Here is a 113332-nt window from a genome sequence, read left to right as displayed (position 1 = left end):
CCCGGTTGGTCAATTGCAGCTGATCGCCCTTGGGCAGCAAAGCGATGGCGCCGTGCATCCATGGCCCGGTGATCCGCCCCAGTTGCACCGACAGCGCCGACGTGACCACGCTGCCGTCTTCCAGCACAAAGCGGGCAGCGCCGCTCAAGCCGGTGTTCTGGATCACGGTTTTCAGCAGCAAGGCGCTGCTCAGGTCGGTGGACAGCGCCGTGTGCAGGCATTCGGGCGTGGCCGAGGTGACGGCTTCGATGGGCGGCGTCGAGGTCAGATTCCAGCTGAATTCGGTGCGCTGGGCCAGCATGTTCGGAAGTTCGAGTACCGGGCTGGCGGCCTCCGCCAAGAGCCGGCGGCGCAGGTCTTCCACCTCGTAGGGCGAGAGCGACGGGCCGAGCATGGCCTCGAAGCGGATGCGGTTGTTGGCCGGCTGGTCGGCGTCCAGCGCCGCATAGACGATCAGCGCCGGGCGGTATTCGCGCTCCGGCGTGCCGGGCGCGTAGCGGGTGATCTCGTAGCGCAGCGGCACTAGAAGAAAACGGCCGGGCTGCCTGAGGTTGCGAAACACGCGGTAATTCGGCCGGTTCAGCGCGGCCACTTCCTGGTAGGCCAGCGACGAGGCCTGGCCCAGGCGAAAGGCTTCGGCGCAGCCAATCGACACCGTGGCCGCCGCCTGCTTTTCGCGGTAGAAAGCGCCCAGTTCGGCGCACGAGAAAAACGCGTCAAGCGACTGCTGACGGATGGTGGTGCGCTGGACGTATTGAAACTTCGACGGCAGGGCAATGGCGGCGGTCGAGCTGGTGATGCGCCCGGCCAGCGTGAGGCTGGCGAGATGGGGTTTGGTCGCCTGAAGCGCACCGGGCCGCATGACAAACTCGCGCCCGCCCGTGGCCACCACAATGCTGTCGGCATCGGCCCGCGATTTGGCCACCAGCACCGCGCTGGAAATCTTGCCGCCCAGCACCAGCTGCGTCCGGTCCAGCACCGGCGCATAGCCGGAAAACTGGAAAGCCGCCTCCAGCCGCGCAGGCTCGCTCTGAAAGCCGGCCGTGGACAGCGAACCATAGGCGGTGCGGGCGGCGTCGTTCATCAGTTCGACCGTGACCTGCAGCCGATTGCCCGAACGCACCACGGCGCCCCGGCAGCTGGCCCTTTTGAGCACGCCGGAGGCGTCGTCTATATAAGGAACGCTCAGCGTGACCGAGGGCTCGACGGGCTCGATCATGCGGGCCGTGAAAGAAGGGTTGGCCGCCAGCGCGGCGCTGGTGGCCGCCGAAGGGGACAGCTCCAGCGTGAAGCGCAGGCTGGCGCGAATGGCCGGCCGGCCCGATGCGCTGGTGCCGATGCGTTCGAATTCAAACAGAAACGGGCTGCCGTCCGGTGCCTCGCTGGCCGCAGGCCGCACCAGGGTGATGGCCGGCAGGTACCAGCGCAGGTTCGGGTTATTCCTGTCGCTCAGCAGCGGGGCATTGAGATCGCCCAGGACGGGAAGCGACACGGCGACCAGGTCGGGACGAACGAAAACCGCCTCGGGCAGCAGGAAGTGCGCCACCTGCGCCACGGCCGGGGTTGAAACCGTCCCGGTGCCGGCAACCGGCTCCTGGATGCGGATGGCCTGGGTGGAGATGAGATGCGACGTGGCCAAGGGCTGCTGCGAAGGCTTCAAGGTGGCGGCCACGGTCTGGATCCGGCTGCCCGCGAGCATCGCGCCCATGCCGACCGCGCCCCGGCTGGCGCGCGAACTGCTGCGCGTCAAGGTTTCGAGCGCAGGGCCGCCCTGCAGGTTGCCCGACGGGCCGACCACGCTGATGCAGGCCGCCCGGTCGGCGGGGCTCAAGGCATTGCCCAGCACGGCCTGAAGCGGGCAAGAGACATCGATGAAGCGCAGGCGCCCTTCTTCTTCTTCTTCTTCCAGGCAGCTGGAACCGGGTGCCGGACGGCGGCCCAACTGGGCGCCCTCCAGGCTGGGCACCAGCAGGCTGTCGCAGGCCCGGCGAAAGGCGGGAAACAGCTCGGGCGCGAGCCGCAACTGATCGAAAACCTGCTGAAAGGCGTTTTCCGCCAGCGTACCCTCCAGCGCCACCGCCTTGAGCCGGTCCCACAGCTCGGCGGGCGACACGCCTTGCGCAAAGGTGAAGGCCGGCGCGGCGGCGCGGTATTCGACATGGGCCTTCAGCTCCAGCAGGCCGTGTACGTCATTGAGCGCATCGAGCACCGCCAGGGTTTGCTCGCGGTTGAGCGGCGTGTGCAGCGCGCCGCGCAGCAGCGGCGCGCTCAGGCTGGCCGTGGCAAAGGCCGGCTGTCCGGCGCAATGCAGCGACATGCGCGCCTGGCGCGCAAAGACCGGCTGCGCCTGCGCGGACTCGGCGCTGGCCGCTGGCAGCCGGTAGCTCAGCTCCATGCCGAGGTAGCTTGAAATGAGCAGCGGGCGGATCGAGTCATCACCGGCACCAGGGGCGCGCGACAACAGCAGCACCAGCGAGAACATCGGCGAGGTCTTGCCCGCCACCAGTTGCGGAACTTCCAGAATGCCGTGGTGCCGGGGATTGCCGCGCGCGCCATCCGGGGGCCGGACCGGCTCGGCTGGCCGCTGCATCGCCGGCTCGGCCACAGGCCTTTGCAGCGGCGAAGGGCTGAGGGTTGAGGGCATTGTCATAGACCACCCCGCTTGGGTAATTCATCCGATACGGCCGGGCAGACGCCTGGTTTGAAGGCGCCTGCCCGGCGCCGCCTGGGAACCGCTCAGGTATTGACCCAGCCTTCAGGGTCCTGGCTTTCGCCGCTGGACACCGTCTGGCGCGAGTTGGCCTTGCCTTTGGCGCCCCTGGCCGATTCATAGCCGTCGTCTTGCCTGAAGCCTTCCACCGCGTCGGAATCGGCGCTGACCCGGTAGCCGCTGACTTCGCCAAAAGATGGCCGTTCGCGCGGTGCCTGCGGCTCGGTGGGTGGCGACGGCGGCTGAACAGCCACCGGCGTCGCCACGGGAGGCTGCTCCACCGGCGTGACGCCGGGAGGCGGTGGCGGCTGGCCCGTGCCGCCAACAGCATCCGGCGGTGCCGGCGGCGTTGCGGTGCCCGCGCCGGTTCCGCCTGCGCCGGCATCGAGCCCGTCGGCGGCGCGCACCACCACGTCCGAGAACATTTCACGCTGCGTGAGTGCCCGCTTGGTCACGCCGGGGTCATCGGCCATCGGCACGTTGATCATGATCGCGCCGTTGCCGATGGCGTTTTCCCACGGCCCGGTCCACGCCTGGCCCTTGGCGGTCAGCGTGCCGCGCACCGTGACATTGACGCGGTACTGGTAGTCGGTCTTGAAGTCGGCCTGGCCGGTGTAGATGCGCCAGAAACGCGGCTCCAGCTGGTCGGACGACAGGAACCTGAACCGCGTGACCTTGTCGGCCCGGTTCTTGCCGTCGGTGCGCTGGCCCTTGGCGCGCATTTCCACCTCGACGATCTCGGCGGTGGACTGCAGTTCGACGCTGAGCGCAATCGGCCCGACGTCCAGCGTTCCGGCCGAATCGGCGCGGGCTTCCATGATGTTGTCGTTGGACAGCGTGCCATTGGCGCCGGGGTCCAGGTCGATCACGTTTTGCTCGACATCGATGTGAAAGAACGGAAATTCGCTTTCGGTCGGTGGCTCCAGCAGGTGGATCTTGCGCTTCATGTAGGTGGCGTCAGGCTCCCACGCGGCGGGCGGATTCGACACCTCGCCCTTGCGCCACTGGATCCACACCGGGCGAAAGGTCAGGTCGGGCGAATCGCTCTTCTGGAAGGTGGCGGGCTTCCAGCCAATCGCGCCGCCCGAGTCCGGGTAGCCGACCTGCGCCGAGATGAAGGCCACCGGCTCGCCGGCCCAGTTGCGCGCCTTGTCGGGCCAGTTGACCACCGGCTTGACGATGCGGAACAGCTTGCGGTTCATCTGGCCCAGCACCAGGCGCTGGAAGTACTTGCCCTCGGCCTTGGGATCGTTCTTGATCTCGTTGTAGAAGCCTTCGAGCGAGCTGGAAATGGTATGCGGCTGGTTGTAGCGGAAGTAGCGCGTTTCCTCGTACTTCAGGTCGAGCTGGGTCTCGTCGCGCCGGAACTTCAGCGCCAGGCCGGCGTTGTAGCCGAACAGCGAGCCGAACAGGCCGCCGCCCGAGGTGGATGCCTGCGCAGGTTCGACCTGCGGTGGGGGCGGGTCGAAAATCACCTTCTTGGCCTGCTCGGTGAACTGCGTGACGATCAGGTCGATGCGCTGGTTGATCATCTTCTCCATTTCCTGCGCGCCCGGCATGGTGCCGTCGATATCGACCTCGACCTTGATGTCGCCGTTGACCCGCAGCTTGTTGAACTCGGCCTTGATGTCGGCGGAGAACCACAGGTAGCGGGCGTTCACATGGGCAGAAAAGTGCGTGAAGATGCGCTCCCAGCTGCCGACGATCTTCACCCGCATCAGCTGCGACCACATCGGCATGATCAGGTTTTGCGTCACGAACAGCGGGCTGTAGGTGCCGTGAAAGCCGGCCCAGACGATCTCGCTGGGAATCGGGCCGATCACGCCGCCATAGGCGTTCTCGCCGCCGGTGATGGAGCCCGGGCCGCTGCCCTGGATGCGCCAGGCCCAGGCGTCAAGCTGCGCGCCACGGAAATTGCGGCCGTGCGGCACGGGTGCCCAAGGCGAACGCGTACCGAGCTGCATGAAGTCGCGGCTGCGCGGCCCTTCGGGCGCGCCGGGTTCGCCGCCACCGCCGCCAGGCGTGGGGTTGGTCACGCCGCCGCCGCCTCCACCGCCGGCATTGGCGCCAATGCCGGGCGTGGCGCCCGACGAATCCGGCGCCAGGCTGGAAATCGCGGTCTGGTTGGAGGTGATGGGGGCAATGCGGATTTGCGGGGCGACGCGCGTGCGCAGCCCCCAGTATTTGTCGTTGCGGCCGCTGAAACGCTCCAGAATCTGCGTTTCAGCCTGTTTCAGCACACTGGGCGGAAAGCGCGAGGTGGTGGTCAGCGACAGCACGCCACCCGAGGTTTCGCCCTTGTCGATGCCGGCGATGCTTTCGTCGAACACGCCGACAAAATGGATGTGCCGGAACTTGAAGTCGTTGTTGGCGGCATTGCGCGCCAGCCGGACTTTTTCCGGAATGTAGTAGAAAACAGGGGGTTTGCGCTCACGCTGCAAGGCATCGTTGTTGCGATCCGGCAGGAAAAGCAGCGTATGCCCCTCTCCCGCTTCGTCCTGAATGACAAACTCTTCGAAGCCACCGGCAAAAACCGGCCCTACAGGATCGGACATATTAGGTCTCCTCTGGTTGGGTTCAGGGCTTCCAGGTATTGGACGTCCTGCCATCACGAAGGAAGTTTTCAATCGAGCCGTTCATTCGCGATGTGCGAATTTATACGCTTGCCCCCGCCAGACCTCAACTCGCTGCAAGCCAGCAAAGTTACAACTGACGCGCTTGCTGAATAATCTGGCTTGATCAAACAGGCGCTTTCAGCAGGCAGGGTAATAGTCCAGATTTGTAAATTTTTATATAAAACAACAAAGACGGCTCGACAGGAAAATCACCCGCCCGAGGGCGCCAGAGCCAAGCTCAAGCGGAAACGCCTGTTGCAATCTGCAGCAAAACAGTGTTGTTTGCGAAACGCGGAACCGCCATAACAGCCCCGGATGCCAAGCTGGAACCGGCCGGATGGCGTTAACCCTTGCAAACCGGGGGTACTTGACCTGACCGGGCGGCTGTGACATGGTGAACAAGAGCGTTTTGGATTTCTGAACTTTCAGAACTTTCTTCAAACACCAGCCATTTTTAAAACCAAGGAAAGAAACCAAACATGTTCAAGCACATCCTCCTGGCCACCGACGGCTCCGCAGCTTCCGAGCACGCCGCACAGATCGCCGTGGATATGGCCCGCACCCACGGCGCCCGGCTGACCTCGCTTTATGTGGTCGATCCCTATCCCTACCTGGGCATTGGTGAATCCAATCCGCTGGGTTTCCAGTCCTATATGTCCGCAGCCCATGAACACGCCACGCAGGCGCATGCCAAGGTCGCCGACCTGTGCGGCCAGGGCAGCGCGCCGGTGGCGCTGGCCACCCGCATCTCGGAGGACCTGACCGCGTCCGAGGGCATTGTGACGACCGCCAGGGACGAAGGCGCCGACCTGATCGTCATGGGTTCGCACGGCCGCACCGGCCTGGCGCGGCTGGTGGTCGGCAGCGTGACTGCCAAGGTGCTGGCGGCCGCATTGATCCCCGTGCTGATCACGCGCTAGGAGGCCGCCCATGACCGACGACATGCGCGCACTCCCGCCGCCGCCCCGCAAGCTGTGGGTGCGGGCGCTGCTGATGATCCTGCTGGCGGCGGCGTTCCAGCTGGCGGCCTCGGTGCTGCTGTTTCTTTGCGTGCTGCAACTGGTGCTGGCCGCCGCCACCAGCGCGCCCAACCCGAGGCTGCAGCAGCTGGGCCGCAGCCTGGGCCGCTACCTGTTGCAAATCGCCGAGTTTGAAAGCTTTGGCAGCGAAGAACTGCCCTTCCCGTTCAGCCCCTGGCCAGCGGGCAACGGTCAGATCAATCTATAGCCATAGCGCGAAATCTCCCCGGCCGTCCCTCACGGCGCACAAGGCGCCTGACCGTCTTTCGCTACTGAATTAATAGCTTCCCACGCACGACACGCCTGCGCCAGAGGCATATTTCATGCTGAAATTTCTGCTTTCTGGTTAAAAACGAATCAGCAATGCGCTCTGGCGGCCTGCATGCTGTCCGGGCCACTGTTCGTCTTGCCCTCCAATCGATGCACTGGAAGCGTGCAAAAAATACAGCATCGCACCATATTGGCGCAAATAATTCATTTTAAAAAATTATTGAATCAAATAATTTACTCTGCTAGAGTGACGGCTACCGGACAGCTTTTTTTTCTTCCCGCCATGCCGGCCACTTGCCTTTTCAACCGTTTCCATTCACTGGAGTCAGACAGCATGAAATTCAAACTCTGCGCCGCAATGCTCACCCTGGTTGCCTCTGCGGCCGTCCCGGCTTTTGCCGCCGACTGGACAGTGGGCGCCAACGTCGGCAACGTGCCCTGGGAATTCCAGGACGCCAGCGGCAAGATCGTCGGCTTTGAAATCGACCTGGTCAACGAAGCCGCCCGGCGCGCCGGCAAGACCGTGCAGATCGAAAACATTCCGTTCAACGGCCTGTTCTCGGCGGTGCAGTCGGGCCGCATCCAGATTGCGGTGTCGTCCATCACCATCACGCCCAAGCGCCTGGAATCGGTGGCCTTTGCCCAGCCCTACTACGACAGCGACCAGTCGCTGTCGGTGCTGAAAGCCACCAAGATCAACAGCCTGGAAGACACCGCCGGCAAGACCATCGGCGTGGACACCGGTTCCACCGGCGACATGTACGCCACGCAAAACACCGCCAAATACAAGATTGCCACCATCACCCGCTATGAAGGCCTGGCCCCGGCCATGCTGGACCTGGCGGCGCGGCGCATCGACGGCTATATCAGCGACATTCCGGCGGTCGAGTACTACATCAAGGACAAGCCGCAATACCGCATCGCCGCGCGCATTCCCACCGGCGAGCGTTACTCGTTCATGACGGCGAAGAACTGGCCTGAAGGCGCACGGCTCAACGACATCCTGACGGAAATGAAAAAGGACGGCTTCGTGTCGAAAACCCACCAGAAATGGTTTGGCACCGTGCCGCCGGCCGACTCGTCCACCGTCAAGGTCATGGACGTTCCGAAGCTGTAGGCGGCCATCGCCACCGGCGGCCCAGGGCTGCCGGTGCGCGGCTTTTTTCCTGAATCCGGCAACGACCCCACCCACCCAACAGGCCCATACGCATGGATTTGATCGACACCTTTTTCAACTGGAGCGTGCTGCGCGGCGCGCTGCCGATGCTGATGCAGGGCCTGGGCATCACCGTCATGCTGGGTGCGATCAGCATCGTGCTGGGCCTGGCCGGCGGGCTGCTGCTGGCGCTGGTGAGGCTGTACGGTCCGGCGCCGGTGCGCGCCACGGCCCGCATCTACATCGACGTGTTCCGCTCGATTCCGATCCTGGTGTTGCTGGTGCTGGTGTATTACGCCCTGCCTTTTGTGGGCGTTCGCCTGTCCTCATTCGCCTCGACGGTGCTGACGCTGTCGCTGGTATCAAGCGCCTATGCCGCCGAAATTTTCCGCTCGGGCATCGAGGCACTGCCCAAGGGCCAGTTCGAGGCATCCGAAGCCATGGGGCTGAACTTCCTGGACACCATGCGCGACGTGGTGCTGCCGCAGGCCTTTCGCATCGTGGTGCCGCCGCTGACCAGCAACTGCATCAATGTGCTGAAGGACACCGCGCTGGCGTCGGTCGTGGCCATGCCCGACCTGCTCAAGCAGGCCACGCAGGCGCAGGCGCTGGCCGCCAACCCGACGCCGCTGATCGGCGCCGCCCTGCTCTACCTGCTGCTGCTGCTGCCGCTGGTGCGGCTGGTCGGCTACTTTGAAGCGCGCCACCGCGCCGCCACCCGATGACCTCCACCACCGCATCGCCCCACGTCGCCATGACGCTATCCGAAAACGCCCCGCCACTGATCCGCATCAGCCAGCTGCAAAAGCGCTACGGCGACTTCATTGCGCTGCACGACATCAACCTGGAGATTGCCGAGGGCGAGGTGGTCGTGGTCGTCGGCCCGTCGGGCTCGGGCAAGTCCACGCTGATCCGCTGCATCAATTTGCTGGAGGACTACCAGCAAGGCGAGATCTGCGTCGATGGCCAGCCGGTGGTGCGCGGCAAGACGCTGGCGCTGGTGCGGGCCGAGGTCGGCATGGTGTTCCAGAGCTTCAACCTCTTTCCGCACCTGACGGCCTTGCGCAATGTGGCGCTGGGGCCGCTGCGCGTGCGCGGGCTGAGCCGGACTGCTGCCGACCTGCGGGCGGCCGAACTGCTGGCCAAGGTCGGCCTGGCCGACCACGCGCACAAGCTGCCGGGGCAGCTTTCGGGCGGCCAGCAGCAGCGCGTGGCGATTGCGCGCGCGCTGGCGCTGGAGCCCAAGGTCCTGCTGTTCGACGAGCCGACCTCGGCGCTCGACCCGGAAATGGTCGGCGAGGTGCTCGACGTGATGCAGAACCTCGCCAAGTCCGGCGTGACCATGGTCATCGTCACCCATGAAATGGGCTTTGCCCGGCGCGTCGCCGACCGCGTCATCTTCATGGAAGCCGGCCGCGTCATCGAGCAGGGCCGGCCAGCGGAATTCTTTACCAACCCCCGGGAAGTGCGCACCCAGGCCTTCCTGCATGCCATCGTCAACCATTGAAATCGAAGCACCTACCCATGAGCCCAATGCAAACCGAACTGAACCTTGACCTGGTGCGCGCGGAATTTCCGGCGCTCGCCAGCGGCTACACCTTCCTGGACAACGCCGGCGGCTCACAGGTGCTTGCCCGCGTCGCCGACCGGGTGCGCGACTACCTGCTGACGAGCAGCGTGCAGCTGGGCGCGAGCTATTCCGAATCGGTCGCGGCCGGCGAGCGCGTCATCGCGGCGCGGCGTTCGGTGGCGCAGCTGATCAATGCCGCGCACGAGGACGAAGTCGTGATGGGCAGCGCCTCGACCAGCCTGATGTTCTTGTTCACCCAGGCGCTGCTGCCGGGAATCCGGCCGGGCGACGAGATCATCGTCACCAATACCGACCACGAGGCCAACATCGGCGGCTGGACGCGGCTGGAAAAGGCCGGTGCGGTCATCAGGTTCTGGAACGTCAACCTCGACTCGCTGGCGCTGGACCTGGATGACCTGCAAAAACTCCTGAGTCCGCGCACCCGCTGGGTGGCGATGACGCATGCATCCAACATCCTGGGCACGGTCAATCCGGTGGCCCAGGTGGCCAAACTGGTGCATGCTGCCGGCGCAAAGCTGCTGGTCGATGCCGTGGCCTATGCGCCGCACCGCCTGGTCGATGTGCAGGCCAGCGGCGCGGACGCCTATGTCTTCAGCTTCTACAAGGTGTTCGGTCCGCACTTTGCCGTGCTCTGGGGCAAACGCGACATGCTCTTGCAACTGCCCAGCCTGAACCATTACTTCATCGGCCCCGAGGTGCTGCCCTACAAGCTGCAGCCCGGCAACGTCAACTATGAGCTGTCATATGGCTGCATCGGCATTTCAGATTACCTGTGCGCCATGGGCACGGCGCACGGCGCCACAGGCAGCCAGCGCCAATTGATGCAGGCGGCGTTCGACCTGTTTGAACAGCATGAAGACCGGCTGGCCGAGCGGCTGCTGTCCTACCTGCGCGGCAAGGCAGGCGTTCGCATCGTCGGCCTGCCAGTGCAGACGCCCGGCGAGCGCGTTCCGACCATCAGCTTCATGGTCAAGGGCCGCCCCTCCGAATCCATCGTGCGCCACCTGGACCGGTTCAACATCGGCATCCGCTTTGGCGACTTTTACGCCAAACGCCTGATCGAGGCGCTCGATCTGCAGGCCCAGGGCGGCGTGGTCCGGGTTGCAATGGCGCACTACAACACCCTGGAAGAGATCGACCGGCTGATCCGCCACCTTGACGAAGCCATAGGCCCGGCAGCATGAACACCACCCTGATCCGCAACGGCCGCGTCATCACGGCCACCGACGATTACGTCGCCGATGTCCTGATGCAGGACGGCGTGATCCATGCCATCGGAAAAAACCTGGCCGTGGGCGAAGGCGTCCGGATCATCGACGCCAGCGGCCTGTATGTGCTGCCGGGCGGCGTGGACACCCATGTCCACCTGCAAAACATCATCGGCCCGACGGTTACCTGCGACACCTTCGCCAGCGGCACGCGGGCGGCGGCTTTCGGCGGCACCACCACGGTGGTGGACTTCGCCCTGCAGACCGCCCAAGACTCGCCGCTCGAAGCGATTGCGCGGGCGCAGCGCCTGGCCGACCCGCAGGTGAACATCGACTACAGCCTGCACGTCATCGTGACGCGGGTCGATGCGCAGGTACTGGCCGACGTGCGCCACGCCATGCGGCATGAAGGCGTGACCAGCTTCAAGATGTTCATGGCCTACCCCGGCGTGATGATGGCCGACGATGCGGCGATTTTCCAGATGCTGCGCCAGGTCGGCGCCGACGGCGGCATGGTGGCATTGCATGCCGAAAACGGCACGGTGATCGACCTCCTGATCAGGGAAGCGCTGGAGGCCGGCCACACCTCGCCGCGCTACCACGCGCTGACGCGCCCCGCCATCCTGGAGGGCGAAGCCACGCACCGGGGCATCCGGCTGGCCGAGCTGGCCGAGGCGCAGATCTACTTTGTCCATGTCTCGTCGAACCAGGCGCTCAAGCACATCGTCACCGCGCGCGCCGAAGGCATTCCGGTGTTTGCCGAAACCTGCCCGCACTACCTGCTGTTTGACGATTCGGTCTACAACAGCGACGAATTCGAGATTGCCAAGTACGTCATGACGCCGCCGCTGCGCACATCGGATGACCAGAAACACCTGTGGCGCGCGCTGCGCTACGACGACCTGCAGGTGATCGCCACCGACCATTGCCCGTTCTGCATGAAGGAAGGCCACCTGGGCTACCAGCGCCAGAAGATGAGCGGCCAGCATGACTTCTCGAAAATCCCCAATGGCGCGCCCGGCATCGAGACCCGGCTGGTCAGCCTGTTCGACATCGGCGTGATGCAGGGCAAGCTGTCGCTGAACCGCTTCGTGCAGCTGACCTCGACCACGCCGGCCAAATTGTTCGGCCTGTTCCCGAAAAAGGGCACGATTGCCGTCGGCAGCGATGCCGACGTGGTGCTGTTCGACCCGGCCGCCACGCAGGTGATCCATGCCGAACACCTGCACAGCCAGTGCGACTACACGCTGCTGGAGGGGCGAACGCTGCGCGGCCAGGTGAAAAAGGTGTTCCTGCGCGGCGAGCTGATCGTCGACGGCGAGCAATGGCTGGGCCGCGAAGGCATGGGCCGCTTCGTGCCGCGTGGTACCGTGCAGGCTTTTTGAACCACCACGGGCCCTATCTTCGTGACACCCACCGTCCAGTCCGCAGCACCGGCCAGCCCCGCCAGAGCGGACCGCCCCGCCCGGCCCGCCAACCTGGCCGAGCTGCGCGAACTGATCGGCCGCGAGAGCGAAAGGCTGACGCCCCGCCTGCGCGCCGCCGCGCGCTATGCGCTGGACCATCCCAACGAAGTGGCGCTCAACCCCGTGGCCACGCTGGCACGCACGTCCAAGGTGGCTGCCGCGACCTTCATCCGCCTGGCCCAGTCCCTGGGTTGCGAAGGTTACAGCGACCTGCAGCGGCTGTTTCGCGAGCCGCTGCAGCATGCCGGAAAACCCAGCTTTCCGGAACGCATCCGGCACTTCGGTGGCGAGCAGACGCTGGACAACCCCGACGATCCGGCGCAGGTGCTGCAGGCGTTCAGCCAGGCCAACATGGTGTCGCTGGAGCATCTGCGCGCCGACGCCGCCAGCCTGCCGCTGCAGGCCGCCATCGAGCTGATCGAGCAGGCTCCACTGGTGCATGTGGTGGGGCTGCGCCGGTCGTATGCCGTGGCCGCCTACCTGGCCTACGCGCTGAACCGGGTCGGCTGCCCGACGGTGCAGATCAACGGCCTGGGCGGCAGCATCAACGAGCAGGCCTCGATTGCCGGCGCCGGCCACCTTTTGATTGCCGTCAGCTTTCCGCCGTATGCCGGCGACACGCTGCAGGTGTGCCAGCAGCTGAGCCGGCGTGGCGTGAAGCGCCTGGCCCTGACGAATTCGATCTTCAGCCCGATTGCGCAGGGCGCCGACCTGGTGCTGGAAGTCAACGATGCCGAGCTGCTGGGTTTTCGCTCGCTGTGCGCCGCCATGAGCCTGGCGCAGACGCTGGCCATGGGCGTGGCCTTCAGCAAGCGCGGCAAGCAGCGCCTGGGCGCCGGCGAAACCTTTGAAACCGGTCTTGAAGACATCGACTGCTAGCCATGAACCCCTGCATCCTGACGCCTGAACCCTTGACCGCCGCCGCGTTCGCGCCGTTTGGCGATGTCATCGAGGCCAGCGACAGCGCCCAGCGTTTCCAGGTCAACCAGGGCCATGCCGAGCGCTACCACGACCTGGCCAGTGTTGACCTGGCCGGCAACGGCGCCCGGGCGCTGATCAGCATCTTTCGCTCGCATCCGCGCCAGTTCCCTCTTTTTTTGAACGTGCTGGAACGCCACCCGCTGGGCAGCCAGGCCTTCATGCCGCTGGCAGCCCTGCCCTATCTGGTGGTCGTGGCGCCCGGCGGCGACGCGCCCGACGTGCAGGCTCTGCGCTGCTTCCTGGCGGCCCCCGGGCAGGGCGTGAACTACGCGCGCGGCACCTGGCACCATCCGCTGCTGTCGCTGCACGCGACCACGGATTTCCTGGCCATCGACCGGGGCGGCCCCGGCGTCAACCTGGAAGAACACGCGCTGCCCCCCGAACATATCCGGATTCTTGCGCCGGCTGATGGGCCGCCCAGCCGGTCGTGAAGGCCATGGAACGCATGGCGCCATGAATTGATCTGTTTTCAGCACAAAAAAGGCACTTCCCGCATATCCAGCTTGCGTAAGCAGCTATCTTTTTTATAGTCCCTTGATCACCTGAAAGCGCCCATCAGCGCAGCCGCAGCAGGGGCGGCTGGCCATCTTCGCTGACTTCCAGCAGCGCGCTGAAGGCCGACAGCATGGCCGGGAAATTCGCGTGGCCGTACTCCTTCGCATCAAAGGTCGAATCGAGCCGTCGGATCATCTGCCAGACGGCTTGCGGGCTGACCCAGGCATCGCCCTGGGCCTGGGCCAGCAGGCGAATCGCGCGCGTCAGCAGCCCGGCGGCGGCGTCATCGGCAAGCGACGCTGCCGGTTGCGCGGCCGCCAGCCCCGGCGCCTGCAGGTTTTCCAGCAGGTTTTCGTAGTAATGGAAAGCGTGGCAGCTCTTGGCCCAGTGGCGGTTGGTCGATTTGCGGGTGCCGATGCCGACCAGGCTGCGGCCTGCGGCCTTGACCTTTTGCGACACCGGCATGAAGTCGCTGTCGCCGCCGACGATGATGACCGTGCCGATATGGCCGAAGCGGCCCATGTCTTCCATCGCGTCCAGGCACAGGCTGATGTCGGCGCCGTTCTTGGCCGAGCCGCCGGGCGGGAACAGCTGGATCAACTCGACCGCGCACTGCAGCAGCGCATCGCGGTAGCGGCTGAAATACTGCCAGTTGCAGTAGGCGCGGTTGATGGCGATCGGCCCGAATGAGGCCGCCAGCTCGACCACGGCCTGGATGTCGATCAGCGGCTCCTGCACCCGAAAGCGGTTGTCCTGCTTGCTGTAGGCGCCCTCCTGACGGGCTTCGCACAGGCTGGCGTGCAGGTTTTCAAAGTCCCAGTAAAGGGCCACCGAGGCTTGGGGTTCGCTGGCGCGCTGGCGCATGGAGGCTCCTGGCAAAGCCATGATGCTAACGCGCCGGCACGCTGGCACAGGCAAGGCCGTTCCATCGGACTCGCCCGGCGATAACCCCAAGGCTTGCTGCCCATGAACAGACCGCGCGGCGGCTGGTCGGCGCGCGGCGTATTCTGCTATTTTTTTTAACCAAGGAACGCCCCATGCCGCCACGCTTGACCGCACAAGACTTTGACCAGGAATTGCTGATTCTGTTTGATGCCTACGTCCACGGCAGCCTCGACCGGCGCGGCTTTCTGGTGAAAGCGCAAAAGTTCGCCACGGCGGGCGTCACCGCCGTCGGCCTGCTGGCGGCGCTGAGCCCCAATTTTGCGGCGGGCCAGCAGGTCCCGCAGGACGATGCGCGGCTCAGGACCGAGCGGCCGAGCGTTCCCTCGCCCGCCGGCAATGGCAGCATCAAAGGCTACCTGGCCCGCCCCGCCGGCGCGGGCACGGCCAGATTGCCCGCAGTTCTGGTGATCCACGAAAACCGGGGCCTGAACCCGCACATTGAAGACATCACGCGGCGCCTGGCGCTGGACGGCTTCATGGCGTTTGCCCCCGACGCACTGACGCCAGTGGGCGGCTATCCGGGCGACGAAGAAAAAGCCCGGACCTTGTTCGCCACGCTGGACCAGGCCAAGGCGATGGAGGACTTTTTGGCCGCGAGCCTGTGGCTCAATGCCCGACCCGACGCCACGGGCAAGCTCGGCGCGGTGGGCTTTTGCTATGGCGGCGGCATCGTCCACCAGTTGGCCATACGCCTGCCGGAGCTGCATGCGGCCGTGCCTTTTTATGGCAACAGCCCCGCGCCCGCTGAAGCGGCCAGGGCCAAGGCGCCGCTGCTGGCGCATCTGGCCGCCGTGGACGAGCGCATCAATGCCGCCTGGCCAGCGTACGAAGCCGCGCTGAAGGCGGCGGGCGCCAAATACAAGATGCACCAATACGCCGGCACGCAACACGGTTTCAACAACGACACCACGCCGCGCTTTGACGCGCAAGCGGCCCAGCTCGCCTGGGAACGCACGGTCGGCTTTTTCAAGGTCCAGTTGCAGATGGCTGCGGGCTGAAGATGGTGTCAGACTGCTGAATCCCGGGGTGGGCATGAACCGGCGGCATTGCCTCGCGTGGGGGGCCATCGGCGTCGGCCTGCCCGGCTGGACCGGCGGTGTGCAGACCCGTGCATCGCCACTGCCCGGCAAACTGGTGATCGCCCACCGGGGCGCCAGCGCCTTGCGCCCCGAGCACACGCTCGAAGCGTATGCCCGGGCGATCGACGACGGCGCCGACGCGATCGAGCCCGATCTGGTCAGCACCCGGGACGGCGTGCTGGTCGCGCGGCATGAAAATGAAATCTCCGGTACCACCAACGTCGCCGACAAGCCGGAATTTGCCGACCGCCAGGCGACAAGGCTGATCGACAACGTCAGCACCACCGGCTGGTTCACCGAGGATTTCACGCTGGCCGAACTGCAGACGCTGCGCGCCCGCGAGCGCATTCCCCTGAACCGCCCGGCCAGCACGGCCTTCAACGACCGCTTCGTGGTGCCGACATTGCAGGCTGTGATCGACCTGGCGAAAGCCCAGACACGGGAAACCGGCCGGACGATTGCCCTTTACCCCGAGATCAAGCATCCGGGCTATTTCAGGTCGATCGGCCTGCCGCTGGAAAAGCGGCTGGTCGATGCGCTCCATGCCAATGGCTATCAAGACCGCCCGGCGCCGGTGTTCATCCAGTCCTTCGAGGTGGCCAGCCTGAAGCAAATACGTTTGTTGACCGACCTGCGCACCGTTCAACTGCTGGCGGGACGCGGCCGGCCCGAGGACTTCCGGCTGGCAGGCGACGCGCGCACCTATGCCGACATCGGCAGCGCCGCCGGCCTGCGCGAAGTCGCCGGCTATGCCAGCGGGATCGGGCCCGACAAAAACCTGGTGATTCCACGCACCGCCAGAAATCGCCTGTACACGCCGACATCGCTCGTGGCTGACGCGCACGCTGTGGGCCTGTTTGTGCATCCCTACACCTTCCGCCCTGAAAACCCTTTCCTGCCGGCCGAGCTGCGGCGCGGCGTTACCGCATCGCCGAGCGAACAGGGCGACCTGGCCGCCGAGATCAGCGCGTTTCTGCGCGCCGGCATCGATGGCTTCTTCACCGACGACCCGGCCACCGGCCGCGCAGCGCTCGATGCCTTCAACAGACGCTGAATACCCTTGGCGCGGACGGCTCAGGCTGCAGGCCTGGCCTGGTAGGCCTTGCGGTCGGCCAGCACCTTCTTCGCCGACGGCCGTTCGCTGACCAGGCGGATGTAGGGCTTGTAGTCGATGCCGGCCGCCAGCAGCAGGTCTTCGCCCAGGACGGCCTTGCTGGCCATTCCGACCAAGGGCAGGCTGGCAAAGGCGGCGCAGTCCGCCTGGGTGAACCCCTCGCCCGCCACGTAAGGCGAAAATTTCGCCAGTTGCTTGAAGGCAGGAATGTTCTTTTCGAGTTGCCTGCGCACCCGCGCCTGGGTCGATTCGCTCACCGTTCCGCCAAAAAACGCCTGGCCGTAGAGTTCGCGCGCGACCAGTTCCAGGTGCAGTTCGATGAAGGTGATGAGTTCGCGCACCTTGGCGGCGGCGAACGGGTCGGCCGGCAGCAGCGGCGGCGCGGGCCAGGCCGACTCGATGAATTCCATGATCGCCTGGCTCTCGCACAGGCAGCCGTCGGGCGTGCGCAGGAAGGGCACCTTCCCGAGTGGCGAAGCGGCAAGCGCCGCCTCATCGGCAATGGGCAGCGTCACCACCTCTTCGTTGAAAGGCACGTCTTTTTCAAGCAGCGCCAGCTTGACCTTGTTGTAGTAGTTGGAAACGGGAAAGCCGCAAAGTGTCAGCATGAAATGAAGTCTCCTGAAGTTGGGAATGCCAGTTTAGGTGGAGTCTGGCCACGGGCTTGGAGCGGCTGCGACAGCAGCGCCGCCGCAGGGTCAATCAGCACAGCCATGCTGTCATCGTCACGATAATCAACACCACAGGCCAATGCAGCCTGGGCCCATTTTTCAACGTCAGGAGTCACCCGTTTGCGAACACCGTTCTTTTTTGCCATCGTGATGTGCAGCGTTTTTTCAGCGCAAGCCGCCGAGCCGCCGTCGCCTGCGCCGCATCCCCTCACGGGAAGCTGGTCCTGGACATTGCCGGACAAGCCCTGCACCGAGCAACTTCACTACCGCGCCGACGGCACGCGCCTGGGCAGCAGCGGCGAGGAAACGACGCAAAGCCGCTACGAAGTCGCGGCCATTCCCAGCCTGCTGGGCTTTTACCGCTTGAGTGAAACCGTGACCGAAAGCAACGGGAAACGCGACTGTTCGGGCGACCTGCACGAAGCGCCCGGCGAGCCGCTGACACGCTTCATCCAGTTCAGCCCCCGGAAAGACCAGCTGATCATCTGCCGGGAAGAGTCGCTGAAGGCCTGTTTTGGCCCCTTGAAACGCCTGCCTGGCTAGGCAGGCCTGCAACAGGCCAGAAGGCGGATTGCAGACGGCGCCAGTTTGTAAGGAACTGCTGACAGGCGGCCTAAGGGAAGTTCCCTTACATCCCAAGGCTGGAAGCCGGCAAAGATATGATCAGGCGTTTTTACCCAAAACTGCTGGGGTACCAGGACTGGTTCGCGCAGCGCACGACCTCTAAATCCAGCATCCTGAACCAGTCTTTACCTTATGTACCAAAACCTCCCCGCAGCGTCCATGCCCATGCGTTACCTGGGTTTGGCCTATGCCCAGCGCATGACCGAAGCCCCGGCGTGGCAGCGCTACGCGCTGGCGCTGGTTTTCTTCGTCGTCGCGCTGGCTGCGCGGTTTGAACTGGTCGATGTGCTGCCTGACAAGGGCTTTCCCTTCCTGACCTTTTTTCCGGCCGTGTTCCTGGCCACTTACCTGACGGGACTGGGCCCGGGGCTGCTGGCGTCAAGCTTGAGCTTTCTGGCGGCCTGGCTCTTTTTCATCCAGCCGGACCGGTCTGTTTCTCTGACGGGCGCCGACATGGTCGCCCTGGCTTTTTTCTCCTCCATCCTGCTCATCGACTGCCTGGTGATTCATTTCATGAAGTCGGCGCTGGCACGCGTGAACAGTACCGAGCGGCAATTGCGCGAGTCCAGCCAGCGGCTCAGGCTGGTGCTGGACAACCTGTATGCGTACGTCGGCATCCTCAGCCTCGACGGAACCCTGCACGAGGTCAACGAGGAAGCCTTGCTGGTAACCGAGTTGCGCAGGGATGAGATTCTCGGCCGCCCCTTGTGGGAGGCCTTCTGGCGGGCCAGCGATGCCAGGCAGCAGCGCGTGCGCGCAGCCATCGAGCGCGCGGCAACCGGCGAAACCGTGCGCTTCGACATCGAAGTGGAGCATTCCGGAAAGACGCTCACGATTGATTTCCAGGTCGGGCCTCTGCGCGAGGGCAACGGACAGATCACCGCCCTGGTGGCCAGCGGGGCGGACGTCACGGACCGGGTGCTTGCCATGGCCGCGCTCAACGCCAGCCGCAAGGAGGCCATCAGCGCTGCCGAAGCGGCAGAGGCCGAGCGCCGTGTGCTCGATGCCACCTTCAACGCAGTGCCCGCCAGCATCATCGTGGCCGACGCGCAGGGCAGGATCGTTCGCATGAACGAGGCCACCGAAGATATCTGGGGCACGGCGCCGTTCTCGAAAAATGCCGGCAACTATGGCGAATGGAAAGGCTGGTGGGCCGATGGGTCGGCGCGGCACGGACAGCGGATACTGGCGCATGAATGGGGCCTGGCGCGCTCGCTGCGGGGTGAAACCTGCAACGACCTCATCGAGATCGAACCCTTCGGCCGGCCAAACGAGCGGCTGTTCACCATGCTGTCGTCGGCGCCGGTCCTCGGCGCGGCCGGTCAGGTGGTCGGCGGCGTCGTGGCGCAGGTGGATGTCACGGACCGCATCCATGCCGAGAAGGCGCTGCGCGAACGGCAGCAGCTGCTGCAGAGCACCATGGACAACTTTCCCACCGTGATTGCCTACAAGGACATCGACGGCCGCTTCCTGGACGTGAACCACAAGGTGGAGAAGGTCCTGGGAATGAGCCGGCAGGCAATATGCGGCCTGACGATGCATGACCTGGTTCCCGCGGCCGATGCCGATGTGGTGCGCCAGCACGACCTGCAGGTGATGCAGACCCGGCAGGCCATGCAGATTGAAAAGGTCACCCCGCTCGACAGCGGCACGCTGCACCACCTGGACACCAGTTTCCCCCTGATCGACATCGACGGGCATGTTTACGGCACCGGCCATATCTCGCATGACATCACCGGCATCCGGCTTGCCGAACAGGCGCTGAACGCCGCCAACGGACAACTGCGCGAAGCCGACCGCCAGAAAGACGAGTTCCTGGCGACGCTGGCGCATGAACTGCGCAATCCGCTGGCGCCCATCCGCACCGCCGCCGAGGTGATCCGGCTTCGCAACCCGACTGACCAGACGGTCCAGCGGGCGCGCACCGTCATCGAGCGCCAGGTGCTGCATCTCACGCGCCTGGTGGACGACCTGCTCGACATCTCGCGCATCACGCGGGGAACGGTTCATCTGCAGCACGAGAAGCTGGACCTGTGCGCCGTGGCGCAAAGCGCCATCGATTCGGTGCAGTCCACGCTGGACGCCGCCGGGCTGACGCTCACGCACCTGACCGACCCGCCGCCCATTCCGGTTCGCGGCGATGCGACCCGGCTGGTCCAGTGCGTCGTCAACCTGCTGACCAATGCCGTCAAGTTCACGCCGCCCGGCGGCGCCATCACCGTTCGGGTGGCCCGGGAAGGCAGCGCGGTCGCCATCGAGGTCAGCGACAACGGCAGCGGCATTCCGGCCGGCAGCCTGGAAAGAATCTTCGAGCTGTTCGTTCAGGAGCGCCCCAGCGGCCTGTATGGCAACACCGGGCTGGGCATCGGCCTGGCGCTGACACGCAAGCTGGTGCTGCTGCACGGCGGCAGCGTGCAGGCCACCAGCGCCGGTCCCGGCCAAGGCAGTACCTTTCGCATCGAACTGCCAGTCGATGACGCGCCTGAGAGCGTGGCAGCGCCGGCGGCCGAAGCACCCTTGGCCGATGGCGCCGGCGCGCGCCTGCTGGTGGTGGAAGACAACCGCGATGCGGCCGACCTGCTGGCGGAAATGATGGACATGATGGGCTTTCGGGTCAGCGTGGCCTACACCGGCGAATCGGCACTGGCCGCCATGGAAAAAGACATGCCCGACGCGGTGCTGATGGACATCGGCCTGCCCGACATCAACGGCTACGAGGTCTGCCGCCGCCTGCGCCAGCTTGCGGCTCCAAGGCAGCCGGTGGCCATTGCCCTGACCGGATGGGGCAACGACAACGACCGCGACCGGGCGACCGAGGCCGGTTTCAACGGACACCTGACCAAGCCCGCCGAACCCGACCGGATCGTTGCCCTGCTGCATGAACTGCTTGCCGCACCAGGCGGCCATGCAGTGCCCTGAAAAAATTAACAATTTCAATGCATGTCAGGAATGATGAACTGGCGAGCCGGCAAGGCCACCGGCCGCCAATGCAGGCAATTTATCTAAGGGAGGCGGAGATTTCCAATGTACCCATGTCATGCCGGGCTTGACCCGGCATCCATGAATTCGGGGCCATGGATTGCGGGTCAAGCCCGCAATGACAGGGCGGATTCAAATCGCAAGTGCAACACTACGAATCCGGAGGAGTTGCATGACAAGAACCTATCAACAATTGAATGCTGAAGAGCGCGGCGTGGTGATGGCCATGAAGCTGCAGTTCTGCAGCATGCGCTCGATTGCCAGTGCACTGGGCAGAGCGCCGAGCACGATCTCGCGCGAGCTGCGCCGCAATGAGTGGCAAAGCGAAGCCGGGCAATGCGTCATGGGTCGCCCCCGCATCGCTGGCGGCTATGACGCAAAGCGCGCCGGCAAGCGGGCCAGACGGGTGCGCCGCGAAGCCTGGCCGTCGCGCAAACTCCACCACACTGGTCTCCTGTGGGCCGAGGTCAGGGCGCTGCTGGAACTGAAGTGCTCGCCCGAGCAGATCGCTGCCAAACTCAGGCAGCGCCATCCCGGGCAACGTCAGTTGCAGGCCTGTCATGAAACCATCTACACCGCGATCCACGCCGCCATCTACGCCATGCCCGGGGGAGAGCTGCGCCGTGAGCTGGTCGGGCTGCTGCGCCAGGGCCGCTGTGCACGCAGGCGCCGCAGCCGGGGCACTGACAGGCGCGGCTCGCTGCAGGGCACGTTGAGCATTCATGCGCGCCCGGCCCAGGCCAACGAGCGTTTGCTGCCCGGCCACTGGGAGGGCGACCTGATCGTGGGCAAGGCCAACGCGTCGTCTGTCGGCACGCTGGTGTGCAGGAAGTCGCTGTTCACCATGATGGTCAAACTGGGCAGCAGCAAGGCTGCAGACGTGCTCGACGGCTTCACCAGGGCGTTCTGTGCGCTGCCGCAGGAGTTGCGCCAGACGCTGACGTACGACCAGGGCAAGGAGATGGCGCTGCACAAAAGCCTGGCCGACAACACCGGGATGACAATCTACTTTTGCGACCCCCACAGCCCCTGGCAACGGGGCCTCAACGAGAACACCAACGGGTTGCTGCGCCAGTACCTGCCCAAGGGCACGGACCTGGGCGTGTACTCCCAGCGAGAGCTCGATGAGATGGCCTGGGAGCTCAATACGCGCCCCCGAAAGAGCCTCGGCTGGCGCAGCGCTGCAGAGGTGTTCTACGACGATGCCAGCATGGCAAAAGCCGGCCTTATCCCTACTGTTGCACTTGGTCTTTGAATCCGCCCAGCCATTTAAAACCGGTACTTTTAAAATTCCCTTATCCCTAAAGCCCGCGTCGCCATTTTCAGGCAAACCATGCGCTGAAGAAAACCCGCAGCCACCACCACACAAATGGCCCGCAGCAGCGATTTAAAAATGTCGCAATGCCTTAACGCTGCTTCAGCTATCAAGATTTACCGGTTCACTGTTTTCAGGTGTAGTTACCGTAATGGAGTCAATTTCCCTGGGCTCAGTAGTGTCCGGGCTTGTGGCGATTAAGGCCTTGACTTCTGAAAAGAAGGCGTCCTGCCCTCCTCCTCCGCCGCCGCCGCCTGCGACATCGTCTCCGCCGCTACCGCAGGCAGCCAGCGCCATCGTCAGCAGCGTTAGGGCACAAACCTTGAAGAAGATTTGATGGGTCATTTTTCTCTCCCTTAGTTGTTGAAGTTGCCTGGAATGGGCGTGTTGAAATAGGGAAAGGTGCTTTTGAAATCGGCTGCGGTCTTGCGAACGCCGTCTGTCAGGGCGGCCCCGCCAGCCGGCGCATCAGCGGGTTTGCAACCTACTTTCAGGGTATCGGCAGCACCGGTCAAGGTGCACAGCGCACCCATGGCCACCCGCAGCGACAAGTCCACCACGTCATCGCCAGGGCGACGTCCATTCGGAAAGCCGGCGTTGTCGCCGGCAGCAACTCCCAGAGGATTTTGCGCGCCTGCGGCTATTGGCGCGGTCGTGGTGTTCAAGCGCAGCATTTCTGAGGGCACGACATTTTTGGGCTGGTTAATCCCTTCAAGCCCTTTCAGGAACACCGTCACCAAATCGCTGCGGGGAAAGTTGGTCGGCGCCGGTGCCGTAGGGAACCGGGACTGCACCAGGGCAGGCAGGGTCGGGTTGGTCACGTAATTGAGGAACTGTGCATCGCCTGACGGTTTGGATGCGTTGAAGCGATCCTTGTCATCCATTCCAATCACCACCTCGTTGACCAGCGGCATGCCCACCCGCGATACCTGGCTCCAGGCGCCGCCTTCCAGGCTGGCCCGGTTGAAACCCTTTGGCGACGGATTGATCAGGCGCGCCTGGCGCACACTGGCCGTCGTGTAAGCACCGATGACAGGCTCGCCTCCTGCGGTCAGGCAGGAAATGGGCACTTCCATGGCAATCGAGCTGACATTTTTATTTTCGAGATCATTTTTGTTGCCATTGACCTCAGGGCCGAGCGGGTTCAGGTTGAACAAATCGAAAATCTTGCCGACCGCGATATTGAACGGTTCCTTGCGCTGGCCGACAAACACCTTGCCTTCGCCGCAGCCTGGAATGGCCACACGGTAAATATGCTGGTTGGCATAGGTTTCATAACCGCTGGCGCTGCCAAAAGTGTTGTCGCCTATGTTGTCCACAGGCTTGTCAAATTCAGTGGCCCCGCCCACGGCATTGGTCAGGCGTGTTCTGGCTCCGCCACGGCGGTCACCCCTGACCACGTCAACGGTGTAGGTTTCACGCACATTCAGATTGTCATCGTTGACGGCACTGAGGGGGCCCGAGTTGATCAGCGGAATCAGCACGGCTTTGCCATCCACTGTCAGTGTCTGTTTTTTCGTGTCATTCTTGAAACGGAACTGGAACGTCAGGTGCTCTTTGGCATCGCCCACGTTGTCGATGTGAATTTCATAAAGAGCGTGTGAATCAAACTGATTGAAGTTGGGGCCGCCCTGCGGATCCTGAAAAGGAATGTAATTGGCAATCACCGTCACATAGTCCTGCCGGCCTGCCTCGTAGCTTCGAAACATATACAAGTCGGTGCCGTCAACCTTTTGCTGCCCGGCAATGAACGGCGCTTCCCGGTGGCTCGATGCACTCACTGGAACTGCATACATTAGCGCCATCGCGCCGGCAATGGCCGCAGTGCAAACCATATTTTTTTTGGCAAACTCAGGCATGAATGTCTCCTGTTAAATTGATTGAAAAACCAGCTTCAGGATGGTGGATTGACAATTGACGGATTTGTAGGTTAAGCACGACACATCGAATAGGCGCGAACGCCATTCTTCAACGGGAAGCATGGCTGTTTTTTTACATGCATTCCATGCCGGTGCGGCACGGCGTGAAATGCCCGGTTTTCGGGCCAACGAAGCACCGGATTCCTCATGGCGCCAGCGTCAACACCTCAGTGCGGCGCTGTCAACGCCGCAAGCATGCCTGGCTCGAAGTGCTGTTCGATGTAATCCGCCAGCCCGTCAAATACCGACTCCAGCGTCGGCGTGGCGGAGCCAAACAGCGCCTGCAGCACGCGCGGGTCTTCAAACAGCCCGTGCAGATACAGGCCCAGCACATTGCCAGCCGCGTTTTGCCAGGCCAGGCCGTCGGGCATCACGGCGCAAGCCACATCGCCCGCCGCCGCCATGGCCGAATGCCGCGCGGTCTGGCCGTGGTGAATCTCGTAGCCTTGCACCTCAACACCTGACAGACCGGCCCACGGACCGCCCACGCCGGCAAACGCGGCTTGCCGGTGGCGCACGGTCTTGGCTTCGTCAAACACCGTGACCACCGGCAGCAACCCCAGGCCGGGTCCGTTGCCGTCGATGCCGTGCGGGTCGATCAAGGCTTCGCCCAGCATCTGCAGGCCGCCGCAAATGCCCAGCACCGCGCCGTCCCGGCCCGCGTGCGCGGCAACAGCCTGGTCCAGCCCCTGGGCGCGCAGCCAGGCCAGGTCGGCGCTGGTGGCCTTGGAGCCGGGCAGGATGACCCAGTCAGCCGGCCCCAGGCCAGCCAGTTCGGCCGGGCTGCGCACCCATTTCAGGCGCAGGCCGGGAACGTTTTTCAGCGGCTGGAATTCGTCGAGGTTGCTGATGCGCGGATAGGCGATGACGGCGACGGTCTTGGTCACCGCGCCGGCGGCGGTACTGCGGTCGTCAAACACGCCGTCTTCTTCCGGCAGGCCGTGCTGCCACCACATCGGCAACACAGCCACTGTCGGCACGCCGGTCAGGTCCTGCAGCATCTGCGGGCCGGGTGCGAGCAGGCTGGCGTCGCCCCGGAACTTGTTCAGCACAAAGCCCCGGATCAACTGTTGCTCGGCCTTGTCCAGCATCGCCCAGGTGCCGTACAAATGGGCAAACGCGCCGCCCCGGTCGATGTCGGTGACCAAGAGGCAGGCCGCTTTGGCATGCAGGGCGACGCGCATGTTGACGATGTCGCACGACTTGAGGTTGATCTCGGCGGGCGAGCCCGCGCCCTCGATCACCACCACGTCGTTCTCGGCCAGCAGCTCGTCCAGCGCCTTGGCCACCACCGGCCAGACCGACAGGCTGCGCCCGCGCCACTCCATGCGAGAGAGTTCTGCATTCACCTGGCCCATCAGCACGACCTGGCTTTGCGTGTCTTTCTCGGGCTTGAGCAGCAGCGGGTTCATGCGCACATCGGGCACAGCGCGTGCTGCCAGCGCCTGGAAATACTGGGCGCTGCCAATCTCGCCGCCCGCCACCACGCGGGCGTTGTTGCTCATGTTCTGCGACTTGTAGGGCGCAACTTTCAGGCCCTGGCGGGCGTAGTAGCGGCACAGCGCGGTGGTCAGCCAGCTCTTGCCGGCGTTGCTGGTGGTGCCTAGCACCATGACGGCTTTGGCGGTCACAGGGTCAAGCTCATGGGGTTTCTTTCGATTTCACAGGGGGTGGCAAAGGAGTTTGCGCCGGAGGCTGAACCACGACCAGCTTGGTGCCGGTTTGCTCGGCGATGACAGGCGCACGCTCAGCAGCACGCACCAGTGCGGCGGTGACTTGCTTTCGGCTGGCAAAAATTTGCGTGGGGTTTGAAGCGTTCGAGGGCATCACGAATTTCCTTCGCTAATCAAGACAGGCGTTGGGCCGCTGTTTCAGGAATGTTATGTCCGCCCTGGCGAACGCGCTGCGCCACGCGCTCAATGGCCACTTCGGCGTCTGGCAAGGTCAAAAAATGCAGGGCAACGGCGTAGCCCGCTGCCCGCCACTGAGGAATCTGGCGCGCATAGCCCAGACCGGACAAGGTGGTTTGCAGCGCAAAACTGCGGCCATGCGCGACGTGCTTCGCCATTTGCATCAGCATCAGGCGCCCGGCTTGCAGCGCTGCTGTTTCGGGGGCAAAAGGCGAGAGGCCAGCAGCGATTAAATCGGCATTGACGAACTGCAAGCAAGCTTCGTCAGTCGGCAAGAACTCGCGGGCAAAGGTGGTTTTTCCTGCGCCCTTGGGGCCAGCAATGATGATGATTTTCTTGGCGTTTTCAAGGCTCATGCCAAAGCGCCTTCACGCGCCAGACAGGCCACTTGCGCTGGCTTGAATTGAGTGAGCATGCAGGAAGTGTGCTTGAGGAATTCGGCAAGATTCATGGTTACTTTATTTTGATACTGGCTTGTGTTTTTCTGACTGGGCTTGTTCTGCGTTTACTACGCGCTGAGCCTCTTGAATGCAAATATCGAGTATGAAACCCGACAGGCTGCGGCCTTTGCCAGCTGCCGCCTGCGCAATCTCTTCCTTGATTACCCGGCTGGTACGCAGGCTGATACAGGCTGTCTTTTTTGCGGATGTGGCTGAAGGCATGACAGGCGTCCCAATCAGTTACCTGTGCCTGGAAGGATTTCATCCCCGGCCTGCGCCGGTACATCTGGCACCAGGTTCAGGAAACGCTCAAAATCCTCGCGCTTGCCCAAGACGGCTTCTCGGCGCAGGTAGTCCAGGGTTTGAAATGAAGCCAACTTTTCAGCGGTGGCACTGGCAATGAACTGGTTGACGGAAATGCCGTCCTTGCGGGCCAGTAGCTTGATGCTTTCATGGAGCGAATTGGGCAGCCGAATGGTGAGTGCGGTCATGGTGACTTCTCCTTCAAAATTTGTAAAAACTCAACAGGGGTGACGGCTCGCACACCCAGTCGTTCGGTGCGGCGAAAGTCCTTGATGTTGTGCGTGACGATGTAAGTGCAGCCAGCCGCGACGGCGCATTCCAGCACCATGTCATCGTCCGGGTCGCGCAAAAACGGGCGCCATAGAAAATGAATGTCCTGCAAATGCGCCAGGCCGACCAAATACCGGAGAAAGCCAAGTGCCGCATCGGCATCTGCGCCGGGCGGCAAATGCTCCGGCCTGCTCAACACCGCCGGCCACTCGGTGTAAACCGCGACTGACAGGCATATCTGAAAGCGTGGATGCGGCAGCAATGCCACCAGCGCAAAACCCGCACCATTGCGGGAACGGGCTGCAGAAACCAGAACCGAGGTGTCTAAAACGATTTTAATGGTTGCATCCATATAACCACTATTGTATTGGAATCGCTCAAGTTTCCCATGCCACCCGCAGCGCATCCTGCGCCAGCGGCGGCTGCACGCTGACGCGCACATGGCCGGGCAAGCCGAACGAGGCGGTGTCGCGCAGCTTGATGCCGTGGCCGCGCAGCCGGGCCAGCGCCTGCTGCAGGCTCAAGCCTTCTGGCAAGGCGGGACGCGCGCAGAAAAAATTGGCGTCGCTTGGCAGGCAGGTCCAGCCGATCGATTCGCACAAGCTGATCTGCCGCGCTTTCCAGTCGCGCAGCGTGGCCAGGCTGGCGGCCAGCCAGGCCTGCACGCCGGGATCGGTCCAGGCCTGCAGCAGCGCCACGCCGTGCGCGCCGACCGGCCAGGACGCGCTGAGCTGGTCGAGTTGGGAAACGGCTTCGCCAGCGCCCACGGGCGCAATCGCGTAGGCGGCGCGCACGCCGGTCAGGCCCAGCGCCTTGTTGGGCGTCCAGAGCTGCCAGACGGTTTGCAGCTGCGCTTTTGTCAGCGCGGGCGCGCCGCCGAGCCGCAGCGGTTCGTAGGCGCGGTCGAGCACGAGCACGGCTTTGGCCGCGCATGCATCGGCCATGCTGCCCAGCCCCGCCTGAGCTGCGCCTAGCGGGCTGGACGGCTCGCAGGCCCATAGCAGTTGCGCTTGGTCAGGATCGGTTGCGACCGTCAGCCAGTGCGCGCTGGCGGCTTGCGCATAGTCGCCGTAGCTGTGCGGTGGCAGCCATACCGCGCCGCCCTCGCCGGCTGATGGCTGTGCATGCGCGGTTTGCGCCGCCAGCGCGGTGATGCGAAAAATGAACTCGCTGGCGCTGCCGGCCAGCACCACGCGCGCCGCGTCCACGCCATGAAAATCGGCCAGTTGCCCGCGCAGGGCGGTATAGCTGGCGTCAGGGTACTGGCTGGCATCGGCTTGCCGGACGGCTGCCAGCGCCGCAGGGCACGGCGCGCAGGCGTTGCTGTTGGTGGAAAAGTCATGCAGCGCCGCGCCGTGGCGGTCAGGTCCGCCATGAATGCGCGTGCCCTGCGGCGGGGAAGCATTCATCATCACATCATCCACGCTACTAAAACAATAGCTATAAGTGCACACGGGACAAGCGCAAACACCAGTTTTGATGCATATTTTTGCGCCAGCGTCACATCGCCGGCCTGCGGTGCGCGGCCAGCGGCGTTCAGGGTGTACACGCCCGGCTTGCCCAAGGTGACACCGAGCGCCATCGCCATCGCCGCCATCGGCCAGCCGCTGTTGGGCGAAGGCGTGCGGGCCGCTTCACGCCGCAAGGCGCCGAACTGGCCTTGCCGTGTCACAGCCATCAGCAGCCCGGCCGTCAGCCGCGCCGGCAGCCACGACAGCGCATCGTCGGCGCGCGCGGCCCATTTGCCGGCCCATTCCCAGTGCTGGCCCCGGTTGGTTCCCCGGTAGCCCCACATCGCATCGGCGGTGTTGGCAAAGCGGTAGATCGCCGCTCCCGGCAGCCCGAACAGCACGAACCAGAAGATCGGCGCGACCACCGAGTCGTTGAGGTTTTCAGCGAGGGTTTCGATGGCGCTTTCGCGCACTTGGCTTTCGGTCAGATTCACTGTGTCGCGGCTGACCAGCCACGACAGGCGCTCGCGCCCGGCGGGCAGCGACTGGCGCAGCGCCGCCTCGACCGCGCCGACTTCGTCCACCAGCATGCGCCACGACAGCATGGACTTGAGCAGCCAGGCCATCAGCGCGACCCACAAGGTGGCGGCCAGCGCGTTTTCAATGCCGGGCCGGGCCATGAAACGGGCAAGCTGCCACAAACTCAAGGCCTGCAGCGCCCAGGCCAGCGCGCCGGCCGCCGCCGCGCCCGCCATCCAGGCCAGCGCGCCCAGCACAAAGGCCGGTGCCGGCGGGCAACGCACGGTGACACGGCCGCAGGCCTTGAGGTAATGCCCGATCCAGACCACGGGATGAATCGCCACGGGCGGCTCACCCCAGCGGCGGTCAATCCATAGCGCCAGCAGCAAGACAAGGGACATCGCCAGCGGCATGCCGGGCCACAGCATCGCGCTCACGTCAAGGAGCCGAAGCCGGACCAGGCGCCCCGGCGGGCTGGCCCCAATGGTCTTCAAACACCAGATCGGCCAGCGCGGCGCGGCGCGCCCATTTTTCGGTCTGCAGCATGGGCTGGTCATAAAAAGCGTGGACCGGCCCCAGGCACAGGATGGCAATCGGCTTGCTGCCCTCGGGCATGTTCAGCAGCGCGCCCAATTTGAACGGGCAAAAAATCGACACCCAGCCCATGCCCAGCCCTTCGGCGCGCGCGGCCAGCCAGAGGTTCTGGATCGCGCAGGCGCTTGAGTCCACATCCATCTCGGGCAGCGTGCGGCGGCCAAACACATGTGCCTCGCGTCCCGGCGGCAAGGCGACGACCAGCAGCTCGGCGGCATCAAGCACGCCCTGCACTTTCAGTTTCATGAACTCGTCCTCGCGTTCGCCCAGGGCTTGCGCGGTCAGCAGCCGCTCCTGCTCGACCAGCGCATGCACGCTTTCGCGCAAGGGCCGGCTGCGGATACGGATGAAGCGCCACGGCTGCATGAAGCCGACGCTGGGCGCATGGTGCGCGGCCGACAGCAGGCGCTGCAGCAGCTCGTCGGCGACCATGCCGCCGCTGAAGTGGCGCATGTCGCGCCGCTCGTGAATGGCGCGATACACCGCCTGGCGCTCGGGCAGGCTGAAGGCGTGGTCTGACAGCCGGTTCATGAAATCAGTCTTCAATGCCGCGCTGGGCCGGAATGCCCGCGTTGAACGCATGCTTGACCTTGGCCATCTCGGTCACGGTGTCGGCCAGCTCAATGATCTCGGGCGGGCAGCGCCGGCCGGTGATAACCACATGCACGTCTTTCGGGCGGCTCTTGAGCGTCAGCAGCACGTCATCGAGCGGCAGCCAGCCGTAGATCAGCGGGTAGGTCAGCTCGTCGAGCACCACCATGAAGTTCTCGCCACTCAAAATCTCGGCCCTGGCCTTTTCCCAGCCATGGCGGGCCAGCTGGGCCGAATGTTCCAGGTCCTGGCTTTTCCAGCTGAAGCCGTCGCCCAGCCCCTCGATGGGAATGCCGAGCTGCTCGAACATGCGGTGCTCGCCGAAGCGGGCGCTGGGCACCTTCATGAACTGGAAAATCTTCACGGCCTTGCCATGCACATGGTGGCGGCCATGGGCGCGCAGGGCCAGGCCGAAGGCCGCCGTGCTTTTGCCCTTTCCGTCGCCGGTGTTGACGATGAGCAAGCCCCGGCGTTGGCCCTCGGGCTTGTCGTAGGGTTTGTCGGTGGGGGGCGTTTCAATTTGCATGCTTGTCCTTGATTGGTGGGGTCAAATCCTCGGCACGGCAAGCCACTGCCCGGCCAGCGGATGAATGGCGATGCGATGGTCAAACACCTGCTCCAGCGCGCGGTGCGTGGCCGCATCAATGCAGGCGCCCTGGTGCGTCACCCGGCCCTTGTCCATCACCACCAGTTCATCAGCCTGCAGCGCGAACGAGATTTCATGCAGCACGCTGACGACGGTCTTGCCGCTGGCGACCAGGCTGCGCACCATCAGGAGCCAGTCGGTCTGGTGCGGCGGGTCGAGGTTGGCCAGCGGCTCGTCCATCAGCAGCACCTCGGCCTCGACCGCCAGCGCGCGCGCCAGCAGCACACGCTGACGCTCGCCGCCCGAAAGCTGGCCCAGCGGCCGGCCGCGCCAATCCCAGGCCTGGGTGGCGCGCAAGGCGCGCTCGACGGCGGCATGGTCGGCGGCGCTCGGCGGCGCCAGCCAGGGCTGGTGCGGCAGGCGGCCGAGCATGGCCACGTCGTAGGCGGTCAGGTCGTCGGCCGAGCTTTCGTTCTGGCCCAGCCACGACAGCTGCCGCGCCCGGTCGCGCCCGCGCATCCTGGCCATCGGCTGGCCGAGCAAGGCAACATCGCCGCTGTGTGGCAGCAGCCCGGCCAGCGCCTTGAGCAGCGTTGATTTCCCCGCGCCGTTGGGGCCGACGACGCTGGTCCAGCGCGCGCGCGGCAGCGCCAGCGAAATATCGTGCAATATTTCATCATTTCCGAGCTTTGCGCATAGCTGGCGGGCATCCATAGCTAGAAAATCCATAGCAAGCTGAGGAGGATTCAAGGTCATAGTCCGTTGCCTTTCCCGGTTTGCCGGTGCATCAGCCAGAGCAGATACGTGCCGCCCAGCACGGCGGTGAGCACGCCCACGGGCAACTCCTGCGGCGCCACCAGCCCGCGCGCCAGGATGTCGGCGGCGGTCAACAGCACCGCGCCCATCAGGCTGGCCAGGCCAATCAGCCGGCCGTGCGTGGTCTTGACGACCGAGCGCACCAAATGCGGCGCGGCCAGGCCGACAAAGGCGATCAGCCCGGTCTGCGCCACCGCCGTTCCGGTGGCCAGGGCCAGCACCGCCACCAACGCCGCGCGCATCTGCACCAGCGGCAGACCCAGGCTGTGCGCCGTGGATTCGCCCAGCGCCAGGCCGTCGAGCGCATGGCTCATCATCCAGGCGGCCAGCATCATCACCGCAAAGACGGCGGCCATGATGGCGCAGGCGGTCCAGCCGACAAAGGCGGTGCTGCCCAGCATGAAGGACTGCATCGCCTGCATGATCTCGGGCGTGAGCAGCAGCACCAGCGACGTAATCGCACCCAGCACCACGCCGACAACCACGCCGGCCAGCAGCAGGCGCAGCGTGTGCTGCACGCCCTTGGCCAGCAGCAGCGTCAGCAGCACCGCCAGCACTGCGCCGACAAAGGCCGCGCCGGTCAGCCCGATGCGCGCCAGCCAGTGCGTCGCCAGCGGCGAGATGCCGAACAGCGCCATCGCCAGCGCCACGCCCAGCGACGCGCCCGACGCGCTGCCCAGCAGGTACGGGTCGGCCAGCGGATTGCGGAACAGCCCCTGCGCCACCGCGCCGGCCAGCCCCAGCAGGGCCCCCGCCAGCCAGGCGCCCAGCGTGCGCGGCAGGCGGATGTCAAGCACGATCAGCAGCGCCTGCGGGTCGCGCCGCATGTCCAGCACGCTGTCAAAACCGGTGCTGCCGACGCTGATGCCCAGCCCCAGCAAGGCCACGGACGCCGCCAGCAGGCCGGCTGCCAGCCAGAAGGCCTTGCGGCGCTGGTGCGTGAAAGCCTGGCTCATCCGGCCCCGGCCTTGCGCGCGATGCACTGGGCCATGATGCGCGCGGCCTCGGCCATGCGCGGGCCGGGGCGCACCACCACGTCGGACTCCTCGGCGCTGTACACGCAGATGCGCTGCTCCTTGACGGCCTTGATGTTCGACCAGCCGGGATAGGACGCCATCGCCTGCATGCTGCGGTTGCCGGCCATGATCAGGTCCGGGTTGGCGCGCACCACGAACTCGGGGTTGATGCGCGGAAACGGCCCCAGCGCAGCGGGAATGATGTTCTTGACGCCCAGCCGCGCCAGGGTTTCGCCAATGAACGACGCCTCGCCGGCGGCATAGGGCCCCCGGCTGACTTCAAAATAGACGCGCGTGTTTTTCGCCTGGGGCGAAAGCGACTGCGCAGCGGCCTCGACGCTGGCGTCAATCACGCGCCAGAGCCGGTCGGCGCCCACGGCATCGGGAATGTCGAGCAGCGCGCCGAGTTTTTTCAGCACGCGGCGCACATCGGCATGGTTCTTGGGTTCGAGCGCCAGCACCTTGATACCCAGCGACTCCAGCCGTTCGCTGACGCGCGCGGACACCGCCAGCAGCACCACGTCGGGCTTGAGCGCGACGATGGCCTCGATGTTCGGATCGAGCCCGCCGCCCACCACCGGCAGGCGCCTGATGCTGGCCGGGTGGTTGGAATAGCGGTCCACGCCGACAATGCGATGGCATTGCTCCAGCGCGCACACGCCCTCGGTCAGCGACGGCAGCACGCTGACAATGCGCTGCGGGCTTTGCGCGAAGGTCACGGTCACGCCCCGGTCGTCGGTGATTTGCAGCGCGTGGGCGGGCAGCAGCGCCATGAAGCATGCAATCAGTAAAGCAGCTAATGCCTTCATGGCTGGCCTTTCAGGTTCAGCGGCAGCCCGGCCGCCATCAGCGTGACGCGTTCGCACGCCTGCGCCACGTCCTGATTCAAAAGTCCGAGCGAATCGACAAAGGCACGGGTGTCGCGCCCGAGCGGAATCACGCCCAGGCCAATCTCATTGCCGACCAGCACGACCGGGCCGGCGGCGTTTTCAATTGCTCCTAAAACCATAGCTATCTGCGCCCGTGGATCATGCGCAAAAGCCTCATTTTCCTTGAATTTTTCTGCCGGCATCAGCAAATTGGTCAGCCACAAGGTCAGGCAGTCGATCACGACCAGCGTGTGCGGCTGGCTGCAACTAGCCAGCGCCTCGGCCAGCCGCACCGGCTCTTCCACCGTCTGCATGCCCGGCACGCGCCCGGCGCGGTCTGCCTGATGGCGCGCGATGCGCTCGCGCATTTCCTCGTCCCACGGCTGGGCGGTAGCGATCAGCACGGCGCCGTGCGCGGGCGACTGGGCCAGCCAGCGGCGGGCCAGCAGTTCGGCACGGCGCGACTTGCCGCTTTTCTGGCCGCCCAGGATCAGCTCGCTGCGGGCAAGCGACAAATCCGTCGTCACGATACTCGCCCCGCCGACAGGCCGCCATTAGGCGGGGCAGCCCCCTCGGGGGGCTGCGCAGTACGCGAAGCGGCAAGCGTGGGGGCCATGCTCCATTGCATGATGAACTTGTGCAGCTTTTCCACGCCATCGGTCAGCGCCGCCGGGCCGGGCTGCAAAATTTCGGACGACTTGATCTCGAACAGCTGATGGTTCTGAACCGCCGGCACGTTTTCCCAGCCCGGCCGCGCCGCGACCAGTTCAGGCCTGAATTTCTTGCCGCACCAGGAGCCGAAAATGATGTCGGGCGCACGCCGAACGATTTCCATCCCGTCGGCAATGATGCGGCCCTTGCCCATGGGTTCTTTCGCCAGTTCGGGAAAACAGTCGTCGCCGCCGGCAATGCCGACCAGCTCCGACACCCAGGCAATGGCGCTGATGTGCGGGTCATGCCATTCCTCGAAAAACACGCGCGGGCGGCGCTTGAGGCTGCGCGCCGCCTGCTCGATTTCAAGCAGCCGCTGCTGCATGCCGTGGATCAGCGCCAGGCCGCGCTCGACCTGCCCGACCATGGCGGCGAGCTGGTACATCATCGAGAAAATCTCGGCGACGCTGCGCTGGTTGAAGATCGTGACCTGGATGCCGTGCCTGATCAGTTGCGCCGCGATGTCGGCCTGCAGGTCGGAAAAGCCGATGACGCAGTCGGGCCGCAACTCGACTATCTTGTCGATCTTGGCGCTCAGGTAGGCGCTGACCTTGGGTTTCTCGTCCCGCGCGCGCGGCGGTCGCACGGTGTAGCCCGAAATGCCGACGATGCGCCGCTCCTCGCCCAGCAGGTAGAGCCATTCGGTGGGCTCTTCGGTCAGGCAGACGATTCGCTGCGGGCCGTAGGCGCTGCTGTCGGGGCTGGCGGCCAGTGCACGCCAGTTACTGGATTTTTCAGTCATCGGTGTCTTTCAAAAACAGCCGCGCCGCAGCCGCCGGGCTGGACGCGAACCAGGCATGGAAATAACTCGCCTTGACCGAGGCACTGGTGTAAAGCGCCTCGCCTTCGCCGCGCAAGGTGCGCCCCGGCGCGGCCTGGGTACGGCTTGCGGCGTGCAGCGGCGTCGCGCAGGTGGAATAGTGAAACGTGTGGCCGCGCAAGGTGCCGCCCGCCACCTCAAGCTGCTGCGGCCCGAGCGCGGCCAGGCGTTTTTGCATCGTCACGCGACCGGGCAGGATGCCCCACATCGAATGGCTGCTGCCATCAATGGCCGTGAGCTGGTCGAACAAGGCCATCATGCCGCCGCACTCGGCCCAGACCGGCTTGCCGGCCTGAACGTGCGTGGCGATGCTGCTTTTCATGGCGGTGTTGGCGGCCAGCGCTTCGGCATGCAGTTCGGGGTAGCCACCGGGCAGCCACAGCGCATCGCAGGGCGGCAGCGCGTTGTCCTGGAGCGGCGAAAAATAAATCAGCTCGGCGCCCATGGCCCGCAGGCAGTCGATATTGGCGGCATACAGGAAACAGAAAGCCGCGTCGCGGGCAACGGCAATCGTCCGGCCCTGCAAGGCTTTTAACGGAAAGTCCCGTGTCAACGCATCGCTGCCCTGGAAATCAACGGCCCATGCCTGGAGGTCATCGGCCGTCATCCGGCCCAACCGCGTTTCCGCCAGCGCATCGGCCGCCGCGTCCAGCCTGGCCATGGCATCGCCAAGTTCATGGTCCATGACCAGGCCCAGGTGCCGCTCGGGCAGCGTCAACGCCTCATTGCGCATCAACGCGCCCAGCCATTGGGCCGGGTCGCGCAGGCCGTCCTCCAGCATCAGCGCATGGCCGGGCGACGCCAACCGATTCGCCAGCACGCCTGCAAAACCCAAGCCTTCCCGGTAATGCTGCAAGCCCCAGGCCAGCGCGCCGAAAGTGCCGGCCATGGCGCTGGCGTCAATTACGACGACCACCTTCAACCCAAAGCGCTGCGCCAGGTCGGCCGCGCTGGGCTGGCCGTCAAACAGCCCCATCACGCCTTCGACAATGATGAGATCCACTTCGAGGGCCGCATCATGCAGGCGCTGCGCGCAGTCCGACTCGCCCGTCATCCACAGGTCGAGCTGGTCTACCTGCGCGCCGCTGGCCAGCGCCAGCCAGTACGGGTCCAGAAAGTCCGGCCCGCACTTGAAGACGCGCACCTTGCGGCCCTGGCGCGCATGCAGCCGCGCCAGCGCGCAGGCCACCGTGGTTTTGCCCTGGCCGGACGCCGGGGCAGCGATGAGGATGGCGGGACAGCGGGCCATGCCTACAGCGGCGCCCATTTCACGCCGACATACAGCGAACGCCCGGCCGTGGCATAGGTGCGGGCCAGCTCGTACTGCTTGTCGGCCAGGTTGTCCACCCGGGCCAGCAGGGTCCAGTCCCGGGCGATGGGCGTGCTGGCGCTCAGGTTGAGCAGGCTGTAGCCGCTCAGCACCCGGGTGTTCGCCGCGTCGTCAAAGCGCCGTCCGGAAAACTGCGCTTCGGCGCCCAGCTGCCAGCTGCCCACCCGCGTGTCGGCGCTCAGGGTTCCGTGCTGTTTCGCGCGGCGGGCCAGCGACTTGCCGGTGGCCAGATCGCGCGGCTTCTGCACATCCAGCGAGGCCGCCAGGTTGACGCCGCCCACGGCATGCGCGGCCGTCAGCGTGGCGCCGGAATACTGCGCGCGCGCGGTGTTGGAGTAGCAGCCGAAAGGCGAGGCGCAGGTGCCGGCACCGGCAAAGGTGATCAGGTTGTTCACCTTGTTCCGGTAGGCCACCAGCCCGACGCTGCTGGCGCCCTGAGACCAGCGCAGGCCGAGTTCGACGTTGCGGCTGCTTTCAGGAACCAGTGTCGGCACGCCGTATTCGCTGAAGCGCTGGTACAGCGTGGGCGCCCGGAACGCCGTGCCGGCCGAGGCGGTTGCGCGCCATTCGGGCGTGAAGGCGTAGCCATAGGCCGCGCTGCCGGTGGTCTTGCCGCCAAATTCGCTGTCCTTGTCATGGCGCAGGTTGAGCTGGACGGTGTGGTTTTTTTCAGTGAAGCCGTAACCCAGCGCCACTGCATTCTGCGAACGGCCCTGGTCGATGGGCGCATTTTCCAGGTGGTCTTCCTTGCGCTCCAGGGCTGCGGTGAACAGCTGTGCACCCAGGCGGAACTCGTTTTGCAGCGTATAGCCGCGCAGCCGGGTGGTCGTCAGATAGGGCGAAGGACGGGTTTCATAACGGTCGGTTGAATCGGTGACGGACAGCCGCGTGCTCCAGGCATCGGTCCACTGCGCCTGCCAGTTCAGCCCCAGCGCACGCAGTTCGTGCAGGTTGCGGTCGTCCTTGCCCAGTCCGTTGTCATAGGCCGAGTCCATGTCGCTCGTCAGGTAAGTGGCTTCCAGGCGGTTCGCCCGGTTGACCTGGAAACCGAGCCGCAGATTGGCCGACTGGCCGCGGTAGCCGTCGCGATCCGGGTTTTGGGTGGGCACCGTGCGGGCGTTGAAGCCATCGCTTTGCTCGTGCGCCACGCCCAGAGCATAGTCAAAGGCGCCGCTGGCGCCGCTGAAGCCGGCGTCCAGCTTGCGGGTGTTGTAGGTTCCCACGCCCACGCCGGCGAATGGCGCAAAGCCCTGTTCGCCGCGTTTGGTGAAAATCTGGATGACACCGCCCAGTGCGTCCGACCCATACACCGCGCCGGCCGGTCCGCGCAGCACTTCAATGCGGTCGATCAGCGCCAGCGGAATGCTTTCCCAGGCCGCACCGCCGGTGGCCTGCGAATCCACCCGAACGCCGTCGATGTAGACAGCGGTAAACCGGGATTCGGCACCGCGCAGGAACACGCTGGTGGTAGCGCCAGGGCCGCCGTTGCGCGACATTTCAATGCCCGGGACGCGCTTGAGTACATCCGCCAGGCCCGCCGCGCCGCTACGTTCGATTTTCTGGCGGTCAATGATGGTCACATCGGCCACCACGTCGCTCAGGGGCTGGGCGGTGCGGGTGGCGGTGACGACCGTTTCGCGAAGTTGCGGCGCCGGCTGGGTTTGCGCAAAGGCAGGAAATGCAGGCGTCAACGCCAGTGGCAGCACGGCCAGGCGAAGGTTGGAAATACAAATTTTCATGGGTCAAGCTATCAACAAAAAAAAGCTCTCACCGGCTTCCCCGCCAGTGCATGAGCGTCACGAATGCGGAGCCCCCTGAAAAAGGACGCGCGCATTCACCTTGTTGGCCGGTATCCGGGCTCGCGGAACTGCTTTCATCGCCTTCCCAAACGCGTGTTCAAAACGCTCAGTGGCTCATGATGAAAACTGAATGCGGCCCTGACTTGCTCAGGGCGCTGCATTCGTCCGTTTACCGTTGCGGGGGCAGCGCAGGTTAGAGGCCTTCGCGCTTGCGGCCGGCTTGATTCGGCGTGCATGGCGTTGACTTCCCCCTGCTTCCCGTTGAACTGCAGCATGTGAACCATGCTGCGAGCACCAACAGCGGGCATTCTACGCGGCGAAATACGCCTGACCCTACAATCGGAAGTGCCATGCCGAACCAACACCAAATCGATCCCATCGACCAAATTACCGAACGGGTAGAGCAGCTTTTGCTGCGCTACGAGGAATTGCAGCGCATCAACGCACAACTGGGAGAACAGGTCACCGCCCTGTCGCATGAGCGGGATTCGCTCAGGTCCCGGCTCAGTGCTGCTAGAGCCCGCGTCGATGCACTGATCGAACGCCTGCCCGAAACCACCGACTCCGTTGTCAACCCCTTTGTGGACCCTGCGCGATGAAACAGCTAGAAGTACAGATCATGGGTCAGAACTACATGCTGGGATGCCCGGAAAACAGCGAAACCCGTCTGCTCGAAGCGGTTGAAACGGTGGATTCGGCCATGTGCAAGATCCGCGATGCCGGCAAGGTGAAGGCCCGCGACCGCATTGCCGTTCTGGCGGCGCTGAACCTGGCCTACCAGTTGCTGGAGCCTGCGCCAGCACCGCCAGAACCCGCCCTGCAGTCGCCGGCCCCGAAGGCCGATACTACCGATGGCGCCAGTGAAGCGTCCCGGGCGCAGCTGCAGTCACTGCTTCAAAAGCTCGACACCGCGCTGGCCAGCCAGAATTTCAAGGCTTGACCTTTTCGGGCTTTCGCCTGGCAACCGTTGCGCCGTATGGGCCTACAATGGATTTGTCTGCGGTGCGAGCCGGGCTTTATATTTCCTTGAACCAATGCTCCACGAGCACGGGCTTGGTAAATTGTCAGACAGGTGTGATCGTCTCGCGTCAGACGAACCCGAAGCCTGACTGCCCTCGCCCACCTGAACCCCGGTTCAGGATGACGGTCCGGTGGCATTCGCAGACACCTCATTCTTCATATCGCTTCGGGCACCGCCGTTCAGAACTGAACGCGGCGGCGGCCTTGGTGCGCCACCGCTACCGCCCATGATGCTTGAACCCTTGCTGATCGTTGAACTGGCCGTGCTCGGCGTGTGTACAGGCTTTCTTGCCGGCCTGCTGGGCATCGGCGGCGGCATGCTGATGGTGCCGTTCATCACCATCATCCTGGCCAATCGCGGGGTTTCCGCCGACCTGTCGGTGAAAATGGCCATTGCCACGTCCATGGCCACCATCATCTTCACGTCCCTTTCCAGCGTGCGGGCGCACCACAAGCGTGGCGCCGTGCGCTGGGACATCGTCAGGCGGCTGGCACCGGGCATCGTGGTGGGCAGCATCATCGGCAGCCTGGGCGTGTTTGCCCTGCTCAAGGGGTCATACCTGGCGATTTTCTTTGGGCTGTTCGTGAGCTTTTCCGCGACCCAGATGTTCCTGGACAAAAAACCCAAGCCCACGCGCCAGATGCCCGGCACCGGCGGCCAGCTGGCGGCGGGCGGTTTCATTGGCTTCCTGTCGGGCCTGGTCGGCGCGGGCGGCGGGTTCATCAGCGTGCCGTTCATGACCTGGTGCAATGTTCCCATCCACAATGCTGTCGCCACCTCCGCAGCGCTGGGTTTTCCGATTGCCGTGGCCAATGTGCTGGGCTATGCCGTCAGCGGGCAGACCGTGCAGAACCTGCCCGAAGGCTCCCTTGGCTATATCTGGCTGCCGGCTCTGGCCGTGGTCGCAGTGTGCAGTTTCCTGACCGCACCACTGGGTGCCAGGGCGGCGCACAGCATTCCGGTCGGCAAGCTCAAGCGGGTGTTCGCCAGCATCCTGTATCTGCTGGCAGCCTACATGCTCTACAAGGGGCTGAACAGCTGAGCCTGACGTTGGCGTACCTCATGCCTTGAGCGGCGACGCCATCACGACCATGCCGTCCTCATCGGCATATAGCCAGTCGCCCGGATAGACCCATACCCCCTGAATCTGTATCGCAACGTCGCGTTGCCCTTCCTGCCTTTTTTCGGTGGGCAGTGGCATGGCGGCCAGTGCGCGTATGCCGGTGCTGCACTGTGCCAGTTCACTGACATCGCGCACGCAGCCGTCCACCACGACGCCGGCCCAGCCGTTTCTGGCGGCCGCAGCGCCCAGGTTGCCGCCGACCAGTGCGCGGCGCAGCGATGCGCCGCCATCGACCACCAGCACCCGGCCTTCGCCGGGCGAATCTACCGCAACCTTGACCAGTGAATTGTCTTCAAAGCATTTGACCGTTGACACCGGCCCGCTGAACCTGGCGACGCCGCCGAAATCCCTGAACACGGGCGGCAGGACCCGGAATTGACCGGAAGAGTCGTTTTTATGGACATCGCAAAGATCGCAGGTCGCGAATGCGGGGGGAGAAATAAGGGCCATTTCGGGTTTGCTTTCAGGAAGAGGGGTTGAAGGGTTTTCAGGGCATCGGCACCACCGCATTCGGCTCAGTTCGACGCTCTGGCGTTGATTTTTTGATTTTCAGAGGTAAATCTTCCACATGAGGCCGGAAATAAAGTGTTCTCCCGCTTTCAAACAGGATTTTCTCCAGTAGCATGCGTCAAGCCATCGCGAAGTCGTTCTTCCCGTGGCGATCCGTCAACTGTCAAGAAGGAATCAATTATGGCAACTGCAACAAAAGCGCCAGCAAAAAAAGCGGCACCAGAAAAAACGGTCGCTGCAAAAAAAGCGGCTCCCGCCAAAACGGCTGCCGCTAAAAAAGCAAGCCCTGCCAGCGAGGCTGCAACGGCCAAACCGGCCGCCAAGAAGCGCACACCGAATCCAGCCTTCATGAAAGCGCTGACCCTGAGCCCGGAATTGTCCGCTGTGGTCGGCGACAAGCCTTTGCCACGCACTGAAATTGTCAGCAAGCTGTGGGTCTACATCAAGGCCAACAACCTGCAGGACCAGGCCAACAAGCGCATGATCAACGCAGACAAAAAACTGCTGGCCGTTTTCGGCAAGCCGCAAGTGTCCATGTTTGAAATGGCTGGGCTGATCGGCAAGCACGTCAAGTAAACGGACGCGCACTGATTTCTCTAAAAGCCGCTATTCAGCGGCTTTTTTATGCCTGCTTTCCAGGGAATCCATAGACTCGACCCGCCGTTTGTTCGGGATAGCCGCCAGCCACGCCGCATCAGTCAGGCGAATAGGGTAAACAAGGAGAAATGACGCGACGAAATGAGTCCAGCCCGAAAATTAGTCGCTAAGATTAAAAATTGTTGGTGCAATTATTGCTGCATTGCCAGGCCAATAGCACTTTGATGCTGATGCACCCTCAACTGCGGTTGCAACAGTTATTTGCCAGTTCTTGCCATGGCTTAACTTGCTAATCATTTGCCACCATGCTGCGCTTTATCTTTACCCGCCTGAGCCTGATCATTCCCACCTTCCTGGGCATGACGCTGCTGGCTTTTTTCCTGATCCGCATGGTGCCGGGAGACCCGATTGAAACCATGGCGGGCGAGCGCGGCATCGATCCGGCGCGCCATGCGCAATTGCTCAAGGAGTTCGGCCTCGACAAGCCGGTGCTGGTGCAGTACGGCATCTATATCGGACGGGTGCTCAAGGGAGACCTCGGCAAATCGCTGATCACTCAGGAACCCGTCCTCAGCGAATTCATGACGCTGTTTCCGGCCACGATTGAACTGGCGGTTTGTGCCATTGTTTTCGCGCTGCTGATCGGCATTCCGGCCGGCATTCTTGCGGCTGTCAAGCGAAACTCCATTCTTGATCACGGCGTGATGGGTATTTCCCTGACGGGTTATTCGATGCCGATTTTCTGGTGGGGCCTGCTGCTGATCCTGCTGTTTTCAGTCCAGCTGGGCTGGACGCCGGTGTCGGGCCGCATGTCGGTGCAGTACTACATTGAGCCGACCACCGGTTTCCTGCTGATCGACTCGCTGCTGTCGGACGACAAGGGCGCCTTCTGGTCGGCGGCCTCGCACCTGATTTTGCCGACGATTGTGCTGGGCACCAATCCGCTGGCCGTCATTGCGCGCATGACGCGCTCGGCCATGCTCGAAGTGCTGGGCGAGGACTACATCCGTACCGCGCGCGCCAAGGGCCTGTCCAACCTGCGCGTGGTGGCCGTTCATGCCCTGCGCAATGCCTTGATTCCGGTGGTCACCGTGATCGGACTGCAGGTCGGCGTGCTGTTCACTGGCGCCATCCTGACCGAAACTATTTTTTCATGGCCCGGCGTCGGAAAATGGCTGATCGAGGCCATCAGCCGGCGCGACTATCCAGTGCTGCAGGGCGGCATCTTGCTGCTGGGCGCCATTGTCATGGCCGTCAACCTGCTGGTGGACATCACCTACGGAATCATCAATCCCCGCATCAGGCACCAGCGATGAGCACGGCCATTTTAAAAACCAAACTTTCGGCAGCACCGACCCCGGCCCATCCGCTGCGCGAATTCTGGAGCTATTTCAGCGCCAACCGTGGCGCCGTGGCGGGCCTGGTCATCGTCGTGACGGTGCTGCTGGTGGCCTTGTTCGCCCCATGGCTGGCACCGCATGCGCCCAATGTCACCGACAGCGCCGTGTTCCTGAAGCCACCGGCATGGCAGGCTGGCGGCGCATGGTCCTATCCGCTGGGCACCGACGCCATCGGCCGTGATATTTTGTCGCGCCTCATGCATGGTGCGCGACTGTCGCTGGTCATTGGACTGGCGGTGGTGGCGATCTCGGTCGTGGTCGGCACCGTGCTGGGGCTGCTGGCCGGGTTTTTCCGGGGCATTTTTGAAATCGCCATCATGCGCCTGATGGACATCATTTTGACGCTGCCCAGCCTGCTGCTGGCCATCGTGATCGTCGCCATTTTGGGCCCCGGACTGATGAATGCCATGCTGGCCGTAGCCATCGTGGTGTTGCCGCATTACGTGCGCATCACCCGCGCGGCCGTGATTGCCGAAACCTCGCGCGACTACGTCACCGCCGCGCGCATGAGCGGCGCGGGCCGGATTCGACTGATGTTCAGCGAGATTTTGCCCAACTGCACCGCGCCACTGATCGTGCAGGCGTCGCTCGGCGTGTCCACCGCCATTCTGGACGCTGCGGCGCTGGGTTTCCTGGGCCTGGGCGCGCAGCCGCCTTCGCCCGAGTGGGGAACCATGCTGGCCGATGCGCGTGAATTCGTGCTGCGCGCCTGGTGGGTTGTGACCTTTCCCGGGTTGGCCATTTTGATCACCGTGCTGGCCTTCAACCTGCTGGGCGACGGGCTGCGCGATGCGTTCGATCCCAAACTCAAACGATGAATATGGCCGATGTAAACCCGATAAACCTTTTCGCAAGTAACACCGCGGAACCGGCTTCGCCGGGCCACAGGTGTTGCCCCCAGCGGGGGGATCCGGCTACACGCAGTGAGCCGAGAAGGGGGAGGACTTAACCATGCCCCTGCTTGAAATAGAAAACCTGTCCGTTGAGTTTCCCTCGCAAAACGGCGTGATGCATGCGGTGGACGGCGTCAGCCTGTCGCTGGAGGAAGGCGAAGTGCTGGGCATCGTCGGCGAATCGGGCTCCGGCAAAAGCGTCACCATGATGGCGCTGATGGGCCTGGTGGCATTTCCAGGCCGGGTGCGCGCCGACAAGCTGCGCTTTGCCGGCCACGACCTGCTCCGCTTGTCGGACGGCGAGCGCAGCAAGCTCACCGGCAAGGACGTGGCGATGATCTTCCAGGACCCCACGACCAGCCTGAATCCGTGTTTCACCATTGGCTTCCAGATCACCGAGACGCTGCGCCTTCACCTCGGCATGGACCGCAAGGCCGCCACGCGCCAGGCGATCGGGTTGCTGGAGCAGGTCGGCATTCCGGCGCCGGAAAGCCGGCTCAAGGCCTATCCGCACCAGCTGTCGGGCGGCATGAACCAGCGCGTAATGATCGCCATGGCCATTGCCTGCAACCCGCGCCTATTGATTGCCGACGAACCGACCACCGCGCTCGACGTGACCATCCAGGCGCAAATTCTCGACCTGCTGCGCAGCCTGCAAAAGGAACGCGGCATGGCGCTGGTGCTGATTACGCACAACATGGGCGTGGTGTCCGAGATGGCGCAGCGGGTTGCCGTCATGTATGCCGGCCAGATCATGGAAGAGCAAAGCGCCCATGCGCTGTTCAACACGCCCCAGCACCCCTACACCGAAGCGCTGCTGGCCGCCCTGCCCGAGCGCAGCGACGGCAGCGTGCGGCTGGCGACCATTCCCGGCATGGTGCCCGGCCTCTACGACCGGCCGGCGGGCTGCCTGTTCGCGCCGCGCTGCGCCTACGCCACCGAGCATTCGCGCACCGTGCGCCCGGCACTGCGCGCCTGGCAGGACGGCATGGTGCGCTGCCACTATCCGCTGGGCGACCCCGGCCGGGAAGCGGCCATGGCGCACGACAACCCTTTGGCGAAAACCGCACGATGAGCAGCCCAGCCCCAGTGACCGCGCCCGTGGTCGAAGCCACAAACCTCAAGCGCGTCTATGAAATCCGGCGCGGCTTCTTGGCCAAGCCCGACCTTCTCCAGGCTGTCGGCGGCGTGTCGTTCACCGTCCACGCCGGCAAGACGCTGGCCGTCGTCGGCGAATCGGGCTGCGGCAAGTCAACGCTGGCGCGCATGGTGTCGCTCATCGAAACGCCCAGCAGCGGCGCGCTGAGCATCACCGGCGTCGATGCGGTACATGGTTCGGATGAACAGCGCCTGAAGCTTCGCAAGGCGGTGCAACTGGTGTTCCAGAACCCCTATGGGTCACTCAACCCGCGCAAGAAAATCGGCGCCATCCTGGAAGCGCCGCTTGAGATCAACACCCCCCTGGCGGCACCCGAGCGTTCTGAAAAAGCGCGCGCCATGCTGGCCCTGGTCGGTCTGCGGCCCGAGCATTACAACCGTTATCCGCACATGTTTTCAGGCGGGCAACGCCAGCGCATCGCCATTGCGCGCGCGCTGATGCTGAACCCGGCGCTGGTCGTGGCCGACGAGCCGGTGTCGGCGCTGGACGTATCGATCCAGGCGCAGGTGCTCAATCTGCTGGCCGACCTGCAGCAGTCGATGGGGCTGGCCTACCTGTTCATCTCGCATGACCTGGGCGTCGTGCGCCATATCGCCCACGACGTGCTGGTGATGTACCTGGGCCATGCCGTCGAGCAGGGCGAAAAGAAGGCGTTGTTCGCGCAACCGCTGCATCCCTACACCCAGGCGCTGCTGGCCTCGACGCCGGGCCTGGCGGGCAGCAGCGCCATCAAGCACCGGATCGTACTCAAGGGCGAACTGCCTTCGCCGCTGAATCCACCCAAGGGCTGCGTGTTTTCCACCCGTTGTCCGTATGTGACAGACCGTTGCCGTGCCGAAAGGCCGGCGCTTCGCGACGTTGCAGGCCGGCAGGTCGCTTGTCACTATGCGGAAAATTTTCTCGTTGCCTGAAATGAAGATCAATACGTTGACAGCATTTGCCCGAAACCCCTTTTCGAATGACCAGCAAGCGCGCACCACAAGTGCGGCAAACCTGGCCGCAAACCCGCTGCGTTGCAGCACCAACCTCGAAGGAAGTCGTCAGATGATTCAGTCCCCACCATTTGCCAGCCGGCTGCGTCCGGTGCAGCGCGCACTGCTCTGCGCCCTTGCCCTGCCCGCATTGCTGGCGCTTTCGCCGGTTTCGGCCAAGACGCTGGTGTTCTGCTCCGAAGGCAGCCCCGAAAACTTCTATCCCGGCATCAACACGACCGGCACCTCGTTTGACGCCAACGAACCGATTTACAACCGCATCGTCGAGTTTGAGCGCGGCGGCACCAAGGTAGTGCCGGGCCTGGCCGAAAAGTGGGACATTTCGGCTGACGGCAAGGAATACACCTTTCACCTGCGCAAGGGCGTGAAATGGCACAACACCAGCAAGAACTTCAAGCCCACCCGCGACTTCAATGCCGACGACGTGCTCTTCATGTTCGAGCGCCAGTGGAAGGAAGACAACGCCTTTTTCAGGGTCACCAGCCCCAACCATTCGTATTTCAGCGACATGGGCATGCCCAAGCTGCTGACTTCGGTGCAAAAAATCGATGACTACACCGTCAAGATCACGCTGAACAAGCCCGAATCGCCCTTCCTGGCCAACCTGGCGATGCCCTATGCAGCAGTCCAGTCGAAGGAATATGCCGATGCCATGCTGAAAGCAGGCACGCCCGAGAAGATCGACCAGGACCCGATCGGCACGGGTCCGTTCTCGCTGCTGCAGTACCAGAAGGACGCCGTCATCCGCTACAAGGCCTTTGCCCAGCACTGGGCCGGCAAGGCCAAGATCGACGACCTGGTTTATTCCATCACCCCCGACGCCTCGGTGCGCTGGGCCAAGCTGCAAAAGGGTGAATGCCATGTCATGCCCTACCCCAACCCGGCCGACCTGGAGGCGATTCGCAAGGACCCGAACGTGCAGGTGCTGGAGCAGCCGGGCCTGAACGTCGGCTACCTGGCGTACAACACGACCAAAAAACCGTTCGACGACGTGCGCGTGCGCAAGGCCGTCAACATGGCCATCAACAAGAAGGCCATCGTGGACGGCGTGTACCTGGGCACCGGCATCGTCGCCAAGAACCCGATTCCGCCGTCGATGTGGTCGTACAACGACGCCATCAAGGATGACGAGTACAACCCCGACGCCGCCAAGAAACTGCTGGCGGCGGCGGGCTACCCGGACGGCTTCTCCACCGACCTGTGGGCCATGCCGGTGCAGCGCCCCTACAACCCGAATGCCAAGCGCATTGCCGAACTGATGCAGGCCGACCTGGTCAAGGTCGGCGTCAAGGCCGAAATCAAGAGCTTTGAATGGGGCGAGTACCGCAAGCGCATGCAGGCCGGCGAACACCAGATGGGCATGCTCGGCTGGACCGGCGACAACGGCGACCCGGACAACTTCCTTTACACGCTGCTGGGCTGCGCCTCGGCCCAGTCGGTCAGCGGCAGCAACATTGCCAAGTTCTGCTACCAGCCTTATGAAGACGTGGTGCTGAAAGCCAAGACCGTGACCAGTACGGCAGAACGCACCAAGCTGTACCAGCAGGCGCAGGTGATTTTCAAGGAACAGGCGCCCTGGTTCACCATTGCCCATGCGGTGCAGATCAAGCCGGTGCGCAAGAACGTGATCGACTTCAAGAACTCACCGTTCGGCCGGCACAACTTCTACGGCGTGGACATCAAGGAATAAGCGGCCTGGCTTGCCTGCAAGGGCATCCCCACTCCAACATGCCGGTCAGCCATCAACTGACCGGCATTTTCATTGGATTTCAATCTTTTCAGGCCGTTTGCGCACAGTGCTATTGCATAGTTTGCTAGTATTTTAATAGCAAACTGATTCAACCCCAGACCACCGAACGCATGGAAATCGAGCCGCCCTGGAAGCTGGTATTCAAAAACCGCATCGGCTCGCGCGCATCCACAGCACCGGCTGCGTACAGCAAGGGCAAAAAATGCTCATGCGTCGGGTGGGCCATCTTCGCCAGCGAACCGAGCTTCTGGAAATTCTGCAAGGCATCGAGATTGCCCTGCTGCGCATAGCCGCCTATCGTCTGGTCGAACTCCAGTGCCCAGTCATACGCCTGGTTGCCGCCGGCACCGCGCTGCATCTGGCTCAGGTTGTGCACGATGTTGCCGCTGGCCACGATCAGCACGCCCCGGTCGCGCAGGGCCTTGAGCTGTTTGGCCAAGGCATAGTGGTCTTCAGGCGCGCGGTCATAGTCCATGCTGAGCTGGATCACCGGAATGTCGGCGTCGGGAAACATCGGCCCCAGCACCGACCAGGCGCCGTGGTCCAGACCCCATTCACCGGCGTCGAGTCCCAGCGGCGCCGACGCACGCTGCCTGACCAGCAGGCTGATGGCGCTGGCCGCATCCGGATCGCCGGGTGCGGGGTATTGCTGGTCAAACAGTTCTTGCGGAAATCCGCCAAAGTCATGAATGGTCCTGGGTTTCGCCATGGCGGTGAGCCACCAGCCTTGCGTCAGCCAGTGGGCCGAAATGCACAGGATCAGCTGCGGTCGGGGCTGTTCAGTGCCGAATCGGGCACCCAGGGCCTGCCAGCTGCGCCGGTATTCGTTGTCGCCAAGGGCATTCATGGGACTGCCATGCCCCATGAACATCACCGGCATCCTGTCGGATTTTTTCAGCGATGGCAAACTGTCAAGTGCGTTGGCGTCAAGCGTGTTGAGCATGTTTATCCTGTAGTAATGGTGGAGTAGGAAAAGTTTTGCCAAATAAAGCGGTGCTCAAAATAAATTTTTGGTGCAGCCTTCCTTCAAAGGTTAGAGCTGTTTTCCGATACCCCAATGCGACTGCTTGTGTGATAGTAATACCTTTTGTCTAGCACATCGATCAATTGACAGCGTGGTTTTGTTCCCTAAAATAGGGTATGCCAGCCGCCAAAAAATTGTAAAAAAATGTTAAATACTAGCGATTATCACTAGTTGTCAAGTCTCTTCGGCTGGTATATTGCACTGCAACATATTTCGTTTTTCATAAACGTTTCACAAAAAAGGTTCCTTCCAATGCTGTATCAACTCTATGAATCCCAGCGCACGTTGATGGAGCCGTTTGTTGACTTTGCGCAGGCGGCGGCAAAGCTCTACAGCAGTCCCCTGTCTCCCATTGGCAAAACCCCGCTGTCCCAGCGTGTCTCGGCAGGCTACAGCCTGATGTACCGGCTCGGCAAGGACTACGAAAAGCCATCGTTCGACATTCATCAGGTCGAGGTTAACAAGCAAGGGGTCAGCCTGGCGATTCATGAACGCATTGAAGTTGACAAGCCGTTTTGCGAACTGCGCCGTTTCAAGCGGTTCACCGATGATTCGGCCACGCTGACGCAACTCAAGGACCAGCCAGCCGTGCTGATGGTCGCGCCTTTGTCGGGCCATTATTCGACCCTGCTGCGCGACACCGTCAAGACCATGCTCAAGGACCACAAGGTCTACATCACCGACTGGAAAAACGCGCGTAACGTTCCCCTGTCGGAAGGCGCTTTCCACCTTGACGACTATGTCAACTATGTGCAGGAATTCATTCGCCACCTTCAGGGAAAGTACGGCAACTGCCATGTCATCAGCGTTTGCCAGCCCACCGTTCCGGTGTTCGCGGCGATCTCATTGATGGCATCGCGCGGGGAAAAAACCCCGCTGTCCATGATCATGATGGGCGGCCCGATCGATGCACGCCTGTCGCCGACGTCGGTGAACAACCTGGCAACGACGAAGCCCTTCGAATGGTTTGAAAACAATGTGATCTACCGCGTCCCCGCCAGCTTTGCGGGCAAGGGCCGGCGCGTCTATCCCGGCTTCCTGCAGCATACCGGCTTCGTGGCCATGAACCCCGACCGCCATGCCACCAGCCACTACGACTACTTCAAGAATCTGATCAAGGGCGATGACGTCAGCACGGAAGCGCACCGCAAGTTCTACGACGAGTACAACGCCGTCCTCGACATGGATGCCGACTATTACCTCGAAACCATCAAGACCGTGTTCCAGGATTTCAAACTGGTCAATGGCACCTGGGACGTCATGTCTCCGGAAGGCGTCCTTGAGCGGGTGAAACCGGGCGACATCAAGACCACCGCCGTGATGACAGTGGAAGGCGAACTGGACGACATTTCCGGCTCCGGCCAGACCCGTGCGGCGCTTGACATGTGCAGTGGCGTGGCGCCAGGGCAAAAAACCCACCTGGAAGCCCAGGGCGCAGGCCATTACGGCATTTTCAGCGGCAGGCGCTGGCGCGATGTCGTTTATCCGGCGGTGACAAGCTTCATCCTTGAACACAACAAGTCGCTTGCGCAGATCGAGAAAGCCCCGGCGGCGGCAAAAAAAACAGCCAAGCCCGAGAAGCAGCTCCGGTTGCAAGTACCTGCGACGGTTGAAATTCCAGCTACGCCGGTCGCCACAGAAGCCGTGAAAACGGCCGTCAAGCGCAGCGCCAAGACCACGACCGCCGGACTGAAATCAACGGTTGCTGCCGGGAAAACGGTGGCCAAAGAGCTTTCGGATATCGCCGAAAAACCCGCCGTGGCAAAACCAGTTCTGGTGGCCGTCAAAAATACGGCAGCCAAGCCCGAGCCTGTTGTTGAAGACATCCCGACAGCAACGGCGCTGCCCATTGCCGCGACGGTTGCCACCGTTGCCCCGGCATCTGAGGCAGGTGTCGAAGCGGCATTCAACACGCCGATTCCTCCCGAGAAATCAGCCGCCTGAGAAAGCATGGCGCGGTCCACTACGTGACCGCGCCAGAAATACGGGTAGGCAGGCGATGGGACAATGACAGCGTGATGCCGATCTATCTGAATTCCCTCTTTGACCGGATCAATTCCGCTCTCCCGCAGACCCAGTGCACGCGCTGCGGCTATGCCGATTGCGCAGCCTACGCGCAAGCCATTGCATCGAATGAAGCAGCCATCAACCAGTGCCCGCCCGGCGGCGCTGAAGGAATCCGGCGCCTGTCCAACATCACGGGCTTGCCGGTTCAGCCTCTGAATCCCCTGAATGGCCTCGAAGGTACTCGCGCGGTGGCCATCATTGACGAAGCCTGGTGCATTGGCTGCACCCTGTGCATCAAGGCCTGCCCGGTTGATGCCATCATCGGCAGCAACAAGATGATGCACACCGTGATCGAACCGGCCTGCACCGGATGCGAGTTATGCCTGACAGCCTGCCCGGTCGATTGCATCAGCCTGGAAAATGTCACCGGCAGCCGCACGGGCTGGAATGCCTGGTCAACTCCGGACGCGGACGCCGCACTGAAACGCTATGAAGTTCATAGCTATAGAAGCAGTCTGGACATGCGCAAAGTCCCTAAAACACCTAAAAAAACAATCGAAGCACCAGACAGCCGGACAAGCGAGCCGCCTGTGCAGGCGCAACCCCACGTCGATGAGGCCGAACGTAAGCGCGCGTTCATCAAGGCGGCGCTGGACCGGTCGCGCGCCCAGCGTGCATCAAAGGAATGAGCCTCCGACCGCGCGGCAAGCACGGAATTAGACAAGGCCTGAGCTGACCTCAGACGGCGGCGAGGTCCTTGTAGACGCCGCAGCCGACGAACAAATCGTCCACTTGCTCGACAAGAGACATCTTGGCCTGCACTTTTCCGGTCGTCGGATTGGTGATGTCGTACTCGACCAAGCCCGCCTCGACGCCAGCCTGATTGACGATGGATCCCAGCAGCTGGTTGCCATCGATTCCCGCAATATCCTGCACGCGCGTCCCCACCCGGGACGGGTTCCCGCCAAAGGCCAGATAGGTGCCCCAGGCATCCAGGACAAAGACATACATGTCGCGGTCATGAAATCCTTTAACCCGATGGGTCAGGTCGCGCAGGAAGGCTTCCCTGGTGGTCTGGCGTCGATGGCTGGCCGCGACATGGCTTGACGATCTGTTGATCAGCTGCCTGATTTCCTTGACTGACTCTGCAGAGCGCTGAGAAAGCGAGCGAATTTCGCTGGCCACCACCGCAAAACCCCTCCCGGACTCGCCTTCGCGGGGGCCGCCTCGACCGCTGCGTTGAGCGCCAGGATATTGGTTTGAAGCGCCATGCTGTCGATGAGTTCGACAATTTCGCCCATGCGCTTGGCGCTGTCCTGCACGGCTTCAACGGCTGCGATGGCGCCAACCACGGTGGCAGCACCTCCATTGGCCAGGTTTTGACCTTTCCGGCCTGCAGGTTGGCATGGCTGACCGTGTCTGCATTGGCCTGGAGGACGGATGACAGCTGCTCAACGCTGGCAGCCGTTTGCACCAGATTGGAGGCCTGGAGCTCGGTGCGGCTGTACAAGTTGCGAAGGCAGCATTGCTGCGAACATTCGCCACCATTCCAGACAGAGTGTCGCCAATCTTGCCCAGTGCAATGCTCAGACTATCCAGTTCATCCGGGCCACGCTTGCCCAGGTCGTCGCCTGTGAAAAGCCGGTAGCCCGCCAGCACTGATGCCATCGAAGACGCAGCGGCCAGCAGTTTGACGCAAAATACCCTTGCGATTGGGCAGTCAAGCGTCTTTTCAGCGCTCAGTTTGCGCGTGAAACGCCTGGATCACTTCTGCCGGCGCCTGCACCAGTTCAATCAGCACGCCCTCGCCTGCAATCGGGAACTCTTCGTTCGACTTGGGATGCAGGAAGCAGATGTCAAAACCCGCCGCGCCCTTTCGGATGCCGCCCGGCGCAAAGCGAACGCCCTGCGCCGCGAGCCATTGCACCGCTGCAGGCAGGTCGTCAATCCACAGGCCCACATGGTTGAGCGGAGTGGTGTGAACCGCTGGTTTTTTTTCAATATCCACCGGCTGCATCAGGTCCACCTCGACCTTGAACGGGCCGCTGCCGATGGCGCAGATGTCTTCATCGACATTTTCGCGCTCGCTGACGAAATTGCCGGTGACCTCCAGCCCCAGCATGTCCACCCACAGCGTGCGCAGGCGGTCCTTGCGGGTGGCGCCAATGGCGATCTGCTGGATGCCCAGCACCTTGAAGGGACGCATCGGGGTCGTCGCCTGCATCATGCGAACTCCACGATCGGCTGGTCCACGCTCAAGGACTCGCCCTTGGCCGCCAGCACCTTGCCGACGATACCGTCAGCCGTCGCAAACAGCACGTTTTCCATCTTCATGGCCTCGATCACGGCCACGCGTTCACCGGCCTGGACCTTCTGGCCGACCTGCACCGCGACCTCGACCAGCAGGCCGGGCATGGGCGACAGCACAAAGCGGCTCATGTCGGGCGGCGCCTTGAAAGGCATCAGCGCATGCAGCTCGGCAGCGCGCGGCGACAACACCATGGCATCGAGCCGGGTGCCGTTGTGGATGATGCGTATCGCCAGCGGATTCTTGCCAACACCGCGCTCAACCTGCGCCGCAAACGGCTGTCCGTTGACGGTGCCGCGAATGCGCGTGCCGCCCAGGTGCCAACCGCTGCATATTTCATAGCGCTTGTCGCCCGTCTCTACTGCGCTGGAGCCCGAAATGGTTTGAAAATCCCGAACCACCGCAGGTCGCGGCGTGTTCAGGCCGCTGTCGCCCAGGCCAATCACCACATACTCTTCGCCGATCGTCACGCCATGGCCCGGCAACTGGCCGCTGATGCCCGCAGCGCGCGCCCGGATGCGGCGGTTCACATAGGCCGCCAGCGCAACCAGGAAATCGGCATCGTCATGCGGAACGTCTTCGGCGCGGAAGCCCTGTCCGTAGTTTTCGGCAATGAAGCCGGTGTTGAAGTCACCGGCAACAAACTTCGGGTGCGCCAGCAGGGCCGCCTGGAACGGAATGTTGCTGCTGACGCCGCGAATCACGAAGCTGTTGAGCGCCTCGCGCATCTTGGCGATCGCATCGTTGCGGTCGGTGCCATGAACGATGAGCTTGGCAATCATCGAGTCGTAGAACATCGGAATCTCGCCGCCGTCCTGCACGCCGGTATCGACCCGCACGCCGAACCACTTCGAGGTGTCCGAGGCGAACATGGTTTCCTTCGGCGGCTGAAAGCGCACCAGCCGGCCCGTCGATGGCAGAAAGCCGCGAAACGGGTCTTCGGCGTTGATGCGGCATTCGATGGCCCAGCCGTCGCGCTTTATCTCGTCCTGCGTGAGCGGCAGCTTTTCACCAGCGGCCACGCGAATCATCAACTCGACCAGGTCCAGCCCGGTGATGCATTCCGTGACCGGATGCTCGACCTGCAGGCGCGTGTTCATTTCCAGGAAATAAAAACTCTGGTCCTTGCCGACGACAAACTCGACCGTGCCGGCACTTTGGTACTTCACCGCCTTGGCCAGTTGCACCGCCTGCTCGCCCATGGCCTTGCGCGTCTCGTCGCTGATGAAAGGGGACGGCGCTTCCTCGATCACCTTCTGGTGGCGACGCTGGATCGAGCATTCGCGTTCATTCAAGTAAATTACATTGCCATGGCTGTCGCCGATCAGCTGGATTTCGATGTGGCGTGGCTCCTCGACAAATTTCTCGATGAACACGCGGTCGTCACCAAAGCTGTTGCGCGCCTCGTTGCGGCAGCTGGTGAAGCCTTCAAATGCTTCCTTGTCGTTGAAGGCGACGCGCAGGCCCTTGCCGCCGCCGCCGGCGCTGGCCTTGATCATGACCGGGTAGCCGATGCCCTGGGCGATTTCCACCGCTTTTTCAGCGGTTTCAATCGCGTCGTTCACACCGGGAATGCAGTTCACGCCGGCAGCGCCGGCCAGTTTCTTCGACTCGATCTTGTCGCCCATGGCGGCAATCGAATAATGCTTGGGGCCAATGAAGACGATGCCCTCTTCTTCCACCCGCTTGGCAAAGCCCGAGTTTTCGCTCAAAAAGCCGTAGCCGGGATGCACCGCCTGCGCGCCGGTCTGCTTGCAGGCCGCAATGATTTTTTCGGCCTGCAGGTAGCTGTCGCGACTCGGCGCGGGGCCAATGTTGACGGCTTCGTCAGCCAGTTCTACGTGGCGTGCATCCTTGTCGGCGTCGGAATACACCGCCACCGTCTTGATGCCCATCTTGCGGGCGGTGAGGATGACACGGCAGGCGATTTCGCCCCGGTTGGCAATCAGGATTTTGGTAAACATAGTGTCTTTTACTCGGCGCTTAAAGTGGAATGTTCCCGTGCTTGCGCCACGGATTTTCGAGTTTCTTGTCCTTGAGCATCACCAGCGAGCGGCAAATGCGCTTGCGGGTTTCATGCGGCAGGATCACGTCGTCGATGAAACCGCGCGCACCGGCCACGAACGGGTTGGCAAAGCGCGCCTTGTATTCGGCTTCTTTCGCGGCCAGCTTGGCCGGATCGCCCTTGTCTTCGCGGAAGATGATCTCGACCGCGCCCTTGGCGCCCATCACCGCAATCTCGGCGTTGGGCCAGGCAAAGTTGACGTCGCCGCGCAGGTGCTTGGAACTCATCACGTCATACGCGCCGCCGTAGGCCTTGCGGGTGATGACGGTGATTTTCGGCACGGTGCATTCGGCGTAGGCATACAGCAGCTTGGCGCCGTGCTTGATGATGCCGCCGTATTCCTGTGCCGTGCCGGGCATGAAACCGGGCACATCGACAAAGGTGATCACCGGGATGTTGAAGGCATCGCAAAAGCGCACGAAGCGAGCCGCCTTGATCGAGCTCTTGATGTCCAGGCAACCGGCCAGCACCAGCGGCTGGTTGGCGACGATGCCGACCGACTGGCCTTCCATGCGCGCAAAGCCGATGATGATGTTCTTCGCGTATTCGGGCTGGATTTCGAAGAAGTCGCCATCATCGACCGTCTTGGTGATGAGTTCCTTCATGTCGTAAGCCTTGTTCGGGCTCTCGGGCACCAGCGTGTCCAGGCTGCGGTCCATGCGGCCGGCCGGGTCGGCGCTCGGGCGCACCGGCGCTTTTTCGCGGTTGTTCAGCGGCAGGTAGTTGTACAGCCGGCGCAGCATGATCAGCGCTTCGACGTCATTTTCGAAGGCCAGGTCGGCCACGCCGCTCTTGGTGGTGTGGCTGATGGCGCCGCCCAGTTCCTCGGCCGTCACTTCCTCGTGCGTCACGGTCTTGACCACTTCAGGGCCGGTGACGAACATGTAGGAAGAGTCCTTAACCATGAAGATGAAGTCGGTCATGGCGGGCGAATACACCGCGCCGCCGGCCGATGGCCCCATGATCATGCTGATCTGCGGAATCACGCCGCTGGCCATCACGTTGCGCTGGAACACGTCGGCGTAACCCCCTAGCGACGCCACGCCCTCCTGGATGCGCGCGCCGCCGGAGTCGTTCAGGCCGATCACCGGCGCGCCGACCTTCATCGCCTGGTCCATTACCTTGCAGATTTTCTCGGCATGCGCTTCGCTCAGGGCGCCGCCAAACACGGTGAAATCCTGGCTGAACACGAACACCAGGCGGCCATTGATCATGCCGTAGCCGGTGACCACGCCGTCGCCCGGAATCTTGTTGTCCTGCATGCCGAAGTCGCTGCAGCGGTGCTCGACAAACATGTCCCATTCCTCGAAGGTGCCTTCGTCAAGCAGCACATCGAGCCGTTCGCGCGCCGTCAGCTTGCCCTTGCCGTGCTGCGCGTCAATGCGCTTCTGGCCACCGCCCAGGCGGGCCGCAGCGCGCTTTTTTTCAAGTTGCTCAAGGATTTCCTGCATGGTTCGCTTTCTTTAGGCTCAATAACGCTATAAATTTTTTGCTATCTATTAAATAGCTGCTTATGCCCGCTGCATATGCGCAGAGAGCAGATTTCGTGCTGCAGTCGAGGCTGGAAGCTGGCCTTTGCCGACTTGCTCCAGCAGGGGCGGCAGCATGGCGCTGACTGCCGGGTCTTGCCGGAAGGCCTGCTTCAATCCTGCGTCAACCCGCTCCCACATCCAGGACAGCGCCTGGTGCTGGCGCCGGGCGGCCAGCTTGCCGTTGGCCGTCTGCAGCGTCCTGAACTCCGTCACCGCCGCCCAGAATGCATCGACGCCCTGGTTGTGCAATGCGCTGAGCTGCAGTACCTGCGGGTGCCACTGCTTGTCAAAATCAGCCGCCTGCGCGGCGCCCATAGCGTTGTTGACCAGGCCGAACAGCCGCATGGCCGAGCGGATCTGCGCTTCGGCGCGCATGGCGGCATTGGCGTCGATGTCGGCCTTGTTGATGACAACCAGGTCGGCCAGCTCCATCACGCCTTTCTTGATCGCCTGCAAATCATCGCCCGCGTTGGGCAACTGCATGACCACGAACATGTCGGTCATGTTGGCCACGGCGGTTTCGGACTGGCCGACGCCGACGGTCTCGACAATCACCACATCGTAGCCCGCCGCCTCGCAGACCAGCATGGCTTCGCGGGTTTTTTCGGCCACGCCGCCGAGGGTGCAGCTCGACGGGCTGGGCCGGATATACGCCGACTCGTGAACCGAGAGCATTTCCATGCGCGTCTTGTCGCCCAGAATGGAGCCGCCCGACACGCTCGATGAGGGATCGATGGTCAGCACCGCCACCCGGTGGCCCTGCTTGATCAGGTACAGCCCCAGCACCTCGATGAAGGTTGATTTTCCGACGCCGGGCACGCCGCTGATACCCAGGCGAAACGCTTGGCCAGTGTGCGGCAGCAGCGCTGTCAGCAATTCGTCGCCTTGCGCGCGGTGGTCGGCGCGGGTCGATTCGAGCAGGGTGATGGCTTTGGCAATGGCGCGGCGCTGCTCGGCGGGATTGCCGCGCAGCACGCCCTCCAGCAATGCGCTTTCGGTCACTTCAGGGCAGCCCGGATCTGCTCCAGCACATCCTTGGCGCTGGCCGGAATCGGCGTGCCGGGGCCGTAGATACCCTTGACGCCGGCCTCATACAGCATCTCGTAGTCCTGGCGGGGAATCACACCGCCGACAAACACGATGATGTCGTCGGCGCCCTGCTTCTTGAGTTCGGCAATGATGGCGGGCACCAGCGTCTTGTGGCCGGCAGCCAGCGTGCTCACGCCGACGGCATGCACGTCGTTTTCAATGGCCTGCCGCGCGCATTCCTCGGGCGTCTGGAACAGCGGCCCCATGTCCACGTCAAAACCCAGATCGGCAAACGCGGTGGCGACCACCTTGGCGCCCCGGTCGTGGCCGTCCTGGCCGAGCTTGGAAATCATCACGCGCGGACGGCGGCCTTCTGCTTCGGCAAAAGCATTGATCTCGCTCTTGAGCGTTTCCCAGCCTTCGGCCGAGTCGTAGGCGGCGGCATACACACCGCTGACCTTTTGCGTGTCGGCACGGTGGCGGCCATAGACCTTTTCAAGCGCGTCGCTGACCTCGCCGACCGTGGCGCGCAGGCGCATCGCCTTGATGCACAAATCGAGCAAGTTGCCGCTGTTGCTTTCGGCTGCTGCCGTCAGCGCGTCCAGCGCAGCCTGTACGGCCGCTGTGTCGCGCGCCGCCCGGATGGCCTTCAGGCGCTCGATCTGGCCGTCGCGCACCGCCACGTTGTCGATGTCGCGCGATTCGATGGCGTCTTCGGTCTTGAGCTTGTACTTGTTGACGCCGACGATCACGTCCTTGCCGCTGTCGATGCGCGCCTGCTTTTCTGCCGCCGCCGCTTCGATCTTGAGCTTGGCCCAGCCGCTGTCCACGGCCTTGACCATGCCGCCCATGGCTTCGACTTCCTCGATGATGGTCCAAGCCGAGTCGGCCATGTCCTGCGTCAGCTTTTCCATCATGTAGCTGCCGGCCCAGGGGTCGATCACGCTGGTGATGTGGGTTTCTTCCTGGATGATGAGCTGGGTGTTGCGGGCAATGCGCGAACTGAACTCTGTGGGCAGCGCAATCGCCTCGTCGAACGAATTGGTGTGCAGGCTTTGCGTCCCGCCGAATACCGCCGCCATGGCTTCGATGGTGGTGCGCACGACGTTGTTGTACGGGTCCTGCTCGGTCAGGCTCCAGCCGCTGGTCTGGCAGTGGGTGCGCAGCATCAGGCTCTTGGGGTTCTTGGCGTCGAAACCCTTCATGATCCGGCACCACAGCAATCTGGCGGCGCGCATCTTGGCGACTTCGAGGTAGAAGTTCATGCCGATGGCCCAGAAAAAGCTCAGGCGTCCGGCGAAACCGTCAACGTCCAGGCCCTTGCCCAGGGCGGTCTTCACATACTCCTTGCCGTCAGCCAGCGTGAAGGCCAGTTCCAGCGCCTGATTCGCGCCAGCTTCCTGCATGTGGTAGCCGCTGATCGATATCGAGTTGAACTTGGGCATGTTCTGCGCCGTGTACTCAATGATGTCGCCAATGATGCGCATGCTGGGCGCTGGCGGGTAGATGTAGGTGTTGCGCACCATGAACTCTTTGAGCACATCGTTCTGGATGGTGCCGCTCAGTTTGTCCTGGCTCACGCCCTGCTCTTCGGCGGCCACCACGTAGCCTGCGAGCACCGGCAGCACCGCGCCGTTCATGGTCATGGAAACGCTGACCTTGTCGAGCGGTATCTGGTCGAACAGGATTTTCATGTCCTCCACGCTGTCAATCGCCACGCCGGCCTTGCCAACGTCGCCCGTCACGCGCGGGTGATCGCTGTCGTAGCCCCGATGCGTGGCCAGGTCAAAAGCCACCGACACGCCTTGCCCGCCAGCCGCCAGCGCCTTGCGGTAAAACGCGTTGGATTCTTCAGCCGTTGAAAACCCTGCGTACTGGCGGATGGTCCACGGGCGCACTGCATACATCGTGGCCTGCGGGCCGCGAATGAAGGGCTCGAAACCCGGCAAGGTGTTGGTGTAAGGAAGATCCTTGATGTCCTCGGCGGTGTACAGCGGCTTGACGCTGATGCCGTCGGGCGTTTCCCAGTTCAAGGCGTTGACGTCGCCGCCAGGGGCGGATTTGGCGGCTGACTTGGCCCAGGCTTCAAGATTGGCAGTGTTGAAAGGAGCAGGCGTTGAACTCATGGCGGGTCGGCAGTCTTGGTTAAGCCTTGGAAGCCTGCTTTTTTCGACAGGAAGCCCTCAAGGCAAGCATGTAACGGTGGTCGAAGTTTACATTATTTATAATTATTGATTCAAAATATTCTAACGAACTTTGCCTTAGACTACGGAGCCTTATGGCTGAAACCTCTCTTTCTCCTCGAGCGCTTTATGAAGAAGTTGCCGAACTTTTGCGTCAGCGCATCTTCAACCGGGAACTAGCGCCGGGCAGCTGGATTGACGAACTCAAGCTCGCCGAAGAATACGGCATCAGCCGCACACCCCTGCGCGAAGCGCTGAAAGTGCTGGCCACCGAAGGTCTGGTGACCATGAAGGTGCGGCGCGGCGCCTATGTCACCGAAGTATCGGACAGCGACCTGACCGACGTCTACCACTTGCTGGCCCTGCTGGAAAGCGACGCCGCCGAAGTGGTGGCGGCCAAAGCCACCGATGCGCAGATCAGGGAACTTCAAAACCTGCACAATGAACTTGAAAAAGCCGTCAAGAACCGGGAACGCTTTTTTGAAATCAATGAAGCCTTCCACATGCGGCTGCTGGAAATTGCCAACAACCGCTGGCGTGACCAGATGGTGGCCGACCTGCGCAAGGTGATGAAGCTCAACCGGCACAATTCGCTGCTGAAAAGCGGCCGCATCGAGGAGTCGCTGCTCGAACACCGCGCCATCATGGCCGCGCTGGTGGCGCGTGACGCGGCTGAAACCGCGCAACGCATGCGCGAACATTTCAAAAGCGGGCTGGACGCCGCAGCCTGAAATTTCAGCCCATGCCGCCGTTGCGGCGGGGCAGTGGCGTCACTTCCCAGTGCTTGCTCGTCTTGCCATGAGCGTCAACACTTTCCAGCCGGACCATGAAGCCCCACAGGCGGCCGACATGCTTTAGCACTTCCTTGACTTCGTCGTTCAGCGGGCGGCTGTTGTGCTGGGTATGGCGCAGGGTCAGGGAGCGATCTCCACGAACATCCACATTCCAGACCTGGATGTTGGGTTCCTGAAAGCTTAAATCGTACTGGCGGGCCAAGGCCTCACGCACGTGCCGGTAGCCGCTGTCGTCATGGATGGCCGACACTTCAAGCGCCAGCTCCTTGGTGTCATCAAGGATGGAGAACAGGCGAAACTCGCGGATCAGGCGTGGCGAGAGGTACTGCCCGACAAAACTTTCATCCCGAAAATGCCGCATGGCATGGTCGAGGGCTTGCTGCCAGTCAGTGCCCGCCATGCTTGGGAACCACTGGCGGTCTTCGTCGGTCGGGTTCTCGCAAATGCGGCGAATGTCGGTGAACATCGCAAAGCCCAGTGCATAGGGGTTGAGGCCCCGAAAGCCAGGATGCGCCAGCGGCGGCTGGAAAATCACGTTGGTATGCGAACGAAGGCTTTCGATCATGAAACCATCGCTCAGCAGGCCCTCGTCGTACATCGCGTTGAGCAAGGTGTAATGCCAGAAAGTCGCCCAGCCTTCGTTCATGACCTGCGTCTGCCGCTGCGGATAAAAGTACTGGGCAATCTTGCGCACGATGCGAATGATTTCGCGCTGCCAAGGCTCTAGCAAGGGCGCATTTTTTTCGATGAAGTACAGCAGGTTTTCCTGGGGATCGGCGGGAAACCGCGTACTGGTTTTTTCCACCTCTTTCTCAGCCGCCCTGGGCAGCGTGCGCCACAAATCATTCACCTGCTGCTGCAAATAGTCTTCGCGTTCTTTGCGGCGCGTCTCTTCTTCGGAAAGTGACAGTTTTTGCGACCGCTGGTAACGGTCAACCCCATAGTTCATCAGCGCGTGGCAGCTGTCGAGCAGGTCTTCGACATCGTCAAGCCCGTGCATTTCCTCGCACTCGGCAATATATGCCTTGGCATATACCAGGTAATCAATGATGGACGACGCATCGGTCCACATCTTGAACAGGTAGTTACCCTTGAAAAATGAGTTGTGCCCATAACAGGCATGGGCCATGACCAAGGCCTGCATGGGCAGCGTGTTCTCCTCCATCAGGTAGGCAATGCAGGGATTGGAATTGATGACAACCTCATAGGCCAGCCCCATGTGCCCGCGACGGTAGCTTTTCTCGCTGGCGATGTATTGCTTGCCAAATGACCAGTGCCGGTAGTTCACCGGCATGCCGACAGACGCATAGGTGTCGATCATCTGGCTCGCAGTGATCACCTCTAGTTGCACGGGATAGGTGTCCAGCCCAAAGCGCCTGGCCATGCGCTCGATCTCGCCATGGTAGGTTTCGATCAGTTCAAACGACCAGTCCGACGGGCTTGGCAGCATGTCGCGCCGCCCTTCATAGCGCTTGAATGGCGCAGGCAGCAAGCCAGGCCCTTTCACGGCATCGGCTGAAGGCAGGATGGCGCTCATGCGGCATTTCCTTTCTTGAACAGTTCGCGAAACACGGGGTAGATGCCTGACGCATCGGTAACCTTCTGCATGGCGAAATGCGGCTGGCTTTTGCGCACAACAGAATATTCTTCCCACAGGGTCTGGCTTTCCTCCGCCACCTGCAGATAGGCAAAGTAACGCGAAACCGGGAGTAGTTTTTCGACGAGCAGCGTGCGGCATTTGGCTGAATCCTGAAGCCAGTTGTCGCCGTCAGAAGCCTGGGCACCGTAAATATTCCATTCGCTCGGAGGATAGCGCTGCAGGATGATCTGATGCATCAGCGTCAAGGCACTGGAGGCCACGGTGCCCCCACTTTCGGTGGAGTGAAAGAACTCGTCCTCCGTAACTTCTGCCGCCTGGGTGTGATGCCGGATGAACACCACGTCAGTCTTCTCGTAATGGCGCATCAAAAAAAGGTACAGCAGTATGAAAAATCGCTTGGCAATGTCCTTTCGCGTTTCATTCATCGAACCCGACACATCCATCAGACAGAACATGACGGCGCGGGAAGCCGGCAGCGGGGTGCTGACCCGGTTGCGATAGCGCAGGTCAAAGGGGTCCAAAAATGGAATTTGCTGAAGCCGCTGCTTAAATGCTTCAATTTCATCCTTCAGCATCAGTATTTCGCCGCTCGGCGAACATGGGTCCAGCAACAGTGCTTCCAACGCCAGTTCCAGCCGGCGCAACTGGCGCCGCGCATCGCCGCCCATTGCAATCCGGCGACCCAGCGCCTTGCGCATTGAGCGCACCACATGCAGGTTGGTCGGCGTACCTTCAGAAACAAAGCCGGCACGATGCGATTTCCATTCAGGCACATCAGGCAGCAACTGGGTGCGCAACAGACGCGGAAGGGCCAGGTCGTCGAAAAAATACTGCATGAACTCTTCGCGCGTGATGCGGAACTCAAAATCATCCTGGCTGCTTCCATCCTGGCCAGCGCCCGCGCCCGAACCGCTGCCCGAACCGCCACCACTGGGTGGACGCCCGATCTGATCGCCACGGACATACTCCTGATTCCCGGGATACACGCGCTCCTGGCTTCCTCCTGCGCCATGTCCAAATACCGGTTCGGACACATCACGCCGTGGCAAGGTGATGTTTTCGCCCTGCTCGATATCGTGGATGCTGCGGCCGGACACCGCATGGCGTACCGCTTCACGGATCTGCTTTCGGTAGCGACGCAGGAAACGCTCCCGGTTGCCTATGGATTTATTCTTGCCCGACAAGCGTCTGTCGATGACCTGCTGGAGCATGGATTTCTCCGGTTGATGGGTAGGACAGCCAATCAAGATGCAGCGAAGCGCGCCGGTCGTCAGGAACTCTTGCGAACCCTGAGATACCACTCGCAAAGCAGGCGGACCTGGCGGGCGCTGTAACCCTTGGCCATCATGCGGTTAAGGAAGTTTTCATGCTTTTGCTTCTCTTCGGCGCTGGCCTTGGCGTTAAACGAAATCACGGGCAGCAGGTCTTCGGTGTTCGAGAACATCTTCTTCTCGATCACGGCGCGCAGTTTTTCATAACTGGTCCAGTTCGGATTCTTGCCGGCGTTGCTGGCGCGGCTGCGCAACACGAAATTGACAATTTCGTTGCGGAAATCTTTCGGATTGCTGATGCCTGCGGGCTTTTCAATCTTTTCGAGTTCCGCATTGAGAGATGCCCGGTCAAAAATTTCACCGGTATCGGAATCCCTGAATTCTTGGTCCTGAATCCAGAAATCGGCATAGGTCACATAGCGGTCAAAAATGTTCTGCCCGTATTCTGAATACGACTCAAGGTAGGCCGTCTGGATTTCCTTGCCGATGAATTCGGCATAACGGACCGCCAGATACTCCTTGATGAACGCCAGGTAGCGCTGCTCGATTTCCGGGGTGAATTGCTCACGCTCGATCTGCTGCTCCAGCACGTACATGAGATGCACCGGATTGGCGGCAATTTCACTGGAATCAAAATTGAACACCTTTGACAGGATCTTGAAGGCAAAGCGGGTCGATATGCCTGTCATGCCTTCGTCAACGCCGGCATAGTCGCGGTACTCCTGATAGCTTTTGGCCTTCGGATCGGTGTCTTTCAGATTGTCGCCGTCGTAAACCAGCAGCTTGCTGAAAATGCTCGAATTTTCAGGCTCCTTTAATCGCGTCAGCACGGCGAACTGCGCCATCATCTTCAGCGTTCCCGGCGCGCAGATGGCGCCTGACAGCGAGGAGTTGCGAATCAGTTTCTCGTAAATCCTGATCTCCTCCGAGGCGCGCAGGCAGTACGGCACCTTGACGATGTAAATCCGGTCCAGAAAAGCTTCGTTATTCTTGTTGTTCCGGAAGGCCTTCCATTCACTTTCGTTCGAATGGGCCATCACGATGCCATCAAATGGAATCGCGCCAAAACCCTCGGTGCCCTTGAAGTTGGCTTCCTGGGTGGCGGTGAGCAAGGGATGCAGCACCTTGATGGGCGCCTTGAACATCTCGACGAACTCCAGCAGGCCCTGGTTGGCCAGGCACAGGCCGCCCGAGTAGCTGTAGGCATCCGGGTCATCCTGAGCGAACAGTTCAAGTTTTCGAATGTCGATCTTGCCGACCAGTGTCGAGATGTCCTGGTTGTTTTCGTCGCCGGGTTCCGTCTTGGCGATAGCGCACTGCTTCAAAATCGAAGGAAAACGCTTGACGACACGGAACTTCCGAATGTCGCCGCCATATTCCTCCAGGCGCTTGACCGCCCAGGGAGACATGACGCGTTGCAGATAGCGCGGTGCGATGCCGTACTGGCTTTCAAGCAGGGGAATGTCCTCTGCGTTGTTGAACAAGCCAAGCGGCGATTCATTGACCGGTGAATTCTTCAACGCGTACAAGGGCACCTGCTCCATCAATTGCTTGAGCCGTTCGGCAATCGATGACTTTCCGCCCCCTACCGGACCCAGAAGGTAAAGAATCTGTTTCTTCTCTTCCAGGCCCTGCGCTGCGTGACGAAAATACGACACAACCTGCTCGATTGGGTCTTCCAGGCCGTAAAAATCTCGGAATGCCGGATATATCTTGATGACCTTATTGCCAAAAATACGCGACAGGCGCTGGTCACGGTGTGTGTCAAACACCTCTGGCTCGCCAATGGCCGCAAGCATTCGCTCGGCCGCAGTGGCATAAACCAGCGGGTTGCTTTTGCAAAGATCGAGATATTCCTCAAGGGATAGCTCTTCTTCCCGCGTTTGCTCGTAGCGTGTTAGAAAATTACGGACGACATCCATAAAACCCTCCTTGGTAAGCTGTGCTTGATGACCTAGCGACGACAACCAGAGACCTGAACAACCTGACTCTACAATTTTCCCTGTGAAAAATGTGTATGCAAGGTTATTTAATGAGCAGATTACTTTTTTCAAGTAATTTTCTACGTCATCAATTAGCTCAAGCTTAAGCCCGAAAAATCTGTAAAGGAGTCGCTCCGGCCGCTAGCGCCTGACCGTCACACAGCCTTCAGAACTTCCTCGTGCGCCAGGGCCATGACATCGTGGGGATCCAGCGTTTTGAGCCTGTGGTCGCTCCACACCTGGCGCCAGTGGCGAGAGCCCGGCAAACCGTGGCGCAAACCCAGCATGTGGCGGGCGATGGCGCTGAACGAAGTGCCGTGCTCGGCGGCTTCGCGCACCATGTAGTGGCACATCAGTGCTTCCACCTGCTCCCGGGTTGTCGTCTGGTCGCCAGCACCAAAAAAATCCGCGTCCCAGGACGTCAGCCACCAGGGGTTGTGATAAGCCTCCCGGCCGATCATCACGCCGTCAACTTCAAGCAATTGGGCACTCACCTGTGCGGGGGTGGTCACTCCGCCATTGACGCAGACCGTGAGATCCGGAAAATCCTTTTTCAGGAGGTGGACCAGTTCGTAGCGCAGCGGTGGCACTTCGCGGTTTTCCTTGGGGCTCAGGCCTTTCAACCAGGCATTGCGGGCATGCACGATGAAGGTGCGGCAGCCTGCTTCGCTCACGGTTCCGACAAAATCGCGTAAAAACTCATAGCGTTCGTCCTTGTCGATACCAATGCGATGCTTCACGGTGACAGGGACATCCACCGCATCGACCATGGCCTTGACGCAGTCAGCCACAAGTTTCGGATCGGCCATCAGGCAGGCGCCAAACGAACCCCGCTGTACCCGTTCGCTGGGACAGCCGCAATTGATATTGATTTCGCGGTAGCCCCACTGCTCGCCCAGTCGGGCGCAATGCGCCAGGTCGGACGGCTCGCTGCCGCCAAGTTGCAGCGCAACCGGATGCTCCTCGGCATCAAAGCGCAGATGCCGGCCAACATCGCCATGAATCAGCGCACCGGTCGTGACCATTTCGGTATAAAGCAGCGCGTGCCGCGACAGCAGACGATGAAAATAGCGGCAATGCCGATCAGTCCAGTCCATCATGGGCGCAACGCTCATTCGCCAGGGAGAAGTGACATGAATCAAAGGATCGGTAGAAACGGGAATTGACATCGCTCCATTTTCCCTGAAAGCTGCCAAAGCCGGAGCAAGGGGTATGGCGACTTTCATCAATCTGACCGCTATAGGGCGTGCAAGCCGCGCTGTAAAAGCACTGCGGGGTAATATCATTGCTTCCAAAATTCCGCGAATCACGCCTGACCCATGGTCAACACCCCTAGCCAAAGGATGACCGCCATGCCTTTCTTCTTCTCCCAAACCATCCGTGATACCGCATCGGCCTGCCGTTTCCCCGCCAGGCTGGCAATGACCGCTCCGCTCATTTTTCTGGTCGCCTGCACTTCCGTGCAGTTGCCGCCCTGGGTACCTGAACTGCCGCGCGCGGCTGCACCGGCAAGCGTGGGTCCCGCGCCAGTTCCAGTGGAACCAGCAGTCGTCGTGCAAACGTCTCCAGTGGCTCCTCCCTCGGTATTTCCCTCTGTCCCCGTAGAAGCGCCACCACCTTATGGGCCGGCAGTAGCCGCCCGCTTCACGACGCCCATCATGGTGTACAGCACCCCAGGACTCCAGGGGGGCCGGACAAGCTTCACCACGCAGTCTGAAATCCACGCCTGGCTGCGTGATCAGGCAACTGCCCTGTCCCGCTCGGCGGGTGTCAAGGCCGCCATGCTGCCGATCGGCTCCTCTCAGCAAGGCCAGCCGCTGGAAGCACTGGTGCTGACCCGGGGGACGGGCACAGACCCTGCCAGTCTTTTGGCCACGGGCCGCCCCACGGTGCTGCTGATTGGCCAGCAGCATGGCGATGAGCCTGCAGGAAGCGAAGCCCTGCTGGTCATTGCCCGGGAACTGGCGCAGGGCCTGCTGCAGCCGCTGCTCGAACGCATCAACGTCGTGATCGTTCCACGCCTCAACCCCGATGGCGCGACCCGGGGTGAGGCCCTGGCAGCCGGCGGCCAGGACATTGCGCGCGATCATTTGCTCCTCAGCACGCCGGAAACCCAGGCGCTGGCACGGCTGAGCCGCGACTACCAGCCAACGGTGGTGGTGGACGCTGGGGAATACCGGGTGTCCGACAGCTACCAGCAAAAGTTTGGTGCTGTCCAGAAGTTCGATGCGCTGCTGCAATACGCCACCACCGCCAATCTGCCCGAGTTTTTGACCAAGGCCGATGAGGAATGGTATCGCCGTCCCTTGCTCGCTGCGCTCAAGGGTCAGGGCCTGAGCACTGACTGGCACCACAGCACCTCAGCCGATACAGCCGACCGGACAGTTTCCATGGGCGGACCCGAACCCGTCACGAGCCGCAACGTGGAAGGCCTGAAAAATGCCGTCAGCATGACGATCGACTCACGCGGAGCAGGCCTTGGGAAATTGCACCTCCAGCGGCGCGTGCATACCCATGTCACCGCCATCACGAGCGTCCTGGGCAGCACCGCCCAGCGCGCCCGGGAATTGAGCCAGTTGCGTCCGTATCTCGACAAGGAAGTCGCCGGCCTGGCCTGCAAGGGCCAGGCGGCGGTCGAGGTCGCCAATACGCCTGCGCAGTACGACCTGCAAATGCTCGATCCGGTGACCGGCGCCGACAAGGCCGTGACGGTGGACTGGGAATCGGCGCTGGCGCTGAGAATCCTGAAGTCGAGGGTCCGGCCATGTGGTTACTGGCTGTCCGGATCGTCCAAAACCGCCGTTGAACGACTGCGCCTTCATGGCGTGAAGGTGCTTGAAGTGCTTGAGCCAAGTGCCATGCTGGGCGATATTTACCGCGAATCACAACGCCCGCGCAGTGCGCAGCAAGACGCACCAGGCGCCACGGCCAATAGCCGGCCAGCAGTCAGGGTCGAGGTTTCCTTGGTGCGGGGCGTCATCGATGCGCCGGTGGGAAGCTACTACGTTCCCTTGAACCAGCCCTTGGCCAATCTGGCCATCGCAGCGCTGGAACCGGATACCCAAAGCAGCTATTTTGCAACCCAGCTGCTGAGCGATCTTGCTGGCGTTGCACGCGTAATGTCCGAGCCGTCCCTGAAGTCTGAAGAGTTGCCTTGAACGCCATGGCAGCCGCTACAGGCTGGCCAATTCTTTGTGCTTCAGCAGTTTTACAGCCGGTGCAGGGAATTACCTCTCTGTCACCTTGCAAACTGACCTACAGACACGATCTGCCAGGTGTGACGTAATGGCAGATCAACCAAGGAGAAATGCAGTGCAACCATTTTTGATGACATCCAAAATGACAACCATCCAGGGTGTCTTTTATCCCACGGGATATGCATTCGTCATGTTTCCCGATGCTCAAAGTGCTGAAGATGCAGGCCAAAAAATCGAGCAGGCGGGATTCACCGATCAGCACGTCATGTTCCTCACGCCTTCGGTGATATTGCGTGAAATCGGCAGGATCGATGGCGAATCCTCGGTCGAACTGCCTTCTGTCGGAACCGAGGGTGCCACCGTTCACAAATACATCAACCTGGCCCGCGAAGGCCACCATGCCTTGATGATCAAGGCACCTTCCGATAACGATTCGGAACGGCTGATGTCAGTGGTGCGCGAACTGCCTTTTTCGTATGCTCAGAAATACCACATGCTGGCCATTGAGGATCTTGAATAAACTTGTAGCGCAGCGCTGCATTGGCAAGGCAATCACAAAAACTGCCCATCACCCTTGCGACTCCCGTTTCAAGCTATTAAATATGTAGCAAACTTTTCTTTTACAGCAAGCGCAAGAGCCACTTTTTTCTTAAAAATCTCCGGAATTGTGGGCCAGGCTTTCAAACTTGGTGATCCGGTTGATGAAGGCCAGCTTGACGGTTCCTGTCGGGCCATTGCGCTGCTTGCTGATGATGACTTCCGCCACGCCCGGCTCTTTGCAGGCTTCCTTCGTGTAGTACTCGTCGCGGTAGATGAACATGATGATGTCGGCGTCCTGCTCAATCGCGCCGGACTCACGCAGGTCGCTCATCATCGGCCGTTTGTCGGTGCGCGACTCGACCCCACGGCTGAGCTGCGACAGCGCAATCACCGGACATTGGAGTTCTTTGGCCAGCATTTTCAGACCGCGTGAAATTTCACCCACGGCAGTCGCCCGGTTTTCATCGGCCATGCCGGACGATACGCTCATCAATTGCAGGTAATCGACAACGATCAGGCCGAGCTTTCCGCACTGGCGCGCCAGGCGCCGCGCATTGGCGCGCAATTCGCTGACCGTCAGACCAGCGGTTTCGTCGATGTGCAGGGAAATGGTCCTCAGCTTTTCAATGGCTTCCGTCAGGCGCGGCCATTCCTCGTCGGTCAAGGCGCCGGTACGCAAATGGGTCTGGTCAATCCGGCCAATGGAACCCACGATACGCACAGCCAGTTGGGACGCGCCCATTTCCATGGAAAAAACGGCGACCGGCAGTCCTTCATGCAAAGCGACATGCTCGGCGATATTGATGGCGAGCGCGGTTTTGCCCATTGACGGACGGGCCGCCAGAATGATCAAGTCGCCCGCCTGGAAGCCCGACGTCATCCGGTCCAGGTCAACGAAGCCGGTTGGGACGCCGGTGACATCGTTCGGATTTTCAGACATCTCGGTGACCCGGTCCAGCAGGTCCACCACCAGCGTATCCATGCTCTGGAAGCCCTGTTGCGAACGGCCGCCCTGCTCTCCGATATTCAGGATTTTTTGCTCGGCCTCATCCAGGATGACCGTGACCGCCTTGCCTTGCGGATTGAAGGCGTTGGTCGCAATCTCGTCCGAGGCCGCCACGAGTTTTCGCAAGATCGAACGTTCCCGCACAATCTCTGCATAACGCCTGATGTTGCTGGCGCTGGGCACATACTGGGCCAGTGCGTTCAGGTAGCTCAGGCCGCCTATTTCTTCGTTTTTCCCCAGGCTCTGCAGGCGCTCGAAAACGGTGATGATGTCGGCCGGTTTGGACGCATTGATCAGCCAGCCGATGGCACCATAAATCAGCTGGTGTTCGTGGCGGTAGAAGTCCTGGTCGGCCAGAAGGTCGCCGACACGGTCCCATGCGCTGTTGTCGAGCAAAAGGCCGCCCAGGACACTCGATTCACCTTCAATGGAGTGCGGTGGAATTCTGAGCTGGGCAATCTGGCGGTCAGCGCTATAGGCTGAATCGGGAAAAGGGGAAAGTACGGCTGACATGGGATTCCTTGGGAAGGCTGAATGGTACGCCGTCAGCCTTGAAACGCACGGGACAAGCGTGTGGACAACTTGGGGAAATCTGGTGGAAATGTGTGCAAAAGATGTGCATAACCGATGTGAAACATCGCGTTACTGCACATCAATAAAGTGAATTTTCCAAGAAAAAAACCGCTCCGAAGAGCGGCCTTTCAAGGGGTGGGATGAACCGAATTAGGCAGTTTCGCCGTACACCGTGACAGTAATGTCAACCACGACGTCAGTGTGCAATGCAACATTGACCAGATGGTCGCCAACCGTCTTGATCGCGCCGTTGGGCAGGCGGATTTGCGACTTGGAAACCACAAAGCCCTGCTTGGTGACTTCCTGGGCGATGTCGGCATTTGTGACGGAGCCGAACAGGCGGCCGTCGACACCGGCTTTTTGTGTCAGCTTGACGGTGGTACCGCCGAGCTTTTCGCCTTGCGCCTGCATTTCGGCAAGCTTGGCCGCAGCGGCTTTTTCGAGCTCGGCGCGTTTGACTTCGAATTCCTTGATGGCCGATGCGGTGGCGCGACGGGCGCGTCCGAAAGGAATCAGGAAGTTGCGTGCGTAGCCGTCTTTGACTTTGACGACTTCGCCCAGGTTGCCCAGGTTCACGACTTTGTCGAGCAGAATGATTTGCATGGTCGTCTCTCTTTACAGGCTGCGGTGCTGGTCGCTGTAAGGCAGCATCGCAAGGAAGCGAGCGCGCTTGACGGCGGTGTTGATCTGGCGCTGGAAAATCGCGCGGGTGCCGGTCAGGCGTGCGGGGATGATTTTTCCATTTTCAGAAACGAAATCGCGCAGGGTGTCGATATCTTTGTAGTCGATTTCTTCAACGCCAGCGGCTGTGAAGCGGCAAAAGCGCTTGCGCTTGAACAGCAGGGATTGGGTGTTGCGCTTGGGGCGCTTGTCTTTGTTGAAACGTTTTGGTCCGGCCATGATGGACTCCTTAAATGGGGTTCAGTACTTGCTCTGCCTGAAAGATCGGGTGAAGAGCTTGAATATGAAAAACAACGCCTTTGCTGGTACGCGCATTGGTCAAGAAACCCGTGAACCTGAAAGACTTTGCTAAAGGAAGCTTGACGGCTTGTTCAGCCAGCGTTCCGAAAGCAACCGCCTTGACTGTCAACTTGACTTGTCTTTGAACCCCTGCTTCCAGAACTTCAGACTCGTGTTCAAGAATGAAGTTGATGGCGGGGATTCCAGCGGGCGTGTAGCGCAGAGGACTTAGCTCGGCAATACCTGCAGTCAGATCAACCTGGTTCACTGCGGCTCCTGTTGCACGGCAGCACAGCGTTCAGCAGCATGAGGCAGTTAAGCCGCAAATTCCTGCTGTTGGGTTTTACGGGCTTCTTCCCTCTCGACGTTGCGCATCATGAGGGACGGGCCGGTTTCAGCATTTTTCTTCACCACGGTCAGGTGGCGCAGCACGGCATCGTTGAATTTGAACGCATGTTCGATTTCTTCCATCACAGCCTGGCTGGCTTCGATGTTGATGCAGAGGTAATGGGCTTTGGCCAATTTCTGGATCAGGTACACCAACTGGCGGCGTCCCCAATCTTCGACACGGTGCACGGTCCCGCCGCCGGCGGTAATCATGCCCTTGTAGCGTTCCAGCATGGCTGGGACTTGCTCGCTTTGATCCGGGTGGATCAGCAAGACGATCTCGTAATGACGCATATCTCTCCTTTTGGTTGATTAAAGCTGCCCCAGCGTCAAACCTAAAAGGTTTTGGGTGCAGCAAGGCGAAGCCCATGATTATAGCCCGTCAGGCATTTGCTTTGGCGCAGCCCTGCCTTGACGGCCTGGTGATGCGGCAAAGGACCGGTCGTGGACTTGAAGGTCGGGATAGCGAATGTAGTCCACGAGTGCCTGAATATCCTGACTGGGCGGCTTGGTGACCAAGCTCACAAGGATGATCACGACAAAACCAACCGGCACGCCAAACAGGCCGGCCGATATGGGATCGATTGCCCACCAGAGCTGAACTGGAGAACTGATGCCAAAGGTGTCGCGCAACCAGGGTTGATTGACCACCATGTAGTAGGTCGTGACGCTGAGACCCGCAATCATTCCCATCGTCGCGGCCGTGCCGGTCGCGCGTTTCCAAAAAATACCGATGCTCAGGGCCGGAAAGAAAGATGCGCCGGCAAACGAAAAAGCCGCTGACACCAGGAACAGGATATCGGCGGGCTTCTGTGCCGCTACATAGGCTGCGAGCAAGGCCATCACCAGCAGCAGTATTTTGGACAGCGTGACGCGGCTGACGGTCGAGGCATTCGGGTCGATCATCTTGTAGTAGAGGTCATGCCCCAGTGCATTGGCAATGACCAGCAGCAGTCCATCAGCGGTAGACAGCGCAGCGGCCAGTCCGCCTGCGGCAACCAGCGCTGAAATAACGTAGGGCAATCCGGCCAGTTCGGGCGTGAGCAGCACCACAATGTCGCCGCCTATCGTCATTTCGTTGAGCTGCAGAAGATTGTCCCGGTTGACATCGACCACGGAGAGCAGCGCCGGATCGACCTTGTTCCACTCATGAACCCATGCGGGCAACTGGTCAAACGGTGTTCCGACCAGCACGGTGAAAATTTCGTACTTCACCAATACGGCCAGCGCCGGCGCGGTGCAGTACAAAAGAAAAACGAAGAACAGGGACCAAGTCACCGATTGCCGCGCTTCACGGACACTGGGTACGGTGTAGTAACGCATCAGGATGTGCGGCAAGGCCGATGTTCCGACCATCAGGCAAAAAACCAGAGCCAGGAAGTTGCGCCTTGACAGGTCGTAAAGCGCTTGTTCCTGAGGCGTGCCCTCGGGATTACCCAGGAACTGCGCTGCATGGGCAGGCATGCCGTTCAAAGGCTGGCTTTTGATTTCGTCTGCGGCCTTGGCAACAGACCACTCACGAAGCGCTGTCTCCTCATCTTTCGGCAGGGCCGCCAATGCCTTGCCCGCCGCAGAAATATCAGCCACCGATGCATTGCCGGCCTTGAGCGCTGCCAGCCTTTGGGTGGCAGCCAATCGGTCGGCAGCCATGGCTCGCGCCGGGTTTTTCATCTTTTCAGCCAGTGCTTCTGCGCGCTGGCTGAAAATGGCGCGAACCTCCAGTTCCTTGGGATCAGTGGCCAGCTCTTTTTCCTTGGCTGTCACTTTCTCAAGCTGGTAGCCATAAATCGCTTGGGGAACCGGAATGCCGGTCTGCTTGACCGACAGCCAGACCACCGGAATCAGGTAGGCAATCAGCAAGATGATGTATTGCGCCACCTGTGTCCACGTCACCGCGCGCATTCCTCCCAGGAACGAACAGACCAAAATGCCGCCTACCCCAAGAAAAATACCCAGTTCAAAAGCAATGCCGGTGAGATACGAGGTGATCAGCCCCACGCCGTAAATCTGCGCGACCAGATAGGTGAACGAACAGAGTATGGCTGCGGTCAGTCCTATGAACCTTGGCAGGTGGCCCCCATAACGCTCGCCAAGAAAATCCGGAATCGTGAACTGCCCAAACTTGCGAAGGTAGGGGGCCAGCACCAAAGCCACCAGGCAATAGCCGCCCGTCCACCCCATGATGAACGCCAGCCCGCTGTATCCCGTCAGGTAAAGGGTACCCGCCAGCCCGAGGAAGGAAGCCGCCGACATCCAGTCGGCGCTTATCGCCATGCCGTTGTAAATGGCCGGGACGCGCCGGCCGGCCACATAATATTCGGTGGCATCGGTGGTTCGGGTCAGCATGCCAATGCCGGCATACAGGGCAATGGTTGACAACAGGAAGGTCAGGCCGATCCAGGAGTGTGGCATGCCCAAGCGTTCGAGCCCCCCGAGCAGAAATACGTAAATGACCACGCCGAGCGTGAACCATAAATAGATGCGATCCAATTGGGATTTAAAGCCCTTTTTCGAGTGCGAAAATCCTTCGCGGCGACCCGGCAAACCGTCCATGCTCAGTCGTCCTTGTTCTCAAGGCCATGCTGGGCATCAAGCTTGTTCATGTACCAGGCATAAAAACCCACCACCAAGCCATAGATCAGCAAGGAACCTTGCGCGCCCATCCAGAAACTGAACGGCCAGCCAAAAAAGGTGAAGTTCAGAAACCGCGCGAAATAGACGACGCCAAAGGTGGTGACAAACCAGACGATTAACAGCCAAACGGTCACCAAGAGGGTTTTGCGCCAATAGCGACGGCGCAGGTCAGCGGGCATCGTCATATGCAGCTCCATCTCGCTGACGATTTAAAAAAGGCACATCCACTCCAATGTCGCGCTTGAGTTGCGCGGCCACCCTCGGCTCAAACTGCCGCAGGCGATCAACCACCTGAAGGGCTTTTTCTGGCGCTCCCAGTGCTAGTTCAACCTGTCCCAGCCGGTACCAGCCATGGGGAGCCATGGGTTGCAGAGTCGTTGTTTTTATCAGCATATTCCTGGCTTCATGCAGCCTGCCCTGCTCAATCAGTGCCAGGGCAAGGCCATACCAGGCTTGGTCCATGCCAGGACAATATCCAACGGCATGTTTAAAGGCGCAAACAGCATCGCCATGTCGGCCTTTCTGCTTAAGGACATAGCCCAGATTGAACCAGGCCGCGCCCAGTTGCTCCTTCGAGCCCGCGATGCGGGTGAGTTGTTGCAGGTTCACAATTGATTCATCAAGCCGGTTGAGCTGCACCAGCACATGGGCACGGCTGGACAGCGCATAGCGGTCTGCTGGCACAAGGACCAGCATCCGGTCGAACCGGGGAAGCGCCTTCGCGTGCTTGCCACATGCCAGCAGCGCCAGCGCCTGCGCTTTCAAAAGAAGACAGACAAGATGCTGATTGAACACACGCATCACTTGCACAAGTCCACACCGATCCGCAGGCAGATGCCAACCTTGGCCATGCTTGCCACGCCCCAGACGATCAGCAAAAAGAAAAAGGCAACCAGCGGCAGATGGCGATCCAGCACCATCCGAGGCGAAAGCCAGCGAGCCACCCGAATCCAGGGGCGCCCCAGCAACCGGAGCAAGGCGTAAAAAGGATTGCCATTGCGGCCTGCGCCACACAGACAGCCCAGCAGCCATTGGCCGCACAGCGCGAGGAGCGCGATTTCCGCAATCAGTTTGAAGGCAGTGACAACAATCAACATGACGGGCCGCAGATGTAAGAACAGGACCCGCCGATTGTCATCCAGCGAAGCGCATATGACTGACACGACCTGCACCGGCCGCCAAAGGGTTTTCCCTTGTGCGGCCGGCTGAAAAAGATCAATCAGCCAGACGTTTCCAAGTCTCGATCACGGTGTCAGGATTCAACGAAATCGAACCAATCCCCTGCTCCTTGAGCCATAGGGCAAAGTCCGCATGGTCGCTCGGGCCCTGGCCGCAAATTCCCACGTATTTCCCCTGCCGTTTGCACGCTGAAATAGCCAGGCTGAGCAGCGCCTTGACGGCCGGGTCGCGCTCGTCGAAGTCCTTGGCCAGAATCTCCAGGCCCGAATCGCGGTCCAGGCCGAGCGTCAGCTGGGTCAGGTCGTTCGATCCAATGGAAAAGCCGTCGAAAAACTCCAGAAACTGATCGGCCAGCACCGCATTGCTCGGCACTTCGCACATCATGATGATGCGCAGGCCTTTCTCGCCACGCTTGAGCCCATGCTCGGCCAGCAACTCCGTGACGGCCCTGGCCTGCCCCAGCGTGCGGACAAATGGCACCATGACCTCGACATTCGTCAGCCCCATGTCGTTGCGAACCCGCCTGAGCGCTTCGCACTCCATGGCAAAGGCTTCGCGGAAATCGGTGCTGATGTAGCGCGCCGCGCCGCGAAAGCCCAGCATTGGATTTTCTTCTTCGGGCTCATAGCGCGAGCCGCCAATCAGCTTGCGGTATTCGTTGGACTTGAAGTCAGACAAGCGAACGATCACCGGCTTGGGCCAGAAGGCCGCGCCTATGGTGGCAATGCCTTCAGCCACCTTGTCAACATAAAACGCACGCGGCGACGCATGGCCGCGCGCCACGCTTTCGACTGCTTTTTTCAGGTCTGGATCGACATTCGGATAGTCCAGAATCGCCTTCGGATGCACGCCAATGTTGTTGTTGATCACGAATTCAAGCCGCGCCAGGCCCACGCCCTGATTCGGAATCTGGCAGAAGTCAAACGCCAGTTGCGGGTTGCCCACATTCATCATGATCTTGATGCCTATGGGTGGCATCTCGCCGCGCTGCACTTCCGTGATTTCGGTTTCCAGCAAGCCGTCGTAGATGGTGCCGGTGTCGCCTTCGGCGCAGCTCACCGTCACCAGCATGCCGTCCTTCAGTTGCTCGGTGGCATCACCACAGCCCACTACGGCCGGAATGCCAAGTTCACGCGCGATGATGGCCGCATGGCAGGTGCGCCCGCCGCGGTTGGTCACGATAGCGCTGGCACGCTTCATCACCGGCTCCCAGTTCGGGTCGGTCATGTCGGTCACCAGCACGTCGCCCGGACGTACTTGGTCCATGTCGCGGATGTCATGCACGATGCGGACCGGGCCAGTGCCGATTTTCTGGCCAATCGCGCGGCCCTCGGCCAGCACGGTTCCGGTTCCCTTGAGCTTGTAGCGCTGCTCAGCCTTGCCCTTGGCCTGGCTTTTCACGGTTTCCGGACGCGCCTGCAAGATGTACAGTTCGCCATCAAGGCCATCCTTGCCCCATTCAATGTCCATTGGGCGGCCGTAATGGTTTTCAATGATCACCGCATAGCGTGCCAGCTGCTCGACGTCGGCGTCAGTCAATGAAAAGCGGTTGCGCAATTCAATCGGCACATCGGTGGTCTTGACCAGCTTGCCACCAGATTTTTTTTCCTCGGCCGTGGTGAACTCCATCTGCAGCAGCTTGGAGCCCAGGTTGCGGCGTATGACCGCGCGGTTTCCCGCATTGAGCATGGGCTTGTGGACATAGAACTCGTCCGGGTTCACGGCGCCCTGCACAACGGTTTCGCCCAGGCCATAGCTGGAGGTGATGAACACCACGTCCTCGAACCCGCTTTCGGTGTCGATGGTGAACATCACGCCGGCAGCGCCCAGGTCACTGCGCACCATGCGCTGGACACCAGCCGAAAGTGCCACGTCCGCATGGGCAAAGCCCTGGTGGACACGGTAGCTGATGGCGCGGTCGTTGTAGAGGGAAGCAAACACCTCCTTCATCTTGTGCAGCACATCCTCGATACCGACCACGTTCAGGAAGGTTTCCTGCTGACCGGCAAACGACGCGTCAGGCAGGTCTTCTGCCGTGGCCGAAGATCGCACGGCAAAGCTGGCCTGAGGGTTGCCCGCGCTCAAGCTGGCAAAGCTGGTGCGCACGGCCTGCTCAAATTCAGGGGGAAAGGGTTGTGCCTCGACCAATTCGCGAATCTGGGCACCGGCTTTGGCCAGCGCGCGCACATCTTCGGTATCAAGGGCGTCGAGCACTGCATTGATTTTTTTATCCAGCCCGGCGTAGGCCAGAAACTCGCGAAAGGCATGCGCCGTGGTGGCAAAGCCGGTCGGCACCTGCACACCCTGCGGTCCGGTGGGCAGTTGCGAGATCATTTCGCCCAGGCTGGCGTTCTTGCCGCCGACCGAATCGACATCGGTCATCCTCAGGTTTTCAAACGGCACAACCAGGGCGGTCGCGTCAAACAAGTCAGACATAAAAATACTCCGGGAGGTTAAAAATCGGCGATACCGGTCCGATGCAGCGTTCAACCTGGTTGTTCTTTTTAAGGGCTAATGCGGCGCACCGGACCATAAACTGGATAATTGGCCCGATTGTAGGGGGCTGTCACCCGGCCTGCGTTCCTTCGCTTTTTCATTCGACCGAATCGAGCATCATGTCCAATCGCACCGTGTTTTTCATCTCCGACGGCACTGGCATCACGGCTGAAACCTTTGGCAACGCCATCCTGGCCCAGTTCGAGATCAATCCCCGCCACGTCCGCCTGCCCTTCATCGACACCGTCGACAAGGCACATCAGGCCATACGCCATATCAACCACACCGGCGATCTGGAAGGCAAGCGGCCCATCGTTTTCACCACGCTGGTCAACATGGACATCCTGGCCGTCATCAAGGCGCAATGCAACGGCATGCTGCTGGACATGTTTGGCATGTTTGTCGCCCCGTTGGAAAGCGAACTGGGCATCAAGTCAAACCACCGGGTCGGCCGTTTTTCGGATGCCTCCAAAAGCAAGGCTTACGACGACCGGATCGAGGCGATCAATTTCTCGCTGGCGCACGACGACGGCCAAAGCCATCGGGATCTGGCGGGTTCGGACGTGATTCTGGTCGGCGTCAGCCGCAGCGGCAAAACGCCGACGACCCTGTACCTGGCGATGCAGTACGGGCTGAAAGCGTCAAATTACCCCTTGATTCCTGAAGACTTCGAGCGCAGGCAGCTGCCGCCAGCACTGGTGCCGCACCGCAAAAAGATTTTTGGCCTGACCATCGACCCGGCACGCTTGAGCCAGATACGCAACGAGCGCCGGCCTGATTCGACCTATTCCAGCCTGGCCAATTGCCGCCATGAAATTCATGAAGCCGAAGCCATGATGCGGCGCGAAGGCATTCGCTGGCTGTCGACCACGACCAAGTCCATCGAAGAAATTGCCACTACGATCCTGCAGGAAATCAAGCCTGAACGGCTGGAGTACTGATTCCTGCGCATCACCACGATCCGCAAACAATATCTCACTATCATTTACATAGCTATTGATGCCCGACTGTATTGCGCAAAGCAGCTTTTTTTCTTAAAAATCTGGTTTCTCGCAGTGCCTTCCCTTGAAACGCCAGCGGGACAGCGCACGATGCCTCGATTGCGGAATAGCCAGCGCCAATTCAGTCAATAGAAAATAGCTATTTTATTTATTTATTCATGAGATATAAACTATCGTCTGAGTCAGATTTTTAACCCACCCGAAGGAAGCAAGCCATGTCCCTGATCAATACCGAAATCATCCCGTTCAAAGCCACGGCCTATCACAACGGCAAGTTCGTTCCCGTCAGCAACGACGACTTCAAGGGCAAATGGTCCGTCGTGGTGTTTTACCCGGCTGACTTCACCTTTGTGTGCCCCACCGAACTGGGCGACCTGGCCGACCACTATGCTGAATTCCAGAAGCTCGGCGTTGAAGTCTACGGCGTGTCCACAGACACCCATTTCACCCACAAGGCCTGGCACGACACGTCCGACACCATCGGCAAGGTCCAGTACCCGCTGATCGGCGACCCGAGCGGCAAGCTGACCCGTGCGTTCCAGGTCATGATTGAAGAAGGCGAAGACGCCGGCCTGGCCTACCGCGGCACCTTCGTGATTGATCCCGAAGGCAAGATCAAGACCATCGAAGTTCATGACAACGGTATCGGCCGCGACGCCGCAGAACTGCTGCGCCGCGTGAAGGCTGCGCAATACGTGGCGGCACATCCCGGTGAAGTCTGCCCTGCCAAATGGACCGAAGGCGCCGAGACGCTGAAGCCTTCGTTCGATCTGGTCGGCAAGATTTAAACACCCGCGCTTGCGCCACGGCCCGGGCGCAATTGCACCCGGGCTTTTTTTTCCCAATTTCATTTGAAAGCAGGTCCGCCATGCTCGACGCCAGCACAAAAGCCCAGCTTAAAAGCTACATCGAACGCGCCACGGCGCCTATCGAAATCGTCGCATCGCTTGACGACAGCAAGGCGTCGAGCGAGTTGCAGTCACTGCTCAAAGACATCAGCGATGTGTCGGCACTGGTCAAGGTCAGCGAAAGCACGGGCGACAACCACCGCAAGCCGTCGTTCTCCATCAATCGCCCCGGCGAAAATCACGGCCCGCGATTTGCCGGACTGCCGATGGGCCACGAGTTCACCTCGCTGATCCTGGCCCTGCTGCAAATTGGCGGCTACCCGCCCAAGGTCGATCAAGCGATCCTGGAACAGATTCGCGCGCTTGATGGAGACTTCAAATTCGAGATTTATGTCTCGCTGACCTGCCATAGCTGCCCCGACGTGGTGCAGGCACTCAACCTGATGGCCGTCCAGAACCCGCGCATCACGAACACCATGATCGACGGCGCCCTGTTCCAGGACGAGGTCAAGGAACGCCAGATCATGGCGGTACCGACCGTGTTCCTCAACGGCACGGAGTTCAGCCAGGGCCGCATGAGCCTGGAAGAGATACTGGCCAAGATCGACACCAGCGGGGTCGAGCGCGAGGCGAGGAAAATCGCCGCCAAGGCGCCATTCGACGTGCTGATCGTTGGCGGTGGTCCAGCCGGCGCCGCTGCAGCGGTATACGCAGCGCGCAAAGGTATTCGTACCGGTATCGTGGCCGAACGTTTTGGCGGCCAGGTGCTTGACACGCTCGGCATTGAAAATTTCATTTCGATCCAGCATACCGAAGGCCCGCAGTTTTCCGTCGCGCTTGAGCAGCATGTGCGTGACTACGATGTAGACATCATGAACCTGCAGCGTGCCAAGGCACTGGTCAGCAAAGCCGGTCCAGGCACGGACATGATCGAGATTCAGCTTGAAAGTGGCGCATCCCTTCAGGCCAGATCGGTCATCATTTCCACGGGCGCGCGCTGGCGCAACATCAACGTGCCAGGCGAGCATGAATACAAGAACAAAGGCGTCGCGTACTGCCCGCACTGCGACGGCCCGCTGTTCAAGGGAAAGCGCGTGTCGGTGATAGGCGGCGGCAATTCAGGCGTCGAGGCGGCCATTGACCTGGCAGGCATCGTCGGGCACGTCACCTTGATCGAGTTCGACAGCGTGCTGCGTGCCGATGCCGTGCTGCAGCGCAAGCTGCACAGCCTGAAGAACGTGACCGTGTTCACCAATGCCCAGACGACTGAAATCACCGGCGACAGCCAGAAAGTCAACGGCCTGGCGTACAAAAACCGCTCGACTGGCGAGTTGCACAAGGTTGAACTCGAAGGCGTGTTTATCCAGATTGGTCTGATTCCCAACACCGACTGGCTCAAGGGAACGGTTGAATTGTCAAAGCATGGCGAGATCGTGGTGGATGCAAGGGGCCAGACATCACTGCCAGGCGTTTTTGCGGCAGGCGATGCGACAACCGTACCCTTCAAGCAGATCATCATTGCAGCCGGTGATGGCGCCAAGGCTGCATTGAGCGCTTTTGACCATTTGATCCGGACACCGGTACCAGTGGTTGAACTGGAGCCAGCCTTGGCGGAATGAGCAAGCCAGGGCACTGGCAGACACATCCGGGCTGGGTTTCAGAACCGCGATCATTTGACATGGAAACCCATGGCGCGTGGCGGTTCAGCCATCGCAAAAAAAAGCCCGCTACTTTTTTGTAGCGGGCTTTTCAGTGCCTGTGCGGCTTATCTGGCTCCTCAACCTGGGCTCGAACCAGGGACCTACGGATTAACAGTCCGGCGCTCTACCAACTGAGCTATTGAGGAATCTAGCCTCAAATTATAGCGTCATATTTAAGGCCTTTTGACGCTGCCTGCATTTCGGACGATGTTTTACGCTGGCGCCAGCCGAACCCATGCTGGAACGGCAACCGACCGGCAAGCGACCGGAAGGGTTTTCAAGCAAACCGGTAATCATCGGGGTCAAGCGCGCACAAGCAGACCGACGACGGCATGACGATTCATACTGTCGTCCGTACCCATTACACAAGCGGAATTTTTTATGCTCAAAACGTCAACTGATAAAAATAAAATTAAATTTCTCCTGCTGGAAGGCATTCATCCTTCGGCCGTTGATGTGCTGAAGGCGGCGGGCTACACGCAGATTGAAAGTCTGGCAGGCGCCTTGCCTGACGATGAGCTCAAGCGCAAGATTGCAGATGTCCATTTTGTCGGCATCCGGTCGCGCACGCAGCTGACTGCGGACGTGTTTGCGCATGCATCAAAACTTGCGGCAGTCGGGTGCTTTTGTATCGGCACCAACCAGGTCGATCTGACAGCGGCACGCGAACGCGGCATTGCCGTCTTCAATGCGCCGTTTTCCAATACCCGCTCGGTGGCCGAACTGGTGCTGGCAGAAGCTATCTTGCTGCTGCGCGGCGTGCCTGAAAAAAGTGCGGTGGCGCACCGGGGCGGCTGGCTCAAGTCGGCAGAAAATGCTTATGAGATTCGCGGCAAGACATTGGGCATCGTGGGCTACGGCTCGATTGGCACGCAACTCTCGGTGCTGGCCGAGGGACTTGGCATGCGGGTGGTGTTTTTTGATGTGGTGACCAAACTGCCTCTGGGCAATGCACAGCAGGTCGGCAACCTGAAGGATTTGCTGGCGCAGTCAGACGTCGTGACCTTGCATGTTCCCGAAACCCCGGCAACGCAATGGATGATGGGTGCCGCGCAGATTGATCAAATGAAATCCGGCAGCGTGTTGATCAATGCCTCGCGTGGGACGGTGGTCGAAATTGAACCGCTGGCAAACGCCCTGCGACAGAAAAAACTGCTGGGCGCCGCGATCGATGTTTTTCCGGTCGAACCCCGCAGCAACAAGGACATGTTCGAATCACCCTTGCGCGGCCTGGACAATGTGATCCTGACGCCGCACGTCGGTGGCTCAACGATGGAGGCGCAGGCCAATATTGGCATCGAGGTGGCCGAGAAACTGGTGAAGTACAGTGACAACGGCACATCGACCTCTTCTGTCAACTTTCCGGAAGTGGCCTTGCCGGCGCATCCCGGAAAACACCGTGTGCTGCATATTCACCGCAATGTGCCGGGCGTGCTGTCTGAAATCAATCGGGTATTTTCCGACAACCACATCAACATCGCTGCGCAGTACTTGCAGACCAATGAAGCAGTCGGTTACGTCGTGATCGACATTGATGCAGCGTATTCCGACATGGCGCTTGCCAAGCTGGCCACTGTTCCAGGAACCATTCGCAGCCGCGTGCTTTTCTAGAAAGCCCAGTGCCGACCTAAGCCTGCGCCAGTTGGCGCAGGCGCGACGGGCCAAATCGCTGATGTCACGTCCCGTGTGAAAAATTTTAAGTAAAAAGTGCCGTTTGCGCATGCCCATCAAGCGCAAGCAGCTATTTATTCAATAGCAAACCTCACTTCATGGCATCGGCCGGGCGGCGCGCCTTCACATACGCATCGCTTGGCAGATACGCCTTGCCGTCGGCATAGCGCCAGTTCACCATCGTTCCCTTGTTGCCGCGCAGGTCGAGCTTGCCGACGTAGGCGCCCATGGTTGATTGATGGTCGATGGCGCGGAATTCGGCCGGGCCGAACGGCGTGCTGAATTTGAGGCCGCGCAGCGCGGCGACCAGCTTTTCGTTGTCGGTCGAATTGGCTTTCTTGATGCCGGCAAAAATCGCCTGCATGGTCGAATAGCCGACCACCGAGCCGACCTTCGGGTATTCCTTGAAGCGTCGGTAGTAGTTGGCGGCAAAGCTGGCGTGCTCGCGCGAGTCGATCTGGTCCCACGGGTAGCCGGTGACAATCCAGCCTTTGGGCGTTTCGTCCTTCAGCACGTCGAGGTATTCGGGCTCGCCCGACAGCATCGACACCACCGGCACTTTGGGGAAGATGCCGCGCTGGTTGCCTTCGCGCACCAGCTTGGCCAGGTCGGCGCCAAAGGTCACGTTGAAAATCGCGTCGGGCTTGCTTTGCATCGTGGCCTGCAGGGCGGTGCCGGCTTCGAGCTTTCCCAGCGCGGGCCACTGTTCGCCGACAAACTCCACGTCGGGACGCCTGGCCTTGAGCAATTCCTTGAAGCTGGCGACGGCGCTTTGGCCGTATTCGTAGTTGGGCGCAATCGTCGCCCAGCGCCTGGCGGGCATTTTCGCGGCTTCCTCGACCAGCATGGCGGCCTGCATGTAGGTGCTGGGGCGCAGGCGGAAGGTGTAGCGGTTGCCCTTGTCCCAGACGATGGCGTCCGTCAGCGGCTCGCTGGCGATGTAAATGCGCTTGTTTTTCTGCGCATGGTCAGCTAGCGCGAGGCCGACGTTGGACAGGTAGCCGCCCGCCAACACATCGACCTTTTCGCGCGAGGTCAGTTCAATCGCGTGGCGCAGCGCTTCCTCGGGCTTGCCGGCGTCGTCTCTGGCAATCACCTCGACCTTGCGGCCCAGCAGGCCGCCGGTAGTGTTGATTTCCTCGACGGCGAGCTGCCAGCCCTGGCGGTAAGGCAGGGTGAACTGCGGAATCGTCGAATAGCTGTTGATTTCCCCAATCTTGATGGGCTGATCGGAGGCTGAATGCGCAGAAAGGACTGTGGCCAGCAACATACCGCCCAGCAAGGCAGGTTTCATGAATGTCAAGGTTTTCTCCAGAAGTAAAGCAATCGGGTCGTCGGATGGCGGCCCTGCACAAGCGCGGCCGCCCCGGAAGCAAGTGACTGTACAGCGGACAAGCCGCCTTGCGCGCACTGTCATGCATGGTCATACGATGGAATCCGGGCTGCAGGTCACCAAAAAACTCGCCCAACCCGCATGCGGACTGGTGAATATGCTTATTCGCATAAAGGCAGAACAAAACTGTTGTTTGGTTTCATAAGCAACACCGTTACATTTTCGCCCTTATGCATGATTTCGCTTTTATATTTGCCGGCTTCGTCGTTGGCATCGTGGTGGGCCTGACCGGCGTGGGCGGCGGCTCGCTGATGACGCCGCTGCTGATCTTCGTCTTTGGCGTCAAGCCGCACCTGGCCATTGGCACCGACCTGCTGTTTGCCGCGTTCACCAAGATGGGCGGGACGGTCAGCCTGGCGCGCGCAAGGATCGTGGACTGGAAAATCGTCGGACAGACGGCGCTGGGCAGCATTCCGGCCGCGCTGCTGACCTTGTATTTCCTGCAACGCCTAGGCCCGGCCAATCCGGCGACGCAGGCCATCATGACGACGACGCTGGGCCTGGCGCTGCTGCTGACGGCCGGCGCCACCTTCTACAAGGTGGTGCGTGGCAAGGCGCCGCCCACGCACATTGCGCCTGAACAAATCGCCGAAGCCACGCGCGCGCGGCACTGGGCGCTGCCGATTCTGTTCGGCGCGGTCATTGGCACGCTGGTCACGCTGACCTCGGTCGGCGCCGGCGCCATCGGCGTGATCGTGCTGATGCTGCTTTACCCTACACTTCCCCTGCCGCGCATCGTGGCGGCCGACATTGCCCATGCGGTGCCGCTGACGCTGGTGGCGGGCCTGGGCCATGCGTCCATCGGCTCGGTGGACTGGCCCCTGCTGCTCAAGCTGCTGGCCGGCTCGCTGCCAGGCATCTGGCTCGGTGCGCACATGATGCGCAGGACGTCTGACCGGGTGATCCGCTCGCTGCTGTCCATGCTGCTGGCCTATGCCGGCATGAAGCTCATTTCCATCTAATTTCCAACGACTTTCATTTGTCCCTCACTCTCCATGTACCAATACACAGAATTTGACCGCCAGTTCGTGAAAGCCCGTGCCAGCCAGTTCCGGGACCAGCTGACGCGCTGGCAAAACGGCCAGTTGCCTGAAGACGAATTCAAGCCCCTGCGCCTGCAAAACGGCTGGTATGTGCAGCGCTACGCGCCCATGCTGCGCGTGGCCGTGCCTTACGGCGAACTCTCCAGCGCCCAGTTGCGCGTGCTGGCCAAGATTGCCCGCGACTATGACCAGCCCGATGCGGCGATGCTTCAAGACGCCCAGGCCACGCAGGACAAGCTGGGGCCGGTGGCGCTGAAGAACGGCCAGTCGGTGCATACCGTGCTGACCAAGGGCTATGCCCACTTCACCACGCGCCAGAACGTGCAGTACAACTGGATTCCACTCGACAAGTCGGCCGACGTGATGGACCTGCTGGCCAGCGTGGACATGCATGGCATCCAGACCAGCGGCAACTGCATCCGCAACATCACCAGCGACGAGCGCGCCGGCATTGCCGTGGACGAGATCGCCGACCCGCGCCCGTTTGGCGAAATCATGCGCCAGTGGAGCACGCTGCACCCCGAGTTCGCCTTTTTGCCGCGCAAGTTCAAGATCGCTATCAGCGGCGCCAGTGAAGACCGCGCCGCCATCGGCTGGCACGACGTCGGCCTGCAGCTGCTGCGCAACGAAGCGGGCGAACTGGGCTTTAAGGTGCTGGTGGGCGGCGGCATGGGCCGCACGCCGATCATCGGCACGGTGATCCGCGAGTTTTTGCCGTGGGACCAGATCATGAACTTCCTCGAAGCCGTGGTGCGCGTGTACAACCGCTACGGCCGGCGCGACAACATCTACAAGGCGCGCATCAAGATACTGGTGAAGGCCGAAGGCCAGAAGTACATCGACGAGGTGGAAGCCGAATACCAGCAGATCATCGGGCACGATGGCGGCCCGCACACCATCACGCAGGCCGAATACGACCGGGTGGCGGCCTGCTTCGTGGCGCCCAAGCTGGACAGCGCGCCGCAGGGCGTGCAGCCCATCGCCGCTGAAGACGAAACCGCCTTCAGCCGCTGGCTGCAGCAAAACGTGGCGCCGCACCAGAACCCCGACCTGCGCGCCGTGACCCTGTCGTTCAAGCGCCTGGGCCAGGCGCCGGGCGATGCGACGGCCGACCAGCTCGACATCGCCGCCGGCCTGGCCGACCGCTTCAGCGCCGGCGAAGCCCGCGTGACGCACGAGCAAAACCTGCTGCTGCCGTGGGTGCATGCCGATGCGCTGCCCGACCTGTGGCGCGCCGCGCGCCAGGCCGGCCTGGCCAAGGCCAACATCCACCTGCTGACCGACATGATCGCCTGCCCGGGCGGCGACTTTTGCTCGCTGGCCAATGCGCGTTCGCTGCCGATTGCCGAAGCCATCACCGAGCGCTACCAGGATTTTGACGAGCTGCACGACATCGGCGAGATCGACCTGCACATCAGCGGCTGCATCAACTCCTGCGGCCACCACCACAGCGGCCACATCGGCATCCTGGGCGTGGACAAGGACGGCAAGGAGTGGTACCAGGTGTCGCTCGGCGGCTCGGATGGCTCGAACCTGTCGGGCCCGGCGCTGGCCGGCAAGGCGGTCGGCCCGTCGTTCTCGGCGGCTGAAGTGCCCGAGGTGATCGAAGCGGTGCTCAACACCTACCGCCAGCAGCGTGAAGGCCGCGAAACCTTTATTGCCACGCTGCGCCGTGTGGGCGCCGACCCGTTCAAGGCGGCCGCGAACGGCGCGCGCTTCAGCGCCAGCCGCGTTGACGCTGCCGAAGCCAGCGCCGCCTGAAGCGCTCCATCGCACCTTACACGACTCAATGACTATGAAATTAATAGCTGCCAACGCCCACACCACGGGCGAAACAGGCCAAAATACCGTTGAACTGGCAAACGACGCCAATCCTTTCGAGCTTGCGCTCGAAGGCGTGGACCGCATCGACCTGAACTTTCCCAAGTTCAGCGACGGCCGTTCGTTCAGCCAGGCTTTTCTGCTGCGCCGCCGGCTCGGCTTCAAGGGCGAAATCCGCGCCACCGGCGATGTGCTGGTGGACCAGCTGGCGCAGATGGAGCGCAGCGGCTTTGACGTGGCCGTGCTGCGCGCCGACCAGGACATGGCCATCGCCGAGCGCGTGCTGGCCGCCTACCCCGGCAACAAAGTCGGCAAGTACCAGGGCGACGCGGTGGACATCCAGCCCCACTTCATCACCGCCGCCACCGTTTTAAAGGAAAACGCATGAGCGCCATTTCCCTTTACGCCAGGCCATCGCCCGACTTTGCGCAAAAACTCGCGCACAGCCTGGCGCTGATCAAGACCGCCGCCCTTGACTATTCGCCGCTGGCGCAGGCCTCCAGCCTGGGCTGCGAGGACATGGTCATCACGCACCTGATGATTGAGGCGGGCCTTGACAACGCGAGCGCCAGCATCTTCGTGCTCGACACCGGCATGCTGCACCTTGAGACCCTGGCGCTGGTTGGCCGCATCGAGGAACGCTATCCGTTCAAGGTCGATGTCTATCACCCCGACGCCGACACAGCCTCCGCCTTTGTCGAAGAAAACGGCTCGCAGGCGATGTACAAGAGCCTGGACCTGCGCAAGCAGTGCTGCCACATCCGCAAGATGGAGCCTTTGGCGCGCGCGCTGGACGGCAAGAAGGGCTGGCTGACCGGCCTGCGCCGCGAACAGTCCGCCGCCCGGGCCGAAGTGCATGACATCGAGTTGCAAGCAGAGCGCGCCAAGGTCAACCCGCTGGTCGAATGGACCCAGGGCGACATCTGGCACTACATCTCGGTCAACGCCATTCCCTACAACCCGCTGCACGACCAGTTTTTCCCCAGCATCGGCTGCGCGCCCTGCACCCGCGCCGTGACGCTGGGCGAGGATTTCCGCTCCGGCCGCTGGTGGTGGGAAAACGAAAGCGCCAAGGAATGCGGCCTGCACGTCGCCGCCGACGGCACCCACGAAGCGCAGGAACCCGCCGCGTTCGAACCGCTTTCCAGCATCATCCCCATCCGAGAAATCCAAGCATGAACGCCCGCCTGAACGTGACCAACATGACGAATGAACCCCAGTTGCTGGCCAAGCTCAGCAATTCCCACCTCGACGCTCTGGAAGAAGAAACCATCTTCATCCTGCGCGAAGTCGCCGCGGCCTTCGAGCGCCCGGCGCTGCTGTTCTCGGGAGGCAAGGATTCGCTGGTGATGCTGAAATGTGCCGAAAAAGCGTTTGGCATAGGCCGCATTCCATTCCCGCTCCTGATGATCGACACCGGCCACAACTTTCCGGAAGTGACCGATTTCCGCGACCTGCGTGCCACGGAACTGGGCGCAAAGCTGATCGTGCGCCATGTCGAGGATTCGATGAAGCGCGGCACCGTGCGCCTGGCCCACCCGGACGAGCCGCGCAATGCGCACCAGTCGGTCACGCTTCTGGAGGCGATTGACGAATTCCGCTTTGACGCGCTGATCGGCGGCGCGCGCCGCGACGAGGAAAAAGCCAGAGCCAAGGAGCGCATCTTTTCGCACCGCGACAGCTTCGGCCAGTGGCAGCCCAAGGCCCAGCGGCCCGAGCTGTGGACGCTGTTCAACACCCGGCTGCAGCCCGGCGAGCATTTCCGCGTGTTCCCGATCTCCAACTGGACCGAACTCGACGTGTGGCAGTACATCGAGCGCGAACACATCGCCCTGCCCTCGCTCTACTACGCGCACCCGCGCCAAATCGTCGAGCGCAAGGGCCTGCTGGTGCCCGTCACCGAGCTGACCCCGGCCCGCGCAGGCGAAGATGTGGTTGAAAAGACCGTGCGTTTCCGCACCCTGGGCGACATCACCTGCACCTGCCCGGTGGACAGCCTGGCCGCCACCGCCGCTGAAATCGTGATCGAGACGCTGGCCGCCGATGTCAGCGAGCGCGGCTCCACGCGCATGGACGACAAAACCTCAGACGCTTCGATGGAAAAGCGCAAGAAAGACGGGTACTTCTGATGACTACTATTGATTTAATAGCTAAAAACCCAAGCACATCAAGCGCTAACGGCAATACTGACCTGAAATCGGCGCTGAAATTCATCACCTGCGGCTCGGTTGATGACGGCAAGAGCACCTTGATTGGCCGCCTGCTGGTGGACTCCAAAGCGGTGCTGGTCGATCACCTGGCGGGCGTGCAGCGCGCAGGCGAAACCGACCTGGCGCTACTGACCGACGGCCTGTCGGCCGAACGCGAGCAAGGCATCACCATCGACGTCGCCTACCGCTACTTCGCCACCGAGCACCGCAAGTTCATCATCGGCGACGCGCCCGGCCACGAGCAGTACACGCGCAACATGGTCACGGCGGCATCGAGCGCCGACGCCGCCGTGGTGCTGGTCGATGCAACCAAGCTCGACTGGAAAAATCCCGCGATGGAATTGCTGCAGCAAACGCGTCGCCATTCGCTGCTGGTCAACCTGCTGCGCGTGCCGTCCATCGTGTTCGCCGTGAACAAGCTGGATGCGGTCGAAGACGCCACGCTCGCCTTCAACAACATCAGCGCCGCGCTGGCCGCCTTTGCCGGGGCCGCCAAAATCCCGGTCAAGGCCACGGTTCCGGTGTCCGCCCTCAAGGGCTTCAACGTGGTCGATGGAAAGCCCGGCTGGTGCGGCTACGAAGGCCTGTCGCTCCTGGACCTGCTGGAACACCTGCCCGCCACGCCGGCAGAAACCGGTGAAGCCTTTGCCTTCCCGGTGCAATGGGTCGAAAAGTTCTCGTCCTCGGCCGACACCTCGCAGGGACGGCGCATTTTCTGGGGCCGCGTGGCCACCGGCGGCGTGCAGCCCGGCCAGACCGTGACCATCCTGCCCAGCGGCCAGACCGCCGTCGTCGCCCAGGTGCTGGACCATATCCGCCAGCCCAAGTCCATCCCGGCCGGGCACAGCGCCGGCATCGTGCTCGACCGCGAGGTCGATGTCTCGCGCGGCGACTGGCTGCTGGCGCCAGATACCTTCACGCCGTCGCGCGAGGTGTCGGTCACCATGGCCTGGATGGATGACGAGCCCTTGGTCGCCGGCCGCGTGTACTGGGCGCTGCAGGGGCACCGTTGGGTCAAGGCCAAGGTCAGGCGCATCGTTCACAAGCTCGATGTGAACACCCTGGCCGAGGAAGACGCCAGCGAACTGCCGCCGAACGCCATCGGCCATGTCGAGCTGAGCTTTCAGGAGCCGCTGGTGACGCTGCCTTATGTGCGCTCGCGCATCCTGGGCTCGCTGGTGCTGGTCGATACCGCCTCGCACAAGACATCCGGCGCCGCGCTGGTTCTGTAAGCCCACTCCTTTTTTTAACCCGCCAATCCTGCGTTTTTGCATCGCTGAGCACGCCTCAATTCTTGACGCAACACCTGGGAATCCGTTGATTTCCACAGGTATGCGTTTAGTCAAGTGGCTTTATCAGGCATTGCCTTAAAATTCAGGGTTTTCACCGACCAGCCCATAACACCATGACCCACGTCGTTTCCGACCCCTGCATCCGCTGCAAATACACCGATTGCGTGGACGTTTGCCCCGTGGACTGCTTCCGCGAAGGCCCGAACATGCTGGTGATCGATCCGGACGAATGCATCGACTGCGCCGTGTGCATTCCAGAATGCCCGGTCAACGCCATCTATGCCGAGGAAGACCTGCCGTCCGACCAGCTGCATTTCATCAAGATCAATGCCGACCTGACCAGTGCGCCCGGCTGGAAAAGCATCACCAAGCGCAAGGAAGCCTTGCCGGACGCCGATGAATGGAAAGACAAGACCAACAAGCTGTCCGAACTGGTTCGCTGACCGGTTCTACTGACATGGGTACTGCCGACGCCAGGCTCGCTCCAGAGCCCTCCCCCAATTCAAGCCAAGAAATCATGGAACCTCAACTGAACCAAGAAGTGATCAACACCGCCGCCCAGCACGACGGCCCCATTGAAACCGATGCGGTCATCATTGGCGCCGGCCCTGTCGGCCTGTTCCAGGTGTTCGAGCTCGGCCTGCTGGAAATCAAGGCACACATCATCGACTCGCTGGCCTACCCTGGTGGCCAGCCGATTGAGCTCTACCCTGACAAGCCCATCTACGACATTCCCGCGATTCCAGTCTGCACCGGCAAGGAACTCACCGACAGCCTGATGAAGCAGATCGAGCCGTTTGGTGCAACCTTTCACCTGGGCCAGGAAGTCAGCGTGGTTGAAAAGCAGGAAGACGGTCGTTTCTACGTGGAAACGTCAAAGGGCACGAAGTTCCTCACCAAGACGATCTTCATCGCCGCCGGCGTGGGCGCTTTTCAGCCCAAGCTGCTGCGCGTTGACGGTCTGGAGCAATTCGACAACAGCCAGTTGTTCTACCGCGTCAAGAACCCGGCCGACTTTGCCGGCAAGAACCTGGTGATCGTCGGCGGTGGCGATTCGGCCCTCGACTGGGCGCTGAACTTTGTCGCCGAAGGCCCGAACAAGGCTGAAAGCGTGATCCTGATTCACCGCCGCGACGGCTTCAAGGCAGCGCCTTCGAACGTCGCCAGGATGAAGGAGCTGTGCGACGCCTACGAGATGCAGTTCATCATCGGCCAGGTCACCGGTTACGACGAGAAGGACGGCAAGCTGACGGCCGCCAAGGTGACGGGCGCCGATGGCATCACGCGCGTGGTGCCGCTCGACGTCCTGCTGGTGTTTTTTGGCCTGTCACCCAAGCTGGGGCCCATTGCCCTGTGGGGCCTGGACATCGAGCGCAAGCAGCTCAAGGTGGACACCGAGAAATTCTCGACCAACATTCCGGGAATTTTCGCGGTGGGCGACATCAACACCTACCCCGGCAAGAAAAAGCTGATCCTGAGCGGTTTCCATGAATGCGCGCTGGCTGCATTCGGCGCTGCACCCTTCATCTTCCCGGACAAGAAAATCCATCTGCAATACACCACCACCAGCCCGAAACTGCACAAGGTGCTGGGCGTGGAGTCGCCAGTTTTCGACTGACAGGGGCACAGCCCTTTTCATCAAGCCCGCCTCGTGCGGGCTTTTTTTTCGCCCTGGGCAGCAAGCCGTAAAACCACGTGCCACCAGATCCTGCCGGCTCGAATCGCATCATCCGGCACAAACAGCGCAAGCCGCCCCTTCATTCCGTTTCCAGATCAATCCGAGATTAGGCGCGAAGCCGGAGAACAGGCTGTAGCACGGCAAGGCGAAGCAACGACATATCGATTTGATCTGGAAATGGAATCAGCCGTGCAGGCCTCGCCGGAATTACAGGTCGCGACACACGCCGGCCAAGCTTTCACGCAAAATCATGCGCATGCAGCTCAACTACATCGCCAATGCCTCCGTTCCTTCCCTGTCCGGCAAGACCATTCCCGTCGTGGACCCATCCGATGGACAGGTGTTCGACGAGATCCAGCGCAGCACCGCGCATGACATCGACGTGGCGGTGCGCAGCGCCCGCGACTGCCTGGAACTGGCCTGGTGCCGGCTCAGCGGCGTGGAGCGCGGCCGGCTCTTGATGCGCCTTTCGGTCAAGGTGGCCGAGCATGCCGAGGAACTGGCGCTGATCGAGCAGCGCGACTGCGGCAAGCCGACCCGGCAGGCCAGGGCCGACGCGCTGGCGCTGGCGAGGTACTTCGAGTTTTACGCCGGCGCCTGCGACAAGCTGCACGGCCAGACGATTCCCTACCTGGACGGCTACAGCGTGATGACCTGGCGCGAGCCGCACGGCGTGACCGGCCACATCATCCCGTGGAACTACCCGATGCAGATTTTTGGCCGCAGCGTCGGCGGCGCGCTGGCGGCGGGCAATGTCTGCGTCGTCAAGCCGGCCGAAGACGCCTGCCTGTCGATCCTGCGCGTGGCGCAACTTGCCACTGAAGCCGGTTTCCCGGCCGGCGCCCTGAACATCGTGACCGGCTACGGCCATGAAGTGGGCGACGCGCTGGCCCGCCACCCGGGCATCGACCACATCAGCTTCACCGGCAGCCCGCGCATCGGCACGCTGATCCAGCAGGCGGCGGCCGAGCGCCATTGCCCGGTCACGCTGGAGCTGGGCGGCAAGAGCCCGCAGATCGTGTTCGCCGATGCCGACCTGGATGCGGCCATTCCCGCCATCATCAACGGCATCGTGCAAAACGCCGGCCAGACCTGCTCGGCCGGCTCGCGCCTGCTGGTGGCACGGGAAATCTACGAGCCGCTGCTGGCGCGGCTGGGCACGGCGTTTGAAAACCTGCGCGTCGGCCCGGCGGCGATGGACCTGGACGTCGGCCCGCTGATCCGCCAGAGCCAGCAGCAGCGCGTCTGGGATTTTCTGAGCGATGCCCATGTCGCCGGCATTCCGATGGTGGCGCAAGGCCAGATCGTTGATGAAGCGCCTGAAAGCGGCTTTTACCAGGCGCCGACGCTGCTCTGCGACGTGCCGGCCGGCCACCGGCTGATGCAGGAAGAAGTGTTCGGCCCGGTGCTGTGCGCCATGAGCTTCCAGGATGAAGACGAGGCCGTCGAGCTGGCCAATGGCACCCGCTTCGGGCTGGCCGCCGGCATCTGGACCGCCGACGGCGCGCGCCAGTTCCGCATGGCCAGACGCGTGCAAAGCGGCCAGGTGTTCATCAACAACTACGGCGCGGGCGGCGGCGTGGAGCTGCCCTTTGGCGGCGTGAAGTCGTCGGGTCATGGCCGTGAAAAGGGATTCGAGGCGCTGTATGGATTCACCACGCTGAAGACGGTGGCTATGCGGCATGGCTAGACGCCAGCGCGGCTTGAGTCGCAGCGCATTTTCCAGGTCCATACTTGCCTCCAGCCCCGCTGCCTTGCGAAAATTTGTAGTCTGTCGGGGTCAGCTTCGCGCATGCGCATCAATACTTCGCATTGCCTGGCGCATGACGTCATTGAGGCGTCGCATCCCTGACAAAATTTTTTTGGCAAATGCAAATTACGAATGAAATATGCCTTTTGCGCACGGCTGGCAAGCGCAACCAGCTATTAAAAAGATAGTCAACAACAAGGAGACAAACGCATGCGCGTCAACGACAAATCCATCATCGTCACCGGTTCGGGCGGCGGCATCGGCGAAGGCATCGCCCGGCGGCTGGCAGCGCAAGGCGCCCGGGTCATCGTGAACGACATCAACGCCGAACTGGGCGAGAAGGTCGTCGCCGCCATCGTCAAGGCTGGCGGCACGGCGTCCTTCTTTGCCGCCGACGTGACAAAAACGGACCAGGTCAAGGCGCTGGTCAATGCTGCCGTGCAGCGTTACGGCCGGCTCGATGTGATGGTCAACAATGCCGGCTGGACGCACCGCAACCAGCCCGCGCTCGACGTGAGCGAGGAAGATTTCGACAAGTGCTACGCCATCAACGTGAAAAGCATTTACCTGGCGACCCTCCATGCCGTGCCGGTGTTCCGAAGCCATGGCGGCGGCAGCTTCATCAACATTGCCTCGACCGCCGGCGTGCGGCCCCGCCCCGGCCTGACCTGGTACAACGGCTCCAAGGGCGCGGTCATCACAACGTCGAAGTCGCTGGCGGCCGAAATGGGCCCCGACAACATCCGGGTCAACTGCGTCAATCCGGTGTTCAACCCCGACACCGGCCTGTCAGCCGACTTTGCCGGCGGGCCGCTCGATGAGGACCGCAAGGCCCTGTTCCGGGCCAGCATTCCGCTGGGGCGCTTTTCGACCGCGCTGGACGTGGCCAATGCGGTGCTGTACCTGGCCAGCGACGAGGCCGACTTCATCAGCGGCGTGTGCCTGGAGGTGGATGGCGCCCGCTGTGTCTGAGAAAAAGACGCAATACATTGACCTGCTTCACCCCGATCACGCGTATCCACCGTGGATAAAGCCGGCGGCGAAAAGCCTGAGCGGAACGATAGGGTAAATTCTCCCCCCGAGGCTTTTTTACTATGACAGACATACCGCGCAAGATCATTCCCCTGGCAGACCTGCGTTACGCGAGCCGCATACCGGCTATTCCGGCGAACCTGCTGGCGCCGACCGGGCTGCTCAGCGACACGTTGGGCCGGCCGCTGCGCGACCTGCGCATCAGCGTGACCGACCGCTGCAACTTTCGCTGCAACTACTGCATGCCGAGCGAGATTTTCGACAAGGACTATGCCTTTTTGCCGCAAAGCTCGCTGCTGAGCTTTGAGGAAATCACCCGGCTGGCGAAAATTTTCGTGGCGCACGGGGTGGAAAAAATCAGGCTCACCGGCGGAGAGCCGCTGCTGCGCAAGCACCTTGAAGTGCTGATCGGCATGCTGGCCAGGCTCCAGACGCCGCAGGGCAAGCCGCTGGACATCACCCTGACGACCAACGGCTCGCTGCTGGCCCGAAAGGCCCAGTCGCTGAAGGATGCCGGCTTGAAACGCGTCACCGTCAGCCTCGATGCGCTGGACGACGCCATCTTTCGCGGCATGAACGACGTGGATTTCCCGGTGGCCAACGTGCTCAAGGGCATTGACGTCGCACACCAGGCTGGCCTGGCGCCGGTCAAGATCAACATGGTCGTCAAGCGCGGCACCAACGACAGCCAGATCCTGCTGCTAGCCCGGCATTTCCGGCATTCCGGCGCGGTGCTGCGTTTCATCGAATACATGGACGTGGGCGCGACCAACGGCTGGCGCATGGACGAGGTGATGCCCTCCAGCCAGGTGATTGAACGCCTGCAGGCCGAATTCCCGCTAGCCGCCATCGATCCGAACTACAGCGGCGAAACCGCCGAGCGCTGGCGCTATCTGGACGGCGGCGGTGAAATCGGCGTGATCAGCAGCGTGACGCAGGCGTTTTGCGGCGAATGCAACCGGGCGCGGCTGTCCACCGAAGGCAAGCTGTTTTTATGCCTGTTCGCCAGCCAGGGGCATGACCTGCGAGCCCTGCTACGCGGCAATTTCGCTGACGATCAGATTGCAGCGGCCATCGGGCCGATCTGGCAGGCGCGGTCTGACCGCTATTCGGAAATTCGTGCCGCGCTGCCGCCAGACGCGAGTGCGGCAGGCAGCGCCAAGCGCATCGAAATGAGTTACATCGGAGGCTGAATATGGCCCCCCACGCTTTTCACTTCTTGTAATACGCTGCCCCCCCGAGGGGGCGCTGCGCCTGCGGCCCGGCTAAGCCGGCTCCGCGGCCCCTGCTGGCAATGGACTGCCCACCCCACGCGTGTAGTGATCGGCACTCCCGCACTTGTTGCTCTGCATAATGCGCACTTTTAGGAACTTTCGATGACTATGAACATGACGACGCCCTTGCACGCCGAAGCCATCACCGGCGTGATCCTGGCGGGCGGGCGCGGCTCGCGCATGGGGGGCGTGGACAAGGGCCTGCAGAACTTCAACGGCATCCCGCTCGCCCTGCACACCTTGATGCGGCTGTCGCCCCAGGTCGGCGAAATCATGATCAATGCCAATCGCAACCTGTCGGCCTACGAATCATTCGGCACGCCGGTCTGGCCCGACGCGACCGCCCTGGGCGAATACGCCGGGCCGCTGGCGGGTTTCATCACCGGGCTGGAGCGCTGCGAAACGCCTTATCTGCTCACCGTCCCGTGCGACACGCCGCTGTTTCCCGCCGACCTGGTGGCGCGGATGGCCGACGCGATGGCGCGTGAAAATGCCGACTTTGCCGTGGCCGCCGCGCGCGAGGAAGACGGGCAGTTGCGGCCGCAGCCGGTGTTTTGCCTGATGGGCGTTGACATGCTGGAAAGCCTGGCGCGGTTCACGCAGGCGGGCGGGCGCAAGATCGACGCCTGGACGGCGCAGCACCACACGGTCATCGTGCCGTTTGATCAGCCGGGCGACGAGTTGCACGCTTTTTTCAATGCCAACACGCTGGCCGAACTGCACCAGCTCGAAGCGAAGCAACCGTGAACGCCATTGACCAGATTGCCGCCCAGTTGCAGGGCTACGACCCGCAGGCGATGACCGCCGACGGCGTGCGCGATTTTCTGGCCCGGCTGGTGACGCCGGTGCAGGACGCGATTGAACTGCCCTTGTTCGAAGCGCTGGGCCGGGTGCTGGCGGCCGATGTGGTTTCACCATTCGACGTGCCGCCGCATGACAACTCGGCCATGGACGGCTATGCCTTCAATGGCGCGCAACTCAGGCCGGATTCCGCGCTTGAATTGCAGGTCGTCGGCACGGCGCTGGCGGGCAAGGCGTGGCAGGGCAGCATTTCGCCCGGCCGGTGCGTGAAGATCATGACCGGGGCGGTGATGCCGGCCGGCCTGGACACCGTGGTTCCACAGGAATTTGTCACGTCGAGCCGGGCTGATGACGTTCAAATGATCACGATTCCCCCAGGCCTGATGCGCACTGGCGACAACCGCCGCCTGCGTGGCGAAGACCTGGCGCAGGGCAAGCCGGCGCTACAAAAAGGCGAGCTGCTGAAGCCTGCCCGCCTTGGGCTGGCGGCCTCTTTGGGCCTTAAAACATTGTCAACATGGCGACCCCTGCGCGTGGCCTACTTCTCGACCGGCGACGAAATCCTGTCGCTTGGCGAGGCGCCGCGCGAAGGCGCGGTGTACGACAGCAACCGCTACACCGTGTTCGGCCTGCTCAGCCGGCTGGGTTGCCAGGTCATCGACCTGGGCGTGGTACGCGACGAGCCGGCGCTGCTCGAAGTGGCGTTCACGCAAGCGGCCATGCAGGCCGACGCCATCATCACCTCGGGTGGTGTCAGCGTGGGCGAGGCCGACTACACCAAGGCCATGATGAAAAAGCTTGGCGACGTGGCGTTCTGGCGCATCGCCATGCGGCCGGGCCGCCCGATGGCCGTGGGACGCATTTCAAGCATCAGATCGGCCTTCTCCGCACGTCCTGCCGGAATTTACAGCTATCAAAACGATAGTAAAGGCGCTGTACTCTTCGGATTGCCCGGCAATCCGGTGGCGGTGATGGTGACCTTTCTGGCCTTTGTGCGCCCTGCCCTGCTGCAGATGATGGGCGCCCGGCCAGAGCCCGAGGTGCTGCTCAGGGCGCGCAGCCTGGAAGCCATCCGCAAGAAACCCGGCCGCACCGAGTACCAGCGCGGCCGCGTGAGCAACGCACCGGATGGCAGCCTGCACGTCAGGACCACCGGCAGCCAGGGCTCGGGCGTGCTGCGCTCGATGGCCGAGGCCAACGGGCTCATCGTGCTGCACCACGGCCAGGGCAACGTGGCCGTGGGCGATGAAGTCGATGTGATGATGTTCGACGGCGCCATCTAGACGCCTTGCCGGTCAGGCGGCCAGGCGCGGCTTGTTGCGGCCTACCAGCAGGTGAGCGCCGCCAGCCAGCGCCAGCATCAGTGCCAGCACCAGAGCCCAGACGACCCAGATCACCGGCGACAGCCAGCCCAGCATTGGCGCAATCCAGCTGGTGGCAGTGACCACCGAACCCAGCAGTTCGCTGATGCCCGCCTTCAACGGTTCGATGACGCCGGGCGGCATCCAGTCGGGCAGCGGCCACTGCGCCATGGCCTGCGCACCGCGAATCGCCGGATCAGCGGACGATGCGGCCAGCCAGTTGACAGCAGCAGCCAGCATGGCGGCGGCGCCTGTCCACAGCAGCGCCAGAAAACCGGTCAAGCCCCAGATCAGCAGTTTCATCATTTCCACCTTGTCGTTTGAATACCCGGCCAGCGCAAGGCTGATTCACGGGTATTTGAGCAAAAGTGGTGCATCAGGGCTTTCGGCCAATCCAAAAGGCCGGAAGAAAATCAGGGTCAACCCTTAATCGCGCCTGGCTTGAGGTGGGCAAAAAACCGAAACGGCTTATTTACCGACCAGCGCCTCGTGCCCGGCGGGCGCATTGCGCACCTCGGCGGTTTTGGCGCCCGGCACGGCTTTTCGGGCAAACAGCGCGTACATCGTCGGCACGACAAACACCGTCAGCAGCGTGCCCAGCGACATGCCGCCCACGATGACCCAGCCGATCTGGGTGCGGCTTTCAGCCCCCGCGCCTGAGGCCAGCGCCAGCGGCAAGGCGCCCAGCACCATGGCGCCGGTGGTCATCAAAATCGGGCGAAGCCGCTGCGACGACGCTTTCACCAGCGCGTCGATCATTTCCATGCCCTGCATGCGCAACTGGTTGGTGAACTCGACAATCAAAATGCCATGCTTGGTGATCAAGCCGACCAGCGTGATCAGGCCGATCTGCGAATAGACGTTGAGCGAGCCGCCGCTCCATTTCAGGGCCAGCAGCGCGCCGATCATCGACAGCGGCACCGACAGCATGATCACCAGCGGATCGACAAAGCTTTCGAACTGCGCGGCCAGCACCAGGAAAATGAACACCAGCGCCAGCACGAACACGATCACCAGCGCGCCCTGCGAATTCCTGAACTCGCGCGATGTGCCGTTCAGGTCGGTGCTGTAGCCGGTCTTGAGCACCTTGGCAGCGGTCTGGTCCATGAACGCCAGGGCTTCGCCCAGCGAATAGTCGGACGCCAGGCTGGCGGTAATGGACACCGAGCGGCGCTGGCCAAAGTGGTTCAACTCGCGCGGCGACACGCTTTCTGTCACCTTGACCAGGCTGGACAGCGGGATCATGGCGTCATTGCGGCCGCGCACGAAAATGCGGTCGATGTCCTCGGGCGTGGTTCGGCCGCTGGCGGCTGTCTGCACCACCACGTCGTACTGCTCGGCATCGCGCTTGTAGCGGGTCACGTTGCGCCCGCCCAGCAGCGTCTCGATGGCCTTGGCCACGACTTCGACGCTCACGCCCAGGTCGGCGGCCTTGTCGCGCTGGACCTCGATGCGCAGTTCGGGCTTGTTCAGCCGCAGGTCCACGTCGGGCGAGACGATGCCGGGATTTTTGGCGATCTCGTCAAGCATCTGGCGCACCACGACGTTGAGGTTCTGGTAGCTTTCCGAGGTCTGGATGACGAAATTGAGCGGCCGCTCGCGAAAGCCCTGGCCCAGCGAGGGCGGCGTGATCGGGAACGCCGTCACGCCGGGCAGCGCATTGAACTTGGGGCTCAGCTCGCGCGCCATGTCCATGGTCGAACGCGTGCGGTCTTTCCAGTCCACGGTGCGGTAGACCACGCTGGCCTGCGCCACCGTCGGGTTGCCCACGTTGGCGAAGATGCGGTCGAATTCCTTGAACGGCTGGCCCATCTTTTCAAGCTCCTGGGCATAGCGGTTAGTGAAGCCGAGCGTGGAGCCGTCGGGCGCGTTGACGCTCGCCAGAATCACGCCCCGGTCCTCCATGGGCGAGAGTTCCTGCTTCATGGTCGGGAAGATCAGCAAAATGGCCGCGCCGCTGAGCAGCATGACCGCCAGCACCAGCCAGCGCGCCTGCAGCACCCAGCCTTTCAATCGTTGTCCCGCGCCGCCGGCCTGGGGCACGAAACGCGCCGTGACGATCCAGCGCAGCAGCGCGCCGTAGCGGTCCGAAATGCCGGTCAGCACGCGCTCCATGGTGCTGTCGAAGCGGTTCGGCTCGGGATTGTGCTTGAGCAGCAGCGTGCACAGCATGGGCGTGAGCGTCAGCGCCACCACGCCCGACACCACCACCGCGCCGGCCAGCGCCAGCGCGAACTCGACGAACAGCCGGCCGGTGCGCCCCGGCGTGAAGGCCAGCGGCGCATACACCGCCACCAGCGTGGCGGTCATGGTGATGATGGCAAAGCCGATCTCGCGGGCGCCCTTGATGCCGGCCGAAAACGGGTCCATGCCTTCCTCGATGTGGCGAAAGATGTTTTCCAGCATCACGATGGCGTCGTCCACCACCAGGCCAATGGCCAGCACCAGCGCCAGCAGCGTGAGCGTGTTGATGGTGAAGCCGGCCAGCGCCATCAGCGCGAAGGTGCCGATCAGGCTGACCGGGATGGTGATGATCGGAATGATGGACGCGCGCAAGGTGCGCAGGAACACGAAGATCACCAGCGCGACCAGCAGGACGGCCTCAAAAATGGTCTGGTACACGTTCTTGACCGAGCGGTCGATGAACACCGAGTTGTCGTTGGCAATGTCGATCAGCACATCGGGCGGCAGGTCTGCCTTCAGCTGGGGAATGGCAGTCTGCACGCCCTTGGACAAATCGAGCGGGTTGGCCGTGGCCTGGCGGATCACGCCGACGCCGACGGCAGCTCGGCCATTGAGCCGGACCACCGTGCGCTCGTCGGCCGCGCCCTCCTCGACACGGGCCACGTCGCGCACCCGGACCGAAAACCCGTTGACGGTCTTGATGACGATCTCGCCAAACTGCGCCGGCCGGATCAGGTCGGTCTGTGCGGTCACGCTGAATTCGCGCTGCTGCGATTCGATGCGGCCGGCAGGCAGTTCCAGGTTGCTGCGGCGAATCGCGTCCTCGACGTCCTGCGTGGTCAGCCGGTAAGACGCCAGCTTGTCGGTATCCAGCCAGACGCGCATGGCGTACTTGCGTTCGCCGAAGATGCGCACGTCGGCCACGCCGGTGACGGTTTGCAGGCGCGGCTTGACGACGCGGTTGACCAGGTCGTTGATCTGCAGCGGCGTCATGGTCTCGCTGGAAAACGCCAGCTGGATGACCGGGAACGCGTCGGCCTCGACCTTGGCGATCACCGGCTCCTCGATCGCTTGCGGCAGGCGGTTGCGCACCCGCGAGGTGCGGTCGCGCACCTCGGCGGCGGCGGAATCGGCGTCTTTCTCCAGCCGGAAACGCACGCTGATCTGCCCCTGGTCGGCGCGGCTGATAGAGGTGATGACATCGACGCCGTCAATGCCGGCAATCGAGTCTTCCAGCGGCTTGGTCACCTGCGATTCGATGACCTCGGCCGATGCGCCGGCATAACGCACGCTCACGGTCACGACCGGCTCGTCGATCTTGGGGTATTCGCGCACGGTCAGCCGGTTGAAGCTGACCGCGCCGATCAGCACGATGAGCAGCGACAGCACGGTGGCGAACACCGGCCGGCGAATGGAGGTTTCAGCGAGTTGCATGGGGCGGTACGGCGTTGGTCACGGGAATTCGGGCAGACGACAGGTACTCACCCCGGATTTCGGATCGCAGGAGAGGCGGGGCTGGCTACGGCCGGGGCCGCGCTGCCGGTGGGCACCACGCCGGCGGCAGGCGTCAGCGAAATAATGGAGCCACACGGCTTGGGGCCTGACGGCGCTGCTTTTCCGGCGGCCGTAGCAGCCGAAGCGTGATCGGCGGATGCCGCACCGGCCGGTTTTTTCTCAGTGGCCGTTGCACCGGCAGTTGTGCCGCCGGACAGATCCACCACCGTGACGACCGTGCCGTCCTTCTGGATTCGCTGCTGGCCGGTCCTGACCACGGTGTCGCCGGGCGCCAGCCCTTCCAGGATTTCGACCTTGCCCGGACTGCGCAGACCCACCTTGACCTCGACGCGCTGGGTTTTCCGGGTCGCTTCACTCGGCCCTTCGAGCAGCTTGATGACAAACTGCTTGCCGCTTTGCGGAACAATCGCTTCTTCAGGTATGACGCTGGCATTGTCGCGAACGCCGAAAACGGCATTCACCCGTGCAAACATGCCGGGGCGCAACTGCAGCGCCCGGTTGTCGATGCAGCCGCGGATGCCGACCGACCGCCCGTTGGCGTCGATCAGCGGATCAATCGCCTGGATCTGTGCGGTATAGCGCTGGCCGGGCAGCGCGTCGATGTCGAGCTGCGCCGTCTGGCCGCGCCTGACCTTGCTCTGGAAGCGCTCGGGCAGCCTGAAATCAACATACAGGGCGTCGATGTCCTCGATGTTGACGATGTCGGCGCCGTCCTTGAGGTAGTCGCCGACGTTGACCTGGCGAATACCGGCAATGCCGTCAAACGGCGCGATGATCTTCAGCCGCGCCGCCGTGGCCCTGGCCAGCGACAGCTTGGCCTGGGCGACTTGCAGATTGGCCGCGCTTTCATCGAGCGAGCGCTGGCTGATGAAGTTTTGCGCCACCAGTTCCTGGTTGCGCTTCTGGTTGGCCTGGGCGATGGACAGTTCGGCCTGGCTTTGCTGGATTTGCGCCTGCGGCAACTGGTCGTCAAACTGCACCAGCACCTGGCCCTTGCGCACGCGCTGGCCGTCGGTGAAATTAAGCTGGGTGATGCGGCCGCTGACCTCGGGACGGAGCACCACGCTCCGGCTCGAACGCAGGCTGCCGACGGTCCGGGTGTCGTCAATCAGCCGTACCAGTTCGACCCGAGCCACCTCGACCGAAGGTGGCTTTGCAGCAGCCCCAGGGCTTGCGGCAGCGCCTCGCGCGGGTGCGGAAGCGGCTGCACCCGCAACGGTTGGATCAACGGCCCTGGGTTTCTGGTACCACCAGGCGGCGCCTGAAGCCGCTGCGATGCCCGCCACGGCGACCACGGTATAGATTGCTTTTGAGGCCATGAGGTGGTTGCAAGGTGACTTGGGGTGAAAAAAACAGCCTTTCAATGTAGCAGGATGTCAGGCAACTCGCAGTGGCCCGGTCCGCATCCGGGACATGCTGCACACGCTCTGCAAAGACTTGACCGGTTGGTCCGGAGGATAGCAACCGCTCAAGCGGGCCGATAACATCGCAGGACCGATCAAATGCGTCCCAGCGCGCGCTCCACGCCCTTGTTGGCCAGCGCATCGGCGCGCTCGTTGCCCGGATCGCCGTTGTGGCCCCGGACCCAGCGCCAGTCGATGGTGTGGCCGCTGGACACCAGCAGCGCGTCCAGCCGCTGCCACAAATCGACGTTCTTGACCGGTGCCTTGGCCGCGGTTCGCCAGCCCCGGGCTTTCCAGCCGTGAATCCATTCGGTGATGCCCTTGAGCACGTACTGGCTGTCGAGGTAGAGCGTCACGGTGCATGGTTTTTTCAGCGCCGCGAGCGCCTCGATGACGGCGGTCATCTCCATGCGGTTGTTGGTGGTGCCGAGTTCGCCACCGAATATTTCCTTTTCTGTGCCGCCTCCGGCCAGCAAGGCGCCCCAGCCTCCGGGGCCGGGGTTGCCCTTGCAGGCGCCGTCGGTATAAATCACGACGTGTTGGTTGGGAAAGCTTGGCGCTGCTGCTGAATCGGTCATGGGTTGCTTGTGGTGCCAGGCACGCCTGGTGGGTTGAAAGGGGAAAAAAGCTCAGCCGCTGATTTTGACGCAGTCGGCGGGCATTTTGCTGGCCACGATGGCCGGTGCCGCCACGGGTGATCTGCGCGTTTTCCAGGCGGGCTCCAGCAAACGCATGCCGCGCACATGCTTGACGGCCACCAGAAAATAAACTGCCCCGAAGATCGGCCACCAGCGTTTGCCGGCGTGGTCCATCCAGTCAAAGCGGTCCAGCCACTTCTGGCTGTTGAGTGCTGGCCGGTAGCAGCCAAACTGCGCCGATTCCACCTCGAAATCGAGCAGCCTGAGCCAGTCGCGAAGCCGCCAGTAGCCAATGTATTCGCCGGCGTCCGGCAAAAAAAGCCCCTTGTGGCCAAAGCGCTGGTAAAGATGGTCGCGCCGCTGGCGCATGCCCCATAGACTGGCCGGATTGAAGCCGCTGATGACCACTCGCCCCTCGGGAACCAGGACGCGGGCCACCTCGCGCAAGGCGGAATGCGGGTCGCCGCCCAACTCAAGCGTGTGCGGCAAGGCCACCAGGTCCAGGCTGCTCTCGGGAAAAGGCAGCGCTGCCGAATCGGTGTACAAGGCAGCGTGCGGGGAACTTACGGGGTCAAGCCCTGTCCGATGCTCTGAAATGTTTCTTGAAGGGCGCGGTAAAGTCTGGTTTTCGAGGGAAGAAAGGGCCAGCCATTTGTGCGGCATGCGGTTGGCCTGCAGGGCGTCGAGTTCCGGAAATCCCAGCTGCAGGGCGTGGTAGCCAAAAATGTCGCTGACGGCCAAGTCAAAGTGTGCACGTTCCCAAGCCAGCAGATAGGCTCCCGGCGGAGTGTTCAGCCAATCGGTCAATCCTATAATTTCCGACTTCATCGAGACCACTGCATGTATTTGATTCCTGTTTCCGCTTTTGCCGACAACTACCTGTGGTTGCTGCATGACGGCAAGCGCGCCCTGGTCGTGGACCCGGGCGACGCCGAGCCGGTAATGCAGGCACTGCAAGCCTCCCGACTGCAACTGGAATCAATTCTAGTCACGCACCACCATGCGGACCATACCGGCGGCGTCGATGCGCTGCGCAAGGCGACCGGCGCCACGGTGTATGGCCCGGCGACCGAACGCATTCCGTCGCCCTTCCAGCCGCTGCGCGAAGGCGATCGGGTCGCTACCCTCGGCCTGGATTTCCAGGTGCTCGATGTGCCAGGCCACACCGCAGGGCATATTGCCTTCTATACCCCCGACATGGATGGCGAGCCGCTGCTTTTTTGCGGCGACACGCTTTTTTCCGGGGGCTGCGGCAGGCTGTTCGAAGGAACGCCGGCGCAAATGCTGGCATCGCTGGACAAGCTCGCCGCATTGCCCGGCGCAACCCGCGTCTGCTGCGCGCACGAGTACACGCTGGACAACCTGCGCTTTGCGCTGGCCGTTGAGCCTGATAATGCGGCTCTGGCAGCCTATGCGCAGCATTGCCGCCAGTTGCGCGAGCAAGGCAAGCCGACCCTCCCCACCTCCATCGGCCAGGAAGTCCTGATCAATCCTTTTTTACGCACGCGCCAAGCCAACATCATGGCCGCCGTTCACCACTTTGATGCGTCAACCCATGACGACACCACCGTATTTGCCGCCTTGCGGCAATGGAAAAACCAATTCAAATGACGCCTGCCCCTAGAACCGCCCCGCTTTCCTTTTTTCCTGTCTTTTCTTTTTCCTTTTTTGGCTTTCGATTTGTTTCGCTGGCGCTCCTGCTGGCGATGGCCGTGCTGGCAGGGTGCGCCACGCAGGCGCCAGGCCTGCCGGACGATCCGGTGCTGTCCACCGGACCGGGGACGGTCCCGGGACAAAGGATTCAAACGGGGCCGCTGCGCGCCATCACGCCGGGCCAGATCAGTTCTTTCCCGATTGCATCGACCGAGCCGCCCAAGGAACTCTGGGACCGGATTCGCCGGGGTTTTGCCATGCCCGACTTGCAAAACGAGCTGGTGACCGACCGTGAGCAGTGGTATGCCAGCCGTCCGGATTACATCCAGCGCATGACCGAGCGCTCCAGCAAATACCTGTTTCACATCGTCGAAGAACTGGAGCGCCGCCAGATGCCCACCGAACTGGCGCTGCTGCCCTTCATTGAAAGCGCCTTCAACCCGCAGGCAGTGTCCAGCGCCAAGGCGGCGGGCATGTGGCAGTTCATGCCGGCAACTGGCAAATACTTTTCCCTCAAGCAAAACGATTTTAGGGATGACCGCCGCGACGTGCTGGCGTCGACGCGCGCCGCGCTGGACTACCTGCAAAAACTCCATGGCATGTTCGGCGACTGGCATCTGGCGCTGGCCGCCTACAACTGGGGCGAAGGCAGCGTGGGCCGGGCCATTGCCAAAAACCAGAAAGCCGGGCTGGGAACGACCTATGACGAGCTCAACATGCCGGCGGAAACCCGGCTGTATGTGCCCAAGCTGCAGGCGGTTAAAAATATCGTTGCCAATCCGCAGGCATTCAGCACGCAACTGCCGCTGATTGAAAACCACCCCTATTTCCAGCAGGTGCAGATCACGCGGGATATCGACGTTGCCCTGGCCGCACGGCTGGCCGACGTTGAAATTGACGTTTTCAAGGCGCTGAACCCGTCGGCACGCCGCCCGGTCATCCTGGCAGCGGGAACGCCGCAGATCCTGCTGCCATGGGACAACGCACTGGTGTTCCAGCGCAACTTCGATGCCTATACGCAGGGCCAATACGCCAGCTGGACCGCCTGGACAGCGCCCAGCACCATGAACGCGTCGGAAGCGGCACGGCATACCGGAATGAACGAAGCCGACCTGCGCAGCATGAACAACATTCCGCCCCGCATGCTCATCAAGGCCGGCTCGACGCTGCTCGTGCCGCGCACGGCACAGATGGGCAACGACGTCAGCAGCCATGTGGCGGACAATGCCCAGGTTTCGCTGGCGCCTGAAATCACCACGCGGCGCACGACGGTCAGGGCGCGCAAGGGCGAGTCGGTTGCCAGTGTCGCCAGCCGCTACGGCCTGGCCGCTGCCAATGTGGCCAACTGGAACAACGTCAGTGCCCAGGCAGCCTTCAAGCTGGGGCACCAGGTCGTGCTGTACCTGCCCATCACCGCACGCGCCGTTGCAGGCGATGTGGCAAGAAAGCCTTCTGCATCGAAAGGCAAAACCACGGTCCGGGCGGTCAGGCGCGACACCGGAAAAGCGGTGGTCAAGTCAAGAAGAAAGTGATTTGCGGCGATTCAATTTCATGGCGTCCGCTTGCATCAAATCCGCAGCGAGCCTGTTCCAAACAGCCCGATCAGCCCGATGACGATCAGGTAGACGGCGACGATGTAGTTCAAAAGCCGTGGGATCAGCAGGATCAAAATGCCTGCGATCAGCGCGACGATCGGACCAATGCTCATTGAAAGATTCATGTTTTTTACCTGGAAATTTATTGTTGATGGGTTCAAAGGCAGCCAGAAGCTGGACTGTGCGGATATTTCAACAGGTACTGTAATAGCTCGGCCGGCACGCCCTGTAGGACGACAGGAATATTTTTAACCGTTTCCGCAACCGTCGCGCTACAGACTGCAGTTTGCAGACCGTGTTCCTTCAGGCCTTGAAGCGTTCCTTGGCCCGCTGCGCAAACTCATTGGTATAGGTCTTTGACAGGTCGATCCTGCTGCTTCTGACGCTCGCGTCAAAACCGGCGATCGCCTTCAGGGCGGTACGCGGCGCTTCATCGGCCAGGATGCCGTCCAGGGAAATGGACTCGCGCGCCTTGTTGAACGAGGCAATGTACAGGCCCCGGTCACCCAGCAGGTAATTTTCGGGAACGGTCTTGATGATGTCCCCCGGTCCGGCCGTCTGGAGCCACTTCAGGCCGCGCACCATGGCATTGGCCAGCGCCTGGCAGGTGTTGGGGTTTTTCCGGATGAAATCCAGTGGCGCGAACAGGCAGGCCGCAGGCATCGGCCCACCGAACAACTCGGTCGTTCCCTTGAGGGTACGGGCGTCACTGATGATCCTGACCTCGCCTTTTTGCTCCAGGATGGTCATGAGCGGGTCGCTATGGCTCATGGCATCCACCTGGCCTGAACGCAGCGCGGCCAGTGCGCCTTCCACCTCGCCGACTTCCAGAAAACTGACATCACCCGCTCTCAGCCCGCCTTGGGCCAGCACCATGGAAGCCACCAGGGTGCTTGCGCCTGCCAGCGCGGCGACACCAATTTTTTTGCCCTTCAGATCGGCGATCGACTTGAAGCGGGGCAGACTTTTGGTCGAAATGCCAAAGGCGATCTGGGGCGCCCTGCCGAGCAGTACGAACGACTGGACCATCTGCTGGGCAGACTGAAGGCGAATGATGTGCTCGAAGCCCGCCAGACAGATATCGGCCGATTTCCCTGTCAGCGCCTGCACGGCCTGCGCCCCGCTTTCATGGTCGCTGATGCCCACGTTCAGGCCTTCCGTCCGGAAATAGCCAAGCTGCTCGGAAATGGTCAGGGGCAGGCTGTAAAAAGCCGCCTTGTTCTCCACCGCGATGGTGATTTTCCGGGTTTCAGGCTGGCCTTGCGCATGCAACGTGGGCCAGGCCAGCGTTGCTGCCGCCAGCATGCTGCCGCCGGTAAATAGCCGCCGGGACATGCGGGGAAATCGTTCCATGCCAATTTTCTTTCTTCTCGGTAGCCATGCGTTTCAGCATATCGAGACCGAAAAAAAACCGCATCGGGGTCATCCCGTGCGGGTTAGTACCAGCGCTCGCTCCTTTTGTAACAAGACGTGGCTTCAGGGCCGGAAACCTGTCAGCGAAAGCCGGAAAAAAGGATGCCGATGTTGATGAAAAATGCCAGCGCCCAGACGATGGAACGCGCATTGGCCTCGTTGCCGACGTAAAGCGCGATGTAGATGATGCGCAGTGCGATAAACAGCACGGCCAGGATGTCGAGCCGGGCCTGACTGGCCTGGATCTGGTGGGCAATGATGACCGCGGCAAAAAAGAAGGGAATGGCCTCGAAGGTGTTGGCCTGCGCCGCATTGGCGCGTGCGCGCCAGTCGGTCTGGCGCGACAGCCAGGCCCGGGGGTCGTTGTTGTCGAAGCCGCCTTTTCCCGGCGCGACGCGCATGGTGCCGTATTTGGCAATGCCGGCGCAGACGATGGGCAGCAAGGCGGCCACCAGAACGCACCAGTAGGCCAGCGTGAAATTTGCAAGCGTCATGAGAAACCTTATCTTTTGTGATGACCGGCAGCGGCCCCGGCTGCCTGTCCGCCTATCGCCGGTCGGTCAGTGCGTGGGCAATCGTTCCCAGATCCACATATTCCAGTTCGCTGCCCACCGGCACGCCGCGCGCCAGGCGCGTGACCTGCATGCCGCGGCTTTTGAGCGCCTGGCCAATCACATGCGCCGTGGCCTCGCCTTCGGCGGTGAAATTGGTCGCCAGAATGACTTCCTGCACTTCACGGTCAGCGGCTGGCAGGAGTTCCCCGCTGTCGTCCCGGGGCGCCACGCGGTCGAACAGTTTTTGCAGGCCGATGTCGTTCGGGCCTATGCCGTCGAGCGGGCTGAGCTTGCCCATGAGCACGAAATACAGGCCACGGTAGGCCAGCGTCCGCTCCAGCGCCGCCTGGTCGGCCGGGGTTTCCACCACGCACAGCTTGCTGCGGTCGCGGTGCGGATTGGCGCATGTCACGCAAAGCGCCTGCTCGGTCAGGGTGTTGCACAGCGCGCAATGCCCGATGCTCTGCACCGCATGGTCCAGCGCCCGCGCAATCTGCAAGGCGCCCGGCCGGTCGTGCTGCAGTAGGTGAAAGGCCATGCGCGCAGCCGACTTCGCGCCCACGCCCGGCAGCTTGCGAAGCGCCTGGGTCAGGCCGTCAAGGGCATTGGAGGGGGTCATTTATGGAGTGGGTGAAAGCGAAATTTGATCAGTTGGGGAACGAGCGACGCTGCGCTGCGCGCGTCCGCCGGTCCGTCCCGCAAAAAACTAGAAGGGAAACTTCATGCCGCCGGGCAGCGCCGGCATGCCCGCCGTGAGCTTGCCCATTTTTTCCTGGCTGACTTCCTCGGCCTTGCGCACGGCGGCGTTGAAGGCGGCGGCGACCAGGTCTTCAAGCATGTCCTTGTCTTCCGTCAGCAGGCTGGGGTCGATCTCGATGCGCTTGACGTCATGCTTGCAGGTCATGGTGACTTTCACCAGGCCGGCACCGGCATCGGCCGTGACTTCGACGAACGCCAGGTCGTCCTGGGCTTTTTTCAGGTTGTCCTGCATGGCCTGCGCCTGCTTCATGAGGCCGGCGAGTTGTCCTTTGTTGAACATGTTTTTTCCTTTAAATAGGGTTGCTGAAACGGTCGTTGATCATATCGGCTGACTGCGGCAAAGCGCAGTCACGGCTCAGGACGAAACGCTCTTGATGCTGCCCGGGACAATCCGGGCGCCCCATTGGCGGATCATGTCCTGCACAAACGGGTCGTTCTGAATCAACTGCTCGGCGGCCTGCTGGCGCTCGACCAAGGCGGCGCTGTTGCGGCGCGCCGGCGTATCGGTCACGGCACCCAGTTCAATGGCCAGCCGGAGGGCGTCATCGTTCAGTGCCGCCTGAAGCGCGACCTGCAGCTTTTCACGGGCTGCGGGCTGATTCAATGACTCGCGCTCCACGCGCAGGGTCCACAGGCCTTCGCCCTGGCCGCACAGCTGCGACTGCAGCGCCAGCTCGCGCGTCAGGGCAGCAATGGATTCGGCGGCCACCATCTCGTTGACGATCCGCACCCAGGTATCGCCAAGGGAATCATCTTGCCCGACGGTGTCTGCCGATGGCTGACCCGGCGCCGGCGCCGGCTCGGCACACGCTTCATTATTGATAGCACTCAGCGCAATACCAGCATGCAGAAAAGCCTTATTTAACTCATAAAACACCTTCAGTGGCGGTGCAGGCACCTCCTGGGCCGGCAAGGCTTGAAGCGGGTCTTCCTGCAGCACCGCAGGACTGGCCGGGGCCGCATTGAGTCGGCTGGCAGCAGGCGCCAGGGCCGGCTCAGGCAGCGACTTTTTTGCCGGCTCGGCGGCACTCCCCGGCGCAGGCTTGAGGGCGACAGGCTGCGCCCCGGCGGCAGCGGGCACGACGGCGCCCGTCGGTTTGAAAGCCAGCAGGCGCAGAAGCACCATGGTCAGCGCGGCATATTCGTCAGGCGCCAGGCCCAGCTCGCCACGCCCGTGCAGGCACAGGCTGTAGAGCAGCTGGGTTTCGTCAGCCGGCATGGCGTGGGCCAGCCGGGCGGTTTCGACAACCTCGGGGTCGGTTTCGTCGTCGCCCGCGCCGATGCCGGGAACGGCCTGCAGCACCGCCATGCGCTGCAAAATGGTCGCCATTTCTTCAAGCGTGGAAGCGGCGCTCAGCCCGTTGAGCCGCAGCACTTCGGAAGTTTCGACCACCGTGCGGCCATCGCCGCGCGCCAGTGCGTCGATCAGGCGAAACACATAGCTGCGGTCCACGCTGCCCAGCATGACGCGCACGCTGGCCTCGTCGAGCCGGCCCGAGCCAAAGGCAATCGCCTGGTCGGTCAGCGACAGCGCATCGCGCATCGAGCCGCGCGCGGCGCGCGACAGCAGGCGCAGCGCTTGCGGCTCGGCCGGGACGTTTTCAATGGCCAGCACATGAACCAGGTGCTCCAGCACCGTCTCGGGCGCCATTGGCCGCAGGTTGAACTGCAGGCAGCGCGACAGCACGGTGGCCGGGACTTTCTGCGGATCGGTCGTGGCCAGCACGAACTTGAGGTATTCGGGCGGCTCCTCCAGCGTCTTGAGCATGGCGTTGAACGCCGTGTTCGTCAGCATGTGAACCTCGTCGATCATGAAGACCTTGAAGCGGCCCACCACCGGCTTGTACACCGCCTGCTCCAGCAGCTGGGCGATTTCATCGACGCCCCGGTTGGATGCGGCGTCGAGTTCGGTGTAATCGACAAAGCGGCCGCTGTCGATGTCGCGGCAGGCATCGCATACGCCGCAGGGCTCTGCCGTGATGCCGCCCTGCCCGTCGATGCCGGTGCAGTTGAGCGACTTGGCCAGGATGCGCGACACCGTGGTCTTGCCCACTCCCCGGGTGCCGGTGAACAGGTAGGCATGGTGCAAGCGCCCGGTGCCAAGGGCATTGCCCAGCGCCTGCACGACATGCGACTGACCCACCATTTCCGAAAAGTTTCTGGGGCGGTATTTGCGGGCGAGCACTAGGTAAGACATGAACGCATTCTAAATTGGCCGGGCAGCGCCTGAACCGCAGCCCGCGTGCGGCGCCTTGCGCGGGCTGCCAGTGTTTTATGGAAGAGCTGGCGGCTCAGGGCTCCAGCGCGGCATGCAGTTCCACCAGCGCCTGGGTCAGCTTGTGGCCGGGG

The 113332-nt window shown here is 62.1% G+C and carries 105 protein-coding genes, 1 tRNA gene, 1 other RNA gene, 1 pseudogene and 1 riboswitch (2 of these 109 cut by a window edge); of the genes and pseudogenes, 48 read left to right on the top strand and 60 right to left on the bottom strand.

All coding sequences use genetic code 11. The annotated features are described in order from the left end of the window. Together EC86_RS0104750 and EC86_RS0104745 are read right to left on the bottom strand one after the other, a co-directional pair. A protein-coding gene (locus EC86_RS0104750; RefSeq protein WP_156955215.1) for a hypothetical protein crosses the window boundary here: on the bottom strand, positions 1 to 2650 show its 5' portion. 503 nt of this gene lie to the left of the window's left edge; only the first 2650 of its 3153 coding nucleotides appear in the window; it begins with the start codon at positions 2648 to 2650; its stop codon lies off the left edge, out of view. A gap of 86 nt (positions 2651 to 2736) precedes the next feature. Continuing rightward, a complete protein-coding gene (locus EC86_RS0104745; protein WP_029524537.1) occupies positions 2737 to 5265 on the bottom strand; it encodes a hypothetical protein in 2529 nt (842 codons plus the stop codon). A gap of 539 nt (positions 5266 to 5804) precedes the next feature. Between EC86_RS0104745 and EC86_RS0104740 the strand changes: the two genes are divergently transcribed. The 9 genes from EC86_RS0104740 (at position 5805) to EC86_RS0104700 (ending at position 13447) form a co-directional block, all read left to right on the top strand. Next, the gene (locus EC86_RS0104740) at positions 5805 to 6245 is read left to right on the top strand and encodes a universal stress protein (RefSeq protein ID WP_029524536.1); all 441 of its coding nucleotides are present in this window, start codon (positions 5805 to 5807) and stop codon (positions 6243 to 6245) included. A 10-nt stretch (positions 6246 to 6255) separates the two neighbouring features. Then, positions 6256 to 6552 carry a DUF4389 domain-containing protein gene (locus EC86_RS0104735; RefSeq protein ID WP_029524535.1) on the top strand — a complete coding sequence of 99 codons (297 nt, stop codon included), beginning with the start codon at positions 6256 to 6258 and terminating at the stop codon, positions 6550 to 6552. Between the two features lie 396 nt (positions 6553 to 6948). Further along, a complete protein-coding gene (locus EC86_RS0104730) occupies positions 6949 to 7731 on the top strand; it encodes a transporter substrate-binding domain-containing protein (RefSeq protein WP_029524534.1) in 783 nt (260 codons plus the stop codon). Between the two features lie 92 nt (positions 7732 to 7823). Next, on the top strand, positions 7824 to 8495 hold the full coding sequence (locus EC86_RS0104725; RefSeq protein WP_029524533.1) for an amino acid ABC transporter permease: 672 nt from the start codon (positions 7824 to 7826) through the stop codon (positions 8493 to 8495). After that, positions 8492 to 9277, top strand: a complete 786-nt coding sequence (locus EC86_RS0104720; protein ID WP_084181158.1) for an amino acid ABC transporter ATP-binding protein — start codon at positions 8492 to 8494, stop codon at positions 9275 to 9277. Before EC86_RS0104725 ends, EC86_RS0104720 begins: the two co-directional genes overlap by 4 nt. A gap of 17 nt (positions 9278 to 9294) precedes the next feature. Beyond that, positions 9295 to 10545: a cysteine desulfurase-like protein gene (locus EC86_RS0104715; protein WP_029524531.1), complete on the top strand. Its 1251-nt coding sequence runs from the start codon at positions 9295 to 9297 to the stop codon at positions 10543 to 10545. Further along, positions 10542 to 11954 carry a dihydropyrimidinase gene (gene hydA / locus EC86_RS0104710; RefSeq protein WP_029524530.1) on the top strand — a complete coding sequence of 471 codons (1413 nt, stop codon included), beginning with the start codon at positions 10542 to 10544 and terminating at the stop codon, positions 11952 to 11954. The genes EC86_RS0104715 and hydA overlap by 4 nt, the downstream gene beginning before the upstream one ends. Positions 11955 to 11975: 21 nt before the next feature. Beyond that, positions 11976 to 12914 (top strand): MurR/RpiR family transcriptional regulator, encoded by a 939-nt coding sequence (locus EC86_RS0104705; RefSeq protein ID WP_051675722.1) that lies wholly within the window; start codon positions 11976 to 11978, stop codon positions 12912 to 12914. Between the two features lie 2 nt (positions 12915 to 12916). Then, positions 12917 to 13447 carry an ureidoglycolate lyase gene (locus EC86_RS0104700; RefSeq protein WP_029524528.1) on the top strand — a complete coding sequence of 177 codons (531 nt, stop codon included), beginning with the start codon at positions 12917 to 12919 and terminating at the stop codon, positions 13445 to 13447. A gap of 124 nt (positions 13448 to 13571) precedes the next feature. Here the strand turns inward: EC86_RS0104700 and EC86_RS0104695 are convergent, their stop codons facing one another. Continuing rightward, on the bottom strand, positions 13572 to 14396 hold the full coding sequence (locus EC86_RS0104695) for an NYN domain-containing protein (protein WP_232229792.1): 825 nt from the start codon (positions 14394 to 14396) through the stop codon (positions 13572 to 13574). A gap of 152 nt (positions 14397 to 14548) precedes the next feature. Between EC86_RS0104695 and EC86_RS0104690 the strand changes: the two genes are divergently transcribed. Then, complete coding sequence (locus EC86_RS0104690) at positions 14549 to 15454, top strand: dienelactone hydrolase family protein (RefSeq protein WP_029524526.1); 906 nt, start codon at positions 14549 to 14551, stop codon at positions 15452 to 15454. A 34-nt stretch (positions 15455 to 15488) separates the two neighbouring features. Continuing rightward, positions 15489 to 16589 (top strand): glycerophosphodiester phosphodiesterase, encoded by a 1101-nt coding sequence (locus EC86_RS0104685; protein ID WP_084181157.1) that lies wholly within the window; start codon positions 15489 to 15491, stop codon positions 16587 to 16589. 20 nt (positions 16590 to 16609) lie between these two features. Here EC86_RS0104685 and EC86_RS0104680 read toward each other — a convergent pair whose 3' ends face one another. Both EC86_RS0104680 and EC86_RS28525 read right to left on the bottom strand, forming a co-directional pair. Further along, complete coding sequence (locus EC86_RS0104680) at positions 16610 to 17257, bottom strand: glutathione S-transferase family protein (protein WP_029524524.1); 648 nt, start codon at positions 17255 to 17257, stop codon at positions 16610 to 16612. Then, complete coding sequence (locus EC86_RS28525; RefSeq protein WP_156955214.1) at positions 17251 to 17466, bottom strand: hypothetical protein; 216 nt, start codon at positions 17464 to 17466, stop codon at positions 17251 to 17253. Before EC86_RS28525 ends, EC86_RS0104680 begins: the two co-directional genes overlap by 7 nt. Between EC86_RS28525 and EC86_RS0104675 the strand changes: the two genes are divergently transcribed. The 3 genes from EC86_RS0104675 to EC86_RS0104665 all read left to right on the top strand — a co-directional run bounded on the left by EC86_RS0104675 (position 17441) and on the right by EC86_RS0104665 (position 22178). After that, positions 17441 to 17863: a hypothetical protein gene (locus tag EC86_RS0104675; RefSeq protein ID WP_029524523.1), complete on the top strand. Its 423-nt coding sequence runs from the start codon at positions 17441 to 17443 to the stop codon at positions 17861 to 17863. The genes EC86_RS28525 and EC86_RS0104675 overlap by 26 nt on opposite strands. 213 nt (positions 17864 to 18076) lie before the next feature. After that, the gene (locus tag EC86_RS26915; RefSeq protein ID WP_084181156.1) at positions 18077 to 20863 is read left to right on the top strand and encodes a PAS domain-containing protein; all 2787 of its coding nucleotides are present in this window, start codon (positions 18077 to 18079) and stop codon (positions 20861 to 20863) included. Positions 20864 to 21095: 232 nt separating this feature from the next. Then, positions 21096 to 22178 (top strand): IS30 family transposase, encoded by a 1083-nt coding sequence (locus EC86_RS0104665; RefSeq protein WP_029524521.1) that lies wholly within the window; start codon positions 21096 to 21098, stop codon positions 22176 to 22178. A gap of 162 nt (positions 22179 to 22340) precedes the next feature. Here EC86_RS0104665 and EC86_RS0104660 read toward each other — a convergent pair whose 3' ends face one another. From EC86_RS0104660 to EC86_RS0104575, 18 genes are all read right to left on the bottom strand, one after another. Then, positions 22341 to 22583, bottom strand: coding sequence for a hypothetical protein (locus EC86_RS0104660; RefSeq protein WP_029524520.1), 243 nt, complete (start codon positions 22581 to 22583; stop codon positions 22341 to 22343). Between the two features lie 11 nt (positions 22584 to 22594). Then, positions 22595 to 24097: a DUF4331 domain-containing protein gene (locus EC86_RS0104655; protein WP_029524519.1), complete on the bottom strand. Its 1503-nt coding sequence runs from the start codon at positions 24095 to 24097 to the stop codon at positions 22595 to 22597. Between the two features lie 227 nt (positions 24098 to 24324). Next, a complete protein-coding gene (locus tag EC86_RS0104650) occupies positions 24325 to 25788 on the bottom strand; it encodes a cobyric acid synthase (protein WP_029524518.1) in 1464 nt (487 codons plus the stop codon). Positions 25789 to 26003: 215 nt separating this feature from the next. Further along, positions 26004 to 26423, bottom strand: a complete 420-nt coding sequence (locus EC86_RS0104640) for an ATPase (RefSeq protein WP_029524516.1) — start codon at positions 26421 to 26423, stop codon at positions 26004 to 26006. A 102-nt stretch (positions 26424 to 26525) separates the two neighbouring features. After that, the gene (locus EC86_RS27555; RefSeq protein WP_084181155.1) at positions 26526 to 26729 is read right to left on the bottom strand and encodes a type II toxin -antitoxin system TacA 1-like antitoxin; all 204 of its coding nucleotides are present in this window, start codon (positions 26727 to 26729) and stop codon (positions 26526 to 26528) included. A 14-nt stretch (positions 26730 to 26743) separates the two neighbouring features. Next, a complete protein-coding gene (locus EC86_RS0104635; protein ID WP_029524515.1) occupies positions 26744 to 26998 on the bottom strand; it encodes a toxin-antitoxin system HicB family antitoxin in 255 nt (84 codons plus the stop codon). Continuing rightward, the gene (locus EC86_RS0104630; protein ID WP_029524514.1) at positions 26995 to 27432 is read right to left on the bottom strand and encodes a putative toxin-antitoxin system toxin component, PIN family; all 438 of its coding nucleotides are present in this window, start codon (positions 27430 to 27432) and stop codon (positions 26995 to 26997) included. Before EC86_RS0104630 ends, EC86_RS0104635 begins: the two co-directional genes overlap by 4 nt. 25 nt (positions 27433 to 27457) lie before the next feature. Further along, positions 27458 to 28492 carry an aminotransferase class I/II-fold pyridoxal phosphate-dependent enzyme gene (locus tag EC86_RS0104625; RefSeq protein WP_084181152.1) on the bottom strand — a complete coding sequence of 345 codons (1035 nt, stop codon included), beginning with the start codon at positions 28490 to 28492 and terminating at the stop codon, positions 27458 to 27460. Beyond that, a complete protein-coding gene (gene cbiB / locus EC86_RS0104620; protein ID WP_029524512.1) occupies positions 28492 to 29478 on the bottom strand; it encodes an adenosylcobinamide-phosphate synthase CbiB in 987 nt (328 codons plus the stop codon). The genes EC86_RS0104625 and cbiB overlap by 1 nt, the downstream gene beginning before the upstream one ends. 10 nt (positions 29479 to 29488) lie before the next feature. Next, positions 29489 to 30175 (bottom strand): 5,6-dimethylbenzimidazole synthase, encoded by a 687-nt coding sequence (gene bluB, locus EC86_RS0104615; RefSeq protein ID WP_029524511.1) that lies wholly within the window; start codon positions 30173 to 30175, stop codon positions 29489 to 29491. Between the two features lie 4 nt (positions 30176 to 30179). Beyond that, positions 30180 to 30761: a cob(I)yrinic acid a,c-diamide adenosyltransferase gene (gene cobO, locus EC86_RS0104610; protein ID WP_029524510.1), complete on the bottom strand. Its 582-nt coding sequence runs from the start codon at positions 30759 to 30761 to the stop codon at positions 30180 to 30182. 21 nt (positions 30762 to 30782) lie between these two features. Beyond that, positions 30783 to 31550 (bottom strand): ABC transporter ATP-binding protein, encoded by a 768-nt coding sequence (locus EC86_RS0104605; protein WP_029524509.1) that lies wholly within the window; start codon positions 31548 to 31550, stop codon positions 30783 to 30785. Between the two features lie 23 nt (positions 31551 to 31573). Continuing rightward, on the bottom strand, positions 31574 to 32593 hold the full coding sequence (locus EC86_RS0104600) for a FecCD family ABC transporter permease (protein ID WP_029524508.1): 1020 nt from the start codon (positions 32591 to 32593) through the stop codon (positions 31574 to 31576). Next, positions 32590 to 33462, bottom strand: a complete 873-nt coding sequence (locus EC86_RS0104595; protein WP_029524507.1) for an ABC transporter substrate-binding protein — start codon at positions 33460 to 33462, stop codon at positions 32590 to 32592. The genes EC86_RS0104600 and EC86_RS0104595 overlap by 4 nt, the downstream gene beginning before the upstream one ends. Next, on the bottom strand, positions 33459 to 34049 hold the full coding sequence (locus tag EC86_RS0104590; RefSeq protein WP_036771830.1) for a bifunctional adenosylcobinamide kinase/adenosylcobinamide-phosphate guanylyltransferase: 591 nt from the start codon (positions 34047 to 34049) through the stop codon (positions 33459 to 33461). The genes EC86_RS0104595 and EC86_RS0104590 overlap by 4 nt, the downstream gene beginning before the upstream one ends. Beyond that, positions 34046 to 34975: a cobalamin-binding protein gene (locus EC86_RS0104585; protein WP_051675720.1), complete on the bottom strand. Its 930-nt coding sequence runs from the start codon at positions 34973 to 34975 to the stop codon at positions 34046 to 34048. Before EC86_RS0104585 ends, EC86_RS0104590 begins: the two co-directional genes overlap by 4 nt. Then, entirely contained in the window at positions 34968 to 36302 is a 1335-nt protein-coding gene (locus tag EC86_RS0104580) for a cobyrinic acid a,c-diamide synthase CobB (RefSeq protein ID WP_084181506.1), read from the bottom strand. Before EC86_RS0104580 ends, EC86_RS0104585 begins: the two co-directional genes overlap by 8 nt. A gap of 2 nt (positions 36303 to 36304) precedes the next feature. Next, positions 36305 to 38122, bottom strand: a complete 1818-nt coding sequence (locus EC86_RS0104575) for a TonB-dependent receptor domain-containing protein (RefSeq protein ID WP_029524503.1) — start codon at positions 38120 to 38122, stop codon at positions 36305 to 36307. A gap of 88 nt (positions 38123 to 38210) precedes the next feature. Next, positions 38211 to 38496, bottom strand: a riboswitch (cobalamin riboswitch). A gap of 36 nt (positions 38497 to 38532) precedes the next feature. Between EC86_RS0104575 and zapB the strand changes: the two genes are divergently transcribed. The 4 genes from zapB to EC86_RS0104560 all read left to right on the top strand — a co-directional run bounded on the left by zapB (position 38533) and on the right by EC86_RS0104560 (position 40245). Continuing rightward, entirely contained in the window at positions 38533 to 38781 is a 249-nt protein-coding gene (gene zapB, locus EC86_RS0104570; protein ID WP_029524502.1) for a cell division protein ZapB, read from the top strand. Then, positions 38778 to 39122 (top strand): cell division protein ZapA, encoded by a 345-nt coding sequence (locus EC86_RS0104565; RefSeq protein ID WP_029524501.1) that lies wholly within the window; start codon positions 38778 to 38780, stop codon positions 39120 to 39122. The genes zapB and EC86_RS0104565 overlap by 4 nt, the downstream gene beginning before the upstream one ends. A gap of 51 nt (positions 39123 to 39173) precedes the next feature. After that, positions 39174 to 39353: non-coding RNA, 6S RNA (gene ssrS, locus EC86_RS30680), on the top strand. Between the two features lie 76 nt (positions 39354 to 39429). Then, entirely contained in the window at positions 39430 to 40245 is an 816-nt protein-coding gene (locus EC86_RS0104560; protein ID WP_029524500.1) for a sulfite exporter TauE/SafE family protein, read from the top strand. 18 nt (positions 40246 to 40263) lie between these two features. Here the strand turns inward: EC86_RS0104560 and rraA are convergent, their stop codons facing one another. Then, positions 40264 to 40776, bottom strand: coding sequence for a ribonuclease E activity regulator RraA (rraA, locus tag EC86_RS0104555; protein ID WP_029524499.1), 513 nt, complete (start codon positions 40774 to 40776; stop codon positions 40264 to 40266). 240 nt (positions 40777 to 41016) lie between these two features. Here rraA and EC86_RS27550 point away from each other — a divergent pair, with 240 nt between their 5' ends. The 6 genes from EC86_RS27550 to EC86_RS0104520 all read left to right on the top strand — a co-directional run bounded on the left by EC86_RS27550 (position 41017) and on the right by EC86_RS0104520 (position 47567). Next, positions 41017 to 41412 carry an SWIB/MDM2 domain-containing protein gene (locus EC86_RS27550; protein WP_036771828.1) on the top strand — a complete coding sequence of 132 codons (396 nt, stop codon included), beginning with the start codon at positions 41017 to 41019 and terminating at the stop codon, positions 41410 to 41412. A 326-nt stretch (positions 41413 to 41738) separates the two neighbouring features. Beyond that, positions 41739 to 42749, top strand: a complete 1011-nt coding sequence (locus tag EC86_RS0104540; RefSeq protein WP_029524497.1) for an ABC transporter permease subunit — start codon at positions 41739 to 41741, stop codon at positions 42747 to 42749. Further along, positions 42746 to 43651, top strand: a complete 906-nt coding sequence (locus tag EC86_RS0104535; RefSeq protein ID WP_029524496.1) for an ABC transporter permease subunit — start codon at positions 42746 to 42748, stop codon at positions 43649 to 43651. The genes EC86_RS0104540 and EC86_RS0104535 overlap by 4 nt, the downstream gene beginning before the upstream one ends. Before the next feature lie 133 nt (positions 43652 to 43784). After that, positions 43785 to 44801, top strand: a complete 1017-nt coding sequence (locus EC86_RS0104530) for an ABC transporter ATP-binding protein (protein ID WP_029524495.1) — start codon at positions 43785 to 43787, stop codon at positions 44799 to 44801. Beyond that, positions 44798 to 45796 (top strand): peptide ABC transporter ATP-binding protein, encoded by a 999-nt coding sequence (locus tag EC86_RS0104525; RefSeq protein ID WP_029524494.1) that lies wholly within the window; start codon positions 44798 to 44800, stop codon positions 45794 to 45796. Before EC86_RS0104530 ends, EC86_RS0104525 begins: the two co-directional genes overlap by 4 nt. A 133-nt stretch (positions 45797 to 45929) precedes the next feature. Continuing rightward, positions 45930 to 47567 (top strand): ABC transporter substrate-binding protein, encoded by a 1638-nt coding sequence (locus EC86_RS0104520; protein ID WP_036772725.1) that lies wholly within the window; start codon positions 45930 to 45932, stop codon positions 47565 to 47567. A gap of 148 nt (positions 47568 to 47715) precedes the next feature. Here EC86_RS0104520 and ygiD read toward each other — a convergent pair whose 3' ends face one another. Further along, positions 47716 to 48570 (bottom strand): 4,5-DOPA-extradiol-dioxygenase, encoded by an 855-nt coding sequence (gene ygiD / locus EC86_RS0104515; protein ID WP_029524492.1) that lies wholly within the window; start codon positions 48568 to 48570, stop codon positions 47716 to 47718. A 333-nt stretch (positions 48571 to 48903) separates the two neighbouring features. Between ygiD and phaZ the strand changes: the two genes are divergently transcribed. Both phaZ and rsxB read left to right on the top strand, forming a co-directional pair. Next, a complete protein-coding gene (gene phaZ / locus EC86_RS0104510; RefSeq protein WP_029524491.1) occupies positions 48904 to 50595 on the top strand; it encodes a polyhydroxyalkanoate depolymerase in 1692 nt (563 codons plus the stop codon). Between the two features lie 74 nt (positions 50596 to 50669). Beyond that, a complete protein-coding gene (rsxB, locus tag EC86_RS0104505) occupies positions 50670 to 51347 on the top strand; it encodes an electron transport complex subunit RsxB (protein ID WP_029524490.1) in 678 nt (225 codons plus the stop codon). A gap of 49 nt (positions 51348 to 51396) precedes the next feature. Here the strand turns inward: rsxB and EC86_RS28520 are convergent. The 6 genes and pseudogenes from EC86_RS28520 to scpA all read right to left on the bottom strand — a co-directional run. Beyond that, positions 51397 to 51989 (bottom strand): annotated as a pseudogene (locus tag EC86_RS28520) (methyl-accepting chemotaxis protein); the annotation flags it as partial. A 401-nt stretch (positions 51990 to 52390) separates the two neighbouring features. Beyond that, a complete protein-coding gene (locus EC86_RS0104495) occupies positions 52391 to 52882 on the bottom strand; it encodes a VOC family protein (RefSeq protein WP_051676108.1) in 492 nt (163 codons plus the stop codon). After that, positions 52882 to 54930, bottom strand: a complete 2049-nt coding sequence (locus tag EC86_RS0104490; RefSeq protein ID WP_029524488.1) for an acetyl-CoA carboxylase biotin carboxylase subunit — start codon at positions 54928 to 54930, stop codon at positions 52882 to 52884. The genes EC86_RS0104495 and EC86_RS0104490 overlap by 1 nt, the downstream gene beginning before the upstream one ends. Positions 54931 to 54949: 19 nt before the next feature. Further along, positions 54950 to 56482, bottom strand: a complete 1533-nt coding sequence (locus tag EC86_RS0104485; protein WP_029524487.1) for an acyl-CoA carboxylase subunit beta — start codon at positions 56480 to 56482, stop codon at positions 54950 to 54952. 60 nt (positions 56483 to 56542) lie between these two features. Continuing rightward, positions 56543 to 57565, bottom strand: a complete 1023-nt coding sequence (gene meaB / locus EC86_RS0104480) for a methylmalonyl Co-A mutase-associated GTPase MeaB (protein ID WP_029524486.1) — start codon at positions 57563 to 57565, stop codon at positions 56543 to 56545. Further along, on the bottom strand, positions 57562 to 59718 hold the full coding sequence (gene scpA / locus EC86_RS0104475; RefSeq protein ID WP_029524485.1) for a methylmalonyl-CoA mutase: 2157 nt from the start codon (positions 59716 to 59718) through the stop codon (positions 57562 to 57564). The genes meaB and scpA overlap by 4 nt, the downstream gene beginning before the upstream one ends. A 152-nt stretch (positions 59719 to 59870) precedes the next feature. Here scpA and EC86_RS0104470 point away from each other — a divergent pair, with 152 nt between their 5' ends. Next, positions 59871 to 60506: a GntR family transcriptional regulator gene (locus EC86_RS0104470; protein ID WP_029524484.1), complete on the top strand. Its 636-nt coding sequence runs from the start codon at positions 59871 to 59873 to the stop codon at positions 60504 to 60506. Positions 60507 to 60510: 4 nt separating this feature from the next. On the opposite strand, the gene EC86_RS0104465 is transcribed toward EC86_RS0104470, so the two are convergent. The 5 genes from EC86_RS0104465 to EC86_RS30335 form a co-directional block, all read right to left on the bottom strand. Continuing rightward, a complete protein-coding gene (locus EC86_RS0104465) occupies positions 60511 to 62106 on the bottom strand; it encodes a SpoVR family protein (protein WP_029524483.1) in 1596 nt (531 codons plus the stop codon). Then, positions 62103 to 63380 (bottom strand): YeaH/YhbH family protein, encoded by a 1278-nt coding sequence (locus tag EC86_RS0104460; protein ID WP_029524482.1) that lies wholly within the window; start codon positions 63378 to 63380, stop codon positions 62103 to 62105. The genes EC86_RS0104465 and EC86_RS0104460 overlap by 4 nt, the downstream gene beginning before the upstream one ends. Before the next feature lie 59 nt (positions 63381 to 63439). Continuing rightward, on the bottom strand, positions 63440 to 65362 hold the full coding sequence (locus EC86_RS0104455; protein ID WP_029524481.1) for a PrkA family serine protein kinase: 1923 nt from the start codon (positions 65360 to 65362) through the stop codon (positions 63440 to 63442). Between the two features lie 215 nt (positions 65363 to 65577). Continuing rightward, positions 65578 to 66591 carry a tRNA dihydrouridine(20/20a) synthase DusA gene (gene dusA, locus EC86_RS0104450; protein ID WP_029524480.1) on the bottom strand — a complete coding sequence of 338 codons (1014 nt, stop codon included), beginning with the start codon at positions 66589 to 66591 and terminating at the stop codon, positions 65578 to 65580. Between the two features lie 137 nt (positions 66592 to 66728). Then, positions 66729 to 66860 (bottom strand): hypothetical protein, encoded by a 132-nt coding sequence (locus tag EC86_RS30335; RefSeq protein WP_269635684.1) that lies wholly within the window; start codon positions 66858 to 66860, stop codon positions 66729 to 66731. Between the two features lie 220 nt (positions 66861 to 67080). Here EC86_RS30335 and EC86_RS0104445 point away from each other — a divergent pair, with 220 nt between their 5' ends. Both EC86_RS0104445 and EC86_RS0104440 read left to right on the top strand, forming a co-directional pair. Next, positions 67081 to 68580, top strand: a complete 1500-nt coding sequence (locus tag EC86_RS0104445; protein WP_232229790.1) for a M14 family metallopeptidase — start codon at positions 67081 to 67083, stop codon at positions 68578 to 68580. Positions 68581 to 68734: 154 nt separating this feature from the next. Beyond that, on the top strand, positions 68735 to 69139 hold the full coding sequence (locus tag EC86_RS0104440; protein WP_029524478.1) for a hypothetical protein: 405 nt from the start codon (positions 68735 to 68737) through the stop codon (positions 69137 to 69139). Between the two features lie 129 nt (positions 69140 to 69268). Here EC86_RS0104440 and dnaB read toward each other — a convergent pair whose 3' ends face one another. From dnaB to ppsA, 10 genes are all read right to left on the bottom strand, one after another. Further along, the gene (gene dnaB / locus EC86_RS0104435) at positions 69269 to 70678 is read right to left on the bottom strand and encodes a replicative DNA helicase (RefSeq protein ID WP_029524477.1); all 1410 of its coding nucleotides are present in this window, start codon (positions 70676 to 70678) and stop codon (positions 69269 to 69271) included. A gap of 210 nt (positions 70679 to 70888) precedes the next feature. Next, positions 70889 to 71341 carry a 50S ribosomal protein L9 gene (gene rplI, locus EC86_RS0104430; RefSeq protein WP_029524476.1) on the bottom strand — a complete coding sequence of 151 codons (453 nt, stop codon included), beginning with the start codon at positions 71339 to 71341 and terminating at the stop codon, positions 70889 to 70891. Positions 71342 to 71353: 12 nt separating this feature from the next. After that, a complete protein-coding gene (rpsR, locus tag EC86_RS0104425) occupies positions 71354 to 71638 on the bottom strand; it encodes a 30S ribosomal protein S18 (protein ID WP_011801778.1) in 285 nt (94 codons plus the stop codon). Between the two features lie 10 nt (positions 71639 to 71648). Next, positions 71649 to 71966 (bottom strand): primosomal replication protein N, encoded by a 318-nt coding sequence (gene priB / locus EC86_RS0104420; RefSeq protein ID WP_029524475.1) that lies wholly within the window; start codon positions 71964 to 71966, stop codon positions 71649 to 71651. Positions 71967 to 72013: 47 nt separating this feature from the next. Continuing rightward, positions 72014 to 72379, bottom strand: coding sequence for a 30S ribosomal protein S6 (gene rpsF / locus EC86_RS0104415; protein WP_029524474.1), 366 nt, complete (start codon positions 72377 to 72379; stop codon positions 72014 to 72016). Positions 72380 to 72457: 78 nt separating this feature from the next. After that, positions 72458 to 74638, bottom strand: a complete 2181-nt coding sequence (locus EC86_RS0104410) for a sodium:solute symporter family protein (protein ID WP_029524473.1) — start codon at positions 74636 to 74638, stop codon at positions 72458 to 72460. A 2-nt stretch (positions 74639 to 74640) separates the two neighbouring features. Next, the gene (locus tag EC86_RS0104405; protein WP_029524472.1) at positions 74641 to 74904 is read right to left on the bottom strand and encodes a DUF4212 domain-containing protein; all 264 of its coding nucleotides are present in this window, start codon (positions 74902 to 74904) and stop codon (positions 74641 to 74643) included. Beyond that, on the bottom strand, positions 74888 to 75520 hold the full coding sequence (locus tag EC86_RS0104400; protein ID WP_051675715.1) for a tetratricopeptide repeat protein: 633 nt from the start codon (positions 75518 to 75520) through the stop codon (positions 74888 to 74890). Before EC86_RS0104400 ends, EC86_RS0104405 begins: the two co-directional genes overlap by 17 nt. After that, complete coding sequence (locus EC86_RS0104395) at positions 75520 to 75882, bottom strand: hypothetical protein (RefSeq protein WP_232229789.1); 363 nt, start codon at positions 75880 to 75882, stop codon at positions 75520 to 75522. Before EC86_RS0104395 ends, EC86_RS0104400 begins: the two co-directional genes overlap by 1 nt. Positions 75883 to 75934: 52 nt before the next feature. Then, positions 75935 to 78334: a phosphoenolpyruvate synthase gene (gene ppsA / locus EC86_RS0104390; RefSeq protein WP_029524469.1), complete on the bottom strand. Its 2400-nt coding sequence runs from the start codon at positions 78332 to 78334 to the stop codon at positions 75935 to 75937. 179 nt (positions 78335 to 78513) lie between these two features. Here ppsA and ppsR point away from each other — a divergent pair, with 179 nt between their 5' ends. From ppsR to ahpF, 3 genes are all read left to right on the top strand, one after another. Continuing rightward, positions 78514 to 79335 carry a posphoenolpyruvate synthetase regulatory kinase/phosphorylase PpsR gene (gene ppsR / locus EC86_RS0104385; protein ID WP_029524468.1) on the top strand — a complete coding sequence of 274 codons (822 nt, stop codon included), beginning with the start codon at positions 78514 to 78516 and terminating at the stop codon, positions 79333 to 79335. A 275-nt stretch (positions 79336 to 79610) separates the two neighbouring features. After that, positions 79611 to 80183: an alkyl hydroperoxide reductase subunit C gene (ahpC, locus tag EC86_RS0104380; RefSeq protein ID WP_029524467.1), complete on the top strand. Its 573-nt coding sequence runs from the start codon at positions 79611 to 79613 to the stop codon at positions 80181 to 80183. 80 nt (positions 80184 to 80263) lie between these two features. Next, positions 80264 to 81862, top strand: a complete 1599-nt coding sequence (gene ahpF / locus EC86_RS0104375) for an alkyl hydroperoxide reductase subunit F (RefSeq protein ID WP_029524466.1) — start codon at positions 80264 to 80266, stop codon at positions 81860 to 81862. A 151-nt stretch (positions 81863 to 82013) separates the two neighbouring features. Here the strand turns inward: ahpF and EC86_RS0104370 are convergent. After that, a tRNA-Asn gene (locus tag EC86_RS0104370) sits at positions 82014 to 82089 on the bottom strand. A 235-nt stretch (positions 82090 to 82324) separates the two neighbouring features. Here EC86_RS0104370 and serA point away from each other — a divergent pair. Beyond that, positions 82325 to 83554, top strand: a complete 1230-nt coding sequence (serA, locus tag EC86_RS0104365; protein ID WP_029524465.1) for a phosphoglycerate dehydrogenase — start codon at positions 82325 to 82327, stop codon at positions 83552 to 83554. Between the two features lie 151 nt (positions 83555 to 83705). Here serA and EC86_RS0104360 read toward each other — a convergent pair whose 3' ends face one another. Next, positions 83706 to 84884 (bottom strand): ABC transporter substrate-binding protein, encoded by a 1179-nt coding sequence (locus EC86_RS0104360; RefSeq protein WP_232229953.1) that lies wholly within the window; start codon positions 84882 to 84884, stop codon positions 83706 to 83708. Positions 84885 to 85177: 293 nt separating this feature from the next. Between EC86_RS0104360 and EC86_RS0104355 the strand changes: the two genes are divergently transcribed. The 13 genes from EC86_RS0104355 (at position 85178) to moeA (ending at position 99191) form a co-directional block, all read left to right on the top strand. Next, the gene (locus tag EC86_RS0104355; RefSeq protein WP_029524463.1) at positions 85178 to 85969 is read left to right on the top strand and encodes a sulfite exporter TauE/SafE family protein; all 792 of its coding nucleotides are present in this window, start codon (positions 85178 to 85180) and stop codon (positions 85967 to 85969) included. Between the two features lie 33 nt (positions 85970 to 86002). Beyond that, positions 86003 to 87811, top strand: a complete 1809-nt coding sequence (locus tag EC86_RS0104350) for a nitrite/sulfite reductase (protein WP_029524462.1) — start codon at positions 86003 to 86005, stop codon at positions 87809 to 87811. A gap of 34 nt (positions 87812 to 87845) precedes the next feature. After that, complete coding sequence (locus EC86_RS0104345; RefSeq protein WP_029524461.1) at positions 87846 to 88259, top strand: DUF934 domain-containing protein; 414 nt, start codon at positions 87846 to 87848, stop codon at positions 88257 to 88259. Then, a complete protein-coding gene (locus tag EC86_RS0104340; protein WP_029524460.1) occupies positions 88256 to 89050 on the top strand; it encodes a phosphoadenylyl-sulfate reductase in 795 nt (264 codons plus the stop codon). Before EC86_RS0104345 ends, EC86_RS0104340 begins: the two co-directional genes overlap by 4 nt. Before the next feature lie 23 nt (positions 89051 to 89073). Then, positions 89074 to 90000 (top strand): sulfate adenylyltransferase subunit CysD, encoded by a 927-nt coding sequence (cysD, locus tag EC86_RS0104335; protein WP_408633914.1) that lies wholly within the window; start codon positions 89074 to 89076, stop codon positions 89998 to 90000. Next, on the top strand, positions 90000 to 91313 hold the full coding sequence (locus EC86_RS0104330) for a sulfate adenylyltransferase subunit 1 (protein ID WP_029524458.1): 1314 nt from the start codon (positions 90000 to 90002) through the stop codon (positions 91311 to 91313). Before cysD ends, EC86_RS0104330 begins: the two co-directional genes overlap by 1 nt. A 173-nt stretch (positions 91314 to 91486) precedes the next feature. After that, complete coding sequence (fdxA, locus tag EC86_RS0104325) at positions 91487 to 91816, top strand: ferredoxin FdxA (RefSeq protein ID WP_029524457.1); 330 nt, start codon at positions 91487 to 91489, stop codon at positions 91814 to 91816. Between the two features lie 74 nt (positions 91817 to 91890). After that, positions 91891 to 92991, top strand: a complete 1101-nt coding sequence (locus EC86_RS0104320; RefSeq protein WP_029524456.1) for an NAD(P)/FAD-dependent oxidoreductase — start codon at positions 91891 to 91893, stop codon at positions 92989 to 92991. Positions 92992 to 93307: 316 nt separating this feature from the next. Beyond that, the gene (locus EC86_RS0104315; RefSeq protein ID WP_029524455.1) at positions 93308 to 94741 is read left to right on the top strand and encodes an aldehyde dehydrogenase family protein; all 1434 of its coding nucleotides are present in this window, start codon (positions 93308 to 93310) and stop codon (positions 94739 to 94741) included. 270 nt (positions 94742 to 95011) lie between these two features. Next, a complete protein-coding gene (locus EC86_RS0104310; protein ID WP_029524454.1) occupies positions 95012 to 95773 on the top strand; it encodes an SDR family oxidoreductase in 762 nt (253 codons plus the stop codon). Positions 95774 to 95895: 122 nt separating this feature from the next. Beyond that, entirely contained in the window at positions 95896 to 97026 is a 1131-nt protein-coding gene (gene moaA, locus EC86_RS0104305; protein ID WP_029524453.1) for a GTP 3',8-cyclase MoaA, read from the top strand. Between the two features lie 183 nt (positions 97027 to 97209). Further along, positions 97210 to 97854 (top strand): molybdenum cofactor guanylyltransferase MobA, encoded by a 645-nt coding sequence (gene mobA / locus EC86_RS0104300; protein WP_036771822.1) that lies wholly within the window; start codon positions 97210 to 97212, stop codon positions 97852 to 97854. Next, a complete protein-coding gene (moeA, locus tag EC86_RS0104295) occupies positions 97851 to 99191 on the top strand; it encodes a molybdopterin molybdotransferase MoeA (protein WP_029524451.1) in 1341 nt (446 codons plus the stop codon). Before mobA ends, moeA begins: the two co-directional genes overlap by 4 nt. 12 nt (positions 99192 to 99203) lie before the next feature. Here the strand turns inward: moeA and EC86_RS0104290 are convergent, their stop codons facing one another. The 5 genes from EC86_RS0104290 to EC86_RS0104270 all read right to left on the bottom strand — a co-directional run bounded on the left by EC86_RS0104290 (position 99204) and on the right by EC86_RS0104270 (position 105837). Continuing rightward, positions 99204 to 99572 carry a hypothetical protein gene (locus EC86_RS0104290; protein WP_198026756.1) on the bottom strand — a complete coding sequence of 123 codons (369 nt, stop codon included), beginning with the start codon at positions 99570 to 99572 and terminating at the stop codon, positions 99204 to 99206. 165 nt (positions 99573 to 99737) lie between these two features. Next, positions 99738 to 102887: an efflux RND transporter permease subunit gene (locus tag EC86_RS0104285; RefSeq protein ID WP_029524449.1), complete on the bottom strand. Its 3150-nt coding sequence runs from the start codon at positions 102885 to 102887 to the stop codon at positions 99738 to 99740. Positions 102888 to 102934: 47 nt separating this feature from the next. Further along, the gene (locus EC86_RS0104280; protein ID WP_029524448.1) at positions 102935 to 104287 is read right to left on the bottom strand and encodes an efflux RND transporter periplasmic adaptor subunit; all 1353 of its coding nucleotides are present in this window, start codon (positions 104285 to 104287) and stop codon (positions 102935 to 102937) included. Positions 104288 to 104466: 179 nt separating this feature from the next. Beyond that, positions 104467 to 104949: a ribonuclease HI gene (gene rnhA / locus EC86_RS0104275; protein ID WP_029524447.1), complete on the bottom strand. Its 483-nt coding sequence runs from the start codon at positions 104947 to 104949 to the stop codon at positions 104467 to 104469. A 51-nt stretch (positions 104950 to 105000) separates the two neighbouring features. Then, positions 105001 to 105837 carry a class I SAM-dependent methyltransferase gene (locus EC86_RS0104270; protein WP_029524446.1) on the bottom strand — a complete coding sequence of 279 codons (837 nt, stop codon included), beginning with the start codon at positions 105835 to 105837 and terminating at the stop codon, positions 105001 to 105003. Positions 105838 to 105849: 12 nt separating this feature from the next. Between EC86_RS0104270 and gloB the strand changes: the two genes are divergently transcribed. After that, complete coding sequence (gloB, locus tag EC86_RS0104265; protein ID WP_029524445.1) at positions 105850 to 106620, top strand: hydroxyacylglutathione hydrolase; 771 nt, start codon at positions 105850 to 105852, stop codon at positions 106618 to 106620. After that, positions 106617 to 108194 (top strand): transglycosylase SLT domain-containing protein, encoded by a 1578-nt coding sequence (locus tag EC86_RS0104260; RefSeq protein ID WP_029524444.1) that lies wholly within the window; start codon positions 106617 to 106619, stop codon positions 108192 to 108194. Before gloB ends, EC86_RS0104260 begins: the two co-directional genes overlap by 4 nt. A gap of 35 nt (positions 108195 to 108229) precedes the next feature. On the opposite strand, the gene EC86_RS27540 is transcribed toward EC86_RS0104260, so the two are convergent. The 7 genes from EC86_RS27540 to EC86_RS0104225 form a co-directional block, all read right to left on the bottom strand. Continuing rightward, positions 108230 to 108382 carry a DUF3096 domain-containing protein gene (locus EC86_RS27540; protein WP_011801075.1) on the bottom strand — a complete coding sequence of 51 codons (153 nt, stop codon included), beginning with the start codon at positions 108380 to 108382 and terminating at the stop codon, positions 108230 to 108232. A 178-nt stretch (positions 108383 to 108560) separates the two neighbouring features. Continuing rightward, a complete protein-coding gene (locus EC86_RS0104250) occupies positions 108561 to 109610 on the bottom strand; it encodes an ABC transporter substrate-binding protein (protein ID WP_051675714.1) in 1050 nt (349 codons plus the stop codon). 140 nt (positions 109611 to 109750) lie between these two features. Continuing rightward, positions 109751 to 110164: an MAPEG family protein gene (locus EC86_RS0104245; RefSeq protein ID WP_029524442.1), complete on the bottom strand. Its 414-nt coding sequence runs from the start codon at positions 110162 to 110164 to the stop codon at positions 109751 to 109753. Between the two features lie 52 nt (positions 110165 to 110216). Further along, entirely contained in the window at positions 110217 to 110843 is a 627-nt protein-coding gene (gene recR, locus EC86_RS0104240) for a recombination mediator RecR (protein ID WP_029524441.1), read from the bottom strand. Between the two features lie 87 nt (positions 110844 to 110930). Then, on the bottom strand, positions 110931 to 111263 hold the full coding sequence (locus EC86_RS0104235) for a YbaB/EbfC family nucleoid-associated protein (RefSeq protein WP_029524440.1): 333 nt from the start codon (positions 111261 to 111263) through the stop codon (positions 110931 to 110933). A 75-nt stretch (positions 111264 to 111338) separates the two neighbouring features. Beyond that, positions 111339 to 113180 (bottom strand): DNA polymerase III subunit gamma/tau, encoded by a 1842-nt coding sequence (gene dnaX / locus EC86_RS0104230; RefSeq protein WP_029524439.1) that lies wholly within the window; start codon positions 113178 to 113180, stop codon positions 111339 to 111341. A gap of 94 nt (positions 113181 to 113274) precedes the next feature. Then, on the bottom strand, positions 113275 to 113332 hold the 3' end of the coding sequence (locus EC86_RS0104225) for a ParA family protein (protein WP_029524438.1). 710 nt of this gene lie beyond the right edge of the window; only the last 58 of its 768 coding nucleotides appear in the window; its start codon lies beyond the right edge, outside the window; it ends in the stop codon at positions 113275 to 113277.

Origin of the sequence: Polaromonas glacialis (assembly GCF_000709345.1) — a bacterium.
Lineage (GTDB): Bacteria > Pseudomonadota > Gammaproteobacteria > Burkholderiales > Burkholderiaceae_C > Polaromonas > Polaromonas glacialis.
Note: the sequence above shows the minus strand (reverse complement) of the source record. Positions and strands in the feature narration are given on the sequence as shown.

What these genes read in the sequence shown, in the direction of transcription:
- EC86_RS0104745 (WP_029524537.1), bottom strand. Translation starts at nt 5,265, where the DNA reads ATGTCCGATCCTGTAGGGCCGGTTTTTGCCGGTGGCTTCGAAGAGTTT.
- EC86_RS0104740 (WP_029524536.1), top strand. Translation starts at nt 5,805, where the DNA reads ATGTTCAAGCACATCCTCCTGGCCACCGACGGCTCCGCAGCTTCCGAG.
- EC86_RS0104735 (WP_029524535.1), top strand. Translation starts at nt 6,256, where the DNA reads ATGACCGACGACATGCGCGCACTCCCGCCGCCGCCCCGCAAGCTGTGG.
- EC86_RS0104730 (WP_029524534.1), top strand. Translation starts at nt 6,949, where the DNA reads ATGAAATTCAAACTCTGCGCCGCAATGCTCACCCTGGTTGCCTCTGCG.
- EC86_RS0104725 (WP_029524533.1), top strand. Translation starts at nt 7,824, where the DNA reads ATGGATTTGATCGACACCTTTTTCAACTGGAGCGTGCTGCGCGGCGCG.
- EC86_RS0104720 (WP_084181158.1), top strand. Translation starts at nt 8,492, where the DNA reads ATGACCTCCACCACCGCATCGCCCCACGTCGCCATGACGCTATCCGAA.
- EC86_RS0104715 (WP_029524531.1), top strand. Translation starts at nt 9,295, where the DNA reads ATGAGCCCAATGCAAACCGAACTGAACCTTGACCTGGTGCGCGCGGAA.
- hydA (WP_029524530.1), top strand. Translation starts at nt 10,542, where the DNA reads ATGAACACCACCCTGATCCGCAACGGCCGCGTCATCACGGCCACCGAC.
- EC86_RS0104700 (WP_029524528.1), top strand. Translation starts at nt 12,917, where the DNA reads ATGAACCCCTGCATCCTGACGCCTGAACCCTTGACCGCCGCCGCGTTC.
- EC86_RS0104695 (WP_232229792.1), bottom strand. Translation starts at nt 14,396, where the DNA reads ATGGCTTTGCCAGGAGCCTCCATGCGCCAGCGCGCCAGCGAACCCCAA.
- EC86_RS0104690 (WP_029524526.1), top strand. Translation starts at nt 14,549, where the DNA reads ATGCCGCCACGCTTGACCGCACAAGACTTTGACCAGGAATTGCTGATT.
- EC86_RS0104685 (WP_084181157.1), top strand. Translation starts at nt 15,489, where the DNA reads ATGAACCGGCGGCATTGCCTCGCGTGGGGGGCCATCGGCGTCGGCCTG.
- EC86_RS0104680 (WP_029524524.1), bottom strand. Translation starts at nt 17,257, where the DNA reads ATGCTGACACTTTGCGGCTTTCCCGTTTCCAACTACTACAACAAGGTC.
- EC86_RS28525 (WP_156955214.1), bottom strand. Translation starts at nt 17,466, where the DNA reads ATGGCAAAAAAGAACGGTGTTCGCAAACGGGTGACTCCTGACGTTGAA.
- EC86_RS26915 (WP_084181156.1), top strand. Translation starts at nt 18,077, where the DNA reads ATGTACCAAAACCTCCCCGCAGCGTCCATGCCCATGCGTTACCTGGGT.
- EC86_RS0104665 (WP_029524521.1), top strand. Translation starts at nt 21,096, where the DNA reads ATGACAAGAACCTATCAACAATTGAATGCTGAAGAGCGCGGCGTGGTG.
- EC86_RS0104660 (WP_029524520.1), bottom strand. Translation starts at nt 22,583, where the DNA reads ATGACCCATCAAATCTTCTTCAAGGTTTGTGCCCTAACGCTGCTGACG.
- EC86_RS0104655 (WP_029524519.1), bottom strand. Translation starts at nt 24,097, where the DNA reads ATGCCTGAGTTTGCCAAAAAAAATATGGTTTGCACTGCGGCCATTGCC.
- EC86_RS0104640 (WP_029524516.1), bottom strand. Translation starts at nt 26,423, where the DNA reads ATGAGCCTTGAAAACGCCAAGAAAATCATCATCATTGCTGGCCCCAAG.
- EC86_RS27555 (WP_084181155.1), bottom strand. Translation starts at nt 26,729, where the DNA reads ATGCCTTCAGCCACATCCGCAAAAAAGACAGCCTGTATCAGCCTGCGT.
- EC86_RS0104635 (WP_029524515.1), bottom strand. Translation starts at nt 26,998, where the DNA reads ATGACCGCACTCACCATTCGGCTGCCCAATTCGCTCCATGAAAGCATC.
- EC86_RS0104630 (WP_029524514.1), bottom strand. Translation starts at nt 27,432, where the DNA reads ATGGATGCAACCATTAAAATCGTTTTAGACACCTCGGTTCTGGTTTCT.
- EC86_RS0104625 (WP_084181152.1), bottom strand. Translation starts at nt 28,492, where the DNA reads ATGATGAATGCTTCCCCGCCGCAGGGCACGCGCATTCATGGCGGACCT.
- cbiB (WP_029524512.1), bottom strand. Translation starts at nt 29,478, where the DNA reads ATGCTGTGGCCCGGCATGCCGCTGGCGATGTCCCTTGTCTTGCTGCTG.
- bluB (WP_029524511.1), bottom strand. Translation starts at nt 30,175, where the DNA reads ATGAACCGGCTGTCAGACCACGCCTTCAGCCTGCCCGAGCGCCAGGCG.
- cobO (WP_029524510.1), bottom strand. Translation starts at nt 30,761, where the DNA reads ATGCAAATTGAAACGCCCCCCACCGACAAACCCTACGACAAGCCCGAG.
- EC86_RS0104605 (WP_029524509.1), bottom strand. Translation starts at nt 31,550, where the DNA reads ATGGATTTTCTAGCTATGGATGCCCGCCAGCTATGCGCAAAGCTCGGA.
- EC86_RS0104600 (WP_029524508.1), bottom strand. Translation starts at nt 32,593, where the DNA reads ATGAGCCAGGCTTTCACGCACCAGCGCCGCAAGGCCTTCTGGCTGGCA.
- EC86_RS0104595 (WP_029524507.1), bottom strand. Translation starts at nt 33,462, where the DNA reads ATGAAGGCATTAGCTGCTTTACTGATTGCATGCTTCATGGCGCTGCTG.
- EC86_RS0104585 (WP_051675720.1), bottom strand. Translation starts at nt 34,975, where the DNA reads ATGACTGAAAAATCCAGTAACTGGCGTGCACTGGCCGCCAGCCCCGAC.
- EC86_RS0104580 (WP_084181506.1), bottom strand. Translation starts at nt 36,302, where the DNA reads ATGGCCCGCTGTCCCGCCATCCTCATCGCTGCCCCGGCGTCCGGCCAG.
- EC86_RS0104575 (WP_029524503.1), bottom strand. Translation starts at nt 38,122, where the DNA reads ATGAAAATTTGTATTTCCAACCTTCGCCTGGCCGTGCTGCCACTGGCG.
- zapB (WP_029524502.1), top strand. Translation starts at nt 38,533, where the DNA reads ATGCCGAACCAACACCAAATCGATCCCATCGACCAAATTACCGAACGG.
- EC86_RS0104565 (WP_029524501.1), top strand. Translation starts at nt 38,778, where the DNA reads ATGAAACAGCTAGAAGTACAGATCATGGGTCAGAACTACATGCTGGGA.
- EC86_RS0104560 (WP_029524500.1), top strand. Translation starts at nt 39,430, where the DNA reads ATGATGCTTGAACCCTTGCTGATCGTTGAACTGGCCGTGCTCGGCGTG.
- rraA (WP_029524499.1), bottom strand. Translation starts at nt 40,776, where the DNA reads ATGGCCCTTATTTCTCCCCCCGCATTCGCGACCTGCGATCTTTGCGAT.
- EC86_RS27550 (WP_036771828.1), top strand. Translation starts at nt 41,017, where the DNA reads ATGGCAACTGCAACAAAAGCGCCAGCAAAAAAAGCGGCACCAGAAAAA.
- EC86_RS0104540 (WP_029524497.1), top strand. Translation starts at nt 41,739, where the DNA reads ATGCTGCGCTTTATCTTTACCCGCCTGAGCCTGATCATTCCCACCTTC.
- EC86_RS0104535 (WP_029524496.1), top strand. Translation starts at nt 42,746, where the DNA reads ATGAGCACGGCCATTTTAAAAACCAAACTTTCGGCAGCACCGACCCCG.
- EC86_RS0104530 (WP_029524495.1), top strand. Translation starts at nt 43,785, where the DNA reads ATGCCCCTGCTTGAAATAGAAAACCTGTCCGTTGAGTTTCCCTCGCAA.
- EC86_RS0104525 (WP_029524494.1), top strand. Translation starts at nt 44,798, where the DNA reads ATGAGCAGCCCAGCCCCAGTGACCGCGCCCGTGGTCGAAGCCACAAAC.
- EC86_RS0104520 (WP_036772725.1), top strand. Translation starts at nt 45,930, where the DNA reads ATGATTCAGTCCCCACCATTTGCCAGCCGGCTGCGTCCGGTGCAGCGC.
- ygiD (WP_029524492.1), bottom strand. Translation starts at nt 48,570, where the DNA reads ATGCTCAACACGCTTGACGCCAACGCACTTGACAGTTTGCCATCGCTG.
- phaZ (WP_029524491.1), top strand. Translation starts at nt 48,904, where the DNA reads ATGCTGTATCAACTCTATGAATCCCAGCGCACGTTGATGGAGCCGTTT.
- rsxB (WP_029524490.1), top strand. Translation starts at nt 50,670, where the DNA reads ATGCCGATCTATCTGAATTCCCTCTTTGACCGGATCAATTCCGCTCTC.
- EC86_RS0104495 (WP_051676108.1), bottom strand. Translation starts at nt 52,882, where the DNA reads ATGCAGGCGACGACCCCGATGCGTCCCTTCAAGGTGCTGGGCATCCAG.
- EC86_RS0104490 (WP_029524488.1), bottom strand. Translation starts at nt 54,930, where the DNA reads ATGTTTACCAAAATCCTGATTGCCAACCGGGGCGAAATCGCCTGCCGT.
- EC86_RS0104485 (WP_029524487.1), bottom strand. Translation starts at nt 56,482, where the DNA reads ATGCAGGAAATCCTTGAGCAACTTGAAAAAAAGCGCGCTGCGGCCCGC.
- scpA (WP_029524485.1), bottom strand. Translation starts at nt 59,718, where the DNA reads ATGAGTTCAACGCCTGCTCCTTTCAACACTGCCAATCTTGAAGCCTGG.
- EC86_RS0104470 (WP_029524484.1), top strand. Translation starts at nt 59,871, where the DNA reads ATGGCTGAAACCTCTCTTTCTCCTCGAGCGCTTTATGAAGAAGTTGCC.
- EC86_RS0104465 (WP_029524483.1), bottom strand. Translation starts at nt 62,106, where the DNA reads ATGAGCGCCATCCTGCCTTCAGCCGATGCCGTGAAAGGGCCTGGCTTG.
- EC86_RS0104460 (WP_029524482.1), bottom strand. Translation starts at nt 63,380, where the DNA reads ATGCTCCAGCAGGTCATCGACAGACGCTTGTCGGGCAAGAATAAATCC.
- EC86_RS0104455 (WP_029524481.1), bottom strand. Translation starts at nt 65,362, where the DNA reads ATGGATGTCGTCCGTAATTTTCTAACACGCTACGAGCAAACGCGGGAA.
- dusA (WP_029524480.1), bottom strand. Translation starts at nt 66,591, where the DNA reads ATGTCAATTCCCGTTTCTACCGATCCTTTGATTCATGTCACTTCTCCC.
- EC86_RS30335 (WP_269635684.1), bottom strand. Translation starts at nt 66,860, where the DNA reads ATGAGCGGAGCGGTCATTGCCAGCCTGGCGGGGAAACGGCAGGCCGAT.
- EC86_RS0104445 (WP_232229790.1), top strand. Translation starts at nt 67,081, where the DNA reads ATGGTGTACAGCACCCCAGGACTCCAGGGGGGCCGGACAAGCTTCACC.
- dnaB (WP_029524477.1), bottom strand. Translation starts at nt 70,678, where the DNA reads ATGTCAGCCGTACTTTCCCCTTTTCCCGATTCAGCCTATAGCGCTGAC.
- rplI (WP_029524476.1), bottom strand. Translation starts at nt 71,341, where the DNA reads ATGCAAATCATTCTGCTCGACAAAGTCGTGAACCTGGGCAACCTGGGC.
- rpsR (WP_011801778.1), bottom strand. Translation starts at nt 71,638, where the DNA reads ATGGCCGGACCAAAACGTTTCAACAAAGACAAGCGCCCCAAGCGCAAC.
- rpsF (WP_029524474.1), bottom strand. Translation starts at nt 72,379, where the DNA reads ATGCGTCATTACGAGATCGTCTTGCTGATCCACCCGGATCAAAGCGAG.
- EC86_RS0104410 (WP_029524473.1), bottom strand. Translation starts at nt 74,638, where the DNA reads ATGGACGGTTTGCCGGGTCGCCGCGAAGGATTTTCGCACTCGAAAAAG.
- EC86_RS0104405 (WP_029524472.1), bottom strand. Translation starts at nt 74,904, where the DNA reads ATGACGATGCCCGCTGACCTGCGCCGTCGCTATTGGCGCAAAACCCTC.
- EC86_RS0104400 (WP_051675715.1), bottom strand. Translation starts at nt 75,520, where the DNA reads ATGCGTGTGTTCAATCAGCATCTTGTCTGTCTTCTTTTGAAAGCGCAG.
- ppsA (WP_029524469.1), bottom strand. Translation starts at nt 78,334, where the DNA reads ATGTCTGACTTGTTTGACGCGACCGCCCTGGTTGTGCCGTTTGAAAAC.
- ppsR (WP_029524468.1), top strand. Translation starts at nt 78,514, where the DNA reads ATGTCCAATCGCACCGTGTTTTTCATCTCCGACGGCACTGGCATCACG.
- ahpC (WP_029524467.1), top strand. Translation starts at nt 79,611, where the DNA reads ATGTCCCTGATCAATACCGAAATCATCCCGTTCAAAGCCACGGCCTAT.
- ahpF (WP_029524466.1), top strand. Translation starts at nt 80,264, where the DNA reads ATGCTCGACGCCAGCACAAAAGCCCAGCTTAAAAGCTACATCGAACGC.
- serA (WP_029524465.1), top strand. Translation starts at nt 82,325, where the DNA reads ATGCTCAAAACGTCAACTGATAAAAATAAAATTAAATTTCTCCTGCTG.
- EC86_RS0104360 (WP_232229953.1), bottom strand. Translation starts at nt 84,884, where the DNA reads ATGTTGCTGGCCACAGTCCTTTCTGCGCATTCAGCCTCCGATCAGCCC.
- EC86_RS0104355 (WP_029524463.1), top strand. Translation starts at nt 85,178, where the DNA reads ATGCATGATTTCGCTTTTATATTTGCCGGCTTCGTCGTTGGCATCGTG.
- EC86_RS0104350 (WP_029524462.1), top strand. Translation starts at nt 86,003, where the DNA reads ATGTACCAATACACAGAATTTGACCGCCAGTTCGTGAAAGCCCGTGCC.
- EC86_RS0104345 (WP_029524461.1), top strand. Translation starts at nt 87,846, where the DNA reads ATGAAATTAATAGCTGCCAACGCCCACACCACGGGCGAAACAGGCCAA.
- EC86_RS0104340 (WP_029524460.1), top strand. Translation starts at nt 88,256, where the DNA reads ATGAGCGCCATTTCCCTTTACGCCAGGCCATCGCCCGACTTTGCGCAA.
- cysD (WP_408633914.1), top strand. Translation starts at nt 89,074, where the DNA reads ATGACGAATGAACCCCAGTTGCTGGCCAAGCTCAGCAATTCCCACCTC.
- EC86_RS0104330 (WP_029524458.1), top strand. Translation starts at nt 90,000, where the DNA reads ATGACTACTATTGATTTAATAGCTAAAAACCCAAGCACATCAAGCGCT.
- fdxA (WP_029524457.1), top strand. Translation starts at nt 91,487, where the DNA reads ATGACCCACGTCGTTTCCGACCCCTGCATCCGCTGCAAATACACCGAT.
- EC86_RS0104320 (WP_029524456.1), top strand. Translation starts at nt 91,891, where the DNA reads ATGGAACCTCAACTGAACCAAGAAGTGATCAACACCGCCGCCCAGCAC.
- EC86_RS0104315 (WP_029524455.1), top strand. Translation starts at nt 93,308, where the DNA reads ATGCAGCTCAACTACATCGCCAATGCCTCCGTTCCTTCCCTGTCCGGC.
- EC86_RS0104310 (WP_029524454.1), top strand. Translation starts at nt 95,012, where the DNA reads ATGCGCGTCAACGACAAATCCATCATCGTCACCGGTTCGGGCGGCGGC.
- moaA (WP_029524453.1), top strand. Translation starts at nt 95,896, where the DNA reads ATGACAGACATACCGCGCAAGATCATTCCCCTGGCAGACCTGCGTTAC.
- mobA (WP_036771822.1), top strand. Translation starts at nt 97,210, where the DNA reads ATGACTATGAACATGACGACGCCCTTGCACGCCGAAGCCATCACCGGC.
- EC86_RS0104290 (WP_198026756.1), bottom strand. Translation starts at nt 99,572, where the DNA reads ATGAAACTGCTGATCTGGGGCTTGACCGGTTTTCTGGCGCTGCTGTGG.
- EC86_RS0104285 (WP_029524449.1), bottom strand. Translation starts at nt 102,887, where the DNA reads ATGCAACTCGCTGAAACCTCCATTCGCCGGCCGGTGTTCGCCACCGTG.
- EC86_RS0104280 (WP_029524448.1), bottom strand. Translation starts at nt 104,287, where the DNA reads ATGGCCTCAAAAGCAATCTATACCGTGGTCGCCGTGGCGGGCATCGCA.
- rnhA (WP_029524447.1), bottom strand. Translation starts at nt 104,949, where the DNA reads ATGACCGATTCAGCAGCAGCGCCAAGCTTTCCCAACCAACACGTCGTG.
- EC86_RS0104270 (WP_029524446.1), bottom strand. Translation starts at nt 105,837, where the DNA reads ATGAAGTCGGAAATTATAGGATTGACCGATTGGCTGAACACTCCGCCG.
- gloB (WP_029524445.1), top strand. Translation starts at nt 105,850, where the DNA reads ATGTATTTGATTCCTGTTTCCGCTTTTGCCGACAACTACCTGTGGTTG.
- EC86_RS0104260 (WP_029524444.1), top strand. Translation starts at nt 106,617, where the DNA reads ATGACGCCTGCCCCTAGAACCGCCCCGCTTTCCTTTTTTCCTGTCTTT.
- EC86_RS27540 (WP_011801075.1), bottom strand. Translation starts at nt 108,382, where the DNA reads ATGAATCTTTCAATGAGCATTGGTCCGATCGTCGCGCTGATCGCAGGC.
- EC86_RS0104250 (WP_051675714.1), bottom strand. Translation starts at nt 109,610, where the DNA reads ATGGAACGATTTCCCCGCATGTCCCGGCGGCTATTTACCGGCGGCAGC.
- EC86_RS0104245 (WP_029524442.1), bottom strand. Translation starts at nt 110,164, where the DNA reads ATGACGCTTGCAAATTTCACGCTGGCCTACTGGTGCGTTCTGGTGGCC.
- recR (WP_029524441.1), bottom strand. Translation starts at nt 110,843, where the DNA reads ATGACCCCCTCCAATGCCCTTGACGGCCTGACCCAGGCGCTTCGCAAG.
- EC86_RS0104235 (WP_029524440.1), bottom strand. Translation starts at nt 111,263, where the DNA reads ATGTTCAACAAAGGACAACTCGCCGGCCTCATGAAGCAGGCGCAGGCC.
- dnaX (WP_029524439.1), bottom strand. Translation starts at nt 113,180, where the DNA reads ATGTCTTACCTAGTGCTCGCCCGCAAATACCGCCCCAGAAACTTTTCG.